Annotated in this window: 102 protein-coding genes and 1 pseudogene (1 of these 103 only partly in view); 28 read left to right on the forward strand and 75 right to left on the reverse strand. The window is 63.9% G+C overall.

Annotation, left to right across the window (positions count from 1 at the left end; genetic code table 11):
- Positions 1-236: 236 nt before the first annotated feature.
- Positions 237-2,141, forward strand: a complete 1,905-nt coding sequence (gene abc-f, locus ACCQ08_RS18445) for a ribosomal protection-like ABC-F family protein (RefSeq protein WP_373450594.1) — start codon at positions 237-239, stop codon at positions 2,139-2,141.
- Positions 2,142-2,169: 28 nt separating this feature from the next.
- On the opposite strand, the gene ACCQ08_RS18450 is transcribed toward abc-f, so the two are convergent.
- The gene (locus tag ACCQ08_RS18450) at positions 2,170-3,630 is read right to left on the reverse strand and encodes a PLP-dependent aminotransferase family protein (protein WP_373450595.1); all 1,461 of its coding nucleotides are present in this window, start codon (positions 3,628-3,630) and stop codon (positions 2,170-2,172) included.
- Between the two features lie 236 nt (positions 3,631-3,866).
- On the opposite strand from ACCQ08_RS18450, the gene ACCQ08_RS18455 reads away from it, so the two are divergent.
- The 7 genes from ACCQ08_RS18455 to ACCQ08_RS18485 all read left to right on the forward strand — a co-directional run bounded on the left by ACCQ08_RS18455 (position 3,867) and on the right by ACCQ08_RS18485 (position 10,265).
- Positions 3,867-4,463, forward strand: coding sequence for a LysE family translocator (locus ACCQ08_RS18455; RefSeq protein WP_239812843.1), 597 nt, complete (start codon positions 3,867-3,869; stop codon positions 4,461-4,463).
- 267 nt (positions 4,464-4,730) lie between these two features.
- The gene (locus ACCQ08_RS18460; protein WP_369460961.1) at positions 4,731-5,918 is read left to right on the forward strand and encodes a PLP-dependent aminotransferase family protein; all 1,188 of its coding nucleotides are present in this window, start codon (positions 4,731-4,733) and stop codon (positions 5,916-5,918) included.
- Between the two features lie 88 nt (positions 5,919-6,006).
- On the forward strand, positions 6,007-6,648 hold the full coding sequence (locus ACCQ08_RS18465) for a glutathione S-transferase family protein (RefSeq protein ID WP_373450596.1): 642 nt from the start codon (positions 6,007-6,009) through the stop codon (positions 6,646-6,648).
- Between the two features lie 72 nt (positions 6,649-6,720).
- The gene (locus ACCQ08_RS18470; RefSeq protein WP_373450597.1) at positions 6,721-7,614 is read left to right on the forward strand and encodes a PhzF family phenazine biosynthesis protein; all 894 of its coding nucleotides are present in this window, start codon (positions 6,721-6,723) and stop codon (positions 7,612-7,614) included.
- A gap of 22 nt (positions 7,615-7,636) precedes the next feature.
- Positions 7,637-8,575, forward strand: a complete 939-nt coding sequence (locus ACCQ08_RS18475) for a PhzF family phenazine biosynthesis protein (protein WP_312417166.1) — start codon at positions 7,637-7,639, stop codon at positions 8,573-8,575.
- Positions 8,572-9,264: a VOC family protein gene (locus tag ACCQ08_RS18480; RefSeq protein WP_373450598.1), complete on the forward strand. Its 693-nt coding sequence runs from the start codon at positions 8,572-8,574 to the stop codon at positions 9,262-9,264. The genes ACCQ08_RS18475 and ACCQ08_RS18480 overlap by 4 nt, the downstream gene beginning before the upstream one ends.
- A gap of 32 nt (positions 9,265-9,296) precedes the next feature.
- Positions 9,297-10,265 (forward strand): threonine dehydratase, encoded by a 969-nt coding sequence (locus tag ACCQ08_RS18485; protein WP_373450599.1) that lies wholly within the window; start codon positions 9,297-9,299, stop codon positions 10,263-10,265.
- Between the two features lie 18 nt (positions 10,266-10,283).
- Here the strand turns inward: ACCQ08_RS18485 and ACCQ08_RS18490 are convergent, their stop codons facing one another.
- Together ACCQ08_RS18490 and ACCQ08_RS18495 are read right to left on the reverse strand one after the other, a co-directional pair.
- A complete protein-coding gene (locus tag ACCQ08_RS18490) occupies positions 10,284-11,129 on the reverse strand; it encodes a creatininase family protein (protein ID WP_373450600.1) in 846 nt (281 codons plus the stop codon).
- A 59-nt stretch (positions 11,130-11,188) separates the two neighbouring features.
- Positions 11,189-13,171: a sigma-54-dependent Fis family transcriptional regulator gene (locus tag ACCQ08_RS18495; RefSeq protein ID WP_373450601.1), complete on the reverse strand. Its 1,983-nt coding sequence runs from the start codon at positions 13,169-13,171 to the stop codon at positions 11,189-11,191.
- Between the two features lie 297 nt (positions 13,172-13,468).
- Between ACCQ08_RS18495 and ACCQ08_RS18500 the strand changes: the two genes are divergently transcribed.
- The 3 genes from ACCQ08_RS18500 (at position 13,469) to ACCQ08_RS18510 (ending at position 16,133) form a co-directional block, all read left to right on the forward strand.
- Positions 13,469-14,989, forward strand: a complete 1,521-nt coding sequence (locus ACCQ08_RS18500) for an aldehyde dehydrogenase family protein (protein ID WP_239810606.1) — start codon at positions 13,469-13,471, stop codon at positions 14,987-14,989.
- A gap of 133 nt (positions 14,990-15,122) precedes the next feature.
- On the forward strand, positions 15,123-15,524 hold the full coding sequence (locus tag ACCQ08_RS18505) for a DUF779 domain-containing protein (RefSeq protein WP_373450602.1): 402 nt from the start codon (positions 15,123-15,125) through the stop codon (positions 15,522-15,524).
- A gap of 171 nt (positions 15,525-15,695) precedes the next feature.
- Entirely contained in the window at positions 15,696-16,133 is a 438-nt protein-coding gene (locus ACCQ08_RS18510; RefSeq protein WP_312417147.1) for a polyhydroxyalkanoate granule-associated phasin, read from the forward strand.
- Between the two features lie 12 nt (positions 16,134-16,145).
- Here ACCQ08_RS18510 and ACCQ08_RS18515 read toward each other — a convergent pair whose 3' ends face one another.
- The 3 genes and pseudogenes from ACCQ08_RS18515 to ACCQ08_RS18525 form a co-directional block, all read right to left on the reverse strand.
- Entirely contained in the window at positions 16,146-17,381 is a 1,236-nt protein-coding gene (locus ACCQ08_RS18515) for a PIN domain-containing protein (RefSeq protein ID WP_373450653.1), read from the reverse strand.
- A gap of 18 nt (positions 17,382-17,399) precedes the next feature.
- Positions 17,400-17,717 (reverse strand): annotated as a pseudogene (locus ACCQ08_RS18520) (nucleotide pyrophosphohydrolase); the annotation flags it as partial.
- Between the two features lie 94 nt (positions 17,718-17,811).
- On the reverse strand, positions 17,812-19,641 hold the full coding sequence (locus ACCQ08_RS18525) for an ABC transporter ATP-binding protein/permease (protein ID WP_373450603.1): 1,830 nt from the start codon (positions 19,639-19,641) through the stop codon (positions 17,812-17,814).
- 41 nt (positions 19,642-19,682) lie between these two features.
- On the opposite strand from ACCQ08_RS18525, the gene ACCQ08_RS18530 reads away from it, so the two are divergent.
- Positions 19,683-20,096, forward strand: coding sequence for an acyl-CoA thioesterase (locus ACCQ08_RS18530; RefSeq protein WP_239810602.1), 414 nt, complete (start codon positions 19,683-19,685; stop codon positions 20,094-20,096).
- Positions 20,097-20,193: 97 nt separating this feature from the next.
- On the opposite strand, the gene ACCQ08_RS18535 is transcribed toward ACCQ08_RS18530, so the two are convergent.
- The gene (locus ACCQ08_RS18535) at positions 20,194-20,814 is read right to left on the reverse strand and encodes a polymer-forming cytoskeletal protein (protein ID WP_312835656.1); all 621 of its coding nucleotides are present in this window, start codon (positions 20,812-20,814) and stop codon (positions 20,194-20,196) included.
- Between the two features lie 171 nt (positions 20,815-20,985).
- The gene (locus tag ACCQ08_RS18540) at positions 20,986-21,447 is read right to left on the reverse strand and encodes a thioesterase family protein (protein ID WP_373450654.1); all 462 of its coding nucleotides are present in this window, start codon (positions 21,445-21,447) and stop codon (positions 20,986-20,988) included.
- Between the two features lie 153 nt (positions 21,448-21,600).
- On the opposite strand from ACCQ08_RS18540, the gene ACCQ08_RS18545 reads away from it, so the two are divergent.
- Genes ACCQ08_RS18545 through ACCQ08_RS18555 form a run of 3 tightly spaced genes read left to right on the forward strand, consistent with a single transcriptional unit; the run spans position 21,601 to position 23,929 of the window.
- Positions 21,601-22,668 (forward strand): glycosyltransferase family 2 protein, encoded by a 1,068-nt coding sequence (locus ACCQ08_RS18545; protein ID WP_312528906.1) that lies wholly within the window; start codon positions 21,601-21,603, stop codon positions 22,666-22,668.
- The gene (locus ACCQ08_RS18550; RefSeq protein ID WP_373450655.1) at positions 22,665-23,099 is read left to right on the forward strand and encodes a GtrA family protein; all 435 of its coding nucleotides are present in this window, start codon (positions 22,665-22,667) and stop codon (positions 23,097-23,099) included. The genes ACCQ08_RS18545 and ACCQ08_RS18550 overlap by 4 nt, the downstream gene beginning before the upstream one ends.
- Positions 23,096-23,929: a ChbG/HpnK family deacetylase gene (locus ACCQ08_RS18555; RefSeq protein WP_373450604.1), complete on the forward strand. Its 834-nt coding sequence runs from the start codon at positions 23,096-23,098 to the stop codon at positions 23,927-23,929. The genes ACCQ08_RS18550 and ACCQ08_RS18555 overlap by 4 nt, the downstream gene beginning before the upstream one ends.
- On the opposite strand, the gene ACCQ08_RS18560 is transcribed toward ACCQ08_RS18555, so the two are convergent.
- The 13 genes from ACCQ08_RS18560 to ACCQ08_RS18620 form a co-directional block, all read right to left on the reverse strand.
- Positions 23,916-24,698, reverse strand: a complete 783-nt coding sequence (locus tag ACCQ08_RS18560; RefSeq protein ID WP_373450605.1) for an enoyl-CoA hydratase — start codon at positions 24,696-24,698, stop codon at positions 23,916-23,918. The genes ACCQ08_RS18555 and ACCQ08_RS18560 overlap by 14 nt on opposite strands.
- A gap of 92 nt (positions 24,699-24,790) precedes the next feature.
- Complete coding sequence (locus ACCQ08_RS18565; protein WP_373450606.1) at positions 24,791-25,633, reverse strand: thioesterase family protein; 843 nt, start codon at positions 25,631-25,633, stop codon at positions 24,791-24,793.
- A gap of 164 nt (positions 25,634-25,797) precedes the next feature.
- Positions 25,798-26,997, reverse strand: a complete 1,200-nt coding sequence (locus ACCQ08_RS18570) for an acetyl-CoA C-acyltransferase (RefSeq protein ID WP_373450607.1) — start codon at positions 26,995-26,997, stop codon at positions 25,798-25,800.
- A gap of 2 nt (positions 26,998-26,999) precedes the next feature.
- Complete coding sequence (locus ACCQ08_RS18575; protein WP_373450608.1) at positions 27,000-27,449, reverse strand: endonuclease domain-containing protein; 450 nt, start codon at positions 27,447-27,449, stop codon at positions 27,000-27,002.
- 8 nt (positions 27,450-27,457) lie between these two features.
- Positions 27,458-29,866, reverse strand: a complete 2,409-nt coding sequence (locus tag ACCQ08_RS18580; protein WP_373450609.1) for a 3-hydroxyacyl-CoA dehydrogenase/enoyl-CoA hydratase family protein — start codon at positions 29,864-29,866, stop codon at positions 27,458-27,460.
- Positions 29,867-29,933: 67 nt separating this feature from the next.
- Positions 29,934-30,383, reverse strand: coding sequence for a DUF2147 domain-containing protein (locus ACCQ08_RS18585; protein ID WP_373450610.1), 450 nt, complete (start codon positions 30,381-30,383; stop codon positions 29,934-29,936).
- Positions 30,384-30,422: 39 nt separating this feature from the next.
- Positions 30,423-32,225 carry an acyl-CoA dehydrogenase C-terminal domain-containing protein gene (locus tag ACCQ08_RS18590; protein ID WP_373450611.1) on the reverse strand — a complete coding sequence of 601 codons (1,803 nt, stop codon included), beginning with the start codon at positions 32,223-32,225 and terminating at the stop codon, positions 30,423-30,425.
- Between the two features lie 27 nt (positions 32,226-32,252).
- Positions 32,253-32,993: a TetR/AcrR family transcriptional regulator gene (locus tag ACCQ08_RS18595; protein WP_373450612.1), complete on the reverse strand. Its 741-nt coding sequence runs from the start codon at positions 32,991-32,993 to the stop codon at positions 32,253-32,255.
- Between the two features lie 168 nt (positions 32,994-33,161).
- Positions 33,162-33,842 carry a nucleoid occlusion factor SlmA gene (gene slmA, locus ACCQ08_RS18600; protein WP_312417112.1) on the reverse strand — a complete coding sequence of 227 codons (681 nt, stop codon included), beginning with the start codon at positions 33,840-33,842 and terminating at the stop codon, positions 33,162-33,164.
- Between the two features lie 200 nt (positions 33,843-34,042).
- The gene (gene argB, locus ACCQ08_RS18605; RefSeq protein WP_239810590.1) at positions 34,043-34,936 is read right to left on the reverse strand and encodes an acetylglutamate kinase; all 894 of its coding nucleotides are present in this window, start codon (positions 34,934-34,936) and stop codon (positions 34,043-34,045) included.
- A 73-nt stretch (positions 34,937-35,009) separates the two neighbouring features.
- A complete protein-coding gene (locus tag ACCQ08_RS18610; protein ID WP_239810589.1) occupies positions 35,010-36,110 on the reverse strand; it encodes a glycosyltransferase family 4 protein in 1,101 nt (366 codons plus the stop codon).
- Entirely contained in the window at positions 36,110-36,901 is a 792-nt protein-coding gene (locus ACCQ08_RS18615; RefSeq protein WP_373450613.1) for a glycosyltransferase family 2 protein, read from the reverse strand. Before ACCQ08_RS18615 ends, ACCQ08_RS18610 begins: the two co-directional genes overlap by 1 nt.
- A gap of 66 nt (positions 36,902-36,967) precedes the next feature.
- Positions 36,968-37,873, reverse strand: a complete 906-nt coding sequence (locus tag ACCQ08_RS18620; protein ID WP_373450614.1) for a glycosyltransferase family 2 protein — start codon at positions 37,871-37,873, stop codon at positions 36,968-36,970.
- Between the two features lie 81 nt (positions 37,874-37,954).
- Between ACCQ08_RS18620 and ACCQ08_RS18625 the strand changes: the two genes are divergently transcribed.
- Both ACCQ08_RS18625 and ACCQ08_RS18630 read left to right on the forward strand, forming a co-directional pair.
- Complete coding sequence (locus tag ACCQ08_RS18625; RefSeq protein WP_373450615.1) at positions 37,955-41,650, forward strand: methyltransferase domain-containing protein; 3,696 nt, start codon at positions 37,955-37,957, stop codon at positions 41,648-41,650.
- A 63-nt stretch (positions 41,651-41,713) separates the two neighbouring features.
- Complete coding sequence (locus tag ACCQ08_RS18630; protein ID WP_373450616.1) at positions 41,714-43,753, forward strand: glycosyltransferase family 2 protein; 2,040 nt, start codon at positions 41,714-41,716, stop codon at positions 43,751-43,753.
- 42 nt (positions 43,754-43,795) lie between these two features.
- Here the strand turns inward: ACCQ08_RS18630 and ACCQ08_RS18635 are convergent, their stop codons facing one another.
- The 23 genes from ACCQ08_RS18635 to ACCQ08_RS18745 form a co-directional block, all read right to left on the reverse strand.
- A complete protein-coding gene (locus ACCQ08_RS18635; RefSeq protein WP_373450617.1) occupies positions 43,796-44,680 on the reverse strand; it encodes a class I SAM-dependent methyltransferase in 885 nt (294 codons plus the stop codon).
- The gene (locus tag ACCQ08_RS18640; protein ID WP_373450618.1) at positions 44,677-45,573 is read right to left on the reverse strand and encodes a class I SAM-dependent methyltransferase; all 897 of its coding nucleotides are present in this window, start codon (positions 45,571-45,573) and stop codon (positions 44,677-44,679) included. The genes ACCQ08_RS18635 and ACCQ08_RS18640 overlap by 4 nt, the downstream gene beginning before the upstream one ends.
- An 86-nt stretch (positions 45,574-45,659) precedes the next feature.
- On the reverse strand, positions 45,660-46,967 hold the full coding sequence (locus ACCQ08_RS18645; protein WP_373450619.1) for an ABC transporter ATP-binding protein: 1,308 nt from the start codon (positions 46,965-46,967) through the stop codon (positions 45,660-45,662).
- 11 nt (positions 46,968-46,978) lie between these two features.
- On the reverse strand, positions 46,979-47,782 hold the full coding sequence (locus ACCQ08_RS18650) for an ABC transporter permease (RefSeq protein WP_182325625.1): 804 nt from the start codon (positions 47,780-47,782) through the stop codon (positions 46,979-46,981).
- A 104-nt stretch (positions 47,783-47,886) separates the two neighbouring features.
- Positions 47,887-48,717: a peptidylprolyl isomerase gene (locus ACCQ08_RS18655; protein ID WP_313331161.1), complete on the reverse strand. Its 831-nt coding sequence runs from the start codon at positions 48,715-48,717 to the stop codon at positions 47,887-47,889.
- Positions 48,718-48,947: 230 nt separating this feature from the next.
- Entirely contained in the window at positions 48,948-50,468 is a 1,521-nt protein-coding gene (locus ACCQ08_RS18660; protein WP_312460800.1) for a cell surface protein, read from the reverse strand.
- A gap of 177 nt (positions 50,469-50,645) precedes the next feature.
- Positions 50,646-51,062 carry a hypothetical protein gene (locus tag ACCQ08_RS18665; protein ID WP_239810579.1) on the reverse strand — a complete coding sequence of 139 codons (417 nt, stop codon included), beginning with the start codon at positions 51,060-51,062 and terminating at the stop codon, positions 50,646-50,648.
- A 27-nt stretch (positions 51,063-51,089) separates the two neighbouring features.
- On the reverse strand, positions 51,090-53,528 hold the full coding sequence (gene gspD / locus ACCQ08_RS18670) for a type II secretion system secretin GspD (RefSeq protein ID WP_239810578.1): 2,439 nt from the start codon (positions 53,526-53,528) through the stop codon (positions 51,090-51,092).
- A gap of 43 nt (positions 53,529-53,571) precedes the next feature.
- Positions 53,572-54,123 carry a hypothetical protein gene (locus ACCQ08_RS18675; protein WP_373450620.1) on the reverse strand — a complete coding sequence of 184 codons (552 nt, stop codon included), beginning with the start codon at positions 54,121-54,123 and terminating at the stop codon, positions 53,572-53,574.
- A gap of 86 nt (positions 54,124-54,209) precedes the next feature.
- On the reverse strand, positions 54,210-54,776 hold the full coding sequence (gene gspM / locus ACCQ08_RS18680; RefSeq protein WP_239810576.1) for a type II secretion system protein GspM: 567 nt from the start codon (positions 54,774-54,776) through the stop codon (positions 54,210-54,212).
- On the reverse strand, positions 54,773-56,095 hold the full coding sequence (locus tag ACCQ08_RS18685) for a PilN domain-containing protein (protein WP_373450621.1): 1,323 nt from the start codon (positions 56,093-56,095) through the stop codon (positions 54,773-54,775). Before ACCQ08_RS18685 ends, gspM begins: the two co-directional genes overlap by 4 nt.
- Positions 56,096-56,113: 18 nt before the next feature.
- On the reverse strand, positions 56,114-56,926 hold the full coding sequence (locus ACCQ08_RS18690; protein ID WP_239810574.1) for a general secretion pathway protein GspK: 813 nt from the start codon (positions 56,924-56,926) through the stop codon (positions 56,114-56,116).
- Positions 56,927-56,976: 50 nt separating this feature from the next.
- Complete coding sequence (locus ACCQ08_RS18695) at positions 56,977-57,699, reverse strand: type II secretion system protein J (RefSeq protein ID WP_373450622.1); 723 nt, start codon at positions 57,697-57,699, stop codon at positions 56,977-56,979.
- The gene (locus tag ACCQ08_RS18700; RefSeq protein WP_312460770.1) at positions 57,696-58,136 is read right to left on the reverse strand and encodes a prepilin-type N-terminal cleavage/methylation domain-containing protein; all 441 of its coding nucleotides are present in this window, start codon (positions 58,134-58,136) and stop codon (positions 57,696-57,698) included. Before ACCQ08_RS18700 ends, ACCQ08_RS18695 begins: the two co-directional genes overlap by 4 nt.
- The gene (locus ACCQ08_RS18705) at positions 58,133-58,630 is read right to left on the reverse strand and encodes a GspH/FimT family pseudopilin (protein ID WP_239810571.1); all 498 of its coding nucleotides are present in this window, start codon (positions 58,628-58,630) and stop codon (positions 58,133-58,135) included. The genes ACCQ08_RS18700 and ACCQ08_RS18705 overlap by 4 nt, the downstream gene beginning before the upstream one ends.
- 41 nt (positions 58,631-58,671) lie before the next feature.
- Positions 58,672-59,103, reverse strand: a complete 432-nt coding sequence (gene gspG, locus ACCQ08_RS18710) for a type II secretion system major pseudopilin GspG (RefSeq protein WP_239810570.1) — start codon at positions 59,101-59,103, stop codon at positions 58,672-58,674.
- A gap of 26 nt (positions 59,104-59,129) precedes the next feature.
- Entirely contained in the window at positions 59,130-60,407 is a 1,278-nt protein-coding gene (locus ACCQ08_RS18715; RefSeq protein WP_373450623.1) for a type II secretion system F family protein, read from the reverse strand.
- A complete protein-coding gene (gene gspE, locus ACCQ08_RS18720; protein WP_373450656.1) occupies positions 60,400-62,058 on the reverse strand; it encodes a type II secretion system ATPase GspE in 1,659 nt (552 codons plus the stop codon). The genes ACCQ08_RS18715 and gspE overlap by 8 nt, the downstream gene beginning before the upstream one ends.
- A 187-nt stretch (positions 62,059-62,245) precedes the next feature.
- On the reverse strand, positions 62,246-62,794 hold the full coding sequence (gene rfbC / locus ACCQ08_RS18725) for a dTDP-4-dehydrorhamnose 3,5-epimerase (RefSeq protein WP_239810567.1): 549 nt from the start codon (positions 62,792-62,794) through the stop codon (positions 62,246-62,248).
- Between the two features lie 4 nt (positions 62,795-62,798).
- Complete coding sequence (gene rfbA / locus ACCQ08_RS18730; RefSeq protein ID WP_373450624.1) at positions 62,799-63,689, reverse strand: glucose-1-phosphate thymidylyltransferase RfbA; 891 nt, start codon at positions 63,687-63,689, stop codon at positions 62,799-62,801.
- Between the two features lie 2 nt (positions 63,690-63,691).
- The gene (gene rfbD, locus ACCQ08_RS18735) at positions 63,692-64,753 is read right to left on the reverse strand and encodes a dTDP-4-dehydrorhamnose reductase (RefSeq protein WP_373450625.1); all 1,062 of its coding nucleotides are present in this window, start codon (positions 64,751-64,753) and stop codon (positions 63,692-63,694) included.
- Positions 64,644-65,699 carry a dTDP-glucose 4,6-dehydratase gene (gene rfbB / locus ACCQ08_RS18740; protein WP_373450626.1) on the reverse strand — a complete coding sequence of 352 codons (1,056 nt, stop codon included), beginning with the start codon at positions 65,697-65,699 and terminating at the stop codon, positions 64,644-64,646. The genes rfbD and rfbB overlap by 110 nt, the downstream gene beginning before the upstream one ends.
- 113 nt (positions 65,700-65,812) lie before the next feature.
- Positions 65,813-66,586 carry a type III pantothenate kinase gene (locus tag ACCQ08_RS18745; protein WP_239810563.1) on the reverse strand — a complete coding sequence of 258 codons (774 nt, stop codon included), beginning with the start codon at positions 66,584-66,586 and terminating at the stop codon, positions 65,813-65,815.
- A 179-nt stretch (positions 66,587-66,765) separates the two neighbouring features.
- On the opposite strand from ACCQ08_RS18745, the gene lysM reads away from it, so the two are divergent.
- On the forward strand, positions 66,766-67,230 hold the full coding sequence (gene lysM, locus ACCQ08_RS18750; protein WP_239810562.1) for a peptidoglycan-binding protein LysM: 465 nt from the start codon (positions 66,766-66,768) through the stop codon (positions 67,228-67,230).
- 75 nt (positions 67,231-67,305) lie between these two features.
- Here lysM and ACCQ08_RS18755 read toward each other — a convergent pair whose 3' ends face one another.
- The 6 genes from ACCQ08_RS18755 to ACCQ08_RS18780 all read right to left on the reverse strand — a co-directional run bounded on the left by ACCQ08_RS18755 (position 67,306) and on the right by ACCQ08_RS18780 (position 74,821).
- Positions 67,306-70,152 (reverse strand): class I SAM-dependent methyltransferase, encoded by a 2,847-nt coding sequence (locus ACCQ08_RS18755; protein ID WP_373450627.1) that lies wholly within the window; start codon positions 70,150-70,152, stop codon positions 67,306-67,308.
- Positions 70,149-71,534, reverse strand: a complete 1,386-nt coding sequence (locus ACCQ08_RS18760) for an ABC transporter ATP-binding protein (protein ID WP_373450628.1) — start codon at positions 71,532-71,534, stop codon at positions 70,149-70,151. The genes ACCQ08_RS18755 and ACCQ08_RS18760 overlap by 4 nt, the downstream gene beginning before the upstream one ends.
- Positions 71,524-72,270, reverse strand: a complete 747-nt coding sequence (locus ACCQ08_RS18765; protein ID WP_373450657.1) for an ABC transporter permease — start codon at positions 72,268-72,270, stop codon at positions 71,524-71,526. Before ACCQ08_RS18765 ends, ACCQ08_RS18760 begins: the two co-directional genes overlap by 11 nt.
- 182 nt (positions 72,271-72,452) lie before the next feature.
- The gene (locus ACCQ08_RS18770) at positions 72,453-72,884 is read right to left on the reverse strand and encodes a rhodanese-like domain-containing protein (protein WP_182343707.1); all 432 of its coding nucleotides are present in this window, start codon (positions 72,882-72,884) and stop codon (positions 72,453-72,455) included.
- 37 nt (positions 72,885-72,921) lie between these two features.
- A complete protein-coding gene (locus ACCQ08_RS18775) occupies positions 72,922-73,911 on the reverse strand; it encodes a M48 family metallopeptidase (RefSeq protein WP_373450658.1) in 990 nt (329 codons plus the stop codon).
- Between the two features lie 79 nt (positions 73,912-73,990).
- Entirely contained in the window at positions 73,991-74,821 is an 831-nt protein-coding gene (locus tag ACCQ08_RS18780; protein WP_312528837.1) for a lysophospholipid acyltransferase family protein, read from the reverse strand.
- Between the two features lie 734 nt (positions 74,822-75,555).
- Between ACCQ08_RS18780 and priA the strand changes: the two genes are divergently transcribed.
- Complete coding sequence (priA, locus tag ACCQ08_RS18785) at positions 75,556-77,721, forward strand: primosomal protein N' (protein ID WP_373450659.1); 2,166 nt, start codon at positions 75,556-75,558, stop codon at positions 77,719-77,721.
- A 17-nt stretch (positions 77,722-77,738) separates the two neighbouring features.
- Here the strand turns inward: priA and ACCQ08_RS18790 are convergent, their stop codons facing one another.
- The 5 genes from ACCQ08_RS18790 to ACCQ08_RS18810 form a co-directional block, all read right to left on the reverse strand.
- Entirely contained in the window at positions 77,739-78,689 is a 951-nt protein-coding gene (locus tag ACCQ08_RS18790) for an AEC family transporter (RefSeq protein ID WP_312417040.1), read from the reverse strand.
- Between the two features lie 157 nt (positions 78,690-78,846).
- Entirely contained in the window at positions 78,847-79,206 is a 360-nt protein-coding gene (locus tag ACCQ08_RS18795; protein ID WP_239810554.1) for a hypothetical protein, read from the reverse strand.
- A gap of 105 nt (positions 79,207-79,311) precedes the next feature.
- The gene (locus ACCQ08_RS18800) at positions 79,312-79,710 is read right to left on the reverse strand and encodes a roadblock/LC7 domain-containing protein (protein WP_239810553.1); all 399 of its coding nucleotides are present in this window, start codon (positions 79,708-79,710) and stop codon (positions 79,312-79,314) included.
- A complete protein-coding gene (locus ACCQ08_RS18805; protein WP_373450629.1) occupies positions 79,707-80,273 on the reverse strand; it encodes an ATP/GTP-binding protein in 567 nt (188 codons plus the stop codon). The genes ACCQ08_RS18800 and ACCQ08_RS18805 overlap by 4 nt, the downstream gene beginning before the upstream one ends.
- Positions 80,270-80,974, reverse strand: coding sequence for a hypothetical protein (locus tag ACCQ08_RS18810; protein ID WP_373450630.1), 705 nt, complete (start codon positions 80,972-80,974; stop codon positions 80,270-80,272). The genes ACCQ08_RS18805 and ACCQ08_RS18810 overlap by 4 nt, the downstream gene beginning before the upstream one ends.
- Before the next feature lie 272 nt (positions 80,975-81,246).
- Here ACCQ08_RS18810 and ACCQ08_RS18815 point away from each other — a divergent pair, with 272 nt between their 5' ends.
- From ACCQ08_RS18815 to ACCQ08_RS18825, 3 genes are all read left to right on the forward strand, one after another.
- Positions 81,247-83,325: a UvrD-helicase domain-containing protein gene (locus ACCQ08_RS18815; protein WP_312417026.1), complete on the forward strand. Its 2,079-nt coding sequence runs from the start codon at positions 81,247-81,249 to the stop codon at positions 83,323-83,325.
- Positions 83,326-83,331: 6 nt separating this feature from the next.
- Positions 83,332-83,757, forward strand: a complete 426-nt coding sequence (locus ACCQ08_RS18820) for a hypothetical protein (RefSeq protein ID WP_373450631.1) — start codon at positions 83,332-83,334, stop codon at positions 83,755-83,757.
- A 65-nt stretch (positions 83,758-83,822) separates the two neighbouring features.
- Positions 83,823-85,025 carry a phospholipase A gene (locus tag ACCQ08_RS18825; RefSeq protein ID WP_373450632.1) on the forward strand — a complete coding sequence of 401 codons (1,203 nt, stop codon included), beginning with the start codon at positions 83,823-83,825 and terminating at the stop codon, positions 85,023-85,025.
- Between the two features lie 48 nt (positions 85,026-85,073).
- Here ACCQ08_RS18825 and ACCQ08_RS18830 read toward each other — a convergent pair whose 3' ends face one another.
- From ACCQ08_RS18830 to ACCQ08_RS18890, 13 genes are read right to left on the reverse strand one after another with little or no spacing between them, the layout of a single operon-like run.
- The gene (locus tag ACCQ08_RS18830) at positions 85,074-85,952 is read right to left on the reverse strand and encodes an alpha/beta hydrolase (RefSeq protein ID WP_312835696.1); all 879 of its coding nucleotides are present in this window, start codon (positions 85,950-85,952) and stop codon (positions 85,074-85,076) included.
- Positions 85,953-85,959: 7 nt separating this feature from the next.
- On the reverse strand, positions 85,960-86,358 hold the full coding sequence (locus tag ACCQ08_RS18835; RefSeq protein ID WP_239810546.1) for a RidA family protein: 399 nt from the start codon (positions 86,356-86,358) through the stop codon (positions 85,960-85,962).
- Between the two features lie 24 nt (positions 86,359-86,382).
- A complete protein-coding gene (locus ACCQ08_RS18840) occupies positions 86,383-86,838 on the reverse strand; it encodes an acyl-CoA thioesterase (RefSeq protein WP_373450633.1) in 456 nt (151 codons plus the stop codon).
- A 1-nt stretch (position 86,839) separates the two neighbouring features.
- Positions 86,840-87,550, reverse strand: a complete 711-nt coding sequence (locus tag ACCQ08_RS18845) for an ABC transporter ATP-binding protein (protein ID WP_312417012.1) — start codon at positions 87,548-87,550, stop codon at positions 86,840-86,842.
- Positions 87,550-88,329, reverse strand: a complete 780-nt coding sequence (locus tag ACCQ08_RS18850) for an ABC transporter ATP-binding protein (protein ID WP_312417009.1) — start codon at positions 88,327-88,329, stop codon at positions 87,550-87,552. Before ACCQ08_RS18850 ends, ACCQ08_RS18845 begins: the two co-directional genes overlap by 1 nt.
- The gene (locus ACCQ08_RS18855; RefSeq protein ID WP_373450634.1) at positions 88,326-89,336 is read right to left on the reverse strand and encodes a branched-chain amino acid ABC transporter permease; all 1,011 of its coding nucleotides are present in this window, start codon (positions 89,334-89,336) and stop codon (positions 88,326-88,328) included. The genes ACCQ08_RS18850 and ACCQ08_RS18855 overlap by 4 nt, the downstream gene beginning before the upstream one ends.
- Positions 89,329-90,249, reverse strand: a complete 921-nt coding sequence (locus tag ACCQ08_RS18860; protein ID WP_373450635.1) for a branched-chain amino acid ABC transporter permease — start codon at positions 90,247-90,249, stop codon at positions 89,329-89,331. Before ACCQ08_RS18860 ends, ACCQ08_RS18855 begins: the two co-directional genes overlap by 8 nt.
- 3 nt (positions 90,250-90,252) lie before the next feature.
- Complete coding sequence (locus tag ACCQ08_RS18865) at positions 90,253-91,437, reverse strand: ABC transporter substrate-binding protein (RefSeq protein WP_312460682.1); 1,185 nt, start codon at positions 91,435-91,437, stop codon at positions 90,253-90,255.
- Between the two features lie 45 nt (positions 91,438-91,482).
- Entirely contained in the window at positions 91,483-93,114 is a 1,632-nt protein-coding gene (locus tag ACCQ08_RS18870) for a benzoate-CoA ligase family protein (protein WP_373450636.1), read from the reverse strand.
- Positions 93,115-93,173: 59 nt separating this feature from the next.
- The gene (locus ACCQ08_RS18875) at positions 93,174-94,349 is read right to left on the reverse strand and encodes an acyl-CoA dehydrogenase family protein (protein ID WP_373450637.1); all 1,176 of its coding nucleotides are present in this window, start codon (positions 94,347-94,349) and stop codon (positions 93,174-93,176) included.
- Between the two features lies 1 nt (position 94,350).
- A complete protein-coding gene (locus ACCQ08_RS18880; RefSeq protein WP_239810537.1) occupies positions 94,351-95,205 on the reverse strand; it encodes an enoyl-CoA hydratase family protein in 855 nt (284 codons plus the stop codon).
- Between the two features lie 23 nt (positions 95,206-95,228).
- Entirely contained in the window at positions 95,229-96,002 is a 774-nt protein-coding gene (locus ACCQ08_RS18885; protein ID WP_373450638.1) for an SDR family NAD(P)-dependent oxidoreductase, read from the reverse strand.
- 12 nt (positions 96,003-96,014) lie between these two features.
- Positions 96,015-98,342 carry a bifunctional salicylyl-CoA 5-hydroxylase/oxidoreductase gene (locus ACCQ08_RS18890; protein ID WP_373450639.1) on the reverse strand — a complete coding sequence of 776 codons (2,328 nt, stop codon included), beginning with the start codon at positions 98,340-98,342 and terminating at the stop codon, positions 96,015-96,017.
- Positions 98,343-98,458: 116 nt separating this feature from the next.
- On the opposite strand from ACCQ08_RS18890, the gene ACCQ08_RS18895 reads away from it, so the two are divergent.
- Entirely contained in the window at positions 98,459-98,992 is a 534-nt protein-coding gene (locus ACCQ08_RS18895; RefSeq protein ID WP_373450640.1) for a MarR family winged helix-turn-helix transcriptional regulator, read from the forward strand.
- A gap of 70 nt (positions 98,993-99,062) precedes the next feature.
- Here ACCQ08_RS18895 and ACCQ08_RS18900 read toward each other — a convergent pair whose 3' ends face one another.
- Complete coding sequence (locus ACCQ08_RS18900) at positions 99,063-99,548, reverse strand: universal stress protein (RefSeq protein ID WP_373450641.1); 486 nt, start codon at positions 99,546-99,548, stop codon at positions 99,063-99,065.
- Positions 99,549-99,673: 125 nt separating this feature from the next.
- On the opposite strand from ACCQ08_RS18900, the gene tgt reads away from it, so the two are divergent.
- Both tgt and ACCQ08_RS18910 read left to right on the forward strand, forming a co-directional pair.
- Complete coding sequence (gene tgt, locus ACCQ08_RS18905; RefSeq protein ID WP_239810532.1) at positions 99,674-100,846, forward strand: tRNA guanosine(34) transglycosylase Tgt; 1,173 nt, start codon at positions 99,674-99,676, stop codon at positions 100,844-100,846.
- A 354-nt stretch (positions 100,847-101,200) separates the two neighbouring features.
- Positions 101,201-102,649 (forward strand): diguanylate cyclase, encoded by a 1,449-nt coding sequence (locus tag ACCQ08_RS18910; RefSeq protein WP_373450642.1) that lies wholly within the window; start codon positions 101,201-101,203, stop codon positions 102,647-102,649.
- Positions 102,650-102,671: 22 nt separating this feature from the next.
- Here the strand turns inward: ACCQ08_RS18910 and ACCQ08_RS18915 are convergent, their stop codons facing one another.
- From ACCQ08_RS18915 to ACCQ08_RS18925, 3 genes are read right to left on the reverse strand one after another with little or no spacing between them, the layout of a single operon-like run.
- Positions 102,672-103,457, reverse strand: coding sequence for a DUF2145 domain-containing protein (locus tag ACCQ08_RS18915; protein ID WP_312460646.1), 786 nt, complete (start codon positions 103,455-103,457; stop codon positions 102,672-102,674).
- 17 nt (positions 103,458-103,474) lie between these two features.
- Entirely contained in the window at positions 103,475-103,951 is a 477-nt protein-coding gene (locus tag ACCQ08_RS18920; protein WP_373450643.1) for a hypothetical protein, read from the reverse strand.
- Positions 103,952-103,989: 38 nt separating this feature from the next.
- Positions 103,990-104,490: a YiaA/YiaB family inner membrane protein gene (locus ACCQ08_RS18925; RefSeq protein ID WP_312460641.1), complete on the reverse strand. Its 501-nt coding sequence runs from the start codon at positions 104,488-104,490 to the stop codon at positions 103,990-103,992.
- 225 nt (positions 104,491-104,715) lie between these two features.
- Here ACCQ08_RS18925 and mdeB point away from each other — a divergent pair, with 225 nt between their 5' ends.
- The 3 genes from mdeB to ACCQ08_RS18940 all read left to right on the forward strand — a co-directional run bounded on the left by mdeB (position 104,716) and on the right by ACCQ08_RS18940 (position 109,883).
- Positions 104,716-107,355 (forward strand): alpha-ketoglutarate dehydrogenase, encoded by a 2,640-nt coding sequence (gene mdeB, locus ACCQ08_RS18930; RefSeq protein WP_373450644.1) that lies wholly within the window; start codon positions 104,716-104,718, stop codon positions 107,353-107,355.
- A 265-nt stretch (positions 107,356-107,620) separates the two neighbouring features.
- On the forward strand, positions 107,621-108,826 hold the full coding sequence (locus ACCQ08_RS18935) for an ABC transporter substrate-binding protein (protein ID WP_373450645.1): 1,206 nt from the start codon (positions 107,621-107,623) through the stop codon (positions 108,824-108,826).
- Between the two features lie 151 nt (positions 108,827-108,977).
- The gene (locus ACCQ08_RS18940; RefSeq protein WP_373450646.1) at positions 108,978-109,883 is read left to right on the forward strand and encodes a dienelactone hydrolase family protein; all 906 of its coding nucleotides are present in this window, start codon (positions 108,978-108,980) and stop codon (positions 109,881-109,883) included.
- Positions 109,884-109,976: 93 nt separating this feature from the next.
- On the opposite strand, the gene ACCQ08_RS18945 is transcribed toward ACCQ08_RS18940, so the two are convergent.
- The 3 genes in view from ACCQ08_RS18945 to ACCQ08_RS18955 are tightly spaced (at most 55 nt apart) and all read right to left on the reverse strand, a layout consistent with a single transcriptional unit that may run on beyond the window.
- On the reverse strand, positions 109,977-110,270 hold the full coding sequence (locus tag ACCQ08_RS18945; protein WP_230778588.1) for a DUF333 domain-containing protein: 294 nt from the start codon (positions 110,268-110,270) through the stop codon (positions 109,977-109,979).
- A 28-nt stretch (positions 110,271-110,298) separates the two neighbouring features.
- The gene (locus ACCQ08_RS18950) at positions 110,299-112,275 is read right to left on the reverse strand and encodes an MFS transporter (protein WP_373450647.1); all 1,977 of its coding nucleotides are present in this window, start codon (positions 112,273-112,275) and stop codon (positions 110,299-110,301) included.
- Positions 112,276-112,330: 55 nt separating this feature from the next.
- Positions 112,331-112,839 carry the 3' portion of a hypothetical protein gene (locus ACCQ08_RS18955; protein WP_373450648.1) on the reverse strand. 346 nt of this gene lie beyond the right edge of the window, so only the last 509 of its 855 coding nucleotides appear in the window; the start codon falls outside the window, past its right edge; it ends in the stop codon at positions 112,331-112,333.

Here is a 112,839-nt window from a genome sequence, read left to right on the forward strand (position 1 = left end):
TTGCGAACCGCCCTCTTTCGAGTCTGGCAGCTTTGCAAGGCATCGTGCTGTCGATAGCCGCTATTGTATAGGCGTTTTCCCGGGGCGTCACGCAGTTGGCGAAAATTTCTGATTGAACCGCATCTGCATGACCTACAGATGACGACGCAGGGCCATGGCAGCAGATGCAGCGCCTGCCGGCGCCGATCCCCCTGCAACCGGGCCGCTGTTGGCGCGCACCCGATAATGGCGCCAACATGGCATTGATTACCTTATTAGACGCGCAACTGGCCTTTGGCCACGTTGCCTTACTGGACCACGCAGACTTCGCCCTGGAGTCCCAGGAGCGGGTTGGCCTCATTGGCCGCAATGGCGCAGGCAAGTCCTCGCTGCTGAAGATTCTCGCCGGCATGGAGAAGGCCGATGACGGCCAACTGCAATTGCAGAACGGCTTGCGCATCGCCTATGTGGCCCAGGAACCCAACCTGAACCTGGAACACACGATCTTTGAAGCAGCCTCTGACGGCCTGGCGGAAGTGACTGCCATCCGTGACCGTTACTTTGCCGCCGAAGACGGCGAAGACCTGGATGCCCTGCAGTCCCAGATCGAGGCCTTTGATGCCTGGAACTGGGAGCAGCGCGTGGAAGAAACTCTGCAGCGCCTGCACCTGGACCCACAAGCAGTCGTCGGCAATCTGTCCGGCGGTGTGAAAAAGCGCGTGGCGCTGGCCCAGGCGCTGGTATTGCGCCCCGATGTGCTGTTTCTCGATGAGCCGACCAACCACCTGGATCTGGACTCCATCGCCTGGCTGGAAGACCTGCTCAAGGAGTTCAAGGGCAGCATCATCACTATTACCCACGATCGCTCCTTTCTGGATGCGGTGGCGACCCGCATCGTGGAGCTGGACCGTGGCCAGCTGCGCAGCTACCCCGGCAACTTTGCGCAGTACGTGGTGCAAAAGCAGGAGCAGCTGGCACAAGAGTCGGTGATCAATGCCAAGGCCGATAAATTGCTGGCCCAGGAAGAGATTTGGATCCGCAAGGGTGTCGAAGCCCGCCGCACCCGCAGCCAGAGCCGGATCGAGCGGCTCAAGGTAATGCGCAGCGAACATGCGGCACGCCGCACCGCCCAGGGCAGCGTGAAGATGGACATTGCCTCGGGCGTGGGCAGTGCCTACCAAGGCAAGATCGTGGCGGAGCTGACCGACGTCAGCAAGCGTTTTGGCGACCGGACCATTGTGCGCAACTTCAGCACCACGGTGCTGCGCGGCGACAAGATCGGTCTGCTCGGCCCCAACGGCGCCGGCAAGACCACCTTGCTGAAGATGATTCTGGGCGAGTTGGCTGCAGACAGCGGCACGATCCGCCAGGGCGCCAACCTGCAGGTAGCGTATTTTGACCAGATGCGCGATGCGATCAATCTGGATGCGACCCTGGAGGACTTCATCAGCCCGGGCAGCGAATGGATCGAGATCGGCAACCAGCGCAAGCATGTGAAAAGCTACCTGAGCGATTTCCTGTTCTCGCCCGCACGCGCGCACTCGCCAGTGCGCTCCCTGTCGGGTGGCGAGCGCAACCGCTTGCTGCTGGCCCGCTTGTTTGCCCGCCCGGCCAATGTGCTGGTGCTGGACGAGCCGACCAATGACCTGGACATCGACACCCTGGACCTGCTGGAAGACTTGCTGCAGCAGTACGACGGCACCGTCTTCCTGGTCAGCCATGACCGGACCTTTTTGGACAACGTGGTCACCAGCATCATCGCCGCCGAAGGTGATGGCCATTGGCGCGAGTACGAAGGCTCGGTACAGGACTGGCTGATCCAGTCGCGCCGCTCGCGTGAGATTGCCGAGCAGCGCGACGCTGCCCAGGCCAGCAAGCAAGCCAAGGAGACCAAGGCCGCCGCGCCAGCGCCCGCTGCAGCAGCTGTGCCCAGCGCACAGCCCAAGCGCAAGCTCAGCTACAAGGACCAGCGCGACCTGGATACCTTGCCGGCCCGCATCGCCGAGCTGGAAGCCGAGCAAAAGGATATCCAGGCCAAGCTGGCTGATGGCAGCCTCTACACCAAGGACTACGGCCAGGCGATGCAGTTGCAGCAGCGCGATGCCGCCATTGAAGAGCAGCTGCTCGAAGCCTTGATGCGCTGGGAAGAGCTGGCCAGCTGATCCAGCGCCGCGCTCAGCCCTCTGCGGCTCAGCGCGGCATGGGCTCAGCCTGCGGAAACTCGGCACGCACCTGCTGGTAGACCCGCCAGAAGCTCGGGTCCTGCGTGCAGGCATAGTTGATGCGCATCAAGGTGGATGGCTGGCGGCTCGCATGGAAGAGGCTACCGGGCGCAATCAGGTAGTTTTCATCGAGCATGCGCTGGGCCAGTACCTCGGTATCCATGCCGGTATCCACCCAGCCGAACATGCCTGCGGGCTCGGTGACAAAGCGGCAGCCGGACTCCAGCGCCAGCGGCACGCTGTGCTTGCGCGCCTGCACCAGGCGGCTGCGCATGCGCTCGATATGGCGCCGCAGCTGGCCGTTTTCGATGCACAGCGCCATCGCGCGCTCCATCAGCGCCGGGCTGGTCAAGGTGGACAGCAGCTTGGTGTCCAGCATGCGGTCCACCAGATCCGGTGGCGCCACCATATAGCCGACGCGCCAGTTGGGCGCCAGTATCTTGGCAAAGCCACTCACATAGATGCTGCGCTGGAGGCCATCCAGCACGCTGAGCCGGGTGGCATGCTCGGGTGCGATATGGCTGTAGGTGTCGTCCTCAACAATATAGAAATTGAAGGACTGCGCCAGCTGCAGCACCTGGTGGGCCGCTGCCGGGTGCAGGCTGTAGCTGGTGGGGTTGTGCAGCACGCTGACGCTGACATACAGCTTGGGCGCATGGGTCTCGCAGTAATGGCGCATGACGGCCAGATCCGGGCCATCGGGCCCGCGCGGCACCGGCAGCACCTGCATGCCCAGCGCCGCCAGCCGGGCAAACTCTACCGACCAACCAGGCTCTTCGACCATCACCGCATCGCCCGCCTTCAGCAAGGTGCGGCTGACAATGTCCAGGCCCTGGGTTGCGCCCATCGTGGTCATCACCTGCTTCATCCCCACCGGCAAGCCCAGTTCCTTGAGGCGATCGGCCAGCAGCGCGCGCAGCAGCTCATCGCCCATGGGCGCGCCGTAGCTCCAGTGCATGGCATGCAGCGCGTCCGAACCCACGACCTTGCGCAGCGCCGATTGCAGAAACTGGTTCTGCAGCCATTCGGGCGGGAACATGCCGGCACCCGGCTGCGGATGCGTGGCCTTGTGCATCATGCCGCGAATGAGCGAGGTCGCATTGATGCGGGCCGATGCGGCCGGCAGCGACACCGCGTCCTTCAAGGTCCTGTCCTTGGCCACCGGCGGTGCGGAAGGCATTGTAACCACGGCCTTGGCGACATAGTCGCGCACGTAGAAGCCGCGCTGGCGGCGCGCCTCCACCAAGCCCTGGGCCTGCAGCAAATCATAGGCGGCGACCACGGTATAGGGGCTGACGCTTTGCTGGGCGGCACAGGCCCGCACCGATGGCAGGCGTGCACCGGCTGGTAACAGGCGCGATCGGATGCGTTCTGCAAAGCGCGCCGCCAGTTGCTCGGTCAGGGTATGGGTGGTGTCGCGGGTCAGCATGGCAATAGAGGGGAGATGTACCGGTTTTGGCACCAATACAGTTCATGGTATTGATTTTCTGTCTGTACTGTAACTGTATTGCTATCAAAGCTACATTATTTGAGGCAAGCCTGCCCCCAAGGTCCCGGCTGTCTCCGCTGCAACTGGCCTGCGCCTTCGCTCCGCCGAAAGCTGGCAGCGCCGGTGCATGATGGGCCTCCCCGAAGGCAGTGGACACGATCACCATGACAACGACAATGACCGCCGTAGAGTTCAGCGCATTTCTGGTTCTGGCCACGGCCATGAGCTTTACCCCCGGGCCCAACACGACGATGGCCGCTGCGATGGGCGCGAACTGGGGTCTCAAGTCCGCCATGCGCTTTGTCTGGGGCGTGCCCATGGGCTGGGGCGCGTTGCTGCTGCTGTGCGCCAGCGGCGTGGGTGCGTTGGTGATGGCAGCGCCCGCCCTCAAAGGCGCCATCAAGGCCGTCGGCATTGTGTACCTGGTCTGGCTGGCCTACAAACTCAGCCGCAGCGGCCAACTGGCCGAGACCAAGAACGGCCACCTGCTCGGTTTTTGGCAGGCCGTCGGCTTGCAGTTTGTCAACGTCAAGGCCTGGCTGTTGGCGCTGGCCATTGTCGCGGGCTGGATTGTCGGCTTTCAGGATGCGTTGGCGCGTCTGGCGATTGTGCTGCCGGTGATGCTGTTTTACGCCTTTGCCAGCAACTTTCTGTATGCCTCGGTCGGCGCGCTGCTGCGCAGCTGGCTGGCCCAGGGCCAGCGTCTGCTCTGGTTCAACCGGGCGATGGCGCTGATCCTGGTGCTGACGGCGGTATGGATGGTCAAGGCCTGAGCCTGCAGGTAATAAAGTCTGTGCCGCTGCCCACTAGCCCTCTACTAATTGGACAATCAAAGTCCCACCGGCAGGCCTGTGCGCTGGCCTGCCCCTGCAAAGAACCATGCAGGCCAAAAGCCTGCCGGCAGTGTCCGCCCGCCGTGCCCAACCCCAGACGCCCGGCCACTGCCACCATTCCAACCTGCGGTGGCTCTGCGCTGCATCCACCCCCACCCCGGCCAGGGCGCTGTCGCCCCGGCTGCCTGTCAAAGAGATGAGGAAATGATGACGAACTGGACCTTGGCCAAACGCGCCGCCAGCATGAACCCCTCGGTGATCCGCGAGATCCTGAAAGTGACCGAGAAGCCCGGCATCATCAGCCTGGCCGGTGGCTTGCCCTCCCCCAAGACCTTCCCGATCGCTGCCTTCAAGGAAGCAGCCGACAAGGTACTGCTGCAGGACGGTGCGTCTGCACTGCAATACGCCGCCAGCGAAGGCTATGCGCCATTGCGCGAGTTTGTGGCCAAGCAACTGCCCTGGGACGTCAGCCCCGACCAGGTGCTGATCACCACCGGCTCCCAGCAGGGCCTGGATTTGATGGGCAAGATCCTGCTCGACGAGGGCAGCCGCCTTCTGGTGGAGACGCCGACCTATCTGGGAGCCCTGCAGGCCTTCTCGCCCCAGCAGCCCCGGGTGGTGGGCGTGGACAGCGATGACCATGGCGTGATCCCCGACGACCTGGCGCGCAAGGCGGGCGAGGGCGCGGACAAGGCACGCATGGTCTACCTGCTGCCCAACTTTCAGAACCCCACCGGCCGCAGCATGGACGAGGCCCGCCGCCAGGCTGTGGTGGACCGCCTGGCCACCTTGGGCATCCCATTTCTGGAGGACAACCCCTACGGCGACCTCTGGTACGACCAGGCGCCGCCCGCCCCACTGACGGCCCGCAACCCGGAAGGCGGCGTGTACCTGGGCTCCTTCTCCAAAGTGCTGGCACCGGGCCTGCGCCTGGGCTATGTGGTGGCACCCAAGGCGGTCTATAGCAAGCTGCTGCAGGCCAAACAGGCGGCCGATCTGCACACGCCCACCTTCAACCAGCGCATGGTGGCCGAGGTGGTGCAAAGCGGCTTTCTGGACCAGCATGTGCCCACCATCCGCGCGCTCTACAAAAAGCAGCGCGATGCAATGCTGGCCGCACTGCGCACGCATTTCGCCGACCTGGATGTGCAGTGGACCACGCCCACGGGCGGCATGTTCCTCTGGGTGCGCATGCCTGAAGGCATTGACACCGTTGCCATGCTGCCAGCTGCCGTCGAGCGCAATGTGGCCTATGTGCCCGGCAGCGCCTTCTATGCCAGCCAGCCTGACAACCGCACGATGCGCCTGTCCTATGTGACGGCCTCGGAAGAGCAGATCCATATCGCCATCAAGGCACTGGCCGATACGGTGCGGGCCACGTTGGCCGCCCGGTAAGCCAGCAGGCCACATCGCCAGAGAGCAGGCCCGCAAGGCAGGCTCTCTGGCCACCACACCACCACGCAGCACACACTAAGGAAGACACATGCTGAAAATCTGGGGCCGCATCAGCTCGATCAATGTGCGCAAGGCCGTCTGGGCCGCGCAGGAAGTGGGCATTGCGTTTGAGCGCATAGACACCGGCGGCAAGTTCGGCGGCACGCAGACGCCCGAGTACCTGGCCCGCAACCCCAATGCGATGGTGCCGGTGATCGAAGACGGCGAAGGCGCCATGCAGCTGACCCTGTTCGAATCCAACGTGATCGTGCGCTACCTCTGCGCCCGCTACTCGCCCGGTGTGCTCTACCCGGCAGCGCTGGCCCAGCGCTTTGATGCCGAGCGCTGGATGGATTGGCAGCAAACGACGATGAACCCCGCCGGGCGCGATGCCTTTATCCAGCTTATCCGCACCGCACCCGAGCAGCGCGATGCGCAAAAGATCGCCGCGTCCATCGCCGCGATGGAGCCCTTGCTGCAACTGCTGGACCGCCATCTGGCCAGCCGCCCTTATCTGCAAGGCGCGCAGTTCGGCATGGCCGACATCCCCGTGGCCTGCGAGGTGCACCGCTGGTGGAACCTGCCCGCCGCCGCCTACCAGCGGCCCCACTACCCGCATGTGGAACGCTGGTTTGCCGCGATGCTGGCCCGCCCGGCCAGCCGGGGCGTGCTGGACATCACGATCGAGTAAGCGCCGCCCAACCCGCGCCCCGCAGCGCGCCACCACGGCGCGCCCTGCTTTTTTTCCCTCCACCCCCCTACCATGCAGCCACGCCGCTTTGCCCAGCTCGATGTATTTGCCCACCATGCGCTGCAAGGCAATGCGCTTGCCGTGGTGCTCGATGGCGAAGGCATTGGCGACGCGGCCATGCTGGACTTTGCCCGCTGGACCAACCTGTCCGAAACCACCTTTGTGCTGCCGCCCACGCCCGAGGGGGCCGCATGTGGCGCTGACTACCGGCTGCGCATCTTCACCCCGGCAGGCGAGCTGGCCTTTGCCGGCCACCCGACCTTGGGCAGTTGCCAGGCCTGGCTCAACGCGGGCGGTACGCCGCGCCAGGCGCAGGCGGTGGTGCAGGAATGTGCCAAGGGCCTGGTCAGCATCCAACGCTCTTCCTCTGCGAGCGGCATGGACCACGCAGGCCTGGCCTTTGCCGCGCCACCGCTGCAGCGCAGCGAGGTGCCTGCCGGTCTGCAGGCACAGGTGTTGGCCGCATTGGCCTTGCAGGCCGATGACCTGCTCGCCGCGCAGTGGCTGGACAACGGATCGCGCTGGATGGGTTTGCTGATGCGCAGCACCGATATGCTGCCACGCGCCCAGCCCAACGCGGTGGCGCTGCGGACACTGGGCGTCAAAGCCGGCCTCTGCGCCATCCACACACCCAGCAGCGGGGCGATGGCGGCAGAGCCAGTGCTGGAAGTGCGCGGCATCACCTTGACCGCCCATGGCATCGCCGAAGACCCAGCCACCGGCAGCCTCAATGCCAGCCTGGCCCAGTGGCTCGGCGCTGCCGGCCATATCGCCTTGCCGTACCGCGTGCAACAAGGGGCAGCCATCGGCCGCGCGGGCCGCATGCGCCTGGTGGCCGATGCGCAAGGCCAGATCTGGGTACAGGGCCAGGTGCACAGCGTGCTGACAGGCCAGGTCATTCTGTGAATACTGAAGAAAGGAAGTTCCCATGCGTACACGCGCCTTTATGCAGGTCGATGTGTTTTCCGAAACCGCCTACCGTGGCAACCCGCTGGCCGTGGTGCTGGACAGCGAAGGCCTGGGCGATGAGGCCATGCAGGCCTTTGCCCGCTGGACCAACCTGTCCGAAACCACCTTTTTGCTGCCACCCACACCCGAGGGCCGTGCCCAGGGTGCGGACTACCGGGTGCGCATCTTCACCCCCGGCGGCGAGCTGCCTTTTGCCGGCCACCCCACCTTGGGCAGTTGCCACGCCTGGCTGGCAGCCGGTGGCCAGCCGCAGCAAGCCGGCCGCGTGGTGCAGGAATGCGCCAAGGGCCTGGTGCCCTTGCAGCAGGACGCGCGCAGCGGTCGCCTGGCCTTTGCCGCCCCGTCGCTCAGCCGCAGCGAGATTGCAGATGCAGAACTGGCCCCGGTGCTGCAGGCTACCGGTCTACAGGCAGGCCAGGTGCTGGCCCGCCAAAAGCTCAACAACGGACCCGAGTTCTGGGCCCTGCTGCTGGACGACCCTGACACCATCCTCGCGATGCAGCCCGATCTGACGGCGCTGCATGGCCTGGGCATGGAATTGGCCGTGGCGGCGCTGTACCCGCAAGCGGGCAAGACGCTGATCGGCCGCGCCAGCCGCGAGGCGCGTGCCTTTGACAGCGCCTCGGGCCAGGCGCCGCGTGCAGCGGAGGCCGACGTGGAGGTGCGCGTCTGGTTCAACGCCGGCACCAGCCTCAGCGAAGACCCGATCACCGGCAGCCTCAACGCCAGCCTGGCGCAGTGGCTGCTGGCCGATGGCCATCTGCAGGCCCCCTATGTGGCCAGCCAGGGCATCAACCTGGACCGCAGCGGCATCGTCAACATCGCGCAAGATGCGGCCGGCCAGGTCTGGGTCGGCGGCCATGTGTCCGCCGGCATCCGGGGCGAGGTGCTGCTGTGAGCCATGCCACCCTGGACCACCTCGTCGTCATGGCGGCCAGCCTGGATGAAGGCCTGGCCTGGTGCGAGGCGACTTTGGGCGTGACGCCTGACGCAGGCGGCCAGCATGCCTTCATGGGCACCCACAACCGCCTGCTGCGCATCAGCAGCCCCGCCTTTGCGGCCAGCTACCTGGAGATCATCGCGGTCGACCCGCAAGGCCAGGCGCCCAGCAGCCACCGCCGCTGGTTTGACATGGACGACAGCGCGCTGCAGGCGCAGGTGCGCAGCCAGGGGCCGCAGCTGACCCACTGGGTCGCACGCGTCAACGGCATCACCCAGGCCACCAAAGCCTTGCGCGCGCTCGGCCATGCGGCCGGCACGCCCCAGGCCGCCAGCCGGCAAACGCCCCGGGGCCTGCTGGCCTGGCAGATTGGCTTGCGCCCCGATGGCCAGCGCCTGCTCCAAGGCCTGCTGCCCACATTGATTGAATGGGGGAACCAGCACCCGGAAGCCAACTTGGCGGACAAGGGCGTCGCACTGCAGCAGCTGCAACTGCTGCACCCCGATGCCGCAGCCCTGCACACCGCGCTGCAGGCCCTGGGCCTGGGCAGCCACCCCGCCTTGCAGGTAGCGCATGCCCCCACGCCGGCGCTGGTCGCCGATTTGCACACGCCCAAGGGGCCGGTGCAGCTGCGCAGCCCTCTCTGATCCGCTCTTCAACGCACTCTCTTTTCTGATCTATGCAAGCCATCTCCCTTCCCAGCCTCGCCGAGATTGAAGCCGCCTCCCGCATCGTCTACCGGGAGTTCCAGGCCACGCCGCAGTACCGCTGGCAGCTGCTGGGCGAACGCCTGGGGGCCGAGTGCTGGCTCAAGCATGAGAACCACACGCCGGTGGGCGCATTCAAGATCCGGGGCGGCCTGGCCTATTTCGCGCAGATGGCCGCGCGCGGCAACCTGCCCGCCCAGGTAATCAGCGCCACGCGCGGCAACCACGGCCAGAGCATCGCCTGGGCCGCGCGCAGCCATGGCGTGCGCTGCACCATCGTCGTGCCCCATGGCAACTCGGTCGAGAAGAACATGGCGATGCGTTCGCTGGGTGCGGAGCTGATCGAGCACGGCGACGACTTCCAGTCCGCCCGCGAGCACGCGATTGCATTGGCTGAGCAGAACGGCGCCCATATGGTGCCCAGCTACCACCCGGACCTGGTCAGCGGCGTCAGCACCTACTGGTGGGAGTTTTTGCGCGCCGTGCCGCATTTGCAGACCGTCTATGTGCCGATTGGCCTGGGCTCGGGCGCCTGTGCGGCCGTGGCTGCCAAGCTGGCCTTGCAGCATCCGGTGCGCATTGTCGGGGTGATCAGCACCGGCGCCACCACCTACCGCGATTCCATCGCCGCCGGTGAGGTGGTCGAGGCGGTGGTCAGCACCGAGATTGCCGACGGCATGGCCGTGCGCCGCGCCGACCCGATGGCCCTGCCCGTGCTGCGCCAGCACCTTGACCACCTGGTGGCCGTCAGCGACGACGAAGTGCGCGAAGCCATGCGCTGCCTGTTCACCGATACCCACAATGTCGCCGAAGGCGCAGGTGCCGCTGCGCTGGCCGCCGCGCTGCAGGAGCGCGAGCTGATCGCCGGCCAGACCATGGGTCTGGCGCTGACCGGCGGCAATGTGGATGCGGCCCTGTTCAGCCAGGTGCTGGGCGGCTGATTCTGCGCGTGTAAGACTTCAGCGGGGAGCTACTGTCCACTCCAGCTGGTGGATCTCCTGCAGCAGCAAGGCCAGTTGATGGGCCGCTGCCTCGACCACCGCGCGGCCCTTGTCTGCCGTGGCGCCAGCGGCATTGCCGACGGCGCCGCAGGGGTTGTAGTCTTCCATCGCCCAGCCCATCTTGGCGCTCTTGCCGTTGCCCACAATCGCAAAGCTCCGCGCCCGGTCCTGCGACGTGGAATGGAAACAGTCCGCCTGCGCCATGTCCACCTGCGCAGGTGCGAGGTGCAGCATCATCGAGGTTTCCACCTCGCCGCCATGGATGCCAAAGCGGTGCTCCTCGGCGCTGAACAAGCCCGTCACTTCGGCCGGCAACGGCAGCCCGCCCCAGCTGCTGCTGTAGACCAGCATGCCATGGGCCATGCGCAGCTCGCGCGCGACGATATCCATCACCGCCACCTGCCCGCCATGGGTGTTGAACATCAGCAGCTTGCGGATGCCGGCCCGCGCTACCGCCTGACCCAGCGCCGTCCAGAGATCGATGATGAGCTTGGGCGGCAGGCTCAGGGTGCCGGGAAAGTTCAGGTGCTCGGTACTCAGACCGATGTTCTGCGCCGGCAGCACCAGCACCGGCACATCGGCCGGCAGCAGGGGCAGCGCCGCCACCACAATGCCTTGCAGCAAGGTGGCATCGACGGAGACCGGCAAATGCGGGCCATGCTGCTCCACCGCGCCCACCGGCAGCACTGCCACCGTGCTGGCTGCGAGGCCGCTGGTCTGCGCCTGGGCAAATTCGCGCGTGCTGATATCGGCCCAGAATCGGGAAGACCAGGGGGCGACAGCAGCGTTTTCAGAGGCGGGCATGGGTATTCCAACAAACAGGCGGCACACCATGTGCCGGCGAAGCGCTATCTTAGGCCATGCTAAGCCGCCTTGAGCCGGCGGTACAGGGTCTGCCGGCTGATGCCCAGCAGCTTGGCCGCCTGCGACACATTGCCCCGGCACTGCTGCAGCATCTGGGCAATGGCAGCATGGGAGAGGGTTTTCAGATCGGTGGCCGGCAGGCTGGGCGGCTGCGCTTGCGCCGCCAAAGCAGCTACCGCCATCGGCGCGCCTTCGCGGTAGCGCAGCAGCTCCTGCGCCAGATCGTCCGAGAGCTGGGACCAGCCAATCGTGTCCTCACCGGGCAGCAGCAGCGCCGATGCGGTCTGCAGCGCGTTGGCATATTCGCGCAGGTTGCCGGGCCAGGGGTAGTGCGCCATCGCAAAGGCCAGATCGGGGTGCAGCCTGACCGACTGGCCGGGGTTGAACTGGTCCAGCAAGCGGCGGGTGATGGCCTCGCGGTCGCTGCGCTCGCGCAGCGCGGGCAACTGCAAGGCCAGGCCATGGATGCGGTAGAACAGATCGGCCCGAAAGCGCCCTTGCGCCACGGCCTCGCGCAGCTGGTGGTGGGTGGCGCAGACCAAAGCAAAGTCCAGCTGCTGGGCCTTGCCGCCCCCCAGCGGCGTGATGCTGCGCTCCTGCAGCACGCGCAGCAAGCGGGTTTGCAGCGCCAGCGGCATATCGCCGATTTCGTCAAGGAACAAGGTGCCGCCCTGGGCCTCGCGCAGACGGCCCAGTTGGCCATCGCGCCGGGCACCGGTAAAAGCTCCTGACTCGTAGCCAAACAGTTCGGCCTCGATCAAATGCTCTGGAATGGCCGCACAGTTGATGGCCACAAAAGGCCCGGCATGGCGCGCGCTGCTGTCATGCAAGGCGCGGGCAAACAGCTCCTTGCCGACGCCCGATTCGCCCTGCACCAGTAAGGCAATGCCCTTGCCCAAGGTGCGCCGGCCACGCTCTGCGGCAGCGCGCCAGGTCGGGTCGCCGGTGTCGAGCTGGGCCAGCGCATCGGGCGCAGGCCGCAGAGGCGCCGCCGCCAGCGGCGCACGGACAGCGCGATCGCTGCTCAGCACAGCTGGCGTAGCGGCTGCCGCTGTGGCTTGCAGGGGCAGCACCAGGCGCGCAAACACGCTGCGGCCGGTGTGCAGGGCCGCCAGGTGCAGGCGTTCGGTGTGGCTGTGGCCCCGGGCCAGCCAGTCGCGCAACGGCATGGCGCTGATGTCATCCCAGTGCAGATGGCCCCAGTCGGCGGGGGCGATCTTGAGGCTTTGCATGGCCGCGCGGTTGCCGCCCAACAGCAAGCCATCCGGCGCCAGCGCCAGAATGCCTTCGGCGGCGGTGCCCACCCCTTCGGCCTGGGTGTGGAAATGCATGCGCCAGTCGCGCTGGTGGCGCGCCAGCAGCCAGCGGTTTTCGATCATGCGGGCCGCAGTGGTGGCCAGCCCCAGGGTATGGGCCTGGGCCAGCCGCTGGTCGCCGGAGATATCGAGCACGCCCAGCAGTTGGCCCTGGGCGCTGAAGATGGGCGAGGCCGCGCAGTTCAAAAAGCTGTTGGCTTCCAGAAAGTGCTCCGCGCCTTCGACGCGCAGCGGTGTGGCCTCCACCAGTGCCGTGCCGATCGCGTTGGTGCCGCGCGCCTCTTCGGTCCAGATCGCACCACTGCGCAGCGCCACCCGCTCGGCCTTGTTCAGAAACGGGGCATCGCCCAAGGTGTGCAGCAAGGTGCTCTGGGCATTGGCCAGGATGACCATGCTGTGGCTGTCCTGGATCTGCTCGAACACATAGTCCATCACCGGCCGGGCAATGGCGAGCAGATCTTCGCTGCGGGTGAGCACCTGGCGCATTTCGGTCCCCGTCAGCGGATCGCCGCCAGAGACACGGCCAACGGGTTGCACCCCTGCGCGCAGACTGCGTTCCCAGGAGCTGGCAATGCGCGCCTGCACGGCCCCGGGCGGGCATTCACCATGTGCCAACAAATGCACCCGTGCCTGACGCAGCACCTGGGAGGTGATCTGGGGATCCATGTCGTCTCCTTGCAAGCCTGTCTGCGCAGGCCCATGGGGACAGTATAGGAAAGCAGCCGCTCGGGGAAGCCGCGAATAGCCATGACGCTGTCCGACTGTTCCAGATTGGAACACCTGCACTGTCCGGCGCTGTACCAGCGGCTGCCATTGCGCGCTATCAGACTGAGACAAATCAAGCACTTGCCGCGCTTTTCACGCTGGCATGCATCTTGATATGTCCCTGGTGACTCGTGCCTTCAGCGGCTTTGCCAGCGGCGCGAATCAGCTTGAGACATCCAATTTCCAAGGAGACAAACCATGCAATACGTATTTCCCGGCCAATCGGGCGCCAAGATCAGCTACAAGAAGCAGTACAACAACTTCATCGGCGGCCAGTGGAAGGCGCCCGTCAAGGGCCAGTACTTTGACGTGGTCTCGCCGATCAATGGCCAGGTCTACACGCAGGCCGCACGCTCGACGGCTGAAGACGTGGAGCTGGCACTGGATGCCGCGCATGCAGCGGCAGACGCCTGGGGCAAGAAATCGGCCGCCGAGCGCTCCAATGTGCTGCTGCAGATTGCCGACCGCATCGACGCCAACACCGAACTGCTGGCCTATGCCGAAACCGTGGACAACGGCAAGGCGATCCGCGAGACGCTCAATGCCGATATTCCGCTGGCGGCCGACCACTTCCGCTACTTTGCCGGCGCGCTGCGGGCGCAGGAAGGCGGCATCAGCGAGATCGACAACACCACCGTGGCCTACCACTACCATGAGCCATTGGGCGTCGTCGGCCAGATCATTCCCTGGAACTTCCCCATCCTGATGGCCGCCTGGAAGCTGGCCCCCGCCCTTGCCGCAGGCAACTGCGTGGTGCTCAAGCCGGCCGAATCCACGCCCATCGGCTTGCTGATTCTCATCGAGCTCATCGAGGACCTGCTGCCCGCCGGCGTGCTCAATGTGGTCAACGGCTACGGCCGGGAGGCGGGCATGCCGCTGGCCAACAGCAAGCGCATCGCCAAGATCGCCTTTACCGGATCGACCAGCACGGGCCGCGTCATCGCCCAGGCCGCCGCCAACAACCTGATCCCCGCTACCCTGGAGCTGGGCGGCAAGTCGCCCAATGTGTTCTTCGCCGATGTGATGGACCATGACGACGCCTTCCTGGACAAGGCGATCGAAGGGCTGGTGCTGTTTGCCTTCAACCAGGGCGAGGTCTGCACCTGCCCCAGCCGCGCACTGATCCATGAATCCATCTATGACCGCTTCATGGAAAAGGTGCTCAAGCGCATTGCCGCCATCAAACACGGCAACCCACTGGACACCGACAGCATGATGGGTGCGCAGGCCAGCAAGGAGCAGCTGATCAAGATCAGCAGCTACCTGGACCTGGGCCGCCAGGAAGGCGCCGAGGTGCTGATCGGCGGCGCCGAAGCCAAGCTGGGCGGCGATCTGGAAGGCGGCTACTACGTGCAGCCCACCGTGTTCAAGGGCCACAACAAGATGCGCATCTTCCAAGAAGAGATCTTTGGCCCGGTGCTGGCCGTCACCACCTTCAAGACCGAAGAAGAAGCGCTGGAGCTGGCCAACGATACCTTGTACGGTCTGGGCGCTGGCGTCTGGACGCGCAATGGCAATCTGGCCTACCGCATGGGCCGCGCGATCAAGGCGGGCCGCGTGTGGACCAACTGCTACCACCACTACCCCGCCCACGCCGCCTTTGGCGGTTACAAGGAATCGGGCATCGGCCGTGAGAACCACAAGATGATGCTGGACCACTACCAGCAGACCAAGAATCTGTTGGTGTCCTACTCTGAAAACAAGCTGGGCTTCTTCTAATAATCGGTGTGCTGGGCGGTGTGCCCGGCCTCCACTGCATCCGCAGCAGGGGCCGGGGCCACGCACGCCGCCTGGGCAATCCCTTCACCGCAGGCCCGGCCCAGCCTCGCCTGCCATCACCGGAGACAGCATGATGGTTGTGGAGAAAGTGGTGGCCACCCCGGCCGCGCAAGCACTGATTGCCCTGCTCAAAGACAAGCATGGCCCTGGCCTGATGTTTCACCAATCGGGCGGCTGCTGCGACAACAGCGCAGCCAACTGCTACCTGCTGGGCGAGCTGACCATCGGCCAGGGCGATGTCTACCTGGGCGATATTGGTGGCTGCCCGTTTTACATGAGCACCTCCCAGTACGCGTACTGGAAGCACACCCAGCTCATCATCGATGTGATCGACACCCACGGCGGCGGCACCTTCTCGCTCGAAGGACCCGAGGGCAAGGCCTTCCATACCCGCTCGCGGGTGTTTAACGAGGCCGAGTTGGCAGCGCTGGCGCAACAGGATGCGCAGCGCATTGCAAACAATGCGCCGTCCTAGGCCTTGGCAAGCCGCAGACCTACCGCACAACTTTGGTGCAAAACAAGAGATAAACGCATTAATTCAAAGACTTGCATAAAAACCATGGGCACAGGCGGGTGAAATTGTTGCAATGCAGCATTCTTCATTACTTTCTACAATTTCCCCAGTACCAACTCCGCTGTGGATACCATGAACGCCCAACACAAAACCCAAGCCAAGGTCCAGAATCTGGCCCACAAAAGCCTGGAGCTCAGTCTGGCTGCGCCGCAGGTGGTCGCACAGCGCGTGGGCCGGATGATGCTCGCCGGCACCCATCCATCTGCCCGCGACCAGCAGGAGTTCTACCGCATGGGCAGCGAAAAGGTGGTGGCCTTCTACGAGTCCTGGATGGGCATGTGGACCCAGGCCTGTACCTCCTACTGGCAAACCGCCGCCAGCCTGTGCACCACACCGATGCTGGCACCCAGCAGCAGCAACCCGCTCGCCGCCTTTGGCGTGGGCAAGGCCACCTCGCGCATGGTGACGCAGCAGGTGCAGGCGGTCACCGATGTGCTCGACGCCGGCCTGACGCCAGTGCATGCCAAGGCCGTGCGCAATGCCAAGCGGCTGTCGCGCAGCAAGCGTTAATCCCTCTGCCCATTACTGCTGCGCCTGGTTGCGCTGCTTCGCTGGCGGCGTTAATGCTGAAACCGGTGATTTTTTAGCGCTGCTTTTTTGCGTCACTTTTTTGGTAGCAGATTTTGCGGGCGCCTTTTTAACGACTGGTTTAGCAACCGCCTTTTTAGCCGCCACCTTCTTCAGCGCCGGCTTTCGTGGCACCTGCTTTGGCTGGCCTGTTGCCTGCGTCGGGAGTGCTTTCTTTCTAGCCGCTTCCAGCCGGGGAAATCGCACTCGCTTGCCGTCGGGCAGACATTGCACATCCTGACGCCGAACTAGCGCTGCTAAGACCTGCTCTGTCAGGTCGGGCACATGTTCAAGCTGTGCAGTGACCGTCCGAATCGTCTGTAGCAAGGCGGCTTGTGTACTTGGCAGGTTTGCATGCATCTTTTGCAAGGAGCTGGCGACCCGTTTGGCGCCAGCTGTAACCAGCGCTGGCACCGATTTCTGTGAGAGTGAAGCAGCCTCGACGGGAGCGGGTGCTAGTGGCGGGGCATACCCTTGAGCCATTCCTTTACCAACTGCACTGGCAACCCGTTCACTGCCATCACTGCAGGGCGCGACAACGGCTGTACGTCCCAACCCTGGGCTCGCCATACGCTCTGAACCCTGTAATTTGATTCGCAGATGCGCCAAAGCGCACGCGCGTTGGGCGAGCTGGGCTTTCGCGGGAATAGGCTCTCTGATTAAGCTGACAGCGGTGGCATACATGTCTTCAGCGGACCACGGCTGGCCCCATGCTCCACTAATTCTGCGGTGCGTGATAAGACGCCAAGCTATCTGCGCAGCGCTAGGAGGCAAAGGGTTGAGGGCTGCTGGCAACTTTTTTACCGGCCCCGTTTTCATCGGCGCCACAACTGCCGCCTTGCGGTACTCAATGCGCCGCACTGCGAACTTCAGCAGCCTCGCATGCTCCACCATCGCGTCATAGCCCTTGTCATTGGAGACGATCACGAACTCATCGCCCTTTCGGCTCGACGAGAGATATCCGGCATAGAAACAAAGCTGAAAATCCAGCGCATTCTTGCCGGATCCGGAGCGCGGAACCGTCACGACCCGCGCCTCATCAAAGCACTCAATATGACTGCTGGTATCGACCTTCTGCGAAGGGCCGTGCAGCAACCAGACATGGCGGGCCTCAGGCACCAAGGCTTTCAGTGCTTGGCCTTCGCGCTGCACGTTCTCCCAGTCAACCAGCAAATGCACGCGCTTGCCCACTGGTTGCTTCTCCTTATCCGGGTGCTTGGCTGGATGTTTTTCGGCATTTTTTTGCAGCTTGGCTTCCACCGCCTCCTCAATATTCACCTGTGTGTGGTCTGCCAACTGCAGCAAGTACAGCAGCACGTCGGCGATCTCATCGGCCACCCGTTCTTTCTGAACAGGGTCGCGTGTGAGGCCACGGGACTCGGTCAAAGTGCTCCACTGGAACAGTTCCATCAACTCCGCCGTCTCCACCATCAGCGCCATCGCTAGGTTCTTGGGCGCATGGTAGGGCTGCCAGTCACGGGCGGCAGCAAAGCAGCGCAAACGTTCTTGCAAGGCGGATATGTCCATGGAGACTCCTTTGTCCTGATAGCTGTCTACGCTTGAATCGACTCCGATCCAGGTACGAAAGCCGTGGCATTCAACTACCGCAGGCAGCTACCAATTATGGTGTTTGCTTATCCGTGCGCTGCAGGGCCCACATGCTTGCATAGCGCGCGCCCAGCGCCAGCAGCTGCGCATGGGTGCCGCGCTCCACAATGCGGCCCGCTTCCATCACCAGGATTTCATGCGCGTCCACCACGGTGGACAGGCGGTGGGCGATCACCAAGGTGGTCTTGCCCTGCGCGGCCTTTTGCAGTTCCTGCTGAATGGCGCGCTCGTTGGCCGAGTCCAGCGCCGAGGTCGCCTCGTCAAAGATGAGGATGGGCGGGTTTTTCAGCAGGGTGCGGGCAATGGCCACGCGCTGCTTTTCGCCGCCCGACAGTTTGAGCCCCCGCTCGCCCACACGGGTGGCATAGCCTTCTGGCGAGGCGGCAATCATCGCGTGGATGCGCGCCGCCTGCGCGGCCTGCACGATCTCCTCTTGTGAGGCACCCGGGCGGCCATAGGCGATGTTGTAGGCGACGGTGTCGTTGAACAGCACGGTGTCCGGCGGCACGATGCCGATGGCGCGGCGCAGGCTGTCCTGGGTCAGATCGCGGATGTCCTGGCCGGCAATGCGGATGGCGCCCGACTGCACATCGTAGAAGCGGAAGATCAGCCGCGCCAACGTGGATTTGCCGGCGCCCGAGGGGCCCACCACGGCAACGGTCTTGCCCGCAGGCACGACAAAGCTCAGGCCCTGCAGAATGGGTCGGTCCGGGTGGTAGGCAAAATGCACATCGTCAAAGCGCAGCTCGGGCTCGGCCTGCAGCGCCAGTGGTTGGGCGGCCGGGGCATCGGCCACTTCGCGCTGCTGGTCCATCAGCACAAACATGCGGTCCAGGTCGGTCAGGCTTTGCTTGATCTCGCGGTACAGGGTGCCCAGAAAATTGAGCGGAATGTAGAGCTGGATCATGAAGGCATTGATCATCACCAGATCGCCCAGGCTCAACCGGCCATCGACAACGCCCTGGGTGGCGCGCCAGAGCATGGCTACCAAGGCCACCGCAATGATCAGCTGCTGGCCGCTGTTGAGCAGGCTCAGGCTGCTTTGGCTTTTGAGGCGCGAGCGGCGCAGCTTCTCCAGATCCCCGTCGTAGCGCTGGGCTTCAAAGGCCTCGTTGTTGAAGTACTTCACCGTCTCGTAGTTCAGCAGCGAGTCGATGGCCTTGCTGTGCGCCGCGGAATCGATCAGGTTGGCCTCGCGCCGAAAATGCGTGCGCCACTGGGTGACCACGACGGTGAACGTGATGTAGACCGTGAGCGCCACGATGGTGATGATGGCGAACCAGATGTCGAACTGCACGGCCAGAATGCCCAGCACCAGCGCCAGCTCGATCAACGTGGGCACGATGCTGTAGAGCGAGTACGAGATGAGCGACTCGACGCCTTTGACCCCGCGCTCGATGTCGCGGGTCATGCCGCCGGTCTGGCGCTCCAGATGAAAGCGCAGGCTCATCGCATGCAGATGTTCGAAGGTCTGCAGCGCAATCGCCCGTGCGGCGCCCTGCGTGGCCTTGGAGAACACCAGCTCGCGCAGCTCGCCAAACACCGAGGTCAGCAGCCGCAGCCCCCCATAGGCCAGCAGCAAGCCCACCGGCACCACCAGCAAGGCCTGCGGGTTGCCAGGGCGGATGTCGAGCGCATCCACCACATGCTTGAGCAGCACCGGCACCCCGACATTAGCGACCTTGGCCCCCACCATCAGCACCAGGGCGGCCAGCACGCGCCACTTGTAGGTCCATAGATATGGCAACAGGCGCTTCAAGGTGCGGCCGTCGCCAGCGGTCAGAGTTTTCCCATCATGGGGGGTAGGGCTTGTGGCGGCGGGCGCCTCGGCATAACGTCGCATCGGAGACAATGGTGGGTTTGTTATAGACCTCCATTGTGACCATGAATACCCCACGCACTGCATCCAACGAGCTTCCCCAGGACAAAGAGCTGGTTTTGCGCGTTGTTCCCATGCCTGCTGACTGCAATGCCAACGGCGATATCTTTGGTGGCTGGGTCATGTCGCAGGTGGATCTGGGCGGCTCGGTGCTGCCGCTGCGCCATTCGCGCGGCCGCACCGTCACCGTGGCGGTCAATGAGTTCATCTTCAAGCAGCCGGTGCGTGTCGGCGACATCCTGTCGTTCTACGCCAAGCTGGTACGCGTGGGCACCACGTCGATGACGGTCCAGGTCGAGGTATTTGCCGAGCGCCTGTCCAAGCAGGGCCAGTTCTTCAAGGTGACCGAGGCGACCCTGACCTATGTCGCCATCGATGACGAAGGCCATCCCCGCACCGTGCCGCCGCTGCCAGTCTGATTGCCACGGGCTAATGGCCCAGAAACACCAAAGCCGCTGCAACGCAATCCTGCGCTGCAGCGGCTTTTTCACAAGCGGGAGGCCGGGGCCTCAGCGATCAGGCCAGGCTTTCGGCCGGCTTTTCCGTCTTGGTGGCCGTGGCGCTGGCGGCCACGGGCTTGCGCGTGCTGTTGGAGCACTCGATCTCGCCGGTCAGCTGGCCACCTTCTTCGATGATGACCTTGCCGTAGCGGATCTTGCCGTGCACCCGGCCGCTGCCAAAAATCACCAGCTTGTCGCGCACGGTCAAATTGCCTTCGAACTCGCCATGGATCTCGGCGATGTCGATCTCGGCCGAGCCACGGAACGCGCCTTCGGCAGCGATCTGGATCACGCGCGAATCCATCGTGGCCTCGACCGTGCCTTCCACCACCAAGGTGTCGCAATCGGTGATCTCGACGCCCTTGAGTTTGATATTGGGGCCAACAGTCAGTTTGCTGCCGGTGCCGGGCGTGGTGTCAGAGGTCACGGTGCTGGTATAGGAAGAGGTAGGAGAAGGGTTGCTGGGCTCATCGGCCTTGTGGCCGCTCAGGTTGCCGCCGAGCACGGAACTGGCAGAGCCGGCAGCGGTGCTGGGCAAGGTGCTGCCCGATGAACTGGAGGCATTGCCTCCCATGAACTTGGAGGCGGAAGAGTCGTTGTCACGGCGCCCGCCGAAAAAAGGGTTTTGTACAGCCATCGGTTCTCCTTGTGAAAAGCTTCTACATGCTATTCAATTTATAGCTAGGGTGTTCACAAAATTTGACACTAGTCGTAACAGCAGGCAACTATGGCGGCCTTTCCTATCAATACTTTCATACGTCGGACAAATCTCACATTTCCCAACATCCCTGCGCGCCGCTGGCCCGCATCAGGACACGATATAGGCTGCCGTGGCGGTGGCCAGCACCTGGCCGCTGCTGTCGCAAAAATCCGAGCGCGTGGTCGCCACCCGCGAGCCCAGCCGCAGCACCCTGGCCTGCAGCGCAAAGGGGCCATGGGTGCCTGGGCGCAGGTAGTCGACCCGCAAATCAATGGTGCCCAGCTTGGCAAAACGCATCAGGCGCTGCATCACGGGCTCACCGGCATGTTTGGCGCCAGAGGCCGCCATCACCGCGATGCCGCCCAGCGCATCCAGGCTGGCGCTGATGACGCCGCCATGCACCCGCTGCAGGCCAAAATGGCCGATCAGCTCGTTGCGCATCTCCAGGCTGGCCCAGACCGCATCGTCCTGCACCGCCTGCAGCTTGAGGCCCAGCAGCTTGTTGAAAACGATGCGCTCTTCGAAAATGTCGCGCAGGCCTTCGATATAGGCGTTATCCAGACCCTGCATAGAGACATAGGCGGATGCTTCGAGGTGCGGCGTAGGCAATGTGACGGTGCTCATCCATCGCAGTATGCAGTCAAGCGCCCGGCACGGCAATCGCAGATTCTGCTGGGATGCCGCTGCGCCATGCGCTAGACTGCGCGCAAATACAGCACAACTATGCCTGACACCCTGCCTCCCGCTCCGCCCTCCACCCGCACGGCGCCCCGGCCGCCGTTGCGCTTGAGCTGCGTGGTGCCTGCCTATAACGAAGCCAGCAACCTGGAAGCCTTTCTGCCGGCCTTGTACGAGACCGTGCGAGCACTCTCTATAGAGTGCGAGATCGTGCTGGTCAATGACGGCAGCAAGGACACCACCGATGAAGTGGCCCAGCGCCTGGGCCAACAGCTGCCGCTGCACTACATCCAGCTGGCGCGCAATTTTGGCAAGGAAGCGGCGATGACCGCCGGGCTGGACTATGCACGCGGCAATGCGGTGCTGTTGATCGATGCCGACTTTCAGCACCCCCTGCCCCTGATTGCCGAGATGGTGCAGCTGTGGCAGGGCGGCTATGACATGGTCTACGGCGTCATCGCCGACCGCGCTGGCGAGGCCAAGGCCAAGCGCTGGGGCACCTGGCTGTTCTACTACCTGATGAACCGCGACAACGCCGTGCACATCCCCGAGAACGCGGGCGATTTCCGGCTCATGGACCGCAAGGTGGTCGATGCGCTGCGCCAGCTGCCCGAGCGCAACCGCTTCATGAAGGGCCTGTACGCCTGGGTCGGCTTCAAGAGCGTGGCGCTGCCCTTTGTGCCCGATAGCCGGCGCAGCGGGCAGTCCAGCTTCAATTTTCACCGGCTGTTTGCGCTGGCGTTTCAGGGGTTGACCTCGTTCACCACCTTGCCGCTGCGCATCTGGAGCCTGGTGGGCTTTTGCATCTCGGTGATGGCCATCCTCTACGGCATCTACATCACTGTCGAGACCATCGTGCTGGACAACCCCATCGACGGCTGGCCGACCTTGGCCGCCGGCCTGATGCTGTTCTCAGGCGTGCAACTGATGTCCATCGGCATGCTGGGCGAGTACATCGGCCGCATTTATGACGAGGTCAAGCGCAGGCCTTTGTACATCGTGGCGAACAACGATGACCGCAGCCCCGTGAGCAGCGAGCCCGTGGCACCCCCGTATGTACCGGCATCCGCCACGGCGCCGGCACCGGTTGCGCCGATGCCGCCGGAGTCCTGAGCTTGCGGGTCGCCGCCTTGGCCGAGCGCCTGCGCAGACTGCCGCAAGGCCTGCAGTTCATTGCCGTGGGTGGCTCGGCGGCGGCCACGCATTTGCTGGTGGTGCTGCTCCTGGTGGGCGGCGCGGGCATGGCGCCGCTGCTGGCCAATGTGCTGGCTTTTCTGGTCGCCTTTGGGTTCAGCTACAGCGGCCACGCCTGGCTGACCTTTGCCGATCAAAAGGCGCCCCACGCGCAGGCGCTGCCGCGGTTTTTTCTGGTCGCCTGCAGCTCCTTCGCCCTCAATGAACTGCTGTACTACCTGGCGCTGCACCAGCTGCACTGGCACTATGCCTGGAGCCTGGTGGCGGTGCTGATCGTCGTGGCGGTATTCACCTTTGTTGCAGCCAAGTGCTGGGCCTTTACTCACGCTGCACCGCACGGAGCACCATGAAGAACATCACCCTCTGCGCCGATGATTTTGCGCTGCACCCGGCTGTTGATGCAGCGGTGCTGGAGCTCGCGGCGCTGGGCCGCCTCTCTGCTACCAGCTGCATGACCACGGCCACGGGCTGGCGTGCTGCTGCACGCGCCTTGCCTGCGGTGCGCAGCCAGCTGGACCTGGGCCTGCATTTCAACCTGACCGAAGGCCATGGCATAGCGCCCGATACCCCCATCACGCGCATTCTCAGCCAGGCCTATACCGCCCGGTTGTCTGCCGCTGCGCTGCGCGACGCCTGGCGCCGCCAGCTCGATGCGTTTGAGGATGCGCTGGGCATGCCGCCCGTCTACGTGGATGGCCACCAGCATGTGCACCAGCTACCCGGTGTCCGCAAAGCGATGCTGGCCGAGCTCAGCGCGCGCTATGGCGCCGCGGCCCGGCAGATATGGATCCGATCCACGACCCCTGCAGGCGCTTTGCGTTGGCAGGCCAAATCGGCCACGATTGCGCTGTTGGGCGGCTACCGCCTCAGCCACCAGCTGCAGCGCCAGCACTGGGCCACCAACCAGGGCTTTGCGGGGGTCTATGGTTTTGATGCGCCGACGCAAGACGCCTATGGCGGCCTGATGGCGCAATGGCTGGCCGAATGCCAGGACGGCAGCCTCTTGATGTGCCACCCGGCGCAGACGCCGATGCCGGAGGACGCCATTGGCCAGCAGCGGCCGGTGGAGTGGGCCTATCTGCGCTCGCCGGCGTTTGGCGAGCTGCTGGCAGCGCAGGGCTGCCGCATTGGCAAGCTGGCGCCTGCCAAGCCAGCCTCAGCAGCGATCACAGACCGCTGAAGTTGGGCTTGCGCTTTTCCATAAAGGCCTGCATCGCCTCCTTGGCGGCGGGCTGCTGCAGCAGATCGGCAAACACACGGCCTTCTTCAGCGATGCGCGACTGAACCGCCGCCATCTGGTCGCTCTTGAGCAGGCGCTTGCTGGCCATCAGCGAGGCCAGCGGCTTGGCGGCCAGCTTGGCCGCTTGTGCCTGCGCGATGGTGTTGCATTCGGTCGGCGGCACCACGCGGTTGACCAGGCCCACCTCCAGTGCCGCCTCGGCCATGAAGGGGTCGCCCAGCAGCAAGGCCTCGCAGGCGCGCTGGTGGCCCATCAGCTGCGGCAGCAGCAGGCTGGATGCCCCTTCGGGGCAGAAGCCCAGGTTGACGAAGGGCAGCGAGAACATCGCGTTGTCACCGGCATAGACCAGGTCGCAGTGCAGCAGCATTGTGGTGCCAATGCCCACAGCCGGGCCGCAGACGGCTGCGACGATGGGCTTGGGGAAGGCCGCCAGCGCCTGCAGGAACTGGAATGGCGGCGCGTTGTCATCGGGCTTGGGACCGTGGAGGAAATCGCCCAGGTCGTTGCCGGCGGTAAACACCGAGGCATCGCCCTGGAACAGCACTACGCGTACTTCGGTGCTGCTGGCGGCCTGCTGCAGGATGTCCGCCAACGCCAGGTACATGGCGCCGGTCAGCGAGTTCTTCTTGGCCACCCGGTTGAAGGTGATGGTGCAGATGCCCGCTTCGGCCAGCACCCGGATATCGTCGCAGGAGGATTGGATCGTCATAACAGTCTCTCAAAAAAGGTTCGGTGCCGGGCCCGGGCCACTGCCAGGGCGCACACCGAAGACGCTGGCATGCTAACCGGATTTGGCACGCCTTATTCCTTGTAATAGACCAGCTGGTGGCTGGTGGCCAGCAAAACGCCCTGGGGCGACCAGATCTGCGCGGTCTGGTCAAAAAAGCCATCCCGAAAGCCCTGGCCCTGCGCCTGGGCCAGCACCGGCTGGGTACCCACGGCGGTCAATTGCTCGGCACTGGCATGCACATAGACCGTCAAGGACACGGTGCCCACCGGCACGCGCTTGGCGCGGCGCAGCCAGATGCGGGGAAAAAACACATCGCACAGCGAGGTCAGCGCCGGAACATCCAGCGGGCGCGGAGGCTCGTCGCCCACCCACATGCGGGTGAGACTCGGGCTGGCCGCGCCATCCCACTCGGTCGGGTAGCCGCCCAGCAGCGGGCGGATGTTGTAGCGGTTCAGCCATTCCACACGGAAATCGGTGGTGTAGCGCTCCACCGCGCTGGCCGGCGGCACCTCGGGCATCGCGTATTCGTCGTCCGACCAGGTTTCGCGCGCCAGCGCCGTCATCGCCGTCGCGGTGGTCGTGGTGGACCACTGGCCCTGCGCATCCTGCTCGCGCAGGGTGATGATCCAGTGCTGGGTGCTGCGGTTGGTGCGGGCGGGGATGGCCTCGATCACATACGGCCGCTCGCCCACCGCACCAGCGTAGTTCACGGTGATTGCCACCAAATCCCCCAGGCGCTGCGGGTGCTGCAACACCGCCTGGGCCACTTGGGCAGCTGTGATGCCGCCATAGGGCCCGACCATGTTCCAGTAGTCCTTGCTGGCCTGCGCCGCGTACTGGTTCTGGCCGGTTGCTTCCATCGCCATGGCACGGTCGAAGGCATGGCGTTCGCTGTTGGTGGAGAGTTCACTCATTCGGACATCTTTCGCAGAAATTTTTGACTCCGCTGAAAACGCCTTGTGCCCGTACCAAGCCTTGCAAGGCTGGTAATGCAGTTGCATTTTCTGCCACCCGACAGTAGCAGCCAGCGGCATCTGCCGCAGCCTTGTGGGCGACAGATGCCGTGGCCTGCGGCGGTTTACACGCGCTCCAGAATGCCGGCCGCGCCCTGCCCCATGCCCACGCACATGGTCACCATGCCGTATTTGAGCTTGTTGCGCTGCAACGCATGCACGACGGTGGCGGCACGGATGGCGCCTGTAGCGCCCAGCGGGTGGCCCAGCGCAATCGCGCCGCCCATGGGGTTGACCTTGGCCGGGTCCATGCCCAATTGCTCGATGACCGCCAGCGACTGCGCAGCAAAGGCCTCGTTCAGCTCGATCCAGTCCATGTCCTGCAAGGACAGGCCCGCATGGCGCAGCGCCACCGGGATCGCCTCAATCGGGCCAATGCCCATGATCTCGGGCGGCACGCCCTTGCTGGCATAGCTGACAAAGCGCGCCATCGGCGTCAGGTTGAAGCGCTTGAGCGCCGCCTCGCTCACCACCAGCAGCGCACCTGCGCCATCGCTGGTCTGCGAGCTGTTGCCGGCAGTGACGGAGCCGCGCGCCGCAAACACGGTACGCAGCTTGGCCAGGCCTTCGATCGACGTGTCCGGGCGCGGTCCTTCATCCAGGCTGATGGTGCGAGAGCGGCTCACCGCCTCGCCCTTGGCGATGTCCACGCCCCGGTCGGTCACGGTGATCGGCGTGATCTCTGCGGCAAAATCGCCCGCCTGCTGCGCCGCCAGCGCGCGCTGGTGCGACTGCAGTGCAAAGGCATCCTGGGCATCGCGGCCGACCTTCCAGCGCTGCGCGACTTTTTCTGCCGTCAGGCCCATGCCGTAGGCAATGCCGACATCGCCTTCGCGCTCAAAGATGGACGGCGACAGCGATGGCGAGTTGCCCATCATCGGCACCATGCTCATGCTCTCGACGCCTGCGGCGATCATCACATCGGCCTCGCCCACGCGGATGCGGTCGGCGGCCATCTGCAAAGCGGTCAGGCCCGATGCGCAAAAGCGGTTGACCGTCACCCCGCCCACCCCCACCGGCAGCCCTGCCAGCACCGCGCTGATGCGCGCCACGTTCAGGCCCTGCTGGGCTTCGGGGATCGCGCAGCCGCAGACCACATCCTCGATCGCCTGCGGATCCAGCCCCGGCGCCTGCGCCAGCACGGCCTTCATCGTGGTGGCCAGCAGGTCATCGGGGCGCATATTGCGCAGATAGCCTTTGTGCGACTTGCCAATCGGTGTGCGCGTCGCCGCAACGATGTAGGCGTCTTGAACTTGTTTACTCATGGTCACTCGTCCTCTGTATTCACCTCCCTCTCCCGCGTGCGGGAGAGGGCCGGGGTGAGGGCCTGCAGCACATGCGCAAGCACCTCATTCGTTTGTTGAACAACCTCATGGTTCCAAAACCGCAGAACCCGCAAGCCTTGCTGCCGCAACCACACCGCGCGCTGCCGGTCATAGGCTTGCGCCTGCAGATCCGCATGCTGGCCGCCATCCACCTCAACCACCAGCCCCTGCGCCAGACAAACAAAATCCAGGATGTAAGGACACAGAGGATGCTGTCTGCGGAACTTGGTGCCCGCCAGCTGGCGGTTGCGCAGGTGGCGCCACAGCACCTGTTCTGCCGTGGTGGGGGATTGGCGCAGGGCGCGGGCCTGCTGCAGCCTGACATCCGCCCTCACCCCTACCCTCTCCCGCTTGCGGGAGGGGGGGTTGGAGAGCAGGGCGTTGTTATGCATGCTGGGCCTTAATTGCGGACGGGCTTGCCGGTGTTCAGCATGCCCAGAATGCGCTCCTGGGTTTTTTCCTTCACGATCAGGTCGGTAAAGGCCTTGCGCTCCAGCGCCATCAGGTATTCCTCGTTCACGAGGGTGCCGGCATCCACGTCGCCGCCGCAGACCACATCCGCCATGTGGCTGGCAATCAGCATGTCGTGCTCGCTGATGAAGCCGCCTTCGCGCATGTTGACCAGGGTGCTGCGCAAGGTGGCTGCGCCACTGCGGCCGGCCACCGGGAAAGGCTTGCGCTGCGGTGGGCGCCAGCCCGACTGTGCCATGGCCTTGGCCTGCGTCAGCGCCACAAACAGCAGCTCGTCGCGATGCGGCACGATGACGTCATCGGCCTGCAAGTAGCCAATGGCCTGCGACTCCAGCGCGCTGGTGCCCACGGTGGCCTTGGCCGCTGCGGTAAAGCCGTTCGCCAGGAAGGGCAGCAGATCCGTGCCGGTGGAGTACTGCGCATGGCGCGCGGCCTGGTAGGCCACATTGGTGAGGCCGCCGGCGCCGGGCACCAGGCCCACGCCCATTTCGACCAGGCCGATATAGCTTTCCATATGGGCCACGCGGCGTGCGCAGTGCAGCAGCAGCTCGCAGCCGCCGCCCAATGCCATGCCATGCACAGCGCCCACCACGGGGATCTGCGCATAGCGCACCGACAGGAAGAGCTGTTGCATCACCTGCTCGATCTGGTCGATGGCCATCGGCCCTTGCAGCGCAAAGGCCGGCATCATCGCCTGCAGATCGGCGCCCACGCTGAATGGCGCATCACCCGACCAGATGACCATGGCGTCAAATTCCTTCTCGGCCAGCGCCAGCGCGGCCTGCAGGTCTTCCATCACATCGGGGCTGATGGCGTGCATCTTGGTCTTGATGCTGAAGACCAGCACCTGGTCATCCAGGGTCCAGCTGCGCGAGGCCTTGCTCTCGGCCAGGGTACGGCCTGCCGTGCGCCAGTCCTGCACGGGTTCGCTCGCCTCGCCGAGCACGCGTTCGGGGAAGAGCTGGCGCGCATACACCGGCAGATCGCGGCGCGGCACAAAGCGGTTCTCGGCCGCGCTCCAGGAGCCCTGCGCGGTATGCACGCCGCCAGCCTGCGCGACGGGGCCTTCAAACACCCACTGCGGCAGCGGCTCGGTGCTGAGCGCCTTGCCCGCGTCAATGTCTTCCTGCACCATCTTGGCCACCTGCAGCCAGCCGGCCTCTTGCCACAGCTCGAAGGGGCCTTGCTGCATGCCAAAGCCCCAGCGCATCGCCAGATCCACATCGCGGGCATTGTCTGCAATGTCCTTCAGGTGCACCGCGGCGTAGTGGAAGCTGTTGCGCAAAATGGCCCAGAGGAACTGGCCTTGCGCGCCTTCACTGTTGCGCAGCAGCTGCAGGCGCTCACCGGCGGGCTTTTTGAGCATGCGGGTATAGACATCATTGCCCTTTTCGCCCGAGGGCACATAGGCCTGGTGCTCGGGGTCAAAGCGCTCGATACCCATCTTGGTCTTGCGGTAAAAACCCGCTTTGGTCTTCTGGCCCAGCGCGCCATCGGCGATCAGCTTGGTCAACACCGCCGGCGTGCTGTAGCTGGCGTAGAACGAGTCGCTCTGCGCCGTCAGCTGGGTCTGCATCGTAGCGATGACATGGGCCAGGGTGTCCAGGCCCACCACATCGGCAGTGCGGAAGGTGCCCGAACTGGCACGGCCGAGCTTCTTGCCGGTCAGGTCGTCGACGACGTCGTAGCTCAGGCCAAAGCGCTCGGCCTCGGCCATGGTGGACAGCATGCCGGCCACGCCGACACGGTTGGCAACGAAATTGGGCGTGTCCTTGGCGCGAACCACGCCCTTGCCCAGCTGGCTGGTAGCAAAGCTTTCGAGCTGGTCGAGCACCTGGGGCTCGGTCGCTGCGGTCGGGATCAGCTCCACCAGCTGCATATAGCGCGGTGGGTTGAAGAAGTGGATGCCGCAGAAGCGGTGGCGCAGCTGTTCGGGCAGTGCCTCGGACAGCGCCGTGATCGACAGTCCCGAGGTGTTGGAGGCCAGGATCGCATGGGGCGCGACAAAGGGCGCGATCTGGTGGTAGAGGTCGCGCTTCCAGTCCATGCGCTCGGCAATCGCCTCGATCACCAGGTCGCAGTCCTTGAGCTGCGCCAAGTGTTCTTCGTAGTTGGCCGGCGTGATCAGATCGGCTTCTGCCGCCAAACCGAGCGGCGAGGGCTTGAGCTTTTTCAGGTTGGCAATCGCCTTCTGGGCAATCGCGCTTTTAGGGCCTTCCTTGGCCGGCAGGTCAAACAGCACCACCGGCACGCGCACATTGACGAGGTGGGCCGCAATCTGCGCCCCCATCACCCCGGCGCCGAGCACCGCCACTTTTTTCACCACAAATCGGGACATGGTTACTCCACTTTTGAGAGCCGCCAGCGCTTCTAAATTACAGGCTGGCAGCCAGTTTCAGTCAAACCTATTCGACGCGCGACCAGGTCTGCGTGCGGCCAAAGGGGCCGATCGATCCGCGCACATCGAGCTTGTTGCCGTTGTCGGCAGGCGTGAGCTTGAGGCTGTAGGTGCTGCCGTTTTCGGGGTCGAGGATCTTGCCGTCCTCCCAGACCGCCTTGCCTTGTGCCTGCTTGGCGCCCCGGATGATCTCCAGCCCCACCAGCGGCTGGCCCTTGCGGTCGTCGGTGCAGCGGTCGCAGACGGCCTGCGGATCGGCGCCCTTGCGCAGCAGCTTTTCCACCTTGCCGCTGAGCACCCCGCCGCTGTCGCTGATGCGCACCTCGGACTTGGGTTCACCACTTTTCTCGTCAAAGGTGCGCCACAGGCCCACCGGCGACATGTCCGCAGCCAGCGCTGGCAGTGCCACCGCCAAGCTGCCAGCCAGCATCAGCACAGGTTTCAGCAAGGTTTGCATCACGGTCTCCTCGGGTCTTTTTCGGCAGCACTGCAGGTGTCAAGCCAGCGCAGCGTCGGTGTTCATCAAGAGCTTGCTGCCGGTGCGCATGGTGCGCACGCGCAGGCCCGCCTCGGGGAACAGGCGCGCAAAGTAAAAGCGCGCGGTCTGCAGCTTGCCTTCATAGAAGGTCTTGTCGGCCACATCGCCTTCGGCCAGTGCGCGCAGCGCGGTCTGGGCCATGCGTGCCCACCAGTAGCCCATCACCAGATGGCCCATCACGCAGAGGTAGTCGGTGGCCGCAGCACCCACTTCGTCAGGGTTCTGCAGCGCCTTGAGGCCCAGCTCGGTGGTGATGCCTGTCATCTGGCCAGCCAGCTGCGCCAGCGGGTTGATGAAGTCGGCCATGCGCTCGTTGACGCCCTCTTCCTCCACGAGGCCCTGCACCAGCTTGCCCAGCGCCTTGAGCGCCGCACCCTGGTCGCCCAGCACCTTGCGGCCCAGCAGGTCCAGCGCCTGGATGCCATTCGTGCCTTCGTAGATCATGTTGATGCGCGCATCGCGCACCAACTGCTCCATGCCGGTTTCGTGGATGTAGCCATGGCCGCCAAACACCTGCTGGCACAGCACGGTCACCTCAAACCCCTTGTCGGTCAGAAAGGCCTTGAGGATGGGGGTGAGCAAGGCGACCTGCGCGGCATGGGCCTTGCGCAAGGCTTCATCGGGGTGGTTCAGCTCTTCGTCGACCAGTGCCGAGGTGGCGATCATCATTGCCCGGCCGCCTTCGCTGTAGGCCTTGGCGGTCAGCAGCATGCGGCGCACATCGGGGTGCACGATGATGGGGTCGGCCGGCAGGTCCTTGGCCTTGGTGCCCGAGAGGCTGCGCATCTGCAGCCGGTCCTTGGCATAGGCCAGTGCATTCTCGTAGGCCACGGCCATCAGGCCCAGCGACTGGTTGGCAACGCCCAGGCGCGCCGCATTCATCATCACAAACATCGCCTGCAGGCCCTTGTTGGCCTGGCCCACCAAGGTGCCCACGGCGCCGTCGATGGCGATCTGTGCGGTGGCATTGCCATGGATGCCCATCTTGTGCTCCAGGCCCGAGCAGCTGATGGGGTTGCGCGCCCCCAGCGAGCCATCGGCGTTGACGAGGAACTTGGGTACCAAGAACAGGCTGATGCCCTTGCTGCCCTTGGGCGCATCGGGCAGGCGTGCCAGCACCAGGTGCACGATGTTGTCGGTCATGTCGTGCTCACCGGCGCTGATGAAGATCTTGTTGCCAGTGATCTTGTAGCTGCCATCGGGCTGGGGCTCGGCCTTGGTGCGCAGCAGACCCAGGTCGGTGCCGCAATGGGGCTCGGTCAGGCACATGGTGCCAGTCCACTCGCCGCTGGTGAGCTTGGGCAGGTAGAGCTTTTTCTGCTCGTCCGAGCCATATACATGGAGCGCCTCATAGGCGCCGTGCGATAGACCGGGGTACATGGCCCAGGCCTGGTTGGCGCTGTTGAGCATTTCATACAGGCACTGGTTCAGCACAAAGGGCAGGCCCTGGCCACCATAGGCGCTGTCACAGGACAAGGCCGCCCAGCCGCCTTCCACATACTTGGCATAGGCCTCTTTGAAACCCTTGGGCGTGGTCACGCTCGAATCGGCCGGGTTGCGCGTGCAGCCTTCGGCATCGCCAGACAGGTTGAGCGGCTGCACCACTTCGACCGCGAACTTGCCGGCCTCTTCCAAGATCGCATCCATGGTGCCGCTGTCGACGTCGGCATAGGCGGGCAGCTGCGCAAAACGGGCGGGCAGGCCCAGCACTTCTTGCATGAGGAACTGCATGTCGCGCAGCGGCGGGGTGTACTGAGGCATGGAAAGTCCTTTGGAAAAATGACGAGGTCAAACAGAAACGGAAGCGGGCGCAGCCGCATCGGGCTGCGCCGCCAGGCATGGGGCGAGCGCGGCATCGATCAGCGCGGCTTCGCGCTCGGGATGGACTGCATAGCGCAGCAATACGCTACGCAACGCGGTGGCGGCATGCTTTAGCGCCAGCGGGCCGCGTAGAAAACGGGTTTCGTAGTGCAGCGACAAGATGACGCCGTGCAGCTCGAACAGCACCTGGTCGGGTGCCACATCGCTGCGCAGCTGGCCTTCGGTCTGCGACTGCACGATCGCCCGGCGCATCGCATCCATCCAGATGCGCACCGATTCGGACAGCGCATCGCGCACATCGCCAGGCCGGTCGTCGAACTCGACCGCGCCGCTGATGTAGAGGCTGCCGTAGAGGCGGCTGGCGTCATTGGGCTGGGCGGTGCTGCCCATCCAGCCGGTGGCCATGTGCAGCAAACGGGCCAGCCCGCGCGGCACCTGCAGCGCCGGCACAAAGATTTCGCGCTCAAAGCGCTCGTGGTATTCGCGCACCACCGAGCACTGCAATTCCTCACGCGAGCCAAAATGGGCAAACACGCCGGACTTGCTCATACCCATCGCCAGCGCCACCATGCCCAGCGACAGGCCATCGAGCCCCTCTTGCGCGGCCAGGGACAAGGCGGCGTCCACAATCGCAGCACGCGTCTGGGCGCCTTTGGCCAGCTTGGCCATCTCGGCGGGAGCCGGTGTAGAGGCAAGGGATTTGGTCATAAATCAAAAATAGCACGATCGTTCTTTTTTTGATTCTTGCACAAACCCAGTGTGCTGCCAACCGCTGCCGTGCAAAGCAAGGGTAAACCACGGCATGCGCAGACCCGCCATGAAAAAAGCTGCTGGCCCGGGCAGGCACAGCAGCTTTTGCGATGGAGTCAGGCGGCGTCAGTGCGCCATCAACGACAGGCAGCTGTCGAGCTGCTCGGTGGGCAGGCGCCGGAAATCAGAACGCGCAAAACGCTGCAGGCGGCCAATCAGGAACGACATCAGCACGCTGGAGCGCACATTGGCATCCACCGTCGGCGTGGCCGAGGCGTCAGCGCCGGGTACCACGCGCAGGCATTGGCGCAAGGTGGTCTCGATGCGCTCGAAGAACTGCTGCATGCGCTGCTGCAGGCGGGGGTTTTCGGACTGCAGCGCATCGCCGAGCATCACACGCACCATGCCAGGGTTGCGCTCGCCAAACTGCAGGACCATGGCCACCACGCGGTGGGCCTGGGCAATGCCCTGCTCCACCGTCTTGGCGGGGTCGGGCACATCGCGGCCGGTGATCTGCACGGCCAGGCTGTAGACGGACTGCTCGATGAACTCGATCAGGCCCTCATACATCTGGGCCTTGCTGGCGAAGTGGCGGTACAGAGCCGCTTCGCTGATCGACATTTGTGCGGCCAGCGCTGCCGTGGTGATCCGGTCTGCGCCGGGCTGCTCCAGCATGGCTGCCAGCGTCTGCAGAATCTGGATTCGACGCTCTCCGGGTTTCGGACGTTTACGGGTAGGTGCCGGGTTAGCGGCTTCTAGCGACGCATCGACAAGGTCGGCGGCGAAAGAAGATTCTTGATCAGACATGCGTTGAATATGAGGCTGCACCCGACGCAGTCTCCCAACACCGCCAGGTATTTTTTATTGATAAAAGTAAGGCACTCGCCTCACAGGTTGCAAGCGCAACCCTGGGCCCTCTGTAACATCTTACTGCAAAAGAACTGCAGAAAAATGATAAAAATCATGTGCATTGCCAGATGCGCAACTCAATTACGCAATCAAATGTATCAATAACTACGAATCATTGTTCCGTAGGCCGTATCGGTCAGAATTTCAAGCAGCATCGCGTGTGGAACGCGGCCATCGACAATATGCACGGCATTGACACCGCTCTTGGCGGCATCAATGGCGCCGGCCAGTTTGGGCAGCATGCCGCCGGAAATGGTGCCGTCATCGATCAGCTCATCGATCTGGCGCGAGGTCAACTCGGTCAGCAACTGGCCTTGCTTGTCGAGCACACCGGGAATGTTGGTCAGCAGCATCAGCTTTTCCGCCTGCAGCACCGTGGCCAGCTTGCTGGCCACAACATCGGCATTGATGTTGTAGCTTTCGTTGTTCTCGCCAAAACCGATCGGGCTGACCACCGGGATGAAGGCGTCGTCCTGCAGTGCCTTGACCACGCTGGGGTCAATGGACAGGATATCGCCGACCTGGCCCACATCGTGTTCGACCGATGGATCCTTGTTGTCCTTGAGCTTGAGCTTCTGGGCGCGGATCAGGCCGCCATCCCGGCCGGTCAGACCGACGGCCTTGCCGCCGGCCTGGTTGATCAGGCCCACGATGTCCTGCTGCACTTCGCCGGCCAGCACCCACTCCACCACTTCCATGGTCTCGGAGTCAGTCACGCGCATGCCCTGCACGAACTTGCCTTCCTTGCCCAGGCGCTTCAACGCATTTTCGATCTGCGGGCCGCCACCATGCACCACCACAGGGTTGATGCCCACGAGCTTGAGCAGCACCACGTCTTCGGCAAAGTCGGCCTGCAGTTCGGGGTCGGTCATCGCATTGCCGCCGTACTTGATGACCATGGTCTTGCCATGGAACTTGCGGATGTAGGGCAGCGCCTGCGCCAGAATTTCAGCCTTGTCGCGCGGGGCAATGGAGAGAGAAGGAGTCGTCATGGTTGCAGGCCTTTACAGCAGCGGAGAAGATGCAAAACGCGCATTGTGCCCCAAAGTGCCGCCTGCCTGCTGATCAGCGAATCCAGCCCGGCAGCTTGAAGCGCACGATCACCAGATAGGCAGCGACGTAGGAGACACAGAACAGCGCGCAGAAACCAATCAGGATATAGGTGTTGCGCCAGAACAGAACCGCCGGCACCACGGTGAGCAAAGTGAACGCCCACAAATACGGAGCCGTCCGGTTATTGCGCCGCAGCATGCGGCGTGCGGCATTTTCATCGAGCACGCTGCGCACGATACGGCGGTAGATCAGCTGGTGCAGGTGCAGCGCATCGGCCATGCCCGGCGAGTCCCCCCGCGCGAGCTTGCGGTAGATGGAGAACATCGTCTCCCAGACCGGATAGATGAGCAGCAGCATCGGGAACCAGGGTGAGACGATGGGGTGGCGCTGCACCAGGGTGATGCTGCAAAAGGCGATCACGATGCCCCAGACATAGGCGCCGCCATCACCGGCAAACAGCTGGCCCATGGGGTAGTTCCAGAACATGAAACCCAGGGTGGCCGCTGCGGTGATCACCAGGATGGCGGCCAGCTCCCGGTCGCCCAGCTGCAGCGCCACATGGGTGAGCGCCGCGCAGATGATGACCGCCACCATGCCGGCCAGCCCGTTGTAGCCATCGATGATGTTGAAGGCATGCGGCAGGCCCGCAATCGCCAGCACGGCCAGTGCCATGCCCAGCCAAGGCGCGGCACTCAGTGCCGCGTCCATCCAGACCAGGCCCATGCGCGGCACCGTCATGCCCAGCAGGTAGACGGCCAGCAAGCCGGTTAGCAAGGTCAGGATCAGGCGGTAGCGCACGGTCATGCGCTGGGTCATGTCCTCGGCAATGCCGCCCGCCACGGCGGGCAGCATGGCCATGAAGAAGTAGAGCACCCACTGGTTCCAGTGCAATGCATTGCCGTAGTAGCCCCACCAGTTCTGCACCCCGGCGACGCCGACCGTCAGCACCAGGCTGCTGAACATGGCCAGGCCGCCCAGACGCGGAATATGGCCGACGTGGAAGCGCTGGGGCAAATCCTTGCCATAGCGTTTGGCGTGGCCGCGCATGCGGCGCACGATGAAACCCGCGCCAATCAGCGTACAGAGAAAAGCGACCACTGCCAGGAAAATCATTATTCGGTCATTGTGAGTGCTGCGGTGGGGGTGCGCCGGAGCAAGGCCCGGGCGCGCCAGAAAACTGCCGAGGCCCACAGCCGCAGCAAGCTGCGAATATGCCACAAAGCATGGCGGGCCCGGCGGTGGCTGGCGCGCTGCCCGGCATGGCCCACCACACAATTGGCACGCGCCAAGGTCCAGCCGGCCAGGCGCAGGCGCAGGCAGAGCTCCACATCCTCGCAGTACATGAAGTACGCGGTATTGAGCCCGCCAATGCCCTGCCACACTGCGGTGGGCAGCAGCCACATCGCGCCATTGACCCACTCGGCACGGGTCTCCCGCCGTTTAACAGCATAGCGGCGCAGCAAGGACCAGGGGGTGGGCAACTCCCGCTCGCTGTCCTGCAGCTGGCCATGTTCATCCACCTGCATCGGGTAGGCCAGGCCCACGCCTTGGCGCTGCAGCGCGCGCACCAGGGCCGGAAAGGGATTGCCGCCGCGCAGGTCCACATCGGGGTTGAGCACGCAGACCATTGGCTCGGCCGCGCCAGCCAAAGCGGCATTGTGGTTGGCGGAAAAACCTTGCGGCACCGTGTTGTGGCGCAGCTCCAGCACAAAGGGCCAACCGCCGGCAGGCGCCACGGGCGCAGGCTCGGGCAGGTTCAAGGTCAGCACCACACGGCTGACACCGGCGCCGCCCGCGCCATGCACAGCCAAGGCATCGAGCAGCTGCTGCACCATCGTGCCATGGCCATGGCTGACCACGGACAAGGCGATGGGCGGGAGTGGAGAGGTGGGGCTGGCGGACATCAGCGGGCATTATCCATCAGCGGTCAGCCCAGAAATCTGCCCGCCGTCCACGTGTAACAGCGCGCCTCAGTACAGACGCAGCGCCAGCAGCACGCGCAGGATCAGCGTGTCGACTGCACTCATGCGCCAGTAATAGTGCTGGACGGAGGCGCGCAGCGCAGTGATCCAGCTGCTGCGCGAGCGAATCAGCATGCGCAGCTGGTGCCGTTGGGCATCGGGCAGGCTGGAGCCATGCAGCCGGTCAAACTCGCTCAGCTGGTCGATCCAGCCGGGCCCTGCCTGACGCAGCCGGCGCCAAAAGCGCTGCACGCGCGCCCATTGGCCGGCCAGGCCCTGCTTTTGCATGCCGATGGTGTTGCTGCCATGCTGGCGGTAGAGGATGTGGCTCTCGCTATCGAACACCACCCGGCCAAAGGCCGATACCACCAGGTAGGCCCACCAGTCGTGCGCCAGGCAAAAGCCCGGGCGCTGCGACAGCAGGCGCTCGCGCGCCGCACTGTTGAGGGCAATCGTGCAACCGGTCGCAATGTTCTGCACCAGCGCATTGCCCCAGCCTATGGCGCTGCGGTCATAATCGGGCGAGGGTCCGATGGGCTGCAGCTCACGGTCCACATACTGGGTGCGCGAGCAGTACAGTGCCGCGCCCTGCTCGGCGTTCAGCAGTGCCAATGCGCGGCTCACCTTGCTGGGCAGCCAGACATCGTCCTGGTCGCAGAAAAAATAGAAATCATAGCCCGCGCCCACGTTTTGCAATAATTCGTAAAAACTAGCTACAAAACCAAGGTTTGGCCCTGCCTGGCAATGGATGTTCGGATGGATGCTGGCATAGCGCCGGACAATGGCCAGGCTCTGGTCGCTTGAGCCATCGTCGCGCACCCAGATATCGCAACCTGCATGGCTCTGCGCCAGCAGGGAATCAAGCTGCGCAGGCAGAAACCGTTCGCCATTGAATGTAGACAATAGAATTGCCACACGATTTTGCTTGTCAGTCATTCATTGTTCACCTGCCTGTGCAGGCCTATCCCGGCAGAATACCTATCCATTCCCATATCCATGACCCGCGAACACCACGTCTACACCCGCCACATCGATCTCCAGCAACGCAGCTCGCTGTCCGTGCTGGCGAACAAGATACAGCCGGGCGCCCGTGTGCTCGATCTGGGCTGCGGCCCAGGTGTGCTGGGCCAGTACCTGCAGCAGCACAAGGCCTGCATCCTGGATGGGGTGACGTTCAGTGCCGAAGAGGCCGCGCTCGCCAGGCCGTATTATCGCGATCTCGCTGTGGCGGATCTGGAACAGATCAACCTGGCCGAGGCTTTTACGCGGCGTCAGTATGACTATATCGTTTGCGCGGATGTCCTTGAGCATCTGCGCCAACCAGAGCAATTGCTGGCCGACTGCCGTGATCTGCTGGCAGAAAACGGTGAAATCCTGGTCTCCATCCCCAATGCCGGTTATTGCGGCTTGGTCATGGAGCTGATGCAGGGCGAACTGCGCTACCGCGAGGAAGGCCTGCTCGACCGCACGCATCTGCGCTTTTTCACGCGCCAGTCGCTGCTGCGGCTGATGAAAGAGGGCCAGTGGAGCGTGCAATCGCTGGAGACCGTCGATCGCCCGCTCGACGAATCCGAGTTTGCCCGCACCACCGCCGACAGCCTGCCACCCGCGGTAATGCGCTACCTGCTGGCCCAGCCCGATGCGCTGGCCTACCAGTTCATCTGCAGCATCCGCCCCAGCAGCGATGCCGCCGCCGCCCAGGCCCATGCACTGCTGGCGATCGAGAGCGAGGCCAACACCGCACATGCCAGCTTCACCACCAACCTGTACTGGGCCGATGCCGGCCAGTTCAGCGAGTCGCACAAGCTGATTGCCAAGGGCCAGATCGGCGCGCTGCAGCAGAACATTCGCTTTGCGCTGCCTCGCTTTGAAGGCGCCCAGCCCAGCTTGCGCTGGGACCCGGCCGACCGCCCCGGCTTTTTGCACCTGCACGCAATGCGCCTGTATGACGCGAGCGGCGCGCTGCGCTGGCGCTGGCAGGCAGAACAGCCCGAAGCGCTGGCTCAAGTGCCGCACAGCCAGATCAGCTGGCAGCCGGCCCCCGCCACCGCGCCGGGCAGCACCTTGCTGTTGCTGACCGGCGACGACCCGCACCTGCACCTGCCGATTGCGCCGGCGCTGCTGCAGGACTGCTTGCAGACGGAAGGTGCGGTGCTCGAAGTCAGCCTGGGCTGGCCCATGTCCGCCGACTATGCGGCGCTGGCCGATAGCGCCCAGGAACTGCAGGCCCGCATCCGCCATGCGGACACCGAGGTGTTGCGCGCGCAGCAGGCCCAGGCCGATGCCCACACGCAGCTGCGCCAGTTGCAGGCCCATATGCAGGACCAGCGCCAAAACCTGGAAGAAGCCATTGCCCAGCAGCAGGAGCACATCCAGGGCCAGCAGACTCATATCAACAATCTGCAAACCCATCTGAGCAATATCGAGGCCTCGGAGGCCTACCGCGTCGGCCAGAAGCTGGCCAGCGCCAAGGCCCGGCTGCGCGGCCGGCCTGCGCCCGCCCCGGCCGTCGTGCATGTGCCCGAGCCCGAGCCTGTGCAAGCAGTGGAGGCATTCGATGCCGCAGAGGTGAGCGCTGAGACGCAGGATGAGGCGGTGCCCGCCGTCGTGGTCGAGGAAGCCAATCGATCTGAAACGCTGGCCGAACCCGTGCGCCCGCTGGCAGCAGCCCAGCCCGCGACCATGGTTGACATCATCGTCCCGGTGTACCGGGGCCTGGGCGATACGCAGCGCTGTCTGCAGTCGGTGCTGCAGGCGGCGACGCAAACCAACAGCCAGTTGGTGGTGATCAATGACGCCAGCCCAGAGCCGGAGCTGACCGCCTGGCTGCGCGAACTGGCCCAGCAGGACAGCCGCGTGCATCTGCTGGAAAACGACAGCAACCTGGGCTTTGTAGCCACCGTCAACCGGGGCATGGCGCTGAACCCCAGCCACGATGTGCTGCTGCTCAACAGCGACACGGAGGTGTCCCACGAATGGCTGGACCGCCTGTACCGGGCGGCCTACAGCGCAGAAGATGTGGGCAGCGTCACGCCGCTGTCCAACAACGCGACGATCTGCAGCTACCCGCGCTTTTGCGAAAAGAATGCGCTGCCCGCAGATGCCGACCTGCTGCGCCTAAACCATCTGGCCGCCAGCGCCAATGCCGGGCAGACGGTCGAGGTGCCCACCGGCGTCGGCTTTTGCATGTACATCCGCCGCGACTGCCTGGCGCAGACCGGCCTGTTTGATGTGGAGCATTTCGGCAAGGGCTACGGCGAAGAAAACGACTTCTGCATGCGCGCCCATGACCTGGGCTGGCGCCATCTGCTGGCGCTGGACAGCGTGGTGCTGCACACCGGCGGCGTCAGCTTCGGCGACAGCAAGACGCCGCGCGAGCAGGCCGCCTACCAGACCCTGCTGCAGCTGCACCCCGCTTACGACAGCCTGGTGCAAGCCCACTTGAAAGCCAACCCGGCCCAGGCCGCGCGCAATGCCATCGACAAGGCCCGCCTGCGCCAGCACCCGTTGCCGCGCATTCTGATGGTGTTGCACAACGCCGGCGGCGGCACCCTGCGCCATGTCAAGGAGCTGGCCCACAGCCTGCGTGACCGCGCGGTATCGCTGGCCCTGACGCCGCTGGAAGACAACTACATCCGCCTGCAGTGGCTGGATGCGGCCGAGGGCTATGACGAGGAGTTCCACTGGCCTACGCAATCGGAAGCGCTGGTAGCGCTGCTGCGCGAGCTGGGCGTGAGCCATATCCACTTCCACCACCTGATGGGCCTGAACCTGGAAGTGATGCGCCTGCCCGAGCTGCTGGGCGTGCGCTATGACTTCACCGCGCACGACTACTACGCCATCTGCCCGCAGATCAACCTGATGGAGCCCACGCACAATGCGCACTATGCGGCGCTGGGTGTGGCCCAGTGCCCACAATGTTCGGGGGCCGAGCCCGCGCCCACTGGCGAGTACATCGATGCCTGGCGCATGCGGCACCGCCTGTTCCTGAACCAGGCGCGCTATGTGCTGGCCCCGAGCAAGGATGCCGCGCTGCGCATGCACCATTACTTCCCCGATGCGCCGGTGCGCTATGTCACCCACCATGACATCCCCGATGCAGCGACGCTGCCCGTGCCCAAGGGACAACCGCTGGCGCCCCATGCGCATCTGCGCGTTTTCATCCTCGGCGGCGTCAGCCTGGCCAAGGGAGGCGATGTGATGGAAGCGGTGGCACTGGCTGCTGCCAAGAGCCAGGCGCCCGTCGAGCTGCACCTGCTGGGCTACCCGCACCGCCGCATGCGCACCCAGCCCCATGCCAGCCTGACCATACACGGACCCTACGACGATGCCGACCTGCCCGCACTGATGGCGCGCCTGCAGCCCGATGTGGTCTGGTTCCCCGCGCTGTGGCCCGAGACCTATAGCTACACCTTGAGCGCCTGCCTTCAGGCCGGCGTGCCGGTGATCGCGCCCGATATCGGCGCCTTCCCCGAGCGCCTGGCTGGCCGCCCCTGGACCTGGCTGCGTCCCTGGAGCACGTCGGCCGACGAATGGCTGGCACTGATGCTCGACATTCGCCAGCGCCAGTACATCGAAGGCCAGCCACCGCTGCCGGCACCGGCGGCTGCGGTCGACCTGAAGGCCCAGTACCTGCAGCCCTGGAGCTACGGACACGATTACCTGACGGGCCTGCGCCAATCCCCCCATTAAATAAAATGGCCCGATAGTGCTTGCAAATCAAGCACCCCTGCTACAAAAACCAAGAGCCGCTCCTTGTCATCCACTCTCTCTACCTTGCGCAAGCTGCCCCACAAGCTGCGCCAGCTGGCCCGCAGCATGTACCTGCTGGCCGCCGATCCCCGCCAACTGGGCAGCAACAGCCGCCGGCTCTGGCGCGCCTGGCGCACCGGTGGCACCCCAATGCTCAAGCACCAGCTGCTGTCCTTGGGCCACCCTGATGCCCCGACTGTACCGGTCGCCCCCACCGATGCCTGGCAGGACTACCAGCAGCGCTTGGCCAGCGAGGTGCTGCCGGTGCTGCGCGCCGAGATTGCAAGCTTGACGCAGCCGGTCAGCATCTCGATCCTGGTGCCCACCTACAACACCGACCCGGCCATGTTGACCGCGATGGTCGATTCGGTGCGCGCCCAGATCTACCCGCACTGGGAGCTGTGCATCGCCGACGATGCCTCCACCCAGCCCCATGTGCGCAGCATGCTGCAAGAACTGGCCGCGCAGGAGCCCCGTATCAAGCTGCACCTGGGCGAGCGCAACCATGGCGTATCGCACGCCAGCAACCGGGCGCTGGCGCTGGCCACCTCTCCCTTTGTGGTGCTGCTGGACCATGACGACCTGCTCCAGCCCCAGGCCATCTACCGCGTCGCCCAAAGCGTCATGGCCGATGACCCGGACATGCTGTACTCGGACGAAGTGCTGGTCAGCCCCGATGGCAAGCAGGTGCTGCAGTACTTCCACCGCCCGGCCTTCTCGCCCGAATACCTGCGCAGCCACCCCTATATCGTGCACATGGTGGGCTTTCGCACGGCGTTGCTGCGCAGCCTGGGCGGCTTTGACGAAGCCCTGGGCATTTCGCAGGACTACGATCTGATCCTGAGGGTCAGCGAGGCGGCCAGCCGCATCGTGCACCTGCCTGAACTCCTCTACCAATGGCGCACCCACACCGGCTCGGCAGGCCACGACAAGATGGCCCAGGTGATGGCCACCTCGACTGCGGTGCTGCAACGCCATCTGGATCGCAGCGGGATCGCCGCGCGCTCGGCCGCCGGCGTGTCCTTCAACTTCTTTGAGACGCAGCACCAGATCGCCGATGGCCAGCGTGTGGCCATCATCATCCCGACCAAGAACTACGGCAGCCTGGTGCGCCAGTGCGTGGACAGCATCCGCGCCACCGTGCAGCATGCCGCCTACGACCTGATCGTGATCGACCATGACTCGACCGAGCAGGCCAGCCTGGACTATTTTGCCCAGTTGCAGCAAGACGGCACTGCCACCGTGCTGCGCTACCAAGGGCCCTTCAACTTCTCAGCCATCAACAACTGGGCCGTGCGCCAGTTGACCCGCCCCTACAGCCACTACCTGTTCTGCAACAACGACATCGAGGCGCTGGAGAGCGGCTGGCTGGAGCACATGCTGTCGCAGTGCCAGGACCCGAGCGTCGGCATGGTGGGCGCTCAGCTGCTCTACCCCGACCGCACATCGATCCAGCACGCCGGTGTCTGCGTAGGCGCCTTCGGCATTGCCGAGCACTACGGCAAGTTCTTGAAGCTGCCTCCCGACCGCGTCGACATCGCCTTCATGGGCCGCCTGGTCAGTACGCATGAAGTATCGGCCGTGACCGCCGCCTGCCTGCTGATGCGCAAGGATGCGTTTGATGCCATCGACGGCTATGACGAGAAGCTGTCCGTAGGCTTTGGCGATGTGGACCTGTGCCTGCGCACCCTGCAGCTGGGCTGGCGTGTGCTGTACTGCCCGCAAGCCACATTGATCCACCATGAATCCATCACCCGGGGCAAGGCCGAAGGCTATGACCCGCACCCCGAGGATTCGGCATTGTTCGCCAGCCGCTGGCGCGATTTCCTGGACCAGGGCGACCCCTACTTTCACCCCGCTTTTGAAGTGCGCCACACCTGCTGGCTGGTGCGCACACCTTTGCACTGCCAGCCCTCGATCAACCGCCGCCTCTTCAGCCGCAGCGGCCTGGGCCAGCGCATGCAGCGCTTGAGCTACAGCGCCAGTGTCTCCGAACCGCTGCAGCAGGCAGTGGCTGCGGCAGGCACCCAGCCCGCCGCCTGACGAAAAACGGGCCGGCGCCCTCTACGGGCTGCCGGCCCATGATCAAACGGGACGCTGCAGCAGCAAAAAGATCTCGTTGTTGGTCAGTACCTCGCGCGGGTACTGCGCCAACAAGACCTCGGGCACCGGCTCGGGCTCATAGTGGCGGCGCTCTTCGCGTGCCACCGTAAACCCCGCTTCCTTGGCCAGCGCCACTAGCTCGTCGGCGGTCAGGCGGTTGAGCTCCTGGTACTCCTTGAACACAAAGCGCTTGTAGCCCTCCGGCCCAAAATCGGCAAAGCCAAAGTCCACCTCATCGGGGCTGAGTTCACCGTCATAGGCTGCTATCACCTTCCAGAGCGCATCCTCGTCCACCAGCAGGTGGTGCCAGGCAACGCTGTCATAGCGGCGCAGGTGGGAGCCGAAGGCGGAGTAGAACAGCGGCTCGATCTGCAAGAAGAAATGCCCGCCCGGCTTCAGGCATGCCAGCAGGTCTTTCAGGATGGGCAGCAACTGGTCGCGCTGCACATGCTCAAAGGTCGACCAGCTCATGATGCCGTCATAGAGCGGCGCCTGGCCCGCCAGCGGCGCGCTGGGCGTGATCGTCTGAAAACTCAGCGCGGCCGGAATGCGCTGCAGGCCCAACTGCTCCTGCGCAATGCGCGTCAGCTTGGCGTATTCCTGCCGCACATCAACGCCGTGGATGGCCGCAGCGCCATGGCGCAGCACCAGGGCCAGATCGGTGATGCCATCGCCGCAGCCAAACTGCAGCAGGCGGGCGGTACTCACATCCATCACTGGGCTGAGCCACTGCGCCACCACATCGGATGCGTAGTGGAAGTGGGAGCGGAACCACTCATCGGTGATCCTGCTGTCGTCAAACGCGGGCAGGCCCAGCAGCTTTTCACGCAATTGCGCCAGGCGGCGCATACGGTTTCCGCGGTTCATGAGGGCTTTCGCAGCACGTACACGTCCTGGTGGTTCCAGAACTGCACGGGGGAGAAATATTCGAGCTTGTCGGCGCCCACGGTCTCGGAAATGCGCGCGCGCACAAACGCTTCCGTCGTAAAGGCCGTGCCGTACTCGTTCGGATCGATGGCGTTCGATTCGCTCGACGGCGCAAAGAAAAAGCCCTCATCATCGAGCGGAACGCTGTCAAACCGGGCCGCCTTGATGCCGTGCGTGCTGAACACCAGAATGCCACCCGGCGACACCAGGTTGTACAACACCTGCAGCCAGCGGCCCCAGGTGCTACGCGGCAGATGGCTGAACAGCGACAGCACAAAGACCGTGTCGTACTGGCGCGGGGCCACCAGTTGCTCAGGCACGCTGGCAGAGACAAAGCCCTGTACGCCAAAGGTACGCTGCGCGAAGTCCACCGCATCGGGCACCACATCCGATACCGTCACCTTGCCGGGGCCCAGCAGATGGGCCAGGTGGCGGGTAAAACGGCCATGGCCACTGGCAAACTCCAGAAAATGCTGGCTCTGCACCAGCGGCTGACCGACACGCTCCATCACCGTCATCAGCTCGGCCAGGGTGCGCCAGCCATCGGCCAGGTAGTCGCGCAGCGGGTTGTTGCTGCTGGGGTGGCGGGCAAAGAAGCCAAAAATATCATCGGCTGTGGAAATCGTGCAGTCCAGGCCCATGATGTTGCGGAACGAGCCGGTCAGCCCATGCTGCTCGATCAGCGCATGCGCTGCCAGCATCACGTCCTTTTCGGCACGGGCACGCAGCAGCAGGCCCGAGGCCGCTTCAAAATTGCCATTGGCCAGCATCAGCTGGGCTTCGGCCAGCAACTGCTGGCCCTGGCTGGTCGCAGAGGGAGAATTCGTGGTCATAAATCTGGGGGCGGTGGGCACGCCAGCGCAGACGCTGGCGCGCTCGTTTCCTGGGGTTCAAGCGGCGCACGCGCTTGCGCGCAGCCTCAGCTCCAATGGTGGGGCAATCGTACCAGTCCAGGCAGCGGCTTGGGGTAGATAAAGCGGAAGACGGTGTACTGGAACCATTGGTCGTAGACCGCCAGACCCGAGCCATCGAACAAGAAGGCGCTGACCACATAGTCACCGCTGTGCAACGGCAGATCGGGAAAGCGCAGCACGGATTGCCAGCTGCCATCGGGCAATGGCAGGGGCACAGCCCCTTCTTCGTGCGTGGCCAGGCAGGCAATGCCTACCCCTTTGTTCTGCTCGATCATGAAGCCGATATTGGGCCGCTCGGCCCCGTTGCCGCGTGCCTTGATCGTGATCACCAGGTCCTGGCCTTGCAACACCGGCGGGTCGCCCGGGCTCAGGTTGGCAATATCCACCGACAGGATGCAGGCGTTGCCAGCCTCTTTGGCTGGAGGCAGGTTGGGGGGCTCCACGGCATAGGGCGTAGCCAGTGGATCGGCCGGTTCTGTAGCCACCGCTGCTGCAGCCGCATCGGCCAGCACAGACCGCGCGGCACTTGCCGCATCATCACCCCACTGTTGCCGGTCCTTCTCATCCTGCTTTTGGCGCGTGCGCACATCGTAGGCCGCCAGCACCGCCTCGGTCTCGCCAAACATCTGCACCTGGCCCTGCTCCAGCCACAACGCGGCATCGCAGAGGTGGCGAATATGGTAGGGACTGTGCGAACAAAAGAGGATGGTGCAGCCCTTCTGGCGAAAGTCCAGAATGCGCTCGATGCATTTCTTCTGAAAGCTCTGGTCACCGACGGCCAGCGCTTCGTCGACGATCAGCACATCGGGCTGCACGGCGGTGACCAGCGCAAAGGCCAGGCGCACATTCATGCCCGAGGAATAGGTTTTGACCGGCCGGTCGATCGCGTCCTGCAGCTCGGAAAAGGCAATGATCTCCGGCTCCAGCTTGCGCATCTCCTCATGGCTGATGCCAATCAGGCTGCCGGCAAAATACAGGTTGTCGCGGCCGCTGAAATCAGGGTGGAAACCCGCGCCCAGCTCCAAAATGGCGGTGATGCGGCCGGAGCGCTCAATGGAGCCGGTCGAGGGTTGCATCGTGCCTGCCAGCAATTTGAGCAACGAGCTCTTGCCGGCACCGTTGTCACCCACCACACCGATGCACTGGCCGCGCGCCAGGCTGAAGCTGACCTCACGCAGCGCCCAGTGGCTGCGGTGCATGGCCCGCCCCGTCAGCAGCGCTTTCACACGCTGGCGCGGGGAGTCATACAGCTTGTATTCCTTGCCCAGTTTCTTGACCACCAGCACGGCCGCGGTCTCTTGCGTCTTCGCCATCTGCACGCCCGTCATAGCCAGTCCACCAGCTGATCGCGGCTGCGCCGCACCAGCACATTCACCACCACGGCAAGCACTGCAATCCACACAGCGCTCACCACCCAGACTTGCAGCTCCGGCCACTGGCCCTGCAGCAGCGCAGACTGGTAGCCCATGACATAGGAAGCCATCGGATTCAACCACAGCAGCCAGCGCCAGCCCTGCGGAAACATCGTGATCGGAAACAGGATCGGCGTCAGGTAGATACCCACCGACAGCATAAAGCCCACCAGCTGCACGGTATCGCGCAAGGCCGCCGCAAAGATTGCCAGCGCGTACGACAGCAGCAAGGTCATCAGCAGCTGCATGGCCATCAGCGGCAGCAAGGCCAATACCCCCCACTGCATATGGTGCACAGGGATGTAGCACAACGCCAGCAGCAGCATCAGCGGACCAAAGATCCAGGAGCTGGCCAACACCGATCGCACCGGGAACAGCACCGGTGGCAGCGGGTTCTTCTGCAAGATGGATCCTGCCTCCAGCAGGCTGCCCATGCCGCGCGAGACCGCATCGCAAAACGCCATCCAGGGCAGCGCCCCCACAATCAGAAAGGTACCCACCGCATGGCTGGATGCACCCTCCCCCAGGCGCATCGCGAACACGATGTCGAACACGAGGTAATAAGCCGCAACGGACAGCAGCGGCTGGAGATAGGGCCAGATGACGCCCAGCGCAGTGCCCGCATGGCGTGCGGCTACCTCTCGGCGGGTCATCACGCCGACCAGGGCGCGACTGGCGACCAGTTCGCGGGTATTTTTTATCAAGGAATCCAGCATGGACGGGGAGAGCCTATCTGTGAGCGAGCCGAGCCTATCAGCATGACATAAACAAGTCGAGGAGGCATGGCCTCCTCTTTTGTTGCTTGCCTTAACAAAGGCTATTATTTTTGCGCCGCGAACTTGGCAGAGAATGCCTCCAGATTGGCGGAGTCGGCCTTGGTCTTCTCGTTGATCTTTTCAATCTCAGCCTTGCGCGCCTGCTGGATCGCCTGCTGGACAAATTGCTTCTCCAGTTGCGGCTTCACCTCTTCCAACGACATCGTACGCGCAGGCTTCTTCTCGATCAGCTTGATGATGTGGTAGCCGAACTGCGTCTTGATTACGGGGCTCAGTTCGCCCGGCTTGCTGAGTGCAAACGCAGCGGTTTCGAATTCAGGAGCGGTTTGACCCCGGGGTATCAAGCCCAGATCACCGCCTTTGAGCGCCGAGCCTGCATCCGAGGAATTGGTCTTGGCGAGTTGGGCGAAATCGGCACCGGAGGCCGCTTCTTGGCGCAGCTTCTCGATCTGTGCCTTGGCCTTTGCATCGTCCTGGTTGGCAATCAAGATATGCGCTACATGCGCCTGCTCAGGCGCTTGGTACTTATCTTTGTTGACCAGGTAAGCTGCGCTCACTTGCGCATCGACCACCTTCTGATCAGGTGTATGGTCCTTGTCGAATTTCACCAGGTATGCGTCTGACAGCACCTTGTCCGTCGCAATTCTGACAGCCGCCGCTGTCTCGGGCTGCTTGTCCATCTGCTCCTGGCTCGCTCGCAAGGCCAACACCCGGCGAACATAGATCGCATCAGCCATCTGGGCCACGCTTTCCTTGCGGGCCAAGAACGAGGCTCGCATTTCTTCCGGCATACGCTTGGCATCGCTCAAGATGTCACTCTCACGAACTGCAACACCATGGCCTTCGATCAGCACTGGATCTGCCGCCTGTGCCATGACGGCCACACTGCTGGCTCCGAGTACCGCTGCCGCTCCAAGAGATGTCAACCAACTACGCATCTAGCATTCCTCAGCTCAAAAGAAGCAGCATAGCAAAGCTATGCGAATCATTCATGGATGAACCCCAGCGAAAAGCACGGGCATCCGGCATCATCCAAAAAGAAAAAAAGGACAGAGATCACTCTCTGTCCTTCGGTCTAGGCTAGAACTTTAGCTTATCGCTAAATTTACTGAGCAGCCACTGGCTTGGCGAAACGGTGAGGCCAGGTGATACCGTAGGTACCGCTGAAGCCGTTAGCTGCGCCACCGCTGTTCATCAGCTTGATGAACGAAGAACCCACCACTGGCAGAGCCTTGGTGTAGCTGATAGCGCCCCAACCGTTTTCGTAACCAACTTGCACGTTGGTACGAGCAACGGAAGCACCCAGCACCGAGGTACCAGCTGCGTCGTTGAACGACAGCACGTTCACTTCGCCGCAGAAGTCCAGACCCTTCAGGGTGCTTGGAGAGATCACAGCGCCGTTGCGCTTGGAGGTCTCTTCGCGATCCCAGAAGGTGTAGCCGCTGGTGTTAGCGCAGATCAGGCCGTTGGCGGTGTTCACGTAGGTGTTAGCCTCGGTGAAGTAACGAGCATTGGACAGATCGACCACACCGGCGTTGAACACGCGGTACGTTGCCTCGGTAGGCTTCTTCGTGTAGTCAGCACCCACGCTGTAACGGCGGGTAGGCATCGACAGCACCCAGTCGGTCTTCGCAGCAATCAGCGTGTCCAGCGCGAACTGGTTCGACACACCGTTGTTAGCCACAGCTTGCGTCAGACGCGAAGCTTGGGCTTCTGGGCTAGCCGTGGTAGCCAGGTAAGGGGTCGACAGGTCAGGGAAGTCGAAGTTCACTGGCTTGACGATGTTGCCCTTCAGCAGTGGGTCAGCGGTCAGCGAAGCTGCGTTGCCCGAAGTAGCGGCGGAGTTGGTTTCGTCCTGTGGGAACAGCACGAAGTTACCACGGCCATTGCCGCCGGTAGCAGCGATAGCGGTAGCAGCACCGGAGAACGTGGTGGTTTGGTTCACGTTCAGGATGTACCAGTCAGCAGTCAGCTTGCCCGATGGGGTATCGAAGCCCAGAGCTGCAGCATTGGCAACGCTGGTGGTGCTCAGTGGGTTGATTTCCAGGGTCTTGTCCAGCGTAGCTGCCGTGCAAGGTGCAACGCCGTTCACGTGCTTGGTAGCAAAGTAAATCGACTGGCTGTTCGAGCTAGGCACGATGTCAGCCATGTTCAGGATTTCAACGTAGCCTTCCTTGGTCTGTGCAGCAGTTGCATCAGATGGCAGACGGTCGGTCACGAATTGAACTTGCTGACCACGGATGTCAGGCAAAGTGCAGCTCTTGTCGTTGGTCAGGAAGGTAGAACCGTTCTCGTTGCCTTGCACCGAACCAGTCCACACGTCGCCAGGCGACAGGAACACGGTGAAGTCCAAGATATCGTCAGAGTTGGCAGCGCCACGGAAACGAACCTTCAGAGCCTTGCCGTTGACGGTGTCGGTGTTCACCACGTGGAACACGGACATGTTGTCGTTTTGCGAGGTGAAGTAAGGCACCACCAGGATGTGGCCAGCGCCACCTTCGCTCTGCTCCAGAGTGGCAGCGGTAGCGGGGGTCATGCCGGTGTTAGGGAACACTTGAGCAGAAGCGGCGCCTGCAAAACCACCAATCATGGCAGCAATGCTCAGTGCCAGAACATTTTTCTTCATAAACACACTCCAGTTAAAAAAAGTTAGTCAGCGCAACTACCACGATTGTTTACGCTAAGAAATAATAGCATAGCGCTCACGGGGTATGCAAAGCTAGCAGCCTGTTTTTTTTAGTCGATTGTTGAGAATTTACAACAACCAACCATGCACAGTGGCTCGCGCGCATCCCTGTCAGCATCAAGGCGCTTGGTAGAGGTTCCACCGACCGTCTTCGAGCAACCAAGTTTGCTTCGAATACATGTCAATGGTACCCATTTTTCGGCCGGGAATCGGAGGATTCACCTTCAAATTCACGCCGACCTCGCACTTTTCAGGCTCGCAAGTGGCCTTCTGTGCTTCAGCAGCGACAGCAAAGGTCGCCATGTAGTTTTTAGCAAAGAGCTTTTCATCTACAGCCAGGCGAAAGGCCTCATTCATATAGCTGCGTGTCTTTTCTGCATCACCTTTGAGGCGAGCATCCCAATAGCCTTGCGAGCGCTTCAATACAGCTTGTTCGGGGGTATCTGGCTGAAAGCTGGCGCAGGCCACCATCGAGGCGGCAGCACCGATTGCAAACAAAGCTTTCGCGGATTGGATCATCAGGTTAGAAGTCATTTCTCAGTATCTCTACAACATGGTTCTTTACTGCGTCTGCACCGGTTGCACCGGAACAACACGGGATGCAGGGGCGGGGGCATTGTTGGCGCGGATGAGCAGATCATCATCGTTCAACCCACGCAGGCGGTCACGCAACTCTTCACTGACTTCCCGCACATCCACATCAGTACGTACGACACGAGGCGTCATAACGAGCAAAAGTTCCGTGCGCGCAGTTTTTCTAACAGTGCTGCTGAAGGCCTTGCCAATGATCGGGATGTCTTTCAGCAAAGGGATGCCCGAGTCGGAGTCTTCGTTGCGGTCTCTGATCAAACCACCCATGACGATGGATTCACCCGAGCGCACGGCCAGCTTACTGGTTAGCTGGCGGTTAGAGAATTTGGTCTGTTGCGATGCGGAATCGAGGCCGGCACTGTCGATGACCGACTGGTCAATCTGCAGACTGACCATATTGCCGGAATTGACGGAAGGCGTGACGTTCAAGATCACCCCCGTGTCCTTGAGCTGGTAGTTGTCTGACAGAAAGCTGGTCGACGTGATGGTGCTGCTGACCTTGACCGGAATTTGCTCGCCCACCGAAATGGAGGCGGGGTGGTTGTCCATCACCATCACCGAGGGGCTGGAGAGCATCTTTACCTGTCCCTGCCCCGCAACGGCACTCAAGCGAGCGGCGATATCCCCCCCGCTGTTAAACAGCGAATAGGTAAAGTTGCCAGCTGCCGCAGCAATGGTGCCGGGAGTCGTGTTATTCAACGACCCAAGGCTGCCGGTGCCCGAGAAATTGCGCCCTCCGATGCCACTGTTACGGAATAACCACTCCACCCCATACTCCAGGTTGTCATTGAGAGTCACTTCAATGATGCTGGCCTCGATCAGCACCTGGATAGGCGCGACGTCCAGGCGCTTGAGCGACGCCTCGATCTTGCGGAACTGCGAACCCGTGGACCAAACCAGGATCGTGTTGTTGAACTCATCAGCTACGACGCGGATATCACCGATAGCGGTAGCGGTGATGGTGGGCGTGCCCCCTTGCTGCTGGGCATTGCCGGTGTTGCCAAAGCGGTTGGCGTTGTTATTGCCAAAACCAGATGCAAAGCCCGTCGTACCGCCAAAGTTGTTGAAGCCACCACCCAAACGGTTGTTATTGTTGTTGACGCCGTTCAGCCCGGGCGCTACGCCGGAAGTCATGTTGCCGGCGGCACCTTGCTGGCCACCAAAGATGCCATTGAGCACCTGGGCCAGGTACTTGGCATTGCCGTTCTGTACGCGGTAGACATACAGTTCAGGCTCGCTGCCCCCGTAGCCGGGCACATCGAGGCGGCGAATCCAGCGCTCTGCCTCATCCAGGTAGGAGGCGCGTGGCGTGATCACCATCAGCGCATTGAGGCGCGGGATCGGCAGCACCCGCAAAGCACCGAACAGGGGATTGGAATCGCCCAGCGAGGTCAGCAGCGCAGCTGCCGCTGCCGCATTGCCGCTGAGTTGGTTATTGCCGCTACCGCTGGCAGCAGCACCGGTTGCCTGGCCGGGACGGCGTTGCGCGGCAGCGCTGGCCGCTCCACCCGCAATACCCGCCGACGCTGCAGCGCCCTGCCCTTGCGCAGCCTGGCCGCCGCCACCATTGACCATTTGCAGCGCCGCACTGACTTCTTCGATCGAGGCGTGCTTCAGCGGGTAGATGCCTACCGACATCCCCTTGAGCAGGTCCACGTCAAAAGTCTTGACCATCTCCATCCAGCCTTCAGACTGGGTGCGCGTACCCTGCATGATCAGCACGTTGCGCACGGTGTCGACCTTGATCAACGCTTCGGCCGGAATGATGGGCTTGAGGATGTTGGACATCTCGGTGGCGCCAATGTATTGCAGCGGCACCACGATCACACCGTAGCCGGGTGCCATGCTGCCCGGCGCACCAGCGATGCGCACATTGCCGACCAGGCTGCGCAGCACCTCTGGCTTGCCGACCTGGTAGGTGCCGCGGGCATCGCGCACCATCGCCAGTCCATTGGCCTGCAGGGCCGCTTCCAGCAGAAAGACGGCCTTGTCCGGATCGATCGGCTTGGGCGTCGTCAAAGTCACCGTGCCCTGCAGCGGCGGGTGCATCACATAGTCGATCTTCAGAATATCGCCCATCACCGTGCGAACCACCTCGGCGACTGGCGCTTCCTCGAAACGGAAGCTGACCGGCGCGCCACCGGTGACCGGTGCGGACGGGTCAATGTTCAGCAGCTTATCGGTGCCGCGCATCACCCGCGGCTCGGTCGATTGCTCTTCCTCGTCACTACCCATCTTGGGGGAGATCAGGATATTGGGCGCCTGCAGCACAGGCGGCTGACCAGCCACTTGGGCTGCAGGCTGTGCCGCAGGCAGCGGTGCTGCAGTTTGCGCCTGGGCCGGCAGCAGCATGCCGATCTGGCCCAGTGCAACTACCAGCGCCGTGTTGAAAAATACGGGAGACTTCATGGTTCTAACCCTAGGATCTATCTATTTATAGAGATTGCCACGCTCAGGGGCGCTGGGCAGCGGTAGAGCCGCCGAGGCTTGCACGGCGACGCGGTGGTGGGGTATCGGTGCCTGCAGGCGGCTGCCCGATTTGGGCGGGCATAGCTCTTTGCGGCACATTGGTCTCTGTCGCGGGACCGTAGCCTTGCTGCAGCTTGCCTTTTTGCAAGGCAATTTCCTTGGTCACGCCAGCGCGGGTGAAATACACCCGGTTTTCCGCTACCGAACTCAGGGTCCAGCCATCGAGCAAGCCCTGCAATGGCAAGGATTTGTCCTTGCCCTGGAACTTGATAATGATCCCGCCGGTCTTGCCATCCTCGCTGAGATAGACACCACTCAGCACCGCGTCCGCCAGATAGTCGGGAGGCGGGGGCGGTGCTTCTGCGGCCGCTACCGGAGGCGGAGGCGGCGGGCGGCGGGTGGGGGAGAACAAGGGGCGGTCCAGCATCGCCAGAAACTGGCTGTGATCCATCGGCTGCGCCTTGCCCAAATGGGGCACGATACCATCCAGGTTGGACTTCTGGCCTCGGGGCATCGCCCAATGGGTATTTTTCAACCCGCCACTTGGACTGAGCCACATCCAGACCAAAGCCAGGGCCAACACCATATTGGCAGCTATCAGAATGACACTTATATAGCGCTTCATGGACGCTCCCTCAACACGCTCAAGGTCATCTGGAGACTCAGGCGAGGCGCCATCTTGTCATTCATCACTTGCAAAGTGCCCTGGTTTCTGACTTCCACGTCGGCCAGTAGCATCACTGGCAGTTGCTCATTCAAGACAGCCAGGGCGCTGTCCACTGCAAGCAGATCCCCTTCGGCCCGTACCGACAACGGAATGCGGTCAAAACCTTTTTCTTCTTTGGCAGGCAGCACCTGGCTGCTCACCACAGTCAACCCTGCCGTGGTCAGAAGGCTACGCACCTTCTGTTGCACCGCGTTGCCCGTCTGGGCCACATCCTGGTTCGCGGGGTAAATATACTCGGCGCGGATCTGCAGGGCACGTTCCAGCGACTGGTCGATCTCCTCGCGCTGCAGATCCAGGCCACGCAGTCGCGCATAACGGGGTTCAAACTCCGATAGGCGGGCCTGCGCCCAAAGGTGCTTGCTGGCGACATAAGTGCCAAGACCGATCAAAGGCAGCAGCACCAGCAATGCAGTGGCAACCAGGATCAGCAGTTCTTTGCGGTTGGGACGGGTCACGATCATGGCTGTTTCCCTCCAGCTTCAGCGGGAGGGGTTACGGATCCTCCCAAACTGGCTCTCGGCTTCGTACTGCCACCCAATGTGGCTCGGGACGCAGGGCGTGGGGCAGAATCCGGGACGGCACCTGCTGCCGGGGCATCGGCGGCTGCAGGGACAGACGCAGGGGCAACGGGGGCTGGAGGTGCATCCGCGCCAACGGGCGCACCAGCAGCAGGCTCTACAGGCTGCGGTTTAGCAGCGGCTTCCACTACCGTCTTAGGGCCAAAAACCTTGGCATCCAACCCCAGCTCGATGGTGAAACTCTCTTTATTACTGCCACCCATGCGGGTGGCAGCGCTGGGCGCACGCACGTCCTTGACGCCCTCTTGGTTGCTGAGCTTTTGCATCAGGGCCGAGGCATTCTCAGTCAAGCCGGAGATCGTCACCTTGCTGCCCTGGATACGCGCTGATTGCAAGGCCGTATCGTCAGGCAACACATTGGTCAGCATGCTGAGCACCTGGACCCCATCAATGCGCTCGGCCAACAGCTCCGACAGACCAGCGACCTTGTCGGCACTCTGAATCAGCGTATCGCGTTTGGCGACTACATCGGCGGTCTTGGCGGCCATACCCTCATAGGCATGGGTGGCCTCAATCGCACGCATTCGCAACTGTGCAGTAGGAGTCGCGGCAATCGCAGCGAGCAGCAGCACAGCAAGCGCCACCCCAGCGACATTCCACCACAGCCGCTTGCGACCCAGTGCATAACGGGCTTGCTCACCAAAGCCCTGGAACACCACCGGCCTGCGTTCCGGTGCAAACACCCAGACTTCGGGCTGCTCCAACGACTCTGCCTTGGATTGGCCCTTGAGCGTCTGCAGATGCAGCTGCTGGGCCACCTGCGCCTGCAGATAGGGCTCGGTCTGCGCTCGGGAAGCCAGGACCACGAGCAATTTGACCCCCTTGCTGCTGCGGCTCAACTCGGTATAGCCCCAGAGAAGATCATCGGCAGCAAAAGGGCTGATCGCCTGCACTTCCAATTCAGCAGCGCTGGCGCAATCCTGAGGATCCAGCGCAGGCAGGGCCACCGTCTTGCGCAGCACCATGTGCTCGGGCAGTTCCAACGCCCAAAACACAGGCTCACGCCCAGGTTTAAGCACCGGCTCGCCGCTTTCCCACACCACGGTAGGGGCGCCCTCTGCAGGTACCAGCCGCAGCATTTGCACGGGCCGCAGCCATGACAGCGGCGGCCACTGCGGCGCCCTGCGCCAGGTTTTTAAAATATCGGCCTTGAGCTGGTTCAGGTCCAGCCCAAAAAAGCGCGATTCAGTAGAAATTGCCATAAGGGTGCTTTGCTTCGATCAGGATGCTGGCTTCAGCATCTGGCGCGCTTCAAACGTATACCAGGGCAGGCCGTCTCTCGTTCTGGCCCCGAAGTACACACTGCGATCTACAAGAAAAATCCGTCCGTCCGCCATCGGCACCTGGGCCGTTATGCGGTAGCGGCGCTGTGCGCCGCCAGGGCGCGCCAAGTTGGCGTCCAGGCCAGTGGTGTCCAGCCCTGGCTGACCACGCGATGCAGCGATACGGGCTGCGATGCCCTCATCTCCGTTAGCCAGCACCCGCAGCACATCCGGAGGCGACGCCAACGGATTGACCGTGGCGCCTCCTGAGCCGGCGGTCGCCGCCGTGATCAAGGGCGCGAGTCTAGCATAGAGGTCGTAATCGATTCCGGGCACCTGCATCAGGTCTTCTATCGCCTCAAAACGCTCCGGCCGGCGGCCGTCGAGCGAAGAGCGTTCACGGCGATCGAGGACCGCTACCGCAAGCTCCTGGGCGGCGCCTTCCGGCAAACCCCCGCCCACGCTCATCAGCGCCGTCAGCAGCGGCAACGATGCGCCATTGATATTGATCAGGCCATTGAGCGGCATCACACTGACCGCTACCTGGGTGCCCTGGTAATTGACCGAGGTCTCGGTGGTCTCCTGCAAAATGGTGCGATCGGCCGCCAGCTGCTGCAGTACCATGACCACAGCCGCATCGCCCACGGCCTGCGCGGTCACCTTGTCCTTGGCCACGCCAATCATCTTGGCTTCCTGGCGCACGACGCCGCTGACGCCGGTCACCATCAGGCTGAGCGCAGCCACCAACCAGAGCACGGCGATCAAAGCCATGCCTTGTTGCTGAGGTCCGGCCTGCGTGCGGTATTGAAGAGGTGCTCGCATCATCCCAAGGAACCTCCCAGGCTCGCACCACCACCACCGCCGCGTGGGTCGCCAGCAGGCATCACGCGCAACTGCACCACCACCGGTGGCAGCACCGAGGTTTCGGTAGTCATCACCACCTGCACCGCCTGGGGAAGCCGGTCGACCGCCCCCCAGTCGCTGCCCCATTGCGGCGGATCGATCGCGCCATCCAGGTACTGAAAAGACAAACCGGTCGCATGCGTCAGCAGCGGATACGTCTGCGCCGCACCCCAGTCGGGCAGCGTCTGCGCATCGGTCCAGGGCAAATAACTCAGCACAATGGCCGGTGCGCCATCGTAGCTGCCCATTGCCAGCCGGAAATGGTAGCGGCCACCAACGCCGTAGCGCGCAGGCATCACCCCTACCCAGGTCATCGACTGGCCAGCGCCTTCAAAGAAAAATGCCGAAGGCGCGGCACTGAGCATGCCCTGCTGCTGCAAGCCCTGCACGCGTTTGGCAGAGATACGGCCCAGCACGGCACGCAAAAAATCGGTGCTGGCACGCGACTCGTCCATGCGTTCGAGCCGGTTGTCGATACTGGTTTCGGTGCGGCCCATCGTGCCCATGGCGCCGGCCAGACCCAAGACGATCAGCGACAGCAAGGACATGGCCACCAGCATCTCCACCAGCGTGAAGCCGGCGGCCGTGCGGCGTGGGCATGGATTGCCCTGCGTCCATAAAGAAGTACGAATGCGGCTCATCCTGCAGGCACCACATTCTCAGCAGGATCGGGTGGCCTGCGCTGTGCACGCAAGGTGGTGAGCTCGAACACACGCGGGCGGTCGCCCTCCGCCCAGTTCACGCTGATATGCACCTCATGCAGCACGGGGATGTTCGGGCTCTCGTCCACCCCGGTCTTGAACGGCGCGCTCTGCACGCTCCATTGGTAGCCATTGCTTTGGCCGGACTCGTTCCAGCCGCTTTCATAGACCGAATCGCGCGAGTCCATGATGGACTGCGCCAGCTGTACCGCATATTGGTAACGATCGAGATCGCCGACGCTGCGCGCATTGCTGCCGGTGGCCCGGTAGATCATGCCCAATGAGATCGCCATGATGGACAGCGCCACCAGAATCTCCAGCAGGGTCATGCCACGCTGGCGCCGGGTCCACCGGGACAGAGACGACTGCCGCCTCATTGGAACAAAGGCTCCTGGGTGACCCGGCCCGACAACCAGTCCACCCGCAAGCGCGTGCCGGCACCATTCTTGCGCAGAATCTCCACACTGCCGCCCGTCGAGCCGCCCGAGGCCAGGAACACGATCGAGGCCGAACTGTTGGGCACAAACTCGCGATCTGCCACCGTGGTGCGCAGATCCACGGTCTCTGGAATGTCCTTGACCGAGCCCGCATAGCCGTAGTGCCGGGTCTGCAGGTCGACGGTAAAGCGCACTGGCTCACCTTGGGACACCGCAACATACCGGGCCGAACGCAGTTGGCTGATCATTGTGCGCACGGTGTCACGGTACTGCACCCCGTCCTTGAGCCGGTCATAGGCGACCGGCGCCATCGCCACCACCAGGGCCATGATGGCGAACACCACCATCAGCTCGATCAAGGTAAAGCCTTGATGGGCTGCTGGGCGCTTTGCGGCGCGCGGGTGTCGGCTCAGCCATGGCAAGGCAGTCGGCACGGGGAGTTCCTGGTCAAACCTGAGAAGAAACGCAGGCCGGGTTACTGCGCGTTGCGCACATCGGCAGCTTCGCCTTCACCACCAGGCTGACCATCGGCGCCCAGCGACAGGATCTCCACCCGGCCACCGTTGTAGCTATAACGGTAGGGGTTGTTCCAAGGGTCATTGGGAACGCCGCCCGACAGATACGGACCGTTCCAGCCACGCACATTGCCCGGCTGCTTGGCCAGCGCATCCAGACCTTCTTCGGTGGTCGGGTAGCGGCCGGTGTCCAGCTTGAAGATATCGAGTGCCTTTTGCAGGTCAGCAATCTGCACGCCCGCAGTCTTGGACTTGGCGCCGCCCAACTGGCTCAGCACCTTGGGGCCGACCAGACCGGCCAGCAAGGTCAGGATGGCCAGCACCACCAGCAGTTCGATCAGCGTAAAACCACGGCTCTTGCGTGGCGTCTTTTGGGTGAAAAAGGCCTTCATGGCGGGCTCTCCTTGCAGTATAAAAATTAAGCAGCCAGATCGTTGACGGACAGAATGCCCATCAGGATCGACACAATGATGGACGCAATCATGATGCCCAGGACCAGGATCAGCACAGGCTCGATCATCGTCAGGGCGCGTTTGATGCCGGTTTCCACCTCGCGGTTCAATATATTCGACAGCTCCAGCATCATCGAGCCCAGGCGCCCGGTCTCTTCACCGACGCGCACCAGGTTCACCGCCAGCGGCTCGAACACCGTCGTGGTGTTCATCGCCTGCACCATCTTGCCGCCTTCCTTAACGATGGGCGGAATCTTGGCCAGCTCCGCCTGGATCAGGCGGTTGCTGACCGTATCGGTCGCAATATGCAGTGCCGTCAGCAACGGCACACCATTGCCCAGCAAGGTGCCCAGCGAGCGCGAATACAGGGTCAGCTGGTACTTGAGCGCCAGGCGCCCCAGAATCGGCATGCGCAGCAACACGCCCTGCCACCACAACCGGCCCTTGGGCGAGCGCAGCCAGCTGCGCAGCAGGTAGACCACCGCCGCGCCACCGAGCAACACCACCCAGCCGTTCTTGCGGAACACCTGGCCAATGGTCATCACGATCTTAGTCGGCGTGGGCAGCGCATCCCCCATGTCGGTGAACAGTTTCTCGAACTGCGGCACCACAAAGCCCAGCATCGCGATCAGCGACAGATTCGCGACCGCCACCAGAATCATCGGGTAGATGGTGGCCGAGACCACGCTTTCCTTGAGCGCGCGCTGGCGCTCCAGATGCTCGACCAGCCGCTGCAACACGGCCGACATCTGGCCGCTGGCCTCACCCGAGCGCACCATGTTGATGTAGAAATCGCCAAACAGCTCCTGGTGCACCATCAGCGCCTTGGACAGCGGCACCCCGCCCTTGACGGCTTCCAATACGCCGGTCAGCAGCTCGCGCATGCTGTCCTTGAAGGCCATGTCGATCAGCACGCGCAGTGCATTGTCCAGCGCGAGGCCGGCTTTGAGCATGATCGACAGCTCCGAGGTCATCGCCAGCACATCAGCGGCCTTGGCCGGGCCCTTTTGTGACTTGGTCGCCTTGGCCTTGCCAATCGCGCTGGCCGCAGCGGCCGGCTTGGCCCCTGCTGCCTTGGCCCCCGCGGGCATCAGTGCAGCAGCATCTGCCGCGTCGACAATGCGCACCGGCGTGAGCTTTTGCGCACGCAGGTGCTTTTGCACGGCCGCCGCATTGGGCGCTTGGAAAGTGCCGCGAACCTGCTCGCCCGCAGCATTGATCGCGTGCCAGGCAAAATCAGCCATCGATCTGGTCCTGGGTGACGCGGGCGACTTCGTCCAACGTGGTCATGCCGGCGGCCACCTTGCGCAGGCCGTCCTCGTGCAGACTCAGCATGCCGGACTTGGCCGCCAGGTTGAACAGCTCGTTCGAATCCTTGCCCGCATTGATGGCATTGCGCATCGGCTCATCGAGCACGAAAAGCTCATGGATGCCGGTACGGCCCTTGTAGCCGGTCTGGCGGCAGGCGTTGCAGCCCACCGCACGGTAGATGGGCTGGCCCACTTCGCTGAAGCGCGCCAAGCCGGAGCGCTTGCGCACCTCCTCGCCAGGCTCGTAGGCCTCCTTGCAATTGCCGCACAAGGTGCGCACCAGGCGCTGCGCCAGCACGCCGTTGACAGAGGAGGTGATCAGGTAGCTCTCCACGCCCATGTCCTGCATACGAGTGATGGCACCGGCAGCGGTGTTGGTGTGCAGGGTAGACAGCACCAGGTGACCCGTCAGCGCGGACTGCACGGCAATCTGCGCCGTTTCACCGTCGCGCATTTCACCGATCATGATGATGTCCGGGTCCTGGCGCAGGATGGAGCGCAGCGCGTTGGCAAAGGTCAGGTTGATCTGGGCATGCACCTGGATCTGGTTGATCCCTTCGAGCTGGTACTCGACCGGGTCCTCCACGGTGATGATCTTGTTTTCCAGCGCATCGATCTTGGACAGCGCCGCATACAAGGTGGTGGTCTTGCCCGAACCCGTGGGCCCGGTCACCAGCAAAATGCCGTGCGGGCGGGCCAGCAGGTCGTTGAACTTGGACAGCGTGTCCTTCGCAAAGCCCATGGTTTCCAGCTGCAACCGCACGCTGGCGCGGTCCAGCACACGCATCACGATGCTCTCGCCATGCACGGTAGGCACGGTGGAGACCCGCAGGTCGAGCTCACGGCCCTTGACGCGGGTCTTGATGCGGCCGTCTTGCGGCAGCCGGCGCTCGGCAATGTCCAGATGCGCCATCAGCTTGACACGCGAGCCTACGGCCGCGGACAGGCGTGGCGGCACCAGCTCACCGGGGTGGATCACGCCATCGACGCGGTAGCGCACATGCAGGCCATCGTCAAAAGGCTCCAGGTGAATGTCAGACGCACGCAGGTCGGTCACCTTGCCGATGATGCTGTTGACCAGGCGGATCACCGGCGCCTCGCTGGCCAGGTCCTTCAGATGCTCGACAAAGTCGCCGACATCGGAGCCGTCGCCAAACATGTCATCGCCGTCTTCCTCTTCGGCTTCCGGCTCAGGCTCCTGCAGCGCTTTTTCAATATCGGCCTGCAGTGCCAGATGCGGGCGAATCTGCAGACCGGTCGACATCTGCAGGGCCTTGATGACGAACGGATCCTGGGGCGAAGCCATCGCCACGTCCAGCACACCATCTTGCAGTTGCAACGGAAAGACGTGCTGCGACTGCTGGAACTCGGGCATCAGGCCCGGAACGCTGATCGCCTCGGCCGGAAAATCCGTACCCAAGGTGAAAGGGATCTGCAGCTGGGTGGCCAGCGTCTGCATCAAATCCGGCTCGGAGACCAGACCCAGCTGGACCAGCACCTGGCCGATGAGGCTGCCCATCTCCTGCTGCGCCTGCAGCGCACGCTCCAGGTCCCGCGGCGACAGCTTGCCGGCCTGCACCAGCATCTCGCCCAGCAAAGGGCGGCGCCCGGACCCAAGGGCCAGGGCTGCGTCGCTGAAATCGTCAATGGTGCTGGTGCTCATGCGTCTATGGTCTCTGAAGCCTATGGCAGGCGTGGTATCCATCCCCTTAGCCTATAGGGCACCCAGTGTAGGGGCCAGGCATAGGAGACATTTGGTAGGAAAGGCAAACTCAGGCAAAAACATCGGCCTCGGCAAAGGCCTTGCCCTGCTGGTCCTTGGCCGACAGCTGTGGCTCCAGGCCGTTCAACTGCCAGTCAATCGACAACTGTGCATCATTCCAGATAATGCAGCGTTCGTGGGCCGGCGCGTAGTAATCTGTTGTTTTGTATAGAAACTCGGCGGTATCACTGACCACCACAAATCCATGTGCAAAACCGGGCGGCACCCACAGCTGGCGCTGGTTGTCTTCGCTCAGCTCGACGGCCACCCAGTGGCCGAACGTCGCCGAGCTTTTGCGGATATCGACGGCCACATCAATCACTCGGCCTTGCACCACCCGCACCAGCTTGCCCTGCGCTTGCTCCAGCTGGTAGTGCAGGCCACGCAACACACCCCGGCTGCTCTTGCTGTGGTTGTCCTGCACAAAGTCATAGTGCCGGCCCACGGCAGCATCAAAAGCCCGCTGGTTGAAGCTCTCGTAGAAAAAACCGCGCGCATCGCCAAACACCTTGGGCTCGATGATCTTGACGTCCGGCAGTGCCGTATCAATCGCTTGCATGGCTTTACTCCTTGGGCTCCTGCAACAGTCGCTGCAGGTACTGGCCGTAGCCGTTCTTGGCCAAGGGTTTGGCCAGGGCCGCCAGTTGCTCGTCCCCGATATAGCCGCTGCGCCAGGCGATCTCTTCCGGGCAGGCAATCTTCAGGCCTTGGCGGCTTTCCAACGTGGCGATGAACTGGCCTGCATCCAACAGGCTGTCGTGTGTGCCGGTATCCAGCCAGGCATAGCCCCGGCCCATGATCTCCACACTCAGCTGCCCTTGCTCCAGGTACAGGCGGTTCAGATCGGTGATCTCCAGCTCGCCGCGAGGCGATGGCTGGAGGCTTTTGGCCAGATCCACAACCTGGCTGTCATAGAAATACAAGCCCGTGACCGCGTAGTTGCTCTTGGGCTTGGCGGGCTTTTCCTCCAGCGACAACACCTTGCCCTGCTTGTCAAAGTCGGCCACGCCATAGCGCTCGGGGTCGGTCACATGGTAGGCAAAGACACTGGCACCCGTATCACGCTGCATCGCGCTGGCCAGCAGCTTATGGAAATCATGGCCATAGAAGATGTTGTCACCCAGCACCAGCGCGCTCGGCGCACCGGCCAGGAAGTCCTCGCCAATCAGAAAGGCCTGCGCCAGCCCATCAGGGCTGGGCTGCACGGCGTATTTCAGCTGGATGCCCCACTGGCTGCCATCGCCCAGCAGCTGCTCGAAGCGCGGCGTGTCCTGCGGCGTGCTGATGATCAGGATCTCCTTGATCCCCGCCAGCATCAAGGTGGTCAGCGGGTAGTAGATCATCGGCTTGTCGTACACCGGCAGCAGCTGCTTGCTGACCGCCAGGGTGGCCGGGTGCAGGCGGGTGCCGGAGCCGCCCGCCAAAATGATGCCTTTGCGTGCTTGCACTGTCATGTTCAGAGAATCTCCTGCAGCATGCGTTGCACGCCGGTCTGCCAGTCGGGCAAATCCAGCGCAAAGCGCTGCTGCAATTTGTGGGTGTTCAAACGGGAATTGTGGGGGCGGCGCGCGGGGGTCGGGAAGGCGGAGGTGTCGACCGCCTGCACCTCCTGCGCGGTCAAATTGAGCGCCGGGTTGATCTTGCGCGCGGTTTCCAGCACAAAGCGGGCATAGCGGTTCCAGGTGGTTTCGCCACCCGCCACCAGGTGGTAGATGCCGCTCAGGTCTTCGCCCGACGCCATGGCCGTGCGCAGCGCATGCGCGGTCACATCAGCGATCAGGTCGGCACCGGTAGGCGCTCCCCACTGGTCGTCGATGACGGCCAGCTTGTCGCGCTCCTGCGCCAGGCGCAGCATGGTCTTGGCAAAGTTGCCGCCGCGCGCTGCATACACCCAGCTGGTGCGAAAGATCAGATGCTTCACGCCGCTGGCGGCGATCTGTTGCTCGCCTTCGAGCTTGGTCTGGCCGTAGACCGACAGCGGGCCGGTGGCCTGGTCCTCTTGCCAGGGCTGGTTGCCACCGCCATCGAAGACATAGTCGGTGCTGTAATGCACCAACCAGGCGCCCAGTGCCTGGGCCTCACGCGCCAGCACGCCCACGGCCTCGGCATTGATGGTACGAGCCGCCTCGGGCTCGCTCTCGGCCTTGTCCACGGCGGTATAGGCAGCCGCATTGACGATCACATCGGGCGCCAGCGCCCGCACGGTCTCGGCCAGTGCCCCGGGACGCAGCAGGTCACCGCACAGCGGGGTGCTGGCACGGTCCAGCGCCACCACTTCGCCCAGTGGCAGCAGGCTGCGTTGCAGCTCCCAACCGACCTGGCCGTTCTTGCCCAACAACAGAATTTTCATCGCATCGTCCTGTAAGGCGCCCTGGCACGCAGCTGCCCGGCACGCCTGCGTCCCGCCGTCAGGCGTACTGTTTGCTGACCCAGTCCTTGTAATCCCCCGACTGCACCTGGGCCACCCAGTCCTGGTGGTCCAGGTACCACTGCACGGTCTTGCGGATACCGCTGTCAAAGGTTTCTGCAGGCTTCCAGCCCAGCTCCTTTTCCAGCTTGCGCGCATCGATCGCATAGCGGCGGTCATGGCCGGGGCGGTCCTTCACGTAGCTGATCTGCTCGGCGTAGGACTGGCCATCGGCGCGTGGGCGCTGCGCATCGAGCAGGCTGCAGACATGCTTGACGATGTCGATATTGGGCATCTCGTTCCAGCCGCCCACGTTGTAGGTCTCACCCGGACGGCCCGCTTCCAGCACGCGGCGGATGGCACTGCAGTGGTCCTTGACGTAGAGCCAGTCACGGATCTGCATGCCGTCGCCATAGACCGGCAGGTGCTTGCCGGCCAGCGCATTGACGATCATCAGCGGGATCAGCTTCTCGGGGAAATGGTAGGGGCCGTAGTTGTTCGAGCAGTTGGTGGTCAGCACCGGCAGGCCGTAGGTATGGAACCAGGCGCGCACCAGGTGGTCGCTGGCGGCCTTGCTGGCGCTGTAGGGGCTGTTGGGCTCGAAGTTATGGGTTTCGGTGAAGGCCGGGTCGTCCTTCTCCAGGCTGCCGTAGACCTCGTCGGTCGAGACATGCAGAAAGCGGAAACCGTCCTTGCGTTCACCTTCGAGGCCACTCCAGTAGGCGCGCGCGGCTTCAAGCAGGCGCAGGGTACCGACCACATTGGTCTGGATGAAATCTTCGGGGCCGTGGATCGAGCGGTCCACATGGCTCTCGGCCGCAAAGTGCACGATGGCACGCGGCTGGTGCTCGGCCAGCAGGCGGTCGAGCAGTGCGCGGTCACCGATGTCGCCATGCACAAAATGGTGGCGGCTGTCGCCCTGCAGGCTTGCAAGGTTATGCAGATTACCCGCATAGGTCAGCTTGTCGAGATTGACCACCGGTTCATCGGAACCCGCCAGCCAGTCCAACACAAAATTCGAGCCGATAAAGCCGGCGCCTCCGGTGACGAGAATCATGGTCAGTACAGGTAGTTCAACAAATAACCGTCCATTATCGCATTGCCCTTCCGCCGCACCGCCGGGCCTTGGCCCATCCAGGGGCTATCGCTGTACCCGCATGTGGATAAGTGTCAGGCCGCCGAACCAAAACGGCTGCGGGCAATATGCAGCAGGCCGTCAAAAATCAGGTTCTCAACCAGTTCAAAGGGCCGGGTCATGCTCGGCATCATCTTCCAGCCCGCACCGCCTGTCATCACACAGGCAGGCTCCTGCCCGCAGTGTGCGGTCACATGCTGCACCATGCGCTCGACCGCACCAGCGATCGCATAGGTACCGCCGCTGGTCAGCGCATCGCTGGTATTGGTGGGGAACGGCCGCACCTCGCCGGTAGGCACATGCAGCCCGGCGGTGCCCGACTCCAGTGCCTTGAGCATGATGCCGTGGCCCGGCAGGATCAAACCGCCCAGAAACTTGCCATCGGCATCAATGGCTTCGACAGTGACCGCCGTACCCACCATGACCACGACCACCGGGCGCTGGCGCCCCTGGGCCAGCACATGGTGCCAAGCACCCACCATCGCCACCCAGCGGTCCGTGCCCAAGCGGCTGGGGTGGTCGTAGCCATTGGTCAGGCCCGCCTCGGCGTTGGAGGACACCACCCAGTTCGGCGCCAGATCCCAGATGTCCATCTGCGCCTGCACGCGGCGGCGCACCACATCGCCAGCCACCACGCAGCCCAGCATGTGTTGCGGCTCCGGCAACTCGGCCCAGCTGCCCTCGGCCAGACGCTCGATATTGTCCAAAAACTCCACGCCATGGGCCAGCACAGCGGCGCCAGGTTGTGCTGCGTCATACATCGCCCACTTGAGGCGTGTGTTCCCTACGTCGATGGCCAGAAAATGCATGGGCGGCATTATCGGCCTTTTTAGCCGCCGGCCTTGTTGCCCGTGCAACATCCGCGCGGCGCCAAGGATGAACGGCCTCTGCACTGTGAATTTTTTTCAAGCGGTTCTGTCCGACTTCATACCTTTGCCATTCCCCTATATATTGAACGCTTCCTGTAACCAACCCTCTAGGAGTCACCATGGGACTGTTCAGCTTTATCAAGGAAGCCGGTGAAAAATTGTTTGGCGGCAAAGAAGCTGCTGCTGCGAGCGCACCGCAAGACCTGAACGCGGCGGCAGGCGCGGCCATCGAAAAATACATCGGCACCCAGAACCTGGGCGTATCCGATGTAAAGGTCGCCTTCGACGCTGGCAAGGTCACCGTGACGGGTGTGGCACCCACCCAGGCTGCCAAGGAAAAGGTCACGTTGTGCTGCGGCAATGTCTCCAGCGTCAGCGACGTGGATAACCAGATGACCGTCACCAACCCCGAGCCAGAAGCCAAGTACTACGATGTGGTCTCGGGCGACACGCTGTCGGGCATCTCGAAGAAGATGTACGGCGATGCCAACAAGTACATGACCATCTTTGAAGCCAACAAGCCGATGCTGAGCGACCCCAACAAGATCTACCCCGGCCAGAAGCTGCGTATTCCTGCGCTGTAATCCAGGCCCAGCCCTGAATCGAAAATCCCGCACACGGCTCGGCCGGTGCGGGATTTTTTTATCCAGGCTAGCAGGTCAGCGGCCCTGCGCCTGCTTGAAACGATCGACCAGCTGCCGCAAATCCTGCTCCGCCTTGTAGATGACGGCCAGGTATTCGTGGTTGTTGATGCCCCAGAGGGAGGAATCCATATCGGTGGTGTGGGCCACCAGGAAAGGCAAGGTGGTGACGACCCGCATCTGCGCGCGGCCCTGCAGGTAGCTGTCGATGGTGTTGGTGTGCGGATCGCGCATCGACGAATCCCACTGCGCCAGCGCCTCCAATGCAGGCTGCGCGTAGATGTTGTGCACCATGCTGGTCATGCGGTCCAGCACCACAAAGGTCTCGCCGTCCTGCTCCTGCACCTCCAGCACCTGGGTACCCGGGTGGATCTTGGCGATCAGGCCGGCAAAGATATCCCAGTCGCCAGGATGCGCGTCCAACCAGCCATCAATGCGTGCGCGGCGCTGGGCATAGTCGGGCGGCATCTCGACATCGTCTTCCATGATCTCCAGCTGCGCCACCCCGGTCTGCAAAGCCTTGCGTGCCAGATACTGGTAGCTCATGGCACAGCCCAACCAGCCAGGGCTGTAACGCACGCCGTCAAACACTTTCACCTCCGTCTGCAGGCCCGGCAGGGTCTGCTCGATGAAATGCGCACGGCGGCGCACGGTCTCGGGCATGCTCAGTACCATGCAGCGGCCTGGCAACGGTTGCGACGAGGTCAGCGCCTCCCACTGTGCGGTGTCAATCCGTCCCAGCGCATAGAGGGCGCGCAGCACCATGAATTCGAACTGCTGGCCGCTGCGGGCAAGCTCGTCCGCCAGCCCACGCTGCACCTGCCCGGGCGCCTGCGCTTGCAGCTGCAGCATCTCCTGCACCGCCTGCACCATCGCCTGGGCATCGCCCACCGGCGTCACCCGCAGCGCGGGGTTGTCCAGCAAGGCCGCATGCTGGTGGATATCGGCACTGCTCTCGGTCACCACCGGCGTGCCCAGGCTCAGGCACTCGTAGACCCGGGTGGTCTCCAGCAGCGCACCTTCGTAGTAGTGGATGTTGACGACCACCCGCGCCTGGCGCACCGCCTGGCGCAAGGCATCGCCAAACAGATTGCCTTCGATCCGCACCGAGAACTGGCGCTGCAGCGCCTGCAGCATCTCCTGGCGGCGCGGGGCGTTGACATCGCCATAGAACAGCACGTCGCAGCCCGGTTCCACCTCCGGCAAAGCCGGCTCGCCGCAGTCCTGCAGCAGCTGCGAATACGCGGCGACGCCACCGATCGGCACCAGGAAGGTGTGCGGGTAACGAATTCCCTGGGTCTCCAGAAAGGCCAGATTGGCTGGCGCATAGTCCCAGGCGGACAGCGAGTTTTCCAAAATCGCCAGGTACTCGTCAGTGAACCAGCGCGGACTCACGCTTTGCTCCATCTGGAAGACGATGCGCCTCTCCCCCGGGGGCAGCTGCTTGAACATCTGTGGGCAGACCACGATGTACATGTCCAGCCCAAAGCCTTCGGGGGGCACATCCTGGAACAGGCTCACCTCAAAGCCCGCCTTGCGCAGCACCCGGGCCAGCGCATGCGCGACAAACTGCGTGTGCGCTGTCGCCAAAATGCCGTAATGGCGGTTGCTGCCGGGCAGCAGCGCTACCGCGGCTATAGGCGCGCCACCGGCCTGGCGCATCTTGCGGCGCAGCGCGTGGCGCACACGCCGAACCAGGGCGGGCTCATAGGGCGCCAGTTTCTGCTTGATGCGGAACACGGCACGCTTGCATTTGCGCAGCAAATCGGTGAGCCGCCACAGCGGCGACAGCTGGCGCGCCAGCGCCTGCATCTGCTGGGTCTGCTGCTCGATCTGCCACTGCTTCTGGGCAAGGTCCTGCTGCAGTGCCAGCAGCTTGATGTCTTGCTGCTGCTGGCGGGCGGTCAGCCACTGGGCCTGGGCCTGGGCTTGCTCCAGCGCATTCTGGCTGTGCTGGGCCTGGGCCTGGGAGCCCTCCAGATGCGCACGCAGCTGCTCGCGCTCCAGCTCCAGGCTGCGGATATCGCCATCGAGCTTCTCGATCCAGCTGTGGCGCTGCTGGCCGGCCGTTTCCAGCGTCTGGATATGCTGCTGCCGATCACCCAGCGCATGCTGCAGCGCCATCATCTCGGCCTTGACCTCCAGCCGTGCTCCCAGCGTCGCAAACACCCGGCAGACCTCGCGCTGAAACACCGCATCACTGCGGTCACACAGCCGGCGCAGCAACGCAGGCTGCTGCGCGCCCACCAGCAGCACCCCCAGGCCATTGCTGTGCGGAAAGTGCAGGCTCGGGTAACGCCCCTCCAGCTCCGCCCAGAGCTGGTGCACGCCAAAGTCATCACGGTGCACATTGCTGTCGTGAAACAGCACCACGCCGCGCTCGCTCAGCTTGGGCAGCCAGGTCTCGAAATCATGGCGCACCGCCTCGTAGGTGTGCAGGCCATCGATATGCAGCACATCGACACTGCCATCGGCAAAGCTGGGCAGGGCCTCATCAAAGCGCATGCGCATCAAGGTCGAGAACTGGGTGTAGTGCGGGTCATGGGCCTGGCGCAGGCTGGCATAAATGCCCTCACCGTAGGCGCCAGCATGCGCATCGCCCTCCCAGGTGTCGACCGCATAGGTGCGCGTCATCAAGCCTTGCTCGGCAATGGCCTGGCAAAAAGCCAGGTAGGAGATGCCGGAATACGCCCCCAACTCCACCAGACTGCGCGGCTGCGCCACCGCCATCAGCCATGCGGCAAACGGAATATGCCCCGCCCAAGGCGCGGGGTGGGTCAGATGGTAGGGCTCCAACAAGGCGGCGGGAAGCAGCCAGTCATAGTCGGCGCGTGCCTGCACCGGGAAGTCTGTCATACGGTTCATGGGGAAGAGGTTTCCTGTTGCGCCTGGCCGGCCTGCAGCACGATGGACCGCATCGGAATCCCAAGCAGACCGGTGGCCATGTTCGTGGATTCGGACTTGAAGTGCAGCGCATCCTGGATCCAGTGTTGCTGCACATGGTCGTGCTGCGAGCCATCAGCCAGCGCGACGTCGATCGCGTAATGGCCCACCGGCATCCGGGGCATGTCAAAACTGAACTCGGCCTGCAGGACCTGGCCGCTGGCACAGGCCACGGGCTGGCCCAGATAGCTCAAATAGCTGTTGTCGCCAAAAACGGCCTGGCCGGTGCGGTCCTTGACCACAAAGCCGACGATGGGCGAAGCCAGGGGCTGGTGGCACTGCGCCTGAATGCGCAAGACCACCGGCTCACCCCCCACCACCCAGTGCAAGGGTCGCTGCTGCGTATCCATAAGCCAGGCGCCAGTGATGCGAGCGCCACCCAGGCCGAACGAAGGCGCCTCGGGGTTGAAGCGAAACACCTCGATGTCATTGCGCAGCGGCTGTGCGCGGAAGAAATCGCGCCGCTGGTCATGCCAGGGCAGACTGGCGTCGAACACAGGTGCCGCTGGTGGCGCTGCTGCCGCCGGGCCACTGCCCTGCTCGGCCTCATAGCAGGCCTGCATGTAGCGGTCGCAAACCTCCTTGGTCGGTCCGATCTGCATCACCTGGCCCTTGTCGATCCAGACCACGCGGTCGCACAGGCTCTTGATGGCAGCCGTATCGTGGCTGACAAAAAGCAAGGTGCCCCGCTCCATGAAGCTGCGCAGAAAACGCATGCACTTCTGGGTGAACACCGCATCGCCCACAGCCAGTGCCTCGTCGACCACCAGGATATCGGCGTCCACATGCGCAATCACCGCAAAGGCCAGCCGCACATACATGCCGCTGGAATAGGTCTTGACCGGCTGGTCGATGAACTCGCCAATATCGGCAAAGGCGGCAATCGAGTCAAAGCGCTCGGCGATCTGTGCATCGCTCAGCCCCAGCAGCGCCGCGTTCATCACCACATTGTCCCGGCCCGAGAACTCGGGGTTGAAGCCGGCGCCCAGCTCCAGCAGCGCGGCGATGCGGCCGTGGGTGGTCACCGCGCCGCAGCTGGGCGCCAAGGTGCCGCAGACCATCTGCAAGAAGGTGGACTTGCCCGAGCCATTGCGGCCGATGATGCCAATGGTCTCACCCCTGGCTACCTGCAGGTCCAACCCACGCAGCGCCCAAAACTCCCGGTGGTAGGGCATGGCCTCACGCCCCAGCAGGCGCGAGAGGCGCGGCATCACAAACTGCCGCAAGCGGTCGCCGGGCGCGTCATAGATATGGAAGCACTTGCCCAGGCCCTGTACGTCCAGTGCCAGAGATTCAGAGGACATCGGCAAATCCCTTGCGCGTCTTCTGGAACCAGGCGAAGCCCAGCCAGGCCACCAGGCTGCAGGCCAGCATGCTGATCGCCCAGCCGGTCCAGTCCGGCATGCGGCCCCAGATCAGCACGGCGCGCGTCTGTTCAATGAAAAAAGTCAGCGGATTGAGCCACATCGCGGTTTGAAAGCTGGCAGGCAGTGCATGCACCGGGAAGAAAATCGGCGAGATGAACATCAGCATGGTCGTCATCACACCGGTGATCTGCTTGAGATCGCGGGCAAATACACCCAGCGACGCAAAGAACCAGCCCACGCCGACACTGAGCAGCACCAGGGGCATCCAGACCACCGGCAGCAGCACGGCGGTCAGCGGGATCTTGCCATTGAGCACCAAAAGCGCCACCAGCAATACCGCCAGGCTGGCCAGCGCCTGGAACAGGGCCGAGCAGACGGCCACCACCACCAGAATCTCCAGCGGGAACACCACGCGCTTGACGTAGTTCACATTGGCCAGCACCAGATGGGGCGCACGGTTGAGCACATCGGAAAACAGTCCGTAGACGATCAGTCCGGCAAACAGCACCATCGCGAACTGGGTCTTGGACTCCGGCCCCTCACCCCAGCGCGCCTTGAACACCACGGAGAACACGAAGGTGTAGATCACCAGCATGGACAGCGGTATCAGCACCGCCCACAGCCACCCGCCTAGCGATCCCTTGAAGCGCTCACTCACTTCACGGCGCGTCATCTTGACCACCAGCGGCCAGTGCACACGCACGCTATCCACCAATGCGCGCGCAGAGGCGGCGCTGCCTACACCGACAGTCAATGTGTCACTCCATCCATCATGAGGCGGACAAGTTTACAGGGTCAGCCGTATTCCGACTGCCTCGCAAGCAGCCCGGTTACAAGCAGCGACGATTACGGCGCTCATTGGGACCAGGGCAAACCCTGGTAACGCCAGCCCCCGAGCTGCCCGCGTTGACCCTGGGCATTCGCATCGCCCTCAAAGCCCTGCAGGATGTTGTAGGCCTCCAGCCCCAACTGGCTGGCGCGCTGCGCCGCCGCTACCGAGCGCACCCCGCTGCGGCACAGCAGCACGATCTTGGCGCCCGGCGCCCGCTGGGCCAGTGCCAGCAGTTGGGCATCGAAATCGGGGTTCATCGCCATATCCGGCCACTGCTTCCAGGCAATGGCGACGGCGCCGGGCACCTGCCCGACCCAGGCACGTTCTGCATCCGTGCGCACATCGACCAGCACCGCCTGCTGGTTTTGCACCCAGTGCCAGGCCAGCCGGGCACCAATATCACCGGCATAGCCATTGGCAGGCGCGATGGTCTGCTGTTCTGCGGTCAAGCTCATAGACACCTCTTCAATAGTGCGGGTAGGTCCAGCCCCGCTACGCTGCCCGGTCCCAGGGCGGGGCCGGCATGTCCTTCAGTTGCTGGCGCAGCGCGCGGTGGTCAGGCACCACCTCGGCCACGGTGTCCCAAAAACGGGGGCTGTGGTCCATCACCCGCAAATGGGCCAGCTCATGGGCCACCACATAGTCGATGACGGCCGGCGCATAGTGCATCAGCCGCCAGTTCAGCCGGATCGATCCATCGGACTTGGCGCTGCCCCAGCGCGTCTCGGCACTCGACAGGCGCAAGCTGGTGTAGTGCACCCCCAGCAGCGGCGCAAAATGGGCCAGACGCGCCAGGAAATGCTGACGTGCACTCTGGATGAACCAGGCCTGCACCAGATCACGAATCTGCGTGCGCCCCGCACTGGGAGGCAGCGCCAAGTACAGGCGCGAGGGCGAGCCCGGCACGTCTTCCTCGACCCGCCAGACCGCCCCGGAGCGCGCCACGCGCTGCTCACTGTCCACCACCAGTTGCAGTGGCTGCCCTAGAAACGGCAGGCTGGCGCCGTCTTCCCACTGGATGCTGGCGCTCAGGCTGCTGGCACGCCGCTGCTGCATTTCGGCGATCTTGCGCACAATCCAGCCGGCCTTGTCCTGCAGCGCTTCGTCAATACCCGGTTGCGTCACCCAGCGCGGCGCACGCACGACCAATCCGTCTTCGCTCACCACAAAGCCAATGCTGCGCCGCTTGGCGCGCTGGAGCAAGTAGGCCACCCGCTGGCCTTGCAACAGGATGCTGCGATTGGCAGCAGGGTGTGCCTGCAAGGAGGCCGGTGCTGCAGGGGCTGCGGGGCGGGCGACCGGTGCGGGAGGCGGCACTGGCAGGCGCAGCGGAGGCGCCGCAGGCGCGGAATCGGGCAGTGACACCGGCCTGGCATCCGCTATCGCCGCAGCCGCTGGAGGCGGTGGCGGCACCGGCGCTGCAGCGGCAGCCGGCTCGCTGCGCTCCCACAGGTCCAGCGCCATCTGCACCAGGCGACGCACATCAACCATGGCCATACCCCGTTCTGCGGCAGGACCTCAGCAAGGCGCGCTCAGCGGCGAACACAGCAGTCTTTTTCCTTTAGTGGGCGGCCGCACCCGGCCCGGCAGCTGCGGACGGTGCCGCCGCCACCGCCGTTGCAGGTGCCTGCAGCGCAGGCTTACCCACATAGGCCTCCGGGTCCAGGCGGCGCATTTCGGACTCGATCCAGTACTCCACCTCCGCCATCAACTCATCATGCTTGCGGCCCTGGCTGTCGATAGGCTTGCCGACCGACACATCGACAATGCCTGGCGTCTTGACAAAAGCCTTGCGCGGCCAGCATTTGGCAGACGTCACCGCAATGGGCACCACCCGGGCACCGGCCATGATCGCCAGGCGTGTCGCGCCCGTCTTGTACTCGCCGCTTTCACCGCGTGCAATGCGCGTGCCTTCGGGGAACATGATCACCCAGATGCCCTGGCCCAGCAGGCGCTTGCCCTGCTCCACCACCTTGTGGAACGCGCGGCTGCCGTCCTTGCGGTCGATATGGATCATGTCCAGGCTGCCGATGGACCAGCCAAAGAAAGGAATCTTCAGCAACTCCTTTTTGAACACATAGGCCAGCGGCGTCGGCATGATGGCGGGCATCAGAAAGGTCTCAAAGGTCGACTGGTGCTTGCACAGCAGCACCACACCCTTGTCACTGCCGGGCTGGCCGGCGACGGGCAGATTCTCCATGCCCTGGGTGCGCACCCGAATGCCGCAGAACCAGCCAGCGCTGTCTGCCGACAGCTTGAGCCAGCGACGCGCCACCGCATAACGGGCCCGGCTGCTGGCACCGCACACCCGCAGCAGCAGGATGGTCAGGGTGTAGGGGATCACCGTCAGGCTCATGAAGAGCGTGTGCAGAATCGATCGGATCAGAGACATGGATCAAGTAGGAAAGCAGGGAGAACGCAAAAAGTCGGGACTTCGGCTGGCAACGTCGGCAGGCCCAACTGCAAGCCAGGAACCGGCGCAGCTGCATCATGCAGCAAGCGCTGGACCGATGCGTTGGCACGTGCATCAGCGGGATCAGGACAGCGGTGGGCCCTGCCCGCCAGAGAACGGCTCTGAATCATATCGGAAGCCGAAGCCCCCGTGCGCTGCAAATGCAGCTGACGCGCAGCGCATGCTTGCGGAAGTTCCCGTTGAAGCACTATTTTTTCCAATGCCATCAAAGAATTGCAGTGGATAACTCAGCTGTTTAACGAGAAATTGTGGATAAGCGCAGCGGGGTCTGGATCCCGCTCAGGCCCGGGCACCGAAACGGAGCAAGCACTTATACACACAATGTGGAAAGCAGGCCCTCTAGCACAATATCCTGCGGCTATCGGGCGCATGCAGCGAACAAAAAATATAACCCAATGAAAGATATATATAAAAAAATTTTGTCAGCGCTTATGCCAAGCCATTGGACAATGTGTGGTAATTCTGATCCAGATCAGACAGCCGATATTTCAACAAAGTTATCCACAGAAATCGAAGCCAGCTATTGATTTCTCTTGTGATTTGCCTTGTGTATAAGTTCTTTGGTTTGTTACCGGGTGGCCGTACCCCCGGGCGCAATCAGGATAAACACCGTACTGGAAGGCTCGGGCACCTGTGTGAACTGGGGCATTGTCATGCCGGGCCAGTCGCTACACTCGGAGCTCCTCCGCACCACCGATCCTTGCGCCTTGATTCTGCTGTCCATCGCCGTCCACACGCCCGCCTACAGCGCCATCAGCGCGGCCAGTGAACTGCTCACCTACTGCGCCGACCAGCCACTGCCCCCCGGCACCCTGGTGCGGGTGCCCCTGGGCAAGCGGGAAGTGATGGGGGTCGTCTGGGGCATCGACACCGCTTTTGCTGGCGACCCGGAAAAGATCAAGCCTATCACCGCAGTGCTCGAAGCCATCGCCCCCTTGCCTGAAAGTTGGCTGCGTTTAGTGCATTTTGCGGCCCGTTATTACCAACGCAGTTTGGGTGAAATGGCGATTGCAACGCTGCCTCCGGCGTTGCGAGACCTGACCGTGGAGCAATGGGCACGGCGCCTCAAACGCAAGAAAACGGCTCCGAGCGGTGATATCGCTGCCGACCAAGCCCTGGCCTTGAGCCAGGAGCAGATGGAAGTTTGTGCCCAGATAGATAAAAATACAGGACCTTTTCTGCTTTTTGGCAGCACGGGCAGCGGAAAGACCGAAGTCTATCTGCACCAGGTGCAGGCCTTGTTGCAGCGCGATCCCCGCGCCCAGGTTCTGGTGATGGTGCCGGAAATCAACCTCACGCCGCAACTGGAAGCGCGGTTCCAGGCCCGCTTTTCAGCGACGCTGGGCCCCGACGCGGTCGTCAGCATGCACAGCGGGATGACCGCAGCGCAGCGCCTCAAAAGCTGGCTCGCCGCCCACACCGGCCAGGCCCGCATCGTGCTGGGCACGCGCATGGCCGTGTTTGCCTCCATGCCGCATCTGCAGCTGCTGATCGTCGATGAAGAACATGACGCCAGCTACAAGCAGCAGGAAGGGGCGCGTTACTCGGCACGCGACCTGGCCATCTGGCGTGGCCATGATCTGCAAGCCCAGGTGATCCTCGGCTCGGCCACCCCGTCGCTCGAGAGCTGGTGGGCCAGCCGCCCTGCCAGCGGCAAGGATGCGGGCGGCCGCTACCTGCGGCTGGCCATGCCCAGTCGCATTGGCGCCGGCCAGATGCCCCGGCTGCGCCTCGTCGATATGCGCCAGCAGCCGCGCCAGACACTGTTCTCACCCGCGCTTGTGCAAGCCATCACGCAGCGCGTGGAGCGCGGCGAGCAAGCGCTGGTGCTGCTCAACCGGCGCGGATTTGCGCCCGTGCTGTTCTGCGGCGACTGCGGCTGGAAAAGCGATTGCCCGCACTGCAGCGCGCACCAGGTCTTCCACAAGGTGGACCGTACGCTGCGCTGCCACCACTGCGGCTACAGCCAGCGCGTGCCACTGGCCTGCCCCAGCTGCGGCAACCCGGACATCCTGCCGCTGGGCAAAGGCACCGAGCAGCTCGAAGAAGCACTGGAGCGCCTGCTGCGCAATGTGCAGCGCCCCGACGGCCAGCCGGCCCGCATCGCCCGCATCGATGCCGACACCACCAAGACAAAAGGTGCGCTGGCAGAAAAAATGGCTGATGTGCATGCCGGCGATGTCGATGTGCTGGTCGGCACGCAAATGGTCGCCAAGGGCCATGATTTCCGGCGCGTGACCCTGGTCGCCGCCGTGCAGCCCGATGATGCGCTGATGTCCAGCGACTTTCGTGCGCCCGAGCGGCTGTTCTCGCTGCTGCTGCAGGCCGCCGGCCGCGCCGGGCGCGATGCCGCCTATGTCGCCGCCCAGGGCAGCGCGGTGGAGATGTGGCTGCAGACGCAGCAGCCCGAGCATGCCGTCTACCAGGCCCTGCGCCAGTGGGACTACAGCGGCTTTGCCGCCCAGCAGCTCCAGGAGCGGCGCGATGCAGCCATGCCCCCGTTTGCCCACCAGGCCATCATCCGCGCCGATGCCCGCTCGCAACAGGAAGCCCAGGCCTTTTTGCGCGCCGCTTCGGAGCTGGCGCAGAGCCAGCAGCTGCTGGAAGGCAGCGAGGTCTTTGTCTACCCGCCGATTCCGCTGTCCATGCAGCGGGTTGCCAACGTGGAGCGGGCCCAGATGCTGATCGAAAGTCCGTCACGCAAGGCCTTGCAGCAGTTCCTGCGTGCCTGGCAGCCCTGCCTGCACTGGTTGCGCGCGCACCCGGAGCACAAGGGTCTGGTGCGCTGGCTGGTCGATATCGACCCTCAGGCCATCTGAAACGCGGCGCAAAGCCCTCAGACCAGCCAGCTGACCGCCGCCGAAAAGCTGACAAAGGCCAGCGCGGTGCTGACCAGGATGATGTGCGCAATGCGCCCATTGTGGGCGCCATAGCGTCCGGCCAGCAAGGTGACATTGCTGGCGCTCGGCAACGCCGCCACCAGCGCCACGACCAGCAAAGCAAAACGGTTGATCGGCAGCCCTGCGGCGATGGCGGCGTGGCCCAGGCCCAGCACCAGCAGCGGATGCACGAAGAGCTTGACCAGCGCCAGCGGCACATAGCTGGCGGGCGTGGCGTACTCTTCCTCCACCATCTTGGAGCGGGCCAGCACCGCGCCCACGGCAAACAACGCCACCGGTGTCGCAGCGCTGCCCAGCAGGCCAGCGGTCTGGTCCAGCGCCTGGGGCAGCTTCCATTCCATGAACGAGGCCAGCGCTCCCAGCAGGATGGCCCAGGGCATGGGGTTGGTGAGCACACCTTTGAGCGCCTTGAGCAGCGCTGCCCGCGCATTGCCTGCGGCGCCATCCATGCGCGACAGTGCCAGGCACAGCGAGGTGGTGAACACCATGTCCACCAGCATGGTCACGATCGCCGGGCCGGCTGCCGCTTCGCCCAGCAGCGCCACCAGGAGCGGCAGGCCCATGAAACCGGTATTGGGAAAGGCCGTCACCAGGGCGCCAAAGGCACTGTTGTTCCAGTCCATGCCGCGCAGGCGCGCGCCCGCCACGCAGCCGGCCACCAGCAGCAACTGGCACAGCACATACAGCAGCAGAATCGGCAGGTTCATCAGCTGCGCAAAGGGCAGCGATGAGCCGGCCTTGTACAGCATGCAAGGCAGCGCAAAGTACAGCACAAAGGCATTCACGCCGGCAATCGCTGGCAGCGGGAAGATGCCGCGCCGCGTGGCCACAAAGCCGCACAGCACCAGCGCAAAGAATGGAAAGGTGACGAGGAAGACGGACAGCACGGCTCGATTGTGCCCAGAATGCGCCAGCGCAGATGTAGCGAGAGGGACCGGCAGCGATGCGCCCCATAAAAGAAAAGACCGGCCATGCGCAGGGCCGGTCTTGTCAGGCCCGGATCCGGCAGAAAGCCGTATCAGCGCCTGGAACGATCTTAAAAACCTAGATCGTCACCAGTTTTTCCACTTCCGCGCATTTGCGCCGGGCCAGTGCCAGGTTGCTGCGCTGCTTGTCCAGCACCAGGTACAGGAACAGGCCTTCCTTCTGCGCTACCGGGCGGATGATGTGGTATTGCGAGCCCAACGTGATCAGGATGTCGTCGATGGAGTCCTGCAGCCCCAGCGATTTCATCGTCTTGAGCTTGGCCCGCACCACCTCGGTGTTGCCAGCCGCTGCCAGCTCCAGATCCAGACCGGATCCCGCACTGCCCAGCAGCATGCCGCTGCCACTGTCGACCAATGCGGCGCACATCGCGCCATCGACCGTCAAAAGTTGCGTCAACGCTTCTTGAACCGATGCCATCTCACTCCCCCTTTGCACACTGGCGGATTATCGTGACCACTGCAGGCGGCCAGTGCGGCGCCTCAGTGGTTATCCACAGCCGGGGCCTGGAACGGCCCCACGCTGTCAGACTTTATTCATCTCGGCGCCCACCTCGGCGGCTGCCCACAGCACACGACCGAGGATCGCATTGGTATCGAGCACCATGCACAGGATGCAAGGAAACTCGGAGGTGACCGACTGGAACACGACCACACCGGTCTCGGTCTCAAAGGTCAGCCGCTTGCAGCCGGTGTGGTTGATCTCCCGGCCCACGGCACGAGCCATCGCCATCAGAGATCCCGCCATCGCCGACAGGCGATTGAGCTGCAGCTCGCTGTTCGTGCGCAACGACGCAATTTCAAATCCATCGGGCGTACTCAGCAGTGCCACGCGTACACCATCAACAGGGCCAATATACCTATCAAGGGCCTGCTGGCCTGCCTTGACGACCTGGGCAGGGATCAGAGGTTGAGATGCAGTCATGAATTCTCGCTTTGCAGAGACAGCATGGAAACAAGGACGCTCATCGCATCCAGCAGCTGCCCACGGTCGCGTGGATCGGCTTCCAGAACGGGAATCACCCCATGGCCCGCAGAATACACGCCTTGGGCGAATGTTTCAATTTGTTGTGTTGTTGCCGGACGTGCGCTCAGCACCAGCGCAACAGGTGGGCGCGGCAGCTGCCGGATTTCGTCCAGGATGCGGTTGGTCTCGGCCAGGCTGTTGGGGCTGTTCACATCGGTCATGATGAACACACCCATCGACACGGACAGCACCCATTGGCGCACAAAGCTGAAACGCTCCTGGCCCGGGCAACCGCAGATCTGCACCACTTCGCCACCGCCCAGATCGATCTCGCCGAACTCGGTGCCGACCGTGGTGAGCTCCTTGCTATGGGCCGCCAGATCCAGGTTGCGGACATCGGAGCTGGACATCAGCGCACCGCACAGTGAGCGCACTGCGGTCGTCTTGCCAATGCCCATGGGCCCGCACAGCGCAATGCGCGGCATCTTGTGCGGCCCTGTTCCGCCTGCTTCTTGGTTCATCCCGGCTTACCTCCCCCTCGTATCCATCGCCCTAAACGGCTGAGCAATCCTTTGGAGTGTAGCGGCTCACGGGGATGGGAGGGGGAAGAAGCGGCGGGAATTGCCGGAAGCGCGACGCCGCGCAGTACGCCGCGGCGGCCCAGCTCCACCAGCAGGCCTCGCGCCACCATCGTATCGAGCCCGCTGTGCAGACACAGCTGGGCAATGGACACGGGTTCGCGCGACAGCAGGGCCAGCGCACGGATGCAGGCCCCGGTATTGAAAGGCGCGCCTACGGATACCCAGGATTTGAGCTGGTAGCGGAACTCCTTTGGGGTAGCGGCGGCAGGCTGCGCAGCGGCCTGCTCCGACTCCTTGCGCATGACCTTGTTGCGCGCATCCCAGTCGAGCAGGAAGACTGCCGCGCGGTCGAACATGTCGATCAGATCGCTCAAGGTGTAGTTCGCATCGAGCCGGCCCACCCAGGTGGCACCGTCGAGCATCGCGGTCTTGACCTGTCCGATACAGACGACGCAGGGCGCCTTGCCCAGCGACGAGATCGCATCGGCCATGCCCTGGTCCAGCACAATCAGCTGGGCGCGATCCCGCGGCACTTCCTTCCATGGGAGCACCGATTTGCGCGACGCCACGCCATACAGCTGCTCAAAGCGGTGGCGGCTGCTGGGAGTGAGCAATTCTGCGGAAATACCGGCGGTCTGCATGGCGATTAATTTACACTTTTATTGTCTTAATTTAGAAGGTTTGCCACTTGGCAGAAGCAATGCTATCGGCATTCTAGAAGCTTGCTCGTCAGACGCAAGCTTTTCTCCGCAGGTTTTACCATCTGCTCTACATTCATTGACAATTACAGGCCGACTGTGGTTTTTTATGTAAGCAAATCTATGAAAACCAAAGGCCTGAATCTGCAGCCGCGCGCAGTTGCGGCTATTCTTCTGCGCTTTCCTTATTGATCTGCAAAGGTTCTTCCGCCACCATGGCCGCTGGTCTCAATCTCGCTCAATTACAAGCCGTGCATTACACCCAGGGCCCCTGCCTGGTGCTGGCCGGCGCCGGATCGGGCAAGACCCGGGTGATCACGCACAAGATCGCCCGTCTGATCGAGACCGGCATGGCGCCCCGCAAGATTGCCGCGATCACCTTCACGAACAAGGCCGCCTCCGAAATGCGCGAGCGCGCCAAGAGCCTCATCGGCCGCCAGGCCAAGGATGTGCTGGTCTGCACCTTCCATGCGCTGGGGGTGAAGATGGTGCGCGAGGACGGCCATGTGCTGGGGCTCAAGCCGCAGTTCAGCATTCTCGACAGCGACGATGTGGTCGGCATCCTCAAGGACGCGGCCGGCGGCACCGCCGATGTGGCCACCGCACGCCAGTGGCAGTGGACCATCAGCAAGTGGAAGAACATGGGCCTCGACTACAAGGAGGCACTGGCCCAGGCTGCCGATGACAACGAGCGCGCCATTGCCGTGCTGATGCAGCGCTATGACGAGCGGCTGACCGCCTACCAGAGCGTGGACTTTGACGACCTGATCGGCATGCCGCTGCGGCTGCTGCGCGACCACCCCGAGGTCCGCGCCAAATGGCAGACCAACCTGGGCCATGTGCTGGTCGATGAGTACCAGGACACGAATGCCACCCAGTACGAGCTGCTCAAGCTGCTGGTGGGTGAGCGCGGCCACCTCACCGCCGTGGGCGATGACGACCAGAGCATCTACGGCTGGCGCGGCGCGACCCTCGACAACCTCAAGAAGCTGCCGGTCGACTACCCCCAGCTCAAGGTCATCAAGCTCGAGCAGAACTACCGCTCGACCAGCGCCATCCTGCGTGCCGCCAACAATGTGATCCAGCCCAATCCCAAGCTGTTTCCCAAGACCTTGTTTTCCGAGCTGGGCGAGGGCGAGCCGGTGCGCATTGTCGACTGCGACTCGGAAGAACATGAGGCCGAGCGCGCCGTCGCCCGCATCCTGAGCCTGCGCGCTGCGGCCAACCCGCCGCCGGACTGGAAGAATTTCGCCATCCTCTACCGCGCCAACCACCAGGCCAAACCCTTCGAGAAGGCGTTGCGCAAGGCCAATGTGCCCTACAAGGTCTCGGGCGGCACCAGCTTTTTCGACCGCGCCGAGATCCGCGACCTCTGCGCCTGGTTCAGGCTGTGGATCAACAACGACGACGATCCGGCCTTTCTGCGCGCCATCACCAACCCCAAGCGCGGCATCGGCCACACCACCTTGGGCCGGCTGGGCGAGTTCTCCAAGGCCCACCATTGCAGCATGTTTGGTGCGCTGTTCAATGCCATGCTGGAAGACGCGATGCCCGCCAAGGGGCGCGAGAGCCTGCTGGAGTTTGGCCGCTATATCAACGACCTCGAATACCGCGCCCGCCAGACCCGTGGGGCCGAGGAATCACTGGCCTTTCTGCTCGACTGGCTCAAGGAGATCGGCTACGAGCAGCATCTCTATGACGCCGAAGACAGCGAGAAGGTCGCTGCCGCCCGCTGGACCAATGTGTTGGAGTTCTGCGACTGGATGGCCCAGCGCGCCGGTGGCCAGACCACGACGGCGGCCGACACCACGACGGTGAGCGAGTCCAAGAGCCTGCTCGAAGTCTCGCAGACCATCGCGCTGCTGTCGACCATCAGCGAGCGCGAGAAGGAGCAGGACATGGTGATCCTGTCCACCCTGCATGCCAGCAAGGGCCTGGAATGGCCGCATGTGATGCTGATCGGCGTCAACGAAGGGCTGCTGCCCTTCAAGCTCGACGATGATGATGGCCGCCAGCAAAAGGTCAGCGACGACACCGCACAGCGCCTGCAGGAAGAGCGCCGCCTGATGTATGTCGGCATCACGCGTGCCCAGCGCTCACTGGCAGTGAGCTGGACCAAGCGGCGCAAAAAAGGGCGCGAGCTGGTCTCTGCGCTGCCCAGCCGCTTCATCGCCGAGATGGGCCTGGACAGCAGCACCGCCCGCGAAGACCCGCGCGAAAAACTGCGCAAACTGCGCGAAGAGTTCGCGCGCAAGGCCCAGAGCAGCGCCGCCACCAGCCCTGATTCGAACTGAGTATCCATGACCAAGACCCTGATCCTGACCGCTTTCTGCGCTGCACTGACGAGCGCCTGTACGACCACCCCTGCCCCCCGCCCCGCCTGCCCCACTGCGATGCAGATGGAGCAGCCCGAGCTGCTAGGCCTGTGGCAGGCCGAACTGCCCGGCCTGCCCGGTCCGGTAACTTTGCAACTGGCGCCCCACCCCGAATGGAACGGCACCGTCAAAGGCCAGATCCAGCGGCCCGGCGGCACGGCCATCGTCGTCGGTGATGTGGACAAGGGCAAGCTGACGATGGAAGAGTCCGCCGATGGCAAAAAAGTCTCGGGCAGCTGGCTGGGCGAAGTGGTCGACGGCAGCTGCGGCCGCGAGATCCGGGGCGAATGGTTGGATGCCAACGACAACAGCCACGCATTCGTCATGCGCAAGCCATCGAAAACGCCTTAATCGCCGCAATAATGGATAACCGCGCAGCCGTCCCAGCCACGCGTCCTACCTCTCCTTCCTCGACCATGACAACAACAAAATTTCTGCGCTCGCCAGCCCCGCTGGCGGCGAGCCTGCTGATGGCCGGTCTGCCGCTGGGCAGCTTCGCGCAAACCCCGGCCGCTGCCAGCAGCTCGTCGCCTGCCGCAACCGTGTGGCAGCAGTGCACCGCGCTCAGCGACGGCAACGCCCGCCTGGCCTGCTTTGACCAATGGGCGCAGCAGCAGTCGCAGCAGCCCCTGGGCAGCCCGCAAGGGCAGGCCGTGGCCACCACGCCTGCCGCCTCGGCCAATGCCATGGTCGGCCTGACCCCTCCGGCCAGTGCGCTGGCCGCCGCAGACGCACCCGCGCCCGCGCCCATCGGTGGCTGCCGCAACGACGGCTACACCGAGATGTCGCGCTTCTGGGAACTCGAGGCCGGTACCGACTGCGGCACCTTCAGCTTCCGTGGCTACCGCCCTCTGTCGGTATCGTTTGCCGTCGGCGACAAGGTCAACCGCCAGCCCAGCTCGCTCAACCCCGTCAATTCGGCCACGACCGAGACGGACTACCAGAAGCAGGAGATGCGCATCCAGCTGTCGGTGCGCACCAAGCTGGCGCAAAACCTGCTGACGGACCCCAACGGCAAGCTGCGTGATTCGCTGTGGATTGGCTACACGGGCCTGTCGTACTGGCAGGTGTTCAACTCGGACCTGTCGCGCCCTTTCCGCACCACCGACCACCAGCCCGAGATCTTCTACGTCTACCCGACCACCGCCCAGCTGCCGTTTGGCTGGCGCTGGCGCTACAGCGGCATTGGCCTGGAGCACCAGTCCAATGGCCAGAGCGACCCGCTCTCGCGCAGCTGGAACCGCACCTACCTGATGACCGGTTTCGAGCTGGACAACCGCCTGCAGCTGCAGGCCAAGATCTGGCACCGCATCAACGAAAGTGCGGAAGACGACAACAACCCCAATATCCAGAACTACATCGGCCGCAGCGAGCTGAAACTGGGCTGGAACGTGAACCAGCGCAACTGGATGGGTGTGACGGCGCGCGGCTCGCTCAACGGCCACGGCAAGGGCTCCGGCCGCGTGGAATGGATGCATACCTTGGGTGATGGCTGGATGGGCGGCAAGAGCAACCTGCGCCTGCATGCCCAGGTCTTCCACGGCTATGGTGACAGCCTGATCGACTACAACTACAAGCGGACGGTGTTCTCGCTGGGCTTCAGCCTGCTGGACTTCTAAACAGGAAACGTCTGCGCTGCAGACGTTTTCTGTTTCCCAAGAGGATCTTTAGGTAGACAGCCGCCGCAAGCGCTGGCACAGATCCGACTGCGGATCTTCCAGCCCATGCAGCACCGTGAAATGGTCGCAGCCGGACAGCGCGGCCTGCTCGGCCACATTGCCCGCTGCCAGCCAGGCGCTGTGCATCAGCATTGACTGGCGTTCAAACTCCGTTTGCTCGCGCCCGCCCCAGACCAGGTGCATGGGGCTGGCGCAGCGCCTGGCCGCAAAAGCGGGCGAGTTGCGGGCAATCAGTCCCTCATCGAGCTGGATCATCGGCTGCAGATAGCTGTAACGCAGCGGTGCCAGGTCATAGAGGCCACTGACCAGCAGCGCGCCGCGCAGCGGGTCATCGGGCAGGCCATAGTCGCGCGCCCAGCGTGTTTGCAGGCACATCGCACCCAACTGGCCACCGGCAGAATGCCCTCCCACCACCACCCGCGCCGGGTCGCCGCCATAGGCAGCGATGTGGCGCAGCACCCAGGCCAGGCTGGCGCGGCACTGGCGCACGATTTCATCAATGCTGACCTGCGGGCACAACGCATAGTTCACCACCACGGTGCAAAAACCCAGCGCCTGCGGCCCCAGGGCCACGCAGCTGAACTCTTTGGAGGTATTGGCCCGCCAGTAGCCGCCATGCAGAAACACGAACACGGGCGCGGGTGCCCCGTCCGCTGCAGGGAAGATATCGAGCGTCTCTGCCAAGGTCGGGCCAAACGGCACATCCAGCACGCAGCGCAGTTGCGCACGCGCCTGGGCGCTGCGCTCGGCAAAATGCTGGCGGGCAGCCGCCGGGTCGGCCACCGGCCGCGTGGTGTCGTACTGCGCATCAATCTGCGCCTGCGATTCAAAATCGCGGTACAGCCTGGGTGGCGTGCTGGCGGCCATGGTCTGCTCAGCCGGCATCGGGCACCACGGCGGTGACCTCGATCTCCACCTTGGCCCGGTCCTCGATCAAGGCGACCACCTGCACTGCCGTCATCGCGGCGTTGAAGCTGCCAATCAGCTCGCGGTAGGCCTTGCCGATCTCCGCCTGCTGGGCCATATACGCCTGCTTGTCGGTGATGTACCAGGTCATGCGCACAATGTGCTCGGGCTTGGCACCGCCCTCTTCCAGCACCGCCACAATGTTCTGCAGCGCCTGGCGCACCTGGCCGGCCAGGTCATCGGTGTGGAACACCCCTTGCGCATCCCAGCCAATCATGCCGGCGACAAAAATCTGCCGGCCGCTGACCATCACGCCATTGGCATAGCCCTTGGGCCGGGGCCAACCTGGGGGAAGTAGTACTTGCATTGCGCCTCCTTTAGCGAACAAATCTCAGACGGTGCATTCCGCCGCCATCCAGCGCGCGATGCGGGCCTGGATGGCCGGGGGAATGCGGATGGCTTCATGGCTGTCCAGGCTGGTGAACACCAGCACTTGGTGGGCTAGCGCCCGCACCGCGCCATCATCGCCGGCACAGCGCAGCGCCAGCTGCAGCGAGCGGCTGCCCAGCCGCAGCACGGCCAGCTCCAGTTGCACCGCGTCGCCCATGCGGGCAACGGCCCGAAAATCACAGGCCAGGTGCACGATGGGCAGCCCGGTACGCTCGGGCCCCAGCATCTGGGCATAGGGGTAGTGCAGCGCCTGGTTGAACCAGTCCTCCACCAGGGACTGGAACAGCACCAGGTACTGCGGATAAAACACAATGCCTGCCGGGTCGCACTGCGCAAAGCGGATGCCGGTGGCCACGCGGAAAACGGCGCCGTTCTCGGGCCAGGTCAAGGCTGCCATGTCAGACCCCGATATAGCGCTGCCACAGTGCGGGCTGCGCTTCCAGCTGGGCCGAGCTGCCCTGCCACACTACCTGGCCGCGCTCGATCAAGGTGTGCCGGTCGGCCAGCGCCATCAGCCGCTTGACGTATTTGTCGATCACCAAAATCGCCTGGCCCTGTGCGCGCAACGCCGCCAGGCATTGCCAGATCTCCTCGCGGATCAGCGGCGCCAGGCCTTCGGTGGCCTCGTCCAGAATCAGCAGATGCGGGTTGGTCATCAGCGCCCGGCCAATGGCCAGCATCTGCTGCTCACCGCCCGAGAGCCGGTTGCCGGGGTTGCCGGCGCGTTCGGCCAGGCGCGGAAACAGCTGGTAGACGCGGTCGAGCGACCAGGGGTTCTCCGAGGCATTGCGGTTGGCCGCAAAGGCCTGCAGGTTTTCCTGCACCGTCAGGTTGGCAAAGATCTGCCGGCCCTCGGGCACCACCGCCATGCCCATGCGCGCAATGCGGTCCGCAGGCAGGTGCTCGATGCGCTCGCCACGAAACCGCACCGTGCCGGCCGACGCGGGGGTCATGCCCAGCAGGCTGCGCACGGTGGTGGTCTTGCCCATGCCATTGCGGCCCAGCAAGGTCGCCACCTCGCCCGCCGCCATGTGCAGGTGCATGCCAAACAGCACCTGGCTGCTGCCGTAGCAAGTCTCCAAGGCTTCCACTTCCAGCAATGCAGTCATCAGGCGGCCTCCTCTGCAGCCTCGTCGCCCAGGTAGGCGCGGCGCACATCCGGGTTGCGCCGTATCTCGTCGGGTGTGCCGGTGGCAATCACCTTGCCAAACACCAGGGTCGAGATGCGGTCCGCCAGGCGGAAGACCGCATCCATGTCGTGCTCCACCAGCAGAATGGTCGTGTCCTGGCGCAGCTGCAGCAGCAACTGCACCATGCGCTCGGATTCGTCAGGCCCCATGCCTGCCATCGGCTCATCGAGCAGAAGCATGCGCGGCCGTGTGGCCAGTGCCAGCGCGACCTCCAGCTGGCGCTGCTCGCCGTGTGCCAGCAAGCCCGCGGTGTGCTGCAGCTGGGCAGCCAGGCCTACGCGCTCGGCCACTTCGGCCGCCTGCGCATAGCGCGCGCTTTCACTGCGTGCCGGGCGCCAGAAGCGCCAGCTCGATCCATCGCGTGCCTGCACGCCCAGTGCAATGTTCTCCAGCACCGTCAGGCGCTTGAAGATGCTGGTGATCTGGTAGGAACGCACCAGGCCTGCCTGCACCCGCGCAGGCATGGGCTTGCGCTCCACCGCCTCGCCGGCAAACAGGATCTGGCCCGCATCGGACGCCAGCGCACCCGACAGCTGGTGGATCAGGGTCGTCTTGCCGGCGCCGTTAGGCCCGATCAACGCATGGATATGGCCGCTGTGCACCGCAAAGCTGGCATGGTCGGTGGCCGTGAGGCCGCCAAAACGTTTGACCAGGTTCTGCACCTGCAACAAAGGGCTGGGCATAGGGGACATGCTCATCGCTTGCTCCACATGCCGCGCCGCAGGCTCAGCAAACCATTGGGGGCCACCAGCACCACGATCAGCAGCACGGCGCCCAGCCCCAGCTGCCAGTGCACGGTATAGGCAGCCAGCACTTCTTCCAGCAGCAGGAACACTGCTGCGCCCACCAGCCCGCCATACAGATGGCCGACACCGCCGAGGATGACCATGATCAGCAGAATGCCGGACTGGGTCCACTGCAGCATGCCGGGGCCGACAAAGCTGCCCTGGTTGGCCAGCATCGCGCCGGCCAGCCCGGCAAAGGCGCCGGCGAGTGTGAAGGCCACGAGCTTGTAGCGGTAGACCGGAAAGCCAATGGCCTGCATGCGGGTCTCGTTCTCCTTGATGGCCTGCAGCACATGGCCAAAACGGGCATTGAGCACCCGCGCCATCAGCAGCAGGCTGGTGCTGACCAGCGCCAGCACCACATAGTAGAAGGTGGCATCCTGCGCCAGATCCAGGCCCAGACCCATCTCTGAGCGGCCGGGCAGCGACATGCCGTCATCGCCACCCAGCGATTTGAACGACATGATCAGGTAGTACAGCATCTGCGCAAAGGCCAGGGTGATCATGATGAAGTACACGCCCTGGGTGCGCAGGCTGATCGCGCCCACCAGCAGCGAAAACGCCGCGCCCATCAGCATCGCCAGCGGCCAGGCCAGCCAGGCGGAGGTCACGCCCTGCTGCATCAGCAGGCCCACGGCATAGGCGCCCAGCCCGACAAAAGCCGCATGACCAAAACTCACCATGCCGCCAAAGCCGAGGATGAAGTTGAGGCTGGCGGCCGCCAGGCCAAACACCAGCACCCGGCTGGCCACACCGATGTAGAAGTCCTCGCCCATCGCCTGGGCGATCAGCGGAAAGGCGATCAGCAGCGCGAGCAAAGGCAGCACCAGCCGGGGCCTCAGCCGGTGGTCGAAGACGCTGGGCTGCGCCGCTGGCGTGGCCTGGGCCGCAGCGGGCCGGGGGGCGGTGGTGTCAGTCATGGGCGGGGAACAGACCTTGGGGTTTATAGAACAGCACGGCAGCCATCAGCACATAGATCAGGATCGAGGCCACGGCCGGGCCAGCGTTGGCCGCCACCTCGGGGCCCAAGGCCCTGTCAAACAACAAGGGCACCAGGGTGCGGCCGGCGGTGTCGACCAGGCCCACCAGCAAGGCGCCCAGCAGCGCGCCGCGGATCGAGCCGATGCCGCCAATCACGATCACGACAAACGCGAGGATCAGAATGCTCTCCCCCATGCCCACCTGCACCGCCAGCAGCGGCCCCAGCATGCCGCCGGCCACCGCACACAGCGCAGCGCCCAGCGCAAACACCAGGGTGAACAGCCGGCGCACATTGGCACCCATCGCCGTGGCCATCTCGCGGTTGGCCGCCCCAGCGCGTACCTGCATGCCAAAACGCGTGCGGGTCACCAACAGCCACAGCAGCAAGGCCACGGCCAGGCCCACACTGATGATCAGCAGCCGGTAGGCGGGGTAGGAAAAACCATCCATCAACATCACCGGCCCGGCCAGCGCAGCCGGCGGGTTCAGCATCAGCGGCTGCGCGCCCCAGATGATGCGCACGATCTCGTTGCTCATCAGCAGGATCGCAAAGGTGCCCATCACCTGCGACAGGTGGTCGCGGTGGTAGAGGCGGCGCAGGATCGTGTACTCCAGCAGCACGCCCACCACCACGGTAGCCAGCACCCCCAGGCCCAGGCCCAGCCAGAACGAGCCGATGGCCTGGCTGAAGCTGGCCACCAAGTAGGCGCCGATCATGTAGAGCGAGCCATGGGCGAGGTTGATCATGTCCATGATGCCGAACACCAGGGTCAGACCGGCGGCCAGCAGGAACAGCATCAAACCGAACTGCAGGCCGTTGAGCAGCTGCTCAAGAATCAGGATGGTGTTCATCGATCAGGACGGCATCTTGCAGTCTTTGACGTAGGCATCCTGGTGGTTCTTGAACACCGTGCCCACCGTGCGGTTGGTCAGCTTGCCCTGGCTGTCCTTGGTGACCACACGCAGGTAGTAGTCCTGCACCGGGAAATGGTTGCTGTTGAACTTGAAGCTGCCCCGCACCGACTCGAACTTGGCCGCCTCGATGGCCTTGCGCAAGGCCGCCTTGTCATCGAGCTTGCCCTTGACGTCGCGCACCGCCGCATCCATCAGGCGCGCGGCGTCATAGCCATGCGATGCGTAGAGTGAGGGGGTACGGCCAAACTCCTTCTGGAAGTCGGCGACGAATTTCTTGTTCGCGGCATTGTCCAGGTCATGCGCCCACTGCGAGGTGTTGAAGGTGCCCAGCATCGAGTCGCCCACCGCACGGATCACGTCCTCATCGGCCGAGAAGCCCGGGGCGTACAGGGTGATGTCCTTGGACAGGCCGGCACCGACAAACTGCTTGATGAAGTTCACGCCCAGGCCGCCGGGCAGAAAGATGTAGACGCCATCGACCTGGGCCGCGCGCATCTTGGAGATCTCGGCGCCATAGTCCAGCTGGCTCAGCGAGGTATAGGTCTCCATGCCGATCTCGCCCTTGTAGAAGCGCTTGAAGCCGGCGATCGAATCCTTGCCTGCCGGGTAGTTGGGCGCGATCAGCGCCACGCGCTTGAAGCCCTTGTCCTGCATGGTCTGGCCAGCCGCCTCATGCAGCGCATCGTTTTGCTGCGAGACATTGAAGAAATACGGGTTGCACTGGGCGCCGGCGTACTGTGACGGCCCGGCATTGGGGCTGATGAAGAAGGTCTTGTTCTGGAACGCGGCCGGGCCCACCGCCAGCATCACGTTGGAGAACACCGTGCCGGTCATGAAATCGACCTTGTCGCGCTTGAGCAGGCGCTCGGCCGTCTGCTTGGCCACCTCGGGGTTCTGCTGGTCGTCGACCACGACCACCTCGGCGGGCAGGTTGCCGATCTTGCCGTTCATGTGCTTGACGGCCAGCTGGAAGCCGTCACGGATATCGGTGCCCAGACCCGCGCCGGGCCCGGACAAGGTGCTGAGCAATCCCACCTTGACCTGGTCGGCCGCACTGGCACTGCTGGCGCACAGCAGCGCGATGGACAGACTCACAAGACTGCGATGCAAAGGATGACGCTTCATGCTGGTTCCCTGGTTGGTGTGCCAAAAAAATCTAACGAGCCGCTACTATGCCGGGCTGTGCAGCCGAAACCGTTGTAGTTTTCCCGTAGCCGTGCGCGGCAGCTGCGCGACAAAATCCATGGCCCGTGGGTATTTGTAGGGCGCGACCGTGCTTTTGACGAAATCCTGCAAGGTCTTGACCATGTCCGCATCGGCCGCAAAGCCAGGCCGCAGCACCACAAAGGCCTTGACGATCTGGCCGCGCTCGCTGTCGGGCAGGCCGATCACTGCGCATTCGGCCACCGCCGCATGCGCGAGCAAGGCGTCTTCGACCTCGGGCGCGGCGATGTTGTAGCCCGAGGAGATGATCATGTCATCGGTGCGGGCCTGGTAAATGAAATAGCCGTCCGCATCCATCACATAGGCGTCACCGGTCAGGTTCCAGCCTGCATGCACATACTGGGTCTGGCGGCTGTCGTTCAGGTAGCGGCAGCCGGTGGGGCCCTGCACGGCCAGCTTGCCCACCGTGCCGGCTGGCACTTCCTGGCCGCGCTCATCGACCACCTTGGCACGGTAGCCGGGCACGGCGCGGCCGGTGGCGCCAGGCCGGGCCTCGTCCTCGCGGTGCGAGATGAAGATGTGCAGCATCTCGGTCGAGCCAATGCCGTCGATGATCTCGATGCCGGTGGCGGCTTTCCACAACGCACGGGTCGAGGCATTCAAGGCCTCACCGGCTGACACGCATTTGCGCAGCCGGGTCTGGCGCAACCGCTCGCCCTGCTGGGCCATCACGCGGTACGAGGTCGGCGCGGTGAACACCACCGTGGCGCCAAATTCTTCGATGCCATCGACCAGCTGCACCGGTCCCGCCTTCTCCAGCAGCGCCATCGAGGCGCCAATCGCCATCGGGAACAGCACCTGTCCCCCCAGGCCAAAGGTAAAGGCCAGCGGCGGGCTGCCGATGAAGACGTCGTTGGGTTCGGCCCGCAGCACATGGCGGGGCCAGCAGGCGCAGATGGCCATCACATCGCGGTGAAAGTGCATCGTCGCCTTGGGCACCCCGGTGGTGCCCGAGGTAAAGCCCAGCAGGCAGGTGTCGGTCGCCGCTGTCTGCACCGTGTCGAAATGCGGCGAGGCCTGGGCCATCAGCGGCTCCAGCGCCTGCGCAGCCGGCAGGCCGCTGCCATTGAAATAGCGCACCGCCTGCAAGCAGGGCTGCGCTGCCTGCGCCGCCTGCACCTCGGCCTGCAAGGCCGCATCGCACAGCGCATGGCTGATCTGGGCGATCTCGATGATGGTGCCCAGCTCCTTGGCGCGCAGCAGCGGCATGGCCGCCACTGCAATACCGCCCGCCTTGACCACGGCAAACCAGCTCGCCACCATCATCGGGTTGTTGGGCGCGCACAGCAGCACGCGGTTGCCGGGTACCAGGCCCATCTGCGCGGTCAACACGTTGGCAATGCGGTTGGCCTGGGCCTGCAGCTCGGCATAGGTCCAGCGCACACCCTGGGCCTGCAGGCACAGGCGCTCGCCCCGGCCTTCGGCCACATGGCGGTCCAGCAGCTCAGCGGCGCAGTTGAGGCGCTCGGGGAACTGCAGCTCGGGCAGGTCAAAGTGGTACTCCGGCTGCAGCTCGGGCGGCGGCAGATGCGTGGCGGCAAAGCGGTCGATATGCGCGGTATAGGGCGTGGCAGACATCTCGCAAACTCCAGGCTGAAGGCGGAAACCAGGACCGGAGTCCAGGTACTGGTCAGTGGTCAAGGCGCGGTGGGCGCCACTTGTTTGAGCAGCTCGCGGGCGATGATCAGTTGCTGCACCTCGGTCGCCCCTTCGTAGATGCGCAGTGCGCGGATCTCGCGGTACAGGCGCTCGACCGGCTGATCGCTGACGACACCCAGGCCGCCCCACATCTGCAGCGCCGCATCGATTACCTGCTGCGCGTTCTCGGTCGCGGTCATCTTGGCCATCGCCGCCTCGCTGGTCACGCTCTGGCCCTGGTCGCGCTGCCAGGCGGCGCGGTAGGTCAGCAGCGCGGCGCTGTCGATCTGCGTGGCCATCTGCGCCAGCTTGGCCTGGGTGAGCTGGAAATCGGCCAGCACGCCCTGGAACATGCGGCGGCTGGTGGCCCGCTGCAAGGCCTCGTCCAGCGCACGGCGGGCAAAGCCCAGCGCAGCGGCCGCTACCGAGGTGCGGAACACATCCAGGGTGCGCATCGCCAGCTTGAAGCCCTCGGCCGCCGCGCCAAGGCGCTGGCCCACCGGCACGCGGCAGCCGTTGAAGCGCAGCCGCGCCAGCGGGTGCGGCGCGATCACATCGATGCGCTCGGCAATCTCCAGGCCGGGCGTATCCGCATCCACGATCAGCGCGGAGATGCCGCGCGCGCCCGGTGCCTCACCGGTGCGCACAAACACCACATAGAAGTCGGCAATGCCGCCGTTCGAGATCCAGGTTTTTTCGCCGTCGATGACATAGTGGTCGCCGTCCAAGCGGGCGGCGCAGGCCATCGCTGCGACGTCCGATCCGGCATCGGGCTCGGACAGCGCAAAGGCCGCAATGGCCTCGCCCCGTGCAACCCGGCCCAGGTAGCGCGCCTTCTGCGCCTCCGTGCCCGCCAGGCTGATCGCGCCCGAGCCCAGCCCCTGCATCGCAAACGCAAAATCGGCCAGGCCGTTGTGGCGCGCCAGGGTTTCGCGGATCAGGCAGATGGCGCGGGTGTCGATCTGGGCGGCCGCGCCGCCATGCGCCTCGCCAGCCACTGCATGGCGCAGCCAGCCCGCCTGGCCCAGCGCCTGCACCAACGCGCGGCAATCGCCGTCGGTGTCACCGCTGTGCGCATGGGCCACATGCCGGGCGGCCCAGGCATCCAGCGTCTGCGCCAGGTCCGAATGGTGCGGCTCAAAAAACGGCCACTGCAGGTATCGGGTGTCAGCCATGTCAGTTCCCCTGGAATTGCGGCTTTTGCTTGGCCACAAAGGCCTCGTAGGCGCGCTTGAAGTCTTCGGTCAGCATGCAGATGGCCTGCGCCTGCGCCTCGGCCTCGATCGCCTGGTCAATGGTCATCGCCCACTCCTGGTGCAGCATGGTCTTGGTGATGCCATTGGCAAAGCTGGGGCCAGCGACCAGGTCGGCGGCCATCTTCTGCGCCTGCTCCAGCAGCGCTTCGGGCTCGGCCAGGCGGTTGAAAAAGCCCCAGCGCTCGCCCTCTTCGCCGCCCAGGCTGCGGCCGGTGTAGAGCAGCTCGCTGGCGCGCCCCTGGCCAATGATGCGCGGCAGAAAGGCGCAGGCGCCCATGTCGCAGCCGGCCAGGCCCACGCGGTTGAACAGAAACGCCGTCTTGCTGCGCGCCGTGCCCAGCCGCAGGTCCGAGGCCATCGCCATGATCGCGCCGGCGCCGGCACAGATGCCATCGACGGCGGCAATGATGGGTTGCGGGCAGGCGCGCATGGCCTTGATCAGCTCGCCCGTCATGCGGGTGAACATCAGCAGCTCGGGCGCCTTCAGGGCCACCAGCGGGCCGATGATTTCATGCACATCGCCACCCGAGCAGAAGTTGCCACCGGCGCCCACCAGCACCACGGCCTTCACGTCCTGCGCCCACTTGAGGCGGTGGAACAGGTCGCGCAGCTCGGCGTAGGAATCAAAGGTCAGCGGGTTCTTGCGCTCTGGCCGGTTGAGCGTGATCGTTGCCACGCCGGCATGGACTTGCCACAGAAAATGCTGCGCCTGGTAGCCGGCCAACTGCTGGTGGTTGCCCGCCACCAGCGCGGGGTCGATTCGGTAGTCACTCATGCCTGTCTCCACAGATTCGGGGTTCACATCACTTCGCCGCCAGCCACCGCAATGGCCTGTCCGGTCATCGCGCCAGCGCCTTTGCCGCAGAGCCAGACGACGGCATCGGCCACCTCCTGCGGCTGCACCAGGCGGCCCTGGGGGTTGTTGCGCACAAATTCGGCCAGGGCCTGCTCGGGGCTACGGCCGGTCTTGGCCACCACGCGGTCGAGGCTGGTCTTGACCAGATCGGTTTCGGTATAGCCCGGGCACACGGCATTGACGGTGATCCCGCGGCTCGCCACTTCCAGCGCCAGCGCCCGGGTCAGGCCCACGACGCCATGCTTGGCCGCCACATAGGCCGACACATAGGCATAGCCGGTCAGGCCTGCGGTGCTGGCCACGTTGACGATGCGGCCATAGCCGGCCGCCTGCATCGCCGGCAGCACCTGCTGCATGCACAGCATCGTGCCGGTCAGGTTCACCGCCAGCATCTGCGACCAGAGCTGGGCGTCGGTCTTCATGAAGGGCGCGCTCTGCGCCTGACCGGCGTTGTTCACCAGGATCTGGATAGCGCCAAAGGCGGCCACGGCCTGCGCAAAGGCCACCACCACCTCGGCCTCCTGCGCCACATCGGCCAGCACCTGCTGGCACTTGCCCGGAAAGGCATCCACCAGTTTTTGCAGCGGCTCAGGCCGGCGGCCCAGCACCGTCACCCGAGCGCCCTGCGCCAGCAACTGGCGCGCAATCGCCTCGCCAATGCCCTGGCCGGCGCCGGTCACCAGCGCATGTTGTCCTTGCAAGCTGTTCGTCGCCATCTGCGCTGCTCCTCAGTGGCCGGCGGCCGCTTGCTGGGCCTTCTCGCGCTCGAACAGGCTCTCCATCTGGCGCTTGCCGGCAAAGTAGGGCTTGGGCCAGGCGATGGCGGTGTAGCCAATCTTGGCCGCCTCGGTCAAGGTCCAGGCCGGGTTGGCCAGGTGCGGGCGGGCCACCGCACAAAGGTCGGCGCGGCCGGCGGCGATGATGGAGTTGGCATGGTCGGCCTCACTGATCGCGCCGACGGCCATCGTCGCAATGCCCGCCTCCTGGCGGATGCGGTCGGCAAACGGGGTCTGGAACATGCGGCCATAGACCGGCTTTTCCTGTTTGCTGACCTGGCCGGACGAGCAGTCGATCAGGTCCGCACCAGCCGCCTTGAAGGCCTTGGCAATCTCTACCGCATCATCGGGGGTGATACCGCCAGGCACCCAGTCATGGGCGGAGATACGCACCGACATCGGCCGCTCCTGCGGCCAGACGGCGCGCACGGCCCGGAACACCTCCAGCGGGTAGCGGAGGCGGTTCTCCAGGCTGCCACCATAGGCATCGTCCCGGTGGTTGGTCAACGGCGAGATAAAGCTGGACAGCAGATAGCCGTGGGCGCAGTGCAGCTCCAGCCAGTCGGCACCCACCTCGGCGGCCATCTGGGCCGCGTGCACAAACTGCTGCTTGACCTCGTCCATCTGGGCCAAGGTCATCGCCTGCGAGATCTGGCTCACGCCTTCGAGGTACTGCTGGGGCGAGGCCGAGATGATCGGCCAGTTCCCCTCGGTCAATGGCAGATCCGTACCCTCCCAAGCCAGGCGGGTGGATGCCTTAGCGCCGGCATGGCCGATCTGCATTGCAAACTTGGCATCGGTGTGGTGGTGGATCCAGTCGCTGATGCGCTGCCAGGCTTGCTTTTGTGCCTCGGTGTAGGTGCCCGGGCAGCCGGGGGTGATGCGGCCCTCAGCGCTGACGCAGGCCATCTCGGCAAACACCAGACCGGCGCCGCCCATCGCCCGCGCACCCAGGTGCACCAGGTGGTAGTCGCCCGGCACGCCGTCGACGGCCGAGTACTGCGCCATCGGCGAGACCACGATGCGGTTCTTCAAGGTCAGGCCGCGCAAGGTATAGGGCAGGAACATCGGTGGCGGCGCCTTGGCCTGCACCGCCAGCCCGTTTTGCGCAGCCAGCCAGGCCTCATAACCGCCGAGCCAGGCGGCATCGCGCAGGCGCAGGTTCTCGTGGCTGATGCGCTGGCTGCGCGTCAGCATCGAGTACATGAACTGCTCGGGCTCCAGCTGGTCGCAGTAGCGCTTGCCGCAGACCTCGAACCACTCCATCGCATTCCAGGCGGCGTTCTGGATGCGCAAGGTCTCCACCCGGCGCAGCGCCTGGTAGGCCTCCAGCACCGCAGGGATCTGCGCCTTGCCATCGCCCAGCTGCTGAAACTGCCGCGCCAGCTCGATCGCATCCTCGATCGCCAGCTTGGTGCCCGAGCCAATCGCGAAATGCGCCGTGTGCACGGCGTCGCCCATCAGCACCACATGGCTGCCCTTGGCGTTTTGCAGCCACCACTGGTCGCAGACCACGCGCTGAAAATTGATCCAGGCCGAGCCGCGCAGGTGCCGGGCATTGGTCATCAGCCGCGCGCCTTGCAGGTTGTCGGCAAACAGCTTCTCGCAGAAGGCGATCGATTGCTCCTGGTCGGCCGTGTCCAGGCCGCATGCCTTCCAGGTCTCCTCGGTGGTCTCGACGATGAAGGTCGATGTCTTGTCGTCGAACTGGTAGATATGGGCCTCGAACCAGCCGTGCTCGGTGCGCACGAAGTCAAAGGTGAAGGCCTCGTAGACCTTGTTGGCGCCCAGCCAGATAAACCGGTTGGGGCGGGTGACGATATCGGGCTTGAACACCTCGGCGTATTTAGTGCGGATGCGCGAGTTCACGCCATCGCTGGCAATGATGAGGTCGGCATCGGCATAGTCTTCGTCGGACTGCACATCGGTCTCGAACACCAGCTTGACGCCGAGCTGCTCGCAGCGCGCCTGCAGGATGTTGAGCAGGTGCTTGCGGCCGATGCCGACAAAGCCATGGCCGCCCGAGCGGATCTTGCGGCCCTTGAACAGCAACTCGATATCGTCCCAGTGGTTGAAGGCCTGCTCGATCTGCATCGCCGTGGCCGGGTCCCACTCGCGCATGTTGTCCATCGTGGCATCGGAGAACACCACCCCCCAGCCAAAGGTGTCATAGGGCTTGTTGCGCTCCACCACGGTCACGTCATGCGCGGGGTCCATCTGCTTCATCAGCAGCGCGAAATACAAGCCGGCGGGACCACCGCCTATGCAGACAATTTTCATGGCCAGGATCGTCCTGAAAAATACTTTATAACTAAATTATTGATGCATAAATAATTCACTAAAATACGAACTTACCCTATCACTGGAGCCGCCTGCGGTACTGCACCATGGGCGCCATGGCTGACATGCAAACCCTCTGCAATTCCCCCTCCGATACTGGCGGCGGCGTCGCTGGCCGCGAGGCCGGTCTCGCCCATGATGGACACCAGGCCGTGCGCCTGTGGCTGCGGCTGATGACCTGCAGCACCCAGATCGAGCAGGTGATCCGCAGCAAGCTGCGCACCCAGTTCGCCACCACCTTGCCGCGCTTTGACTACCTGGCCCAGCTCAGCCGCTTCCCCAAGGGCCTGCGCATGAAGACCTTGTCCGAGTACCTGATGGTCACCGGCGGCAACATCACCGGCCTGACGGACCAGCTGGTGGCAGAAGGCTGGGTGGAGCGGGTGGCCGATGACGAGGACCGCCGATCGATGACGGTGCGCCTGACGCGCAGCGGAAAAAAACAGTTCGCTGCCATGGCCAAGGCGCACGAACAGTGGCTGGAGCATTTGCTGGCACCGTTGGGCGCGGATGCCGCGCGCGAGCTGTATGACCAGCTGGGCGTGCTGCGGCAGATCGTGGGCCAGCGCGCGGAACAGGTGGCCGGCTGAAACCCACCCCCCAATGACAGAGAGCCTGCGGACCGCCCTGGTCCGCAGGCTCTCTTTCCCTCAGCGGGAATTACATCGCGGTATCGGCCTGGCTGAGGTCGCCATCGGCCTCATCGGTCTCCAGCGCCTCGGGCATCTTGACAATCGTGGTCGGCACCCGGCTGTGGCGCGCCACCTCGCGCGAGACCGAACCGATCAGGATACTGCCCAGCGTGCTCTCGCCAGTGGCGCCGATCACGATGAGGCCACAGCCCTTCTCCTCGGCGATATCCAGCAACGTGGCATGGATGTCGCCCAACCGGATCTCCACCTCATAGGACACACCGGCCAGACGCAACACATCGAGCGCCGGGGCGACCAGGTCCATGCCGGCCTCCAGGCTGGCGTTGGCGATCAGCTCCGAATCCTGCGTGGCCAGCTCCAGAAAGCTGGCTTCCTTTTGCACATGGGCGACCACGACATGGGCGCGCAGGCCCTGCTGCACCAGTTGCACGCCGTGCTGTACCGCTTGCAGCGAGTTGGGCGAACCGTCGACGGCGATCATGATGTTGAGCATGGGCTTCTCCTTGGCAGTGAAAGATCAGCCCAGTGTAGCGACCTGCCTGCGCCCCCTGTGTCAGAGACGGACCTGCGAAACCCGCCGCGCCGTCAACTACCGCACATCTGCGAAAATGACCGGTTATGCTGCAGTTCGACCTCCTCAAAACCGATCCCACCAGCCACGCACGCCGTGGCACGCTCACGCTCAACCATGGCGTCGTGCAGACCCCCATCTTCATGCCGGTAGGCACCTATGGCACCGTCAAGGGCGTGATGCCGCGCAGCCTGGAGGAAATGGGCGCCCAGATCATTCTGGGCAATACCTTCCACCTGTGGATGCGTCCGGGCCTGGATGTGATGAAGAGCTTTGGCGGCCTGCATGGTTTCGAGAAATGGGACAAGCCCATCCTGACCGACTCGGGCGGTTTCCAGGTCTGGTCGCTGGGCGCGATGCGCAAGATCACCGAAGAAGGCGTGCATTTCCAGAGCCCGGTCAATGGCGACAAGCTGTTCATGTCGCCCGAGGTCAGCATGCAGATCCAGACGATTCTGAATTCGGACATCGTCATGCAGCTCGACGAGTGCACGCCGTACGAGACCAACGGCAAGAAGACCACCGAGGCCGAAGCGCGCAAGTCGATGGAGATGAGCCGGCGCTGGGCCAAGCGCTCCAAGGAAGAGTTCGAGCGCCTGGGCAATCCCAACGCGCTGTTCGGCATTGTGCAGGGCGGCATGTTCAAGCACCTGCGCGAGGAGTCGTTGCAAGGCCTGCTGGAGATCGACTTCCCCGGCTACGCGGTGGGCGGTGTCTCGGTGGGTGAGCCCAAGGACGAGATGCTGGACATCATGCAGCACACGCCCCACCTGCTGCCCGCCAACAAGCCGCGCTACCTGATGGGCGTGGGCACGCCCGAGGACCTGGTGCAAGGTGTGGCCGACGGCGTGGACATGTTCGACTGCGTGATGCCGACCCGCAATGCGCGCAACGGCACCATCTTCACCCGCTACGGCGACCTGAAGATCCGCAACGCCCGCCACAAGACCGACCACCAGCCCATCGACACCTCGTGCACCTGCCACGCCTGCGCCGGCAAGAGCGGTGTGAGCTGGGACGATGGCGGCCGCGACGGCTTCAGCCGCGCCTACCTGCACCACCTGGACCGATGCGGTGAGATGCTGGGCCCGATGCTGACCACCATCCACAACCTGCACTACTACCTGAACCTGATGCAGGAAGTGCGCCAGTCGCTCGATGCCGGCAGCTTTGCCCAGTTCCGTGCGCAGTTCAAATCGGACCGGGCCCGCGGTATCTAGGCAGCAGCTTCACCGCGCGAGGCCAGCAAGGCCGCGCGGCCCAAAGCGTGGGAACCACGAGACAGCGATGCGAAGCGCTTGACAGCCACTGCGTAACCTACAACACCGTACCCTCACCCGCTTCGCGCCTGACTGCAGGCCGCAGCTGCCTGCAGCCACCGCGCTGCTTGGCAGCTGCGTTTTCTCAAGTGATGCACCTGCTGGCATGGTCTTGTAGCTTCCAATTTGGAAGCAACAGTGATTGACTTAGGTTATTGACTGGGCAAAACGTCGTGAAAGCCTTGCGCCGCAACGGCCCTCGGTCTGCCCGGCAATGCGCGACTCGCCCACAAGGTCGCACCGATATCTGTGCCAATGAGCGGGTATATTTCGCCCATCCCCCTCATTCCCATGCCGACCGCGTCGTCCGTCCACCCCTTGGAGCAACCCTATAGCGGTCGCTTGCTGCTCTGCGCCAGTATGGCCGTGTTTGCGGCAGCGATGGTGGGCATCCTGCTGCGGCCACTGGGCTACCTGTCGGTGTTCTGGCCGGCCAACCAGATCGTGCTGGTGCTGTTGCTGCGCTACCCCCAACTGGTGCGTCCGGTAGCAATAGCGGCGCTTTTCGCCAGCTTCGTGCTGGCCGATCTGATCACCGGCACCGCGCTGTGGCACTCACTGGGCTTTACCACCGCCAACCTCTGCGGCGCCATTTGTGGATGGCTGTTTCTGCGCCGGCAGTCGCAACGCGATCTGCAGATGGAAGGCCAGTATTCCGCGTTGCTGGTGTTCTTCGCCAGCGGCATGGCGTCGCTGGCATCGGCCCTCATTGGTGGGCCGATCAGTGCCTGGGCCTTTGAGCTGTCGGTCACCCAGGCGGTAGTGATGTGGTGGACAGGCGAATGGATGAATGCCATGGTGCTGCTGCCATTTTTGCTGGCGCTGCCATCGGCACGCAGCGCGGCCGCCGCGCAGGAGCGCCGCGTCTGGGCGTTGAAAATGCTGCCCGCGCTGGCCGTCGTGGTGCTGGAGACGAGCAGCTACCTGGTGGGCAACAAGGTCGGCTCTCTGGTGTTCTCGCTGCCTGCGCTGCTGTGGTGCGCGCTGTCCTACCGCATCCTGACCACGGCCATCATCACGATGGTGGTGTTTGTGACCAAGGTCATCGTGATATCGAACATTGTGGGGTTCATCCCAGCCAATGTGCTTGATGTCGCCAGCCTGCGCCTGGGCATCACGATGCTGATCCTGGGGCCCCTGTCGGTGGCCGGCTCCCATGCGGCGCGCGCCGAGTTGCTGCACCGCATGCGCTACCAGGCCCACCACGACAGCCTGACCGATGTGCTCAGCCGCAATGGCTTCGTACAGGCCAGCCACGTGCTGCTCAAGCGGCTGACCCATGAAGGCAGCTCGGCAGCAGTGCTGATGCTGGACCTGGACCACTTCAAGCGCGTCAACGACAACCATGGCCACGCCAGCGGCGACCGCCTGCTGCGCGATGTCAGCCGGGTGCTGACCGATTCCCTGCGTCCGCAGGATGTGCTGGGCCGCGTCGGTGGTGAGGAATTCGCCGTGGTGCTGCCCCATATCAGCTTCGACGATGCCACCGCGATCGCCGATCGCCTGTGCCAGACCGTGCGCAGCGGCCACTTTCAGACGGCCCACCACGAGCCGCTGCAGGCCACCCTCAGCATCGGCTTGGCCTACAGCGCAGCACTGCAGCCTGGCGACAGCCTCGAAGACCTGCTGCGCGAGGCGGACCTGGCGCTCTACCAGGCCAAGGCCCGGGGCCGCGATTGCGCGGTCTGGACGGCGCCACGCTAGGCATCCGTGCGGGCTGGCGGGCTCAGCGCAGCAGCACCGGCGCAGATGCCAGCCCGCTGCGCTGCATGAACTGCAAGGCCGAATCCACGGTGGTGGTTTCGATATGGCCGGCAAAGCGCTTCTCGGGCGGGTGGTCGTCAAAGGCGATATTGGCGCGCGTGATGCGGCCGCCCAGCCGGGTCATGGCACCTATGCGCAAATCACTGGGCTGGTAGCCTTGCAGCTGCAACCAGGCCTGCGCCTGGCCCCGGTCCTGCACGGTCTGGGGGGCCATGGCCTGGGCCAGGGTCTCCAGCGCCCACTGGTTGCTTTGCTGGTAACGCTGGCTCCACGGATAGGCCAGCATGCTGTAGCGCGGCTCATGCAGCTGCAGGGGCTGGGCGTTGGCCGACAGCGCCAGCAGCAGTTGTTGCTGCACCGCCGGCGCGGGTACCACCATCACGGCCTGGTAGCGCCACAGGTCGTCCAGAAAGAACTCGCCCAGGCCCTGGCGGTAGACATGGGAGGCGGCCGTGCCACAGTCATTGAGCTTGTGCACCACACGCCAATCGCCGGTGGCCGATTTGTAGGCCCAGCCCATGTGCGAGAACTGCAGCTGGTATTTGCGCAGGTCCTGGCCCTGGCGGCCCAGCAGCACCACCTGCGCGCCACTGGCATCGAGTGCCTGCGCGACATGCTGGGCCAAAGTCAGGCTTTGGCGCACGCTGTCGAGCGTGGGCTTTTGCGCCTCACAGCTGCGGCCGGCCTGTGCGGCCGTGGCGGCCAGCCATGCAGCGGCCAACAGGCCCAGGCGTAAAGATGTCAACATGCTTGCCTCCCTCGTTGTCACAAACGCTCGTTGTAGAGCAGCGCCTTACCCACCTCATTGGGGATGAAGGCAATCACCTCGCCAGCGGCTGACAGCAACACGCCGGCACCCACCACACTGACGAAGATGGCCGTGCCCACACCGGCGGCGCTGGCGCCCAATGCGCCAGCCGACAGCTCAATGCTGGCCGCTGCGCCATCCGATGCGCTCTCGAGCAGCCAGACCGTCCCCTTGGCCGATGCCTGCACGCCCTTGACGATGAGCTGGGCACCATCGACCGATAGTGCGACTGGAAGGGCCACCACGCTGGTCGATGCGCCTACCGAGGCCGCCGTGCCGACAACCACCGATGCAATCGGCAGCGCCGAGAGCATCAACGACGCATCGCTTTGTGCCTGGGCCGCCGGAGCGGCCGCCAATGCCAGCACCAGGGCGGTGCTGGCCAGGGTGGCAGCAGCGCGGCGCTGCCATTTGCTGAACGTAAGACTGAACATGTGCTGCTCCTGTGTTGGCTGCATCATCCGATGGGCGCTCACAGGCGCTCCTGGGGGTTGCCAACTTCTTGGTCGCGGGGGGCAGTGCGCATGCTGCGGGCATGGTGGATAGCCATGGCCAGGTCCGATTCATGCTTGTCGCGCAGCATCTTGGCCAATGTGAAGGCGGTGGTGATCATGTACATCCAGCTGACGCCCAGAAAGGCCTTGTAGGTAGGGTTGATGTCCATGCCCAACAGGCCCCAGCCGGTCAGGCCCATCGCAATCGCAAAACCGCCCCAGACCACGAAGCGCCACATGGGGGTATCACCGGCCGATTGGCTGCTGTCCGCTTGCTTGTCCCGCACGAACTTGGCCAGCACGAACGCAGCCGAGAGGCAGAACATATAACCCATCACCATGAACGCCTGTTCCAGGTGTTGCCCTGGCAGCCAGGCCAGGCCGATCGCACACATCGAGATCGCAATACCGAACGAGATCCATACCTGGTATTGCCATGCACGGGTGTCACGTTGAACAGGGTGGGAGGATTGAGACATGGGGGGTCGGAGCAACGGGGCCCCGCTTTGGTTGAACACGGCGCCATCATGCAGGCAGGCGGCGGCGCCAGCATCCGCATTTAATGCCGGTAGCATTTTCAAAAGATACGGGTATCAAAAATCAATACTTCACGACCGCTCCTTGTCGCCGGGGTCATGGGCCTGGCCAAGGCTTCCGTGGCATGATCCCAGGCATTCAAACCAAGACCCAGACAGGAGACCGCCGTGCGCCAGCCGCCCCACCACCAGCCCCCCACCCCGCATGCTGACCCGGCCGAACTGGCCGAGTGGTGCGATGCCTTCGACGGACTGTTGGCCGCTTATGGCTCCGCGCAGGGCAAGGAACAGGCGGCTGCACTGCTCGATGCGCTGCTGGCCCACGCCCGCAAGCGCCATGTGGCCTGGAAGCCTTCGGGCAACACGCCCTACGTCAACACCATCACCGTCGATGAGCAGCCGCCCTACCCCGGCGATGTGGAACTGGAGAAAAAGCTCTCGGCCATCCTGCGCTGGAACGCGCTGGCGATGGTCGTGCGTGCCAATGCCGCCCATGGCGAGCTGGGCGGTCATATTGCCAGCTATGCCTCGGCTGCCGATCTGTTCGAGACCGGCTTCAACCATTTCTTCCGCGCCGATGATGGCCACCAGGCCGCCGACCTGGTGTACTTCCAGCCGCACTCGTCGCCAGGCGTCTATGCGCGCGCTTTTCTGGAAGGGCGCCTGGGCGAAGAGAACCTGGCGCACTACCGGCAAGAGCTGGTGGCCGCCAGCCAGGGTATCCAGGGCCTGTGCTCGTACCCGCATCCCTATCTGATGCCCGAGTTCTGGCAGTTCCCCACCGGCTCGATGGGCATCGGCCCGATCAATGCCATCTACCAGGCGCGCTTCATGCGCTACCTGGCCGACCGGGGCCTGGCAGACACCGCGGGCCGCAGGGTCTGGGGCTTTTTTGGCGATGGCGAAATGGACGAGCCCGAATCCATTGCGGCACTGACCCTGGCTGCGCGCGAAGGGCTGGACAACTGCATCTTCGTCATCAACTGCAACCTGCAGCGGCTCGACGGCCCGGTGCGCGGCAACGGCCGCATCATCGATGAGCTGGAGGCGCTGTTCAGTGGGGCGGGCTGGAACGTGGTCAAGTGCCTCTGGGGATCGGAGTGGGATGCGCTCTTGGCCCGCGACCACAGCCATGTGCTGGCCCGCACCTTTGCGCGCACCGTCGATGGCGAGTTCCAGACCTTGTCGGCCAACGATGGCGCCTTCAACCGCGAGCATTTCTTCAACCAGAGCCCCGAACTGGCTGCGCTGGTGGCGCACCTGTCCGACAGTGACATCGACCGCCTGCGCCGGGGCGGGCACGACCCGGTCAAGATCCATGCCGCCTTTGCCAGCGCCGCTGCGCACAGCGGCCAGCCCACGGTGGTGCTGGCCAAGACGATGAAGGGCTACGGCATGGGCAGCATGGGCCAGGGCCGCATGACATCGCACCAGCAAAAAAAGCTCGGCGCCGAGGACCTGCTGGCGTTCCGCGACCGCTTCAACCTGCCACTGAGCGACGACCAAGCCACCTCGGCTGCCTTCCTCAAACCGGCCGATGGCAGCGCCGAAATGCGCTACCTGCACGCACGGCGCCAAGCCCTGGGCGGCTTTTTGCCGGCGCGCAGAGGCCAGGCCTCGCCGGTGGCCGTGCCCGGCCTGCAGGCCACCGCAGGTTTTGCGCTGCAGGCCGATGGCAAGCCGATGAGCACCACGATGGCCTTTGTGCGCCAGCTGGGCAACCTGCTCAAGGACCCGGCCCTGGGGCCGCGCATCGTGCCCATCGTGGCCGATGAGGCGCGCACCTTCGGCATGGCCGGGCTGTTCCGCCAGGTGGGTATCTACGCGCCGTTTGGCCAGCTGTACCAGCCCGAGGACAATGCCTCGATGCTGCTCTACCGCGAAGACAGCAGCGGCCAGATTCTGGAAGAAGGGATCAGCGAAGCGGGCGCGCTGTCGTCCTGGACGGCTGCCGCCACCAGCTACAGCACCCATGGCACGGCCATGCTGCCGTTCTTCATTTTCTACAGCATGTTCGGTTTCCAGCGCGTGGGCGATTTGATCTGGGCGGCCGCCGACCAGCGCGCACGCGGCTTCCTGATCGGCGCCACCTCCGGCCGCACCACGTTGGGCGGCGAAGGGCTGCAGCACCAGGACGGCAGCAGCCTGCTGAGCGCCTCCACGGTGCCCAACTGCAAAAGCTACGACCCCGCCTTTGCCGGCGAGCTGGCCGTCATCATCGACCATGGCATGCAGCGCATGCTGCAAGAGCAGCGCGACGAGTTCTTCTACATCACCGTCACCAACGAAAACGTGGCCAACCCCAGCCTGCCGCACGAGGCCCATGAGGGTGTCATCCGGGGCATGTACCAGCTGCAGAGCGGCCCGGCTCAAAGCACGCGCCGCGTACAGCTGCTGGGCAGCGGCGCCATCATGGGCGAGGTGCTCAAGGCCGCCGCCATTCTGGAGCGCGAGCATGGCGTGGCCGCCGATGTCTGGAGTGTCACCAGCTATGCCGAGCTGGCCCGCGATGGCGAGGCCCGGCTGGAGCGCTGGCGCGCCGGTGAGGCCAGCGCACCCAGCTGGTTTGCGCAGCAGCTGGAGGCTTCGCAAGGCCCCATCATTGCCGCCAGCGACTATGTGCGTGCGCTGCCCGAACTGGTGCGCGCCTACCTGCCCACCGATGAGCGTGGCCTGCCGCGCCAGCATTACTACACCTTGGGGACGGACGGCTTTGGGCGCAGCGATTCGCGCGCGGCGCTGCGCCAGCATTTTGCAGTCGATGCCGCCGCCATCGTGCAGACCTACCTGCGCAGCCAGCAGGCCTGAGCCTCATCAAGAACCTGTTCTAAAAAGGGGTGCGCAAAAAAGCCAAGCCAGTGTGCACAAGCGCCCAGACAGGCGTATAGCTCCTGAATTGATAGCTGCCAAGTCTTTCTCACAAGGCTCCAGCAGCTATTTTTATGCCCACCCTGCCGTCGGGCAGCAGCCGGGCAGCGCGTGGTTGCCCCAATACCGCCCGGCGCTGTGCATGCCAGTATCGGAGCCATGCGGCAGCCGCATGGACACAACACCATAAACATCAGGAGCAACTATGCAACGCACTCGCCTGGCGCAAGCCCTGGCCACCCTCGGACTGCTCGGCCTGACCGCCGCGATGGGTACCGCCCATGCGCAGGACAAGGTCAAGATCGGCTACATCTCCGACATGTCCAGTCTCTATGCCGACGTCGAAGGCAAGGGCGGCGCCACCGCCATCCAGATGGCCATTGACGACTTTGGCGGCAAGGTGCTGGGCAAGCCGATCGAAATGCTGGTGGTGGACCACCAGAACAAGGCTGACATCGCTGCCAGCAAGGCCCGCGAATGGATCGACACCCAGAACCTGACGATGATCTTCAGCGGCACCAACTCCGGCACCGCGCTGGCGCTGGCCAAGGTGGCGGACGAGAAAAAGCGCGTGATGATCAACAACGGCGCAGGCTCCTCGGCGCTGACCAACGAGGCCTGCACGCCTTACACCATCCATTACGCCTATGACACCGTGGCGCTGTCCAAGGGTGCGGCGGGCGCCATTGTCGAGGGCGGTGGCAAGAACTGGTTCTTTCTGACGGCCGACTATGCCTTCGGCCATGCGATGGAAGCCGATGCCACCAAGGTCATCAAGGCCAAGGGCGGCGCGGTGGCTGCAGCCGTGCGCCACCCGCTCAATGCCTCCGACTTCTCGTCCTTCCTGCTGCAGGCGCAAAGCTCCAAGGCCCAGGTACTGGCACTGGCCAATGCCGGTGGTGACACCATCAACGCCATCAAGGCGGCCAAGGAATTCGGCATCGACAAGACGATGAAGATCGCGCCGCTGCTCGTCTTCTACAGCGACATCCACAGCCTGGGCCTGAAGAACACCGCCGGCATGCAGTTCGTCACCAGCTGGTACTGGGACATGAATGACGCATCGCGCAAATTTGCCGATGCCTACATGAAGAAAACCCAGCGCCGCCCCACCGAAATCCAGGCCGCCGACTACTCGGCCACGATGAACTACCTCAAGGCCGTGCAGGCAGCCGGCACCACCGATGCCGACAAGGTGATGGAGACCTGGCGCGGCATGAAGATGGACGACTTCTTTGGCTCGGGCACCCTGCGCGCCGACGGCAGCTACATCCACGACATGTACTTGGTCCAGGTCAAGACGCCGCAGGAATCCAAGGGCACCTGGGATTACTACAAGATCGTCAAGAAGCTGCCGGGCGACGAGGTGTTCACGACCAAGGAAGAAACCAAGTGCGCACTGTGGAAGTGATCTGATCCCAGTTCCCACCACCACGATGCCTGGCCATGCCAGGCATTTTTCTTGCATGAACACGGCGGCCCCAAGGCACGAGAAGCCTTGTCACAGGCTGTATTTTGTCGTCCCCCATAATGGGCCTGCCATCCGTAGAAAAGGAAATCCTATGTCCCAGACTCCCAATGCCGATTTCGACTCTCTTCTCCCGGGCCGCGCCACCTTGGCCGGCAGCACCCGCCGCAGTGCCCTGCAAATGGCGCTGGGCGTGGGCTACGCAGCGGCAGCCGTGCCGGTGATGGCGCAGACGGCCATCAAGACCCCCGATGCCGGGCTGACGGCCGGCACCATCCAGTACACGGTCGATGGCTTCCAGGTCAGCGCCTACCGCGCAGCGCCCTCCGGCAAGACCAACCTGCCGGTGGTGCTGGTGATCCAGGAAATCTTTGGCGTGCACGACTACATCGCCGACACCTGCCGGCGCCTCGCCCAGCTGGGCTACCTGGCGATTGCGCCCGAACTGTTCGCGCGCCAGGGCGATCCGCGCAAGTACACCGAGATCAGCCAGCTGCAAAGCGAGCTGGTCAGCAAGGTGCCCGATGCCCAGGTCATCAAGGACCTGGACGCCGCGCTGGCCTGGGCCAAGGACAACGGTGGCGACACCAGCCGCGCCGGCATCACCGGTTTTTGCTGGGGCGGGCGCATCACCTGGCTGTATGCCGCGACCGGCAAGGTCAAGGCCGGTGTCGCCTGGTACGGCCGCCTGCAAGGCGCTGCCAATGACCTGCAGCCCAAGCACCCCATCGACCTCAGCAGCGCGCTCAAGGCGCCGGTGCTGGGCCTCTATGGCGGCAAGGACCAGGGCATTCCGCTGGAATCGGTCGACGCGATGAAGCAAAGCCTGCAGCAGGCTGGCGCTGCCGGCAATGCCGCTGCGGCGGCCTCCAGCTTCCATGTCTATGCTGACGCGGGCCACGCCTTCCATGCCGACTACCGCCCCAGCTACCGCAAGGATGCGGCCGAGGACGGCTGGAAGCGCATGCAGGACTGGTTCAAGACGCATGGCGTGATCTAAAGCCTGGTCAGCAGCTCAGCAAGACAAAACCCCTGCCAGCGCGGTATGTGCTGGCAGGGGTTTTTTGCGTTGTACCGCAGCCCGTCGTGGGCTTTAGTTCGAGGGGTTGTCGCGCCAGAACAGGTCCCAGGGGTCCATTTCCTTGCCGTCGGGGAAGCGGCACAAGGTGTTCTTGCCCTTGGGCGTATTGAGGATGGCGCCGCCCATCTGCACACAGTAGGCCGATGCGGGGCTGCGCGGCCCGGCATAGACGGTGGCGCGTGTGAAAGCCTCCTTCTCTTCAGGGTCATGCAGCGGCTTCAGGCCCGACGTACTGGTGCAAGCGGCCAGGGCGGACATGGCCACCAGGGCTGCCACGCTTTTGTACAGAATCGTTAGAGAGGTCATCACAAAGCCATTCGTTGTCCAGCCTGCATTATCCCAAAGCGGGCGAACCGCTGCCATGGCCGCCCTCCTGCTCCAGCAGCTCGCCTACACGCTGGCGCAGTTGCTCGGCCGAGCATTCGGCGGCCGGGCTGGCGGCACCGATGCGCAAGCTCACGCGGTTGAAGAAGCCACGGCGGAACGGCCGGGTCATTGCGCCCTTGGGTTCGATACGGCTGAAGAACGAGCCCCAGAGGTTGGACAGGGCCATGGGCACGACGGGCACATCCAGCCCATCGGCACGCGCCTGCTCCAGGATCTTCATCACGCCGCCCTTGAATGCCTGCAGCTCGCCATCGCGGGTGATGCCGCCTTCTGGGAAGATAGCCAGCAGATCCCCTTCGCGCAGCACCTGCGCGGCGCGTGCAAAGGCGGCCTCGTAGACGGCAGGGTCTTCGCTGCGGGGCGCCACCGGAATGGCCTTGCACAGGCGGAACAACCAACCCAGCAACGGTGTGCGGAAGATGCGGTAGTCCATCACAAAGTAAATCGGGCGCGGGCTGGCGGCCATCATCAGGATGGGGTCGACAAAGCTGACATGGTTGCAGGTCAGCAGCGCCGGCCCGCTGGTGGGAATGTGGTGGGCACCCTGCACCCGAAAGCGGTAGACCAGGTTGGTGACCAGCCAGGCAATGCAGCGCAGCAGGTATTCGGGCACCAGCAAGAAGATGTAGGTGGCGACGATGGCATTGGCAATGCCGGTGAACAGGAAGATCTGCGGCACGGTAAATCCCGCCCCCAGCAAGGCACCGGCGATGACCGAGCTGGCGATCATGAACAGCGCATTGAGAATATTGTTGGCCGCAATGATGCGGGCGCGGTGCGTGGGCTGGCTGCGCAGCTGGATCAGCGCATACATGGGCACGCTGTACAGCCCGGCAAACAGCGACAGCAAGGCCAGATCGGCCATCACGCGCCAGTGCGCCGGCTGGCTGATGAAGGCCAGCGCCGTCCAGGCCTGGGCCGGCTGCGCCAGCCCGCGCGATGCAAAGTACAGATCAATCGCAAACACGCTCATGCCGATGGTGCCGATGGGCACCAGGCCAATCTCCACCTGGCGGCGCGAGAGCACCTCGCACAGCAGCGAGCCCAGGCCGATGCCGATGGAAAACACCACCAGCAGCAGCGAGGCCACATGCTCATTGCCATGCAGCACCTCCTTGGCAAAGCTGGGGAACTGGCTCAGGAACACCGCACCGAAGAACCACATCCAGCTGATACCCAGCAGCGAGCGGAACACAACCACATTGCCATGGGCCAGCTTCAGGTTGCGCCAGGTTTCGCTCACCGGGTTCCAGTTGATGCGCAAGCCCGGGTCGGTGGCCGGTACCACCGGCACGCCCTGGGCCGTCAAACGCCCCACCACGGCCAAGCTAAAGCAGGCCACCGCGACCGAGGCATGGCCGATCTCAGGCAAGGCCACCAGCAGCCCCCCCACCACATTGCCCAGCAAGATGGCGACAAAGGTGCCCATCTCGACCATGCCATTGCCGCCGGTCAGCTCATCGTCGCGCAGCACCTGGGGCAGGTAGGCAAACTTGACGGGCCCGAACAACGTGGAATGCAGGCCCATCAAAAACACACAGCCCAGCAACAGCGCGGGGCTTTCGATCCAGAAGCCCAGGCCGGCGATCAGCATCACGCCAATCTCCAGGTCCTTGACGAAGCGGATCATGCGGTGCTTTTCATACTTGTCGGTCAGCTGACCCGAGGTGGCGGAGAACAGCAGAAACGGCAGGATGAACAGCGCGCCGATCACCAGGCCCGCCATCGCTGGCGGCATCCAGGCCACCTGCAGCTGGTAGGTCACCATCACCGTGAACGCGAACTTGAACAGGTTGTCGTTGGCAGCCCCGGCAAACTGGGTCCAGAAGAAGGGGGCAAAGCGGCGCTGGCCCAGCAACGCAAACTGGTTGGGATGGTCTGGCGCCTCAGCGGCGGGCACAGACGGGGCATGTGGACGGTTCATGGAACAAGCATCTCCTGGCGGATCTAGGGCGGTAGGGGTGGTCGGTACCGGGCATTCAGCGCAAACGCCCTGCCCCCAACGCGCCGCCCCCGATTGTGCCTGCGGACGCGCTGTTTGCGTGCGCCCGGTGGCGCAGTCGCTGCAAGCTGCGCAGCAGCGGCAGCACCGCCAGCGCTGCCGCCAGGTGCTTGAGCGCATGGCCGGCCACCAGATGGCCGCTGCCTGCCCAGACGGCGGCATCACCCAGTTCGAACAACTTGGCCAGCGCATACCAGGCCACAACGGCCGCCAGGGGCCAGCGGATCAGGTGCGCGGCCGGCGGGCTGCGCTGCTGCCACACGGCGAGTACCACCAGCAGCACCATGCCCGCGCCTTGCAACACGGCCCAGGGCAGCAGCTGTCCCGTCTGCAACCAGATCCACAGCGCCAGTGGCCCGCCCAGCAGCACGCACAGCGCCGTCAGCCAGGCAGCGCGGGCGTTGAGCAGCGACTGCAGCGCCAGGCCCAGGACACCGGCAAATACCGGCACCATGCCCATGCGGTCCCAAAAAACGCGCAGATCAC

This window comes from Comamonas sp. SY3 (assembly GCF_041730275.1).
GTDB classification, from domain to species: domain Bacteria; phylum Pseudomonadota; class Gammaproteobacteria; order Burkholderiales; family Burkholderiaceae_C; genus Comamonas; species Comamonas sediminis.

Excerpts from the sequence above, each read along its gene's own strand:
- abc-f (WP_373450594.1), top strand. The coding sequence starts at position 237 with ATGGCATTGATTACCTTATTAGACGCGCAACTGGCCTTTGGCCACGTT.
- ACCQ08_RS18450 (WP_373450595.1), bottom strand. The coding sequence starts at position 3,630 with ATGCTGACCCGCGACACCACCCATACCCTGACCGAGCAACTGGCGGCG.
- ACCQ08_RS18455 (WP_239812843.1), top strand. The coding sequence starts at position 3,867 with ATGACCGCCGTAGAGTTCAGCGCATTTCTGGTTCTGGCCACGGCCATG.
- ACCQ08_RS18460 (WP_369460961.1), top strand. The coding sequence starts at position 4,731 with ATGACGAACTGGACCTTGGCCAAACGCGCCGCCAGCATGAACCCCTCG.
- ACCQ08_RS18465 (WP_373450596.1), top strand. The coding sequence starts at position 6,007 with ATGCTGAAAATCTGGGGCCGCATCAGCTCGATCAATGTGCGCAAGGCC.
- ACCQ08_RS18470 (WP_373450597.1), top strand. The coding sequence starts at position 6,721 with ATGCAGCCACGCCGCTTTGCCCAGCTCGATGTATTTGCCCACCATGCG.
- ACCQ08_RS18475 (WP_312417166.1), top strand. The coding sequence starts at position 7,637 with ATGCGTACACGCGCCTTTATGCAGGTCGATGTGTTTTCCGAAACCGCC.
- ACCQ08_RS18485 (WP_373450599.1), top strand. The coding sequence starts at position 9,297 with ATGCAAGCCATCTCCCTTCCCAGCCTCGCCGAGATTGAAGCCGCCTCC.
- ACCQ08_RS18490 (WP_373450600.1), bottom strand. The coding sequence starts at position 11,129 with ATGCCCGCCTCTGAAAACGCTGCTGTCGCCCCCTGGTCTTCCCGATTC.
- ACCQ08_RS18495 (WP_373450601.1), bottom strand. The coding sequence starts at position 13,171 with ATGGATCCCCAGATCACCTCCCAGGTGCTGCGTCAGGCACGGGTGCAT.
- ACCQ08_RS18500 (WP_239810606.1), top strand. The coding sequence starts at position 13,469 with ATGCAATACGTATTTCCCGGCCAATCGGGCGCCAAGATCAGCTACAAG.
- ACCQ08_RS18505 (WP_373450602.1), top strand. The coding sequence starts at position 15,123 with ATGGTTGTGGAGAAAGTGGTGGCCACCCCGGCCGCGCAAGCACTGATT.
- ACCQ08_RS18510 (WP_312417147.1), top strand. The coding sequence starts at position 15,696 with ATGAACGCCCAACACAAAACCCAAGCCAAGGTCCAGAATCTGGCCCAC.
- ACCQ08_RS18525 (WP_373450603.1), bottom strand. The coding sequence starts at position 19,641 with ATGCGACGTTATGCCGAGGCGCCCGCCGCCACAAGCCCTACCCCCCAT.
- ACCQ08_RS18530 (WP_239810602.1), top strand. The coding sequence starts at position 19,683 with ATGAATACCCCACGCACTGCATCCAACGAGCTTCCCCAGGACAAAGAG.
- ACCQ08_RS18535 (WP_312835656.1), bottom strand. The coding sequence starts at position 20,814 with ATGGCTGTACAAAACCCTTTTTTCGGCGGGCGCCGTGACAACGACTCT.
- ACCQ08_RS18540 (WP_373450654.1), bottom strand. The coding sequence starts at position 21,447 with ATGCAGGGTCTGGATAACGCCTATATCGAAGGCCTGCGCGACATTTTC.
- ACCQ08_RS18545 (WP_312528906.1), top strand. The coding sequence starts at position 21,601 with ATGCCTGACACCCTGCCTCCCGCTCCGCCCTCCACCCGCACGGCGCCC.
- ACCQ08_RS18555 (WP_373450604.1), top strand. The coding sequence starts at position 23,096 with ATGAAGAACATCACCCTCTGCGCCGATGATTTTGCGCTGCACCCGGCT.
- ACCQ08_RS18560 (WP_373450605.1), bottom strand. The coding sequence starts at position 24,698 with ATGACGATCCAATCCTCCTGCGACGATATCCGGGTGCTGGCCGAAGCG.
- ACCQ08_RS18565 (WP_373450606.1), bottom strand. The coding sequence starts at position 25,633 with ATGAGTGAACTCTCCACCAACAGCGAACGCCATGCCTTCGACCGTGCC.
- ACCQ08_RS18570 (WP_373450607.1), bottom strand. The coding sequence starts at position 26,997 with ATGAGTAAACAAGTTCAAGACGCCTACATCGTTGCGGCGACGCGCACA.
- ACCQ08_RS18575 (WP_373450608.1), bottom strand. The coding sequence starts at position 27,449 with ATGCATAACAACGCCCTGCTCTCCAACCCCCCCTCCCGCAAGCGGGAG.
- ACCQ08_RS18580 (WP_373450609.1), bottom strand. The coding sequence starts at position 29,866 with ATGTCCCGATTTGTGGTGAAAAAAGTGGCGGTGCTCGGCGCCGGGGTG.
- ACCQ08_RS18585 (WP_373450610.1), bottom strand. The coding sequence starts at position 30,383 with ATGCAAACCTTGCTGAAACCTGTGCTGATGCTGGCTGGCAGCTTGGCG.
- ACCQ08_RS18590 (WP_373450611.1), bottom strand. The coding sequence starts at position 32,225 with ATGCCTCAGTACACCCCGCCGCTGCGCGACATGCAGTTCCTCATGCAA.
- ACCQ08_RS18595 (WP_373450612.1), bottom strand. The coding sequence starts at position 32,993 with ATGACCAAATCCCTTGCCTCTACACCGGCTCCCGCCGAGATGGCCAAG.
- slmA (WP_312417112.1), bottom strand. The coding sequence starts at position 33,842 with ATGTCTGATCAAGAATCTTCTTTCGCCGCCGACCTTGTCGATGCGTCG.
- argB (WP_239810590.1), bottom strand. The coding sequence starts at position 34,936 with ATGACGACTCCTTCTCTCTCCATTGCCCCGCGCGACAAGGCTGAAATT.
- ACCQ08_RS18610 (WP_239810589.1), bottom strand. The coding sequence starts at position 36,110 with ATGATTTTCCTGGCAGTGGTCGCTTTTCTCTGTACGCTGATTGGCGCG.
- ACCQ08_RS18615 (WP_373450613.1), bottom strand. The coding sequence starts at position 36,901 with ATGTCCGCCAGCCCCACCTCTCCACTCCCGCCCATCGCCTTGTCCGTG.
- ACCQ08_RS18625 (WP_373450615.1), top strand. The coding sequence starts at position 37,955 with ATGACCCGCGAACACCACGTCTACACCCGCCACATCGATCTCCAGCAA.
- ACCQ08_RS18635 (WP_373450617.1), bottom strand. The coding sequence starts at position 44,680 with ATGAACCGCGGAAACCGTATGCGCCGCCTGGCGCAATTGCGTGAAAAG.
- ACCQ08_RS18640 (WP_373450618.1), bottom strand. The coding sequence starts at position 45,573 with ATGACCACGAATTCTCCCTCTGCGACCAGCCAGGGCCAGCAGTTGCTG.
- ACCQ08_RS18645 (WP_373450619.1), bottom strand. The coding sequence starts at position 46,967 with ATGGCGAAGACGCAAGAGACCGCGGCCGTGCTGGTGGTCAAGAAACTG.
- ACCQ08_RS18650 (WP_182325625.1), bottom strand. The coding sequence starts at position 47,782 with ATGCTGGATTCCTTGATAAAAAATACCCGCGAACTGGTCGCCAGTCGC.
- ACCQ08_RS18655 (WP_313331161.1), bottom strand. The coding sequence starts at position 48,717 with ATGGCACAGGCGGCAGATCCAGTGCTGATCGAAGGCCATGGTGTTGCA.
- ACCQ08_RS18660 (WP_312460800.1), bottom strand. The coding sequence starts at position 50,468 with ATGAAGAAAAATGTTCTGGCACTGAGCATTGCTGCCATGATTGGTGGT.
- ACCQ08_RS18665 (WP_239810579.1), bottom strand. The coding sequence starts at position 51,062 with ATGACTTCTAACCTGATGATCCAATCCGCGAAAGCTTTGTTTGCAATC.
- gspD (WP_239810578.1), bottom strand. The coding sequence starts at position 53,528 with ATGAAGTCTCCCGTATTTTTCAACACGGCGCTGGTAGTTGCACTGGGC.
- gspM (WP_239810576.1), bottom strand. The coding sequence starts at position 54,776 with ATGATCGTGACCCGTCCCAACCGCAAAGAACTGCTGATCCTGGTTGCC.
- ACCQ08_RS18685 (WP_373450621.1), bottom strand. The coding sequence starts at position 56,095 with ATGGCAATTTCTACTGAATCGCGCTTTTTTGGGCTGGACCTGAACCAG.
- ACCQ08_RS18690 (WP_239810574.1), bottom strand. The coding sequence starts at position 56,926 with ATGGCTTTGATCGCCGTGCTCTGGTTGGTGGCTGCGCTCAGCCTGATG.
- ACCQ08_RS18695 (WP_373450622.1), bottom strand. The coding sequence starts at position 57,699 with ATGAGCCGCATTCGTACTTCTTTATGGACGCAGGGCAATCCATGCCCA.
- ACCQ08_RS18700 (WP_312460770.1), bottom strand. The coding sequence starts at position 58,136 with ATGAGGCGGCAGTCGTCTCTGTCCCGGTGGACCCGGCGCCAGCGTGGC.
- gspG (WP_239810570.1), bottom strand. The coding sequence starts at position 59,103 with ATGAAGGCCTTTTTCACCCAAAAGACGCCACGCAAGAGCCGTGGTTTT.
- ACCQ08_RS18715 (WP_373450623.1), bottom strand. The coding sequence starts at position 60,407 with ATGGCTGATTTTGCCTGGCACGCGATCAATGCTGCGGGCGAGCAGGTT.
- gspE (WP_373450656.1), bottom strand. The coding sequence starts at position 62,058 with ATGCTGGTGCAGGCCGGCAAGCTGTCGCCGCGGGACCTGGAGCGTGCG.
- rfbC (WP_239810567.1), bottom strand. The coding sequence starts at position 62,794 with ATGCAAGCGATTGATACGGCACTGCCGGACGTCAAGATCATCGAGCCC.
- rfbA (WP_373450624.1), bottom strand. The coding sequence starts at position 63,689 with ATGACAGTGCAAGCACGCAAAGGCATCATTTTGGCGGGCGGCTCCGGC.
- rfbB (WP_373450626.1), bottom strand. The coding sequence starts at position 65,699 with ATGATTCTCGTCACCGGAGGCGCCGGCTTTATCGGCTCGAATTTTGTG.
- ACCQ08_RS18745 (WP_239810563.1), bottom strand. The coding sequence starts at position 66,586 with ATGCATTTTCTGGCCATCGACGTAGGGAACACACGCCTCAAGTGGGCG.
- lysM (WP_239810562.1), top strand. The coding sequence starts at position 66,766 with ATGGGACTGTTCAGCTTTATCAAGGAAGCCGGTGAAAAATTGTTTGGC.
- ACCQ08_RS18755 (WP_373450627.1), bottom strand. The coding sequence starts at position 70,152 with ATGAACCGTATGACAGACTTCCCGGTGCAGGCACGCGCCGACTATGAC.
- ACCQ08_RS18760 (WP_373450628.1), bottom strand. The coding sequence starts at position 71,534 with ATGTCCTCTGAATCTCTGGCACTGGACGTACAGGGCCTGGGCAAGTGC.
- ACCQ08_RS18765 (WP_373450657.1), bottom strand. The coding sequence starts at position 72,270 with ATGACGCGCCGTGAAGTGAGTGAGCGCTTCAAGGGATCGCTAGGCGGG.
- ACCQ08_RS18770 (WP_182343707.1), bottom strand. The coding sequence starts at position 72,884 with ATGAGCTTGACCGCAGAACAGCAGACCATCGCGCCTGCCAATGGCTAT.
- ACCQ08_RS18780 (WP_312528837.1), bottom strand. The coding sequence starts at position 74,821 with ATGTCTCTGATCCGATCGATTCTGCACACGCTCTTCATGAGCCTGACG.
- priA (WP_373450659.1), top strand. The coding sequence starts at position 75,556 with ATGCCGGGCCAGTCGCTACACTCGGAGCTCCTCCGCACCACCGATCCT.
- ACCQ08_RS18795 (WP_239810554.1), bottom strand. The coding sequence starts at position 79,206 with ATGGCATCGGTTCAAGAAGCGTTGACGCAACTTTTGACGGTCGATGGC.
- ACCQ08_RS18800 (WP_239810553.1), bottom strand. The coding sequence starts at position 79,710 with ATGACTGCATCTCAACCTCTGATCCCTGCCCAGGTCGTCAAGGCAGGC.
- ACCQ08_RS18805 (WP_373450629.1), bottom strand. The coding sequence starts at position 80,273 with ATGAACCAAGAAGCAGGCGGAACAGGGCCGCACAAGATGCCGCGCATT.
- ACCQ08_RS18810 (WP_373450630.1), bottom strand. The coding sequence starts at position 80,974 with ATGCAGACCGCCGGTATTTCCGCAGAATTGCTCACTCCCAGCAGCCGC.
- ACCQ08_RS18815 (WP_312417026.1), top strand. The coding sequence starts at position 81,247 with ATGGCCGCTGGTCTCAATCTCGCTCAATTACAAGCCGTGCATTACACC.
- ACCQ08_RS18820 (WP_373450631.1), top strand. The coding sequence starts at position 83,332 with ATGACCAAGACCCTGATCCTGACCGCTTTCTGCGCTGCACTGACGAGC.
- ACCQ08_RS18825 (WP_373450632.1), top strand. The coding sequence starts at position 83,823 with ATGACAACAACAAAATTTCTGCGCTCGCCAGCCCCGCTGGCGGCGAGC.
- ACCQ08_RS18830 (WP_312835696.1), bottom strand. The coding sequence starts at position 85,952 with ATGGCCGCCAGCACGCCACCCAGGCTGTACCGCGATTTTGAATCGCAG.
- ACCQ08_RS18835 (WP_239810546.1), bottom strand. The coding sequence starts at position 86,358 with ATGCAAGTACTACTTCCCCCAGGTTGGCCCCGGCCCAAGGGCTATGCC.
- ACCQ08_RS18840 (WP_373450633.1), bottom strand. The coding sequence starts at position 86,838 with ATGGCAGCCTTGACCTGGCCCGAGAACGGCGCCGTTTTCCGCGTGGCC.
- ACCQ08_RS18845 (WP_312417012.1), bottom strand. The coding sequence starts at position 87,550 with ATGACTGCATTGCTGGAAGTGGAAGCCTTGGAGACTTGCTACGGCAGC.
- ACCQ08_RS18850 (WP_312417009.1), bottom strand. The coding sequence starts at position 88,329 with ATGAGCATGTCCCCTATGCCCAGCCCTTTGTTGCAGGTGCAGAACCTG.
- ACCQ08_RS18855 (WP_373450634.1), bottom strand. The coding sequence starts at position 89,336 with ATGACTGACACCACCGCCCCCCGGCCCGCTGCGGCCCAGGCCACGCCA.
- ACCQ08_RS18860 (WP_373450635.1), bottom strand. The coding sequence starts at position 90,249 with ATGAACACCATCCTGATTCTTGAGCAGCTGCTCAACGGCCTGCAGTTC.
- ACCQ08_RS18865 (WP_312460682.1), bottom strand. The coding sequence starts at position 91,437 with ATGAAGCGTCATCCTTTGCATCGCAGTCTTGTGAGTCTGTCCATCGCG.
- ACCQ08_RS18870 (WP_373450636.1), bottom strand. The coding sequence starts at position 93,114 with ATGTCTGCCACGCCCTATACCGCGCATATCGACCGCTTTGCCGCCACG.
- ACCQ08_RS18875 (WP_373450637.1), bottom strand. The coding sequence starts at position 94,349 with ATGGCTGACACCCGATACCTGCAGTGGCCGTTTTTTGAGCCGCACCAT.
- ACCQ08_RS18880 (WP_239810537.1), bottom strand. The coding sequence starts at position 95,205 with ATGAGTGACTACCGAATCGACCCCGCGCTGGTGGCGGGCAACCACCAG.
- ACCQ08_RS18885 (WP_373450638.1), bottom strand. The coding sequence starts at position 96,002 with ATGGCGACGAACAGCTTGCAAGGACAACATGCGCTGGTGACCGGCGCC.
- ACCQ08_RS18890 (WP_373450639.1), bottom strand. The coding sequence starts at position 98,342 with ATGAAAATTGTCTGCATAGGCGGTGGTCCCGCCGGCTTGTATTTCGCG.
- ACCQ08_RS18895 (WP_373450640.1), top strand. The coding sequence starts at position 98,459 with ATGGCTGACATGCAAACCCTCTGCAATTCCCCCTCCGATACTGGCGGC.
- ACCQ08_RS18900 (WP_373450641.1), bottom strand. The coding sequence starts at position 99,548 with ATGCTCAACATCATGATCGCCGTCGACGGTTCGCCCAACTCGCTGCAA.
- tgt (WP_239810532.1), top strand. The coding sequence starts at position 99,674 with ATGCTGCAGTTCGACCTCCTCAAAACCGATCCCACCAGCCACGCACGC.
- ACCQ08_RS18910 (WP_373450642.1), top strand. The coding sequence starts at position 101,201 with ATGAGCGGGTATATTTCGCCCATCCCCCTCATTCCCATGCCGACCGCG.
- ACCQ08_RS18915 (WP_312460646.1), bottom strand. The coding sequence starts at position 103,457 with ATGTTGACATCTTTACGCCTGGGCCTGTTGGCCGCTGCATGGCTGGCC.
- ACCQ08_RS18920 (WP_373450643.1), bottom strand. The coding sequence starts at position 103,951 with ATGTTCAGTCTTACGTTCAGCAAATGGCAGCGCCGCGCTGCTGCCACC.
- ACCQ08_RS18925 (WP_312460641.1), bottom strand. The coding sequence starts at position 104,490 with ATGTCTCAATCCTCCCACCCTGTTCAACGTGACACCCGTGCATGGCAA.
- ACCQ08_RS18935 (WP_373450645.1), top strand. The coding sequence starts at position 107,621 with ATGCAACGCACTCGCCTGGCGCAAGCCCTGGCCACCCTCGGACTGCTC.
- ACCQ08_RS18940 (WP_373450646.1), top strand. The coding sequence starts at position 108,978 with ATGTCCCAGACTCCCAATGCCGATTTCGACTCTCTTCTCCCGGGCCGC.
- ACCQ08_RS18945 (WP_230778588.1), bottom strand. The coding sequence starts at position 110,270 with ATGACCTCTCTAACGATTCTGTACAAAAGCGTGGCAGCCCTGGTGGCC.
- ACCQ08_RS18950 (WP_373450647.1), bottom strand. The coding sequence starts at position 112,275 with ATGAACCGTCCACATGCCCCGTCTGTGCCCGCCGCTGAGGCGCCAGAC.